This is a genomic window from Pseudomonas grimontii (assembly GCF_007858185.1).
In the GTDB taxonomy this organism is placed as follows: domain Bacteria; phylum Pseudomonadota; class Gammaproteobacteria; order Pseudomonadales; family Pseudomonadaceae; genus Aquipseudomonas; species Aquipseudomonas grimontii.
Map to the genome: position 1 here is coordinate 401,808 of NZ_VFES01000002.1, position 114,740 is coordinate 516,547.

General features: G+C 61.6%; 99 protein-coding genes and 1 pseudogene (2 of these 100 cut by a window edge). 44 read left to right on the forward strand and 56 right to left on the reverse strand.

The features are described from left to right. Positions 1-995, forward strand: the 3' portion of a protein-coding gene (gene dnaB, locus FIV39_RS06030; protein ID WP_017526410.1) for a replicative DNA helicase. It extends 403 nt beyond the left edge of the window; only the last 995 of its 1,398 coding nucleotides appear in the window; its start codon lies beyond the left edge, outside the window; its stop codon occupies positions 993-995. Between the two features lie 6 nt (positions 996-1,001). On the opposite strand, the gene FIV39_RS06035 is transcribed toward dnaB, so the two are convergent. Beyond that, positions 1,002-5,012, reverse strand: coding sequence for a dermonecrotic toxin domain-containing protein (locus FIV39_RS06035; RefSeq protein ID WP_244176229.1), 4,011 nt, complete (start codon positions 5,010-5,012; stop codon positions 1,002-1,004). 218 nt (positions 5,013-5,230) lie between these two features. Here FIV39_RS06035 and FIV39_RS06040 point away from each other — a divergent pair, with 218 nt between their 5' ends. The 7 genes from FIV39_RS06040 (at position 5,231) to FIV39_RS06075 (ending at position 16,573) form a co-directional block, all read left to right on the forward strand. Beyond that, a complete protein-coding gene (locus FIV39_RS06040) occupies positions 5,231-7,534 on the forward strand; it encodes a YgiQ family radical SAM protein (RefSeq protein ID WP_090400855.1) in 2,304 nt (767 codons plus the stop codon). A 208-nt stretch (positions 7,535-7,742) separates the two neighbouring features. Then, positions 7,743-8,657, forward strand: coding sequence for an NAD synthetase (locus tag FIV39_RS06045; RefSeq protein WP_090400854.1), 915 nt, complete (start codon positions 7,743-7,745; stop codon positions 8,655-8,657). Further along, positions 8,654-9,112, forward strand: a complete 459-nt coding sequence (locus tag FIV39_RS06050) for a hypothetical protein (protein WP_024073094.1) — start codon at positions 8,654-8,656, stop codon at positions 9,110-9,112. The genes FIV39_RS06045 and FIV39_RS06050 overlap by 4 nt, the downstream gene beginning before the upstream one ends. Before the next feature lie 50 nt (positions 9,113-9,162). Further along, positions 9,163-9,558, forward strand: coding sequence for a hypothetical protein (locus FIV39_RS06055; protein ID WP_090409801.1), 396 nt, complete (start codon positions 9,163-9,165; stop codon positions 9,556-9,558). A gap of 187 nt (positions 9,559-9,745) precedes the next feature. Further along, the gene (locus FIV39_RS06060) at positions 9,746-13,036 is read left to right on the forward strand and encodes a transglutaminase family protein (RefSeq protein WP_090400853.1); all 3,291 of its coding nucleotides are present in this window, start codon (positions 9,746-9,748) and stop codon (positions 13,034-13,036) included. A gap of 160 nt (positions 13,037-13,196) precedes the next feature. Further along, a complete protein-coding gene (locus FIV39_RS06070; RefSeq protein ID WP_090400852.1) occupies positions 13,197-15,683 on the forward strand; it encodes a circularly permuted type 2 ATP-grasp protein in 2,487 nt (828 codons plus the stop codon). Then, entirely contained in the window at positions 15,683-16,573 is an 891-nt protein-coding gene (locus tag FIV39_RS06075; protein WP_090400851.1) for a transglutaminase family protein, read from the forward strand. The genes FIV39_RS06070 and FIV39_RS06075 overlap by 1 nt, the downstream gene beginning before the upstream one ends. 46 nt (positions 16,574-16,619) lie before the next feature. On the opposite strand, the gene FIV39_RS06080 is transcribed toward FIV39_RS06075, so the two are convergent. Beyond that, on the reverse strand, positions 16,620-16,802 hold the full coding sequence (locus FIV39_RS06080; protein WP_032890516.1) for a hypothetical protein: 183 nt from the start codon (positions 16,800-16,802) through the stop codon (positions 16,620-16,622). Between the two features lie 332 nt (positions 16,803-17,134). Between FIV39_RS06080 and azu the strand changes: the two genes are divergently transcribed. Beyond that, on the forward strand, positions 17,135-17,581 hold the full coding sequence (gene azu / locus FIV39_RS06085) for an azurin (RefSeq protein ID WP_090400850.1): 447 nt from the start codon (positions 17,135-17,137) through the stop codon (positions 17,579-17,581). A gap of 125 nt (positions 17,582-17,706) precedes the next feature. Here the strand turns inward: azu and nadE are convergent, their stop codons facing one another. From nadE to FIV39_RS06100, 3 genes are all read right to left on the reverse strand, one after another. Then, the gene (gene nadE / locus FIV39_RS06090) at positions 17,707-18,534 is read right to left on the reverse strand and encodes an ammonia-dependent NAD(+) synthetase (RefSeq protein WP_090400849.1); all 828 of its coding nucleotides are present in this window, start codon (positions 18,532-18,534) and stop codon (positions 17,707-17,709) included. A gap of 3 nt (positions 18,535-18,537) precedes the next feature. Then, on the reverse strand, positions 18,538-19,752 hold the full coding sequence (pncB, locus tag FIV39_RS06095) for a nicotinate phosphoribosyltransferase (protein WP_053134484.1): 1,215 nt from the start codon (positions 19,750-19,752) through the stop codon (positions 18,538-18,540). A gap of 207 nt (positions 19,753-19,959) precedes the next feature. Then, positions 19,960-20,850: a LysR family transcriptional regulator gene (locus FIV39_RS06100; RefSeq protein WP_090400848.1), complete on the reverse strand. Its 891-nt coding sequence runs from the start codon at positions 20,848-20,850 to the stop codon at positions 19,960-19,962. Between the two features lie 153 nt (positions 20,851-21,003). Here FIV39_RS06100 and amaB point away from each other — a divergent pair, with 153 nt between their 5' ends. The 8 genes from amaB (at position 21,004) to FIV39_RS06145 (ending at position 31,006) form a co-directional block, all read left to right on the forward strand. Then, on the forward strand, positions 21,004-22,494 hold the full coding sequence (gene amaB, locus FIV39_RS06105; protein WP_090400847.1) for an L-piperidine-6-carboxylate dehydrogenase: 1,491 nt from the start codon (positions 21,004-21,006) through the stop codon (positions 22,492-22,494). 170 nt (positions 22,495-22,664) lie between these two features. Next, on the forward strand, positions 22,665-23,948 hold the full coding sequence (gene amaA, locus FIV39_RS06110; RefSeq protein WP_090400846.1) for an L-pipecolate oxidase: 1,284 nt from the start codon (positions 22,665-22,667) through the stop codon (positions 23,946-23,948). Between the two features lie 374 nt (positions 23,949-24,322). After that, complete coding sequence (locus FIV39_RS06115) at positions 24,323-25,459, forward strand: branched-chain amino acid ABC transporter substrate-binding protein (protein WP_090400845.1); 1,137 nt, start codon at positions 24,323-24,325, stop codon at positions 25,457-25,459. Between the two features lie 184 nt (positions 25,460-25,643). Further along, entirely contained in the window at positions 25,644-26,558 is a 915-nt protein-coding gene (locus tag FIV39_RS06120; protein ID WP_090400844.1) for an ABC transporter permease subunit, read from the forward strand. 2 nt (positions 26,559-26,560) lie between these two features. Continuing rightward, positions 26,561-27,838 (forward strand): high-affinity branched-chain amino acid ABC transporter permease LivM, encoded by a 1,278-nt coding sequence (gene livM, locus FIV39_RS06125; protein WP_053134492.1) that lies wholly within the window; start codon positions 26,561-26,563, stop codon positions 27,836-27,838. After that, positions 27,835-28,710: an ABC transporter ATP-binding protein gene (locus FIV39_RS06130; protein WP_090400843.1), complete on the forward strand. Its 876-nt coding sequence runs from the start codon at positions 27,835-27,837 to the stop codon at positions 28,708-28,710. Before livM ends, FIV39_RS06130 begins: the two co-directional genes overlap by 4 nt. Continuing rightward, on the forward strand, positions 28,707-29,423 hold the full coding sequence (locus tag FIV39_RS06135; RefSeq protein ID WP_005784287.1) for an ABC transporter ATP-binding protein: 717 nt from the start codon (positions 28,707-28,709) through the stop codon (positions 29,421-29,423). The genes FIV39_RS06130 and FIV39_RS06135 overlap by 4 nt, the downstream gene beginning before the upstream one ends. Positions 29,424-30,241: 818 nt before the next feature. Then, positions 30,242-31,006, forward strand: a complete 765-nt coding sequence (locus tag FIV39_RS06145; protein WP_065940985.1) for an SDR family oxidoreductase — start codon at positions 30,242-30,244, stop codon at positions 31,004-31,006. A 140-nt stretch (positions 31,007-31,146) separates the two neighbouring features. Here the strand turns inward: FIV39_RS06145 and FIV39_RS06150 are convergent, their stop codons facing one another. The 5 genes from FIV39_RS06150 to ureE all read right to left on the reverse strand — a co-directional run bounded on the left by FIV39_RS06150 (position 31,147) and on the right by ureE (position 34,812). Further along, positions 31,147-32,268: an AGE family epimerase/isomerase gene (locus tag FIV39_RS06150; protein WP_090400842.1), complete on the reverse strand. Its 1,122-nt coding sequence runs from the start codon at positions 32,266-32,268 to the stop codon at positions 31,147-31,149. Positions 32,269-32,393: 125 nt separating this feature from the next. Continuing rightward, positions 32,394-32,966, reverse strand: a complete 573-nt coding sequence (locus tag FIV39_RS06155) for a HupE/UreJ family protein (protein WP_090400841.1) — start codon at positions 32,964-32,966, stop codon at positions 32,394-32,396. Positions 32,967-32,988: 22 nt separating this feature from the next. Then, complete coding sequence (gene ureG, locus FIV39_RS06160) at positions 32,989-33,603, reverse strand: urease accessory protein UreG (RefSeq protein ID WP_012721947.1); 615 nt, start codon at positions 33,601-33,603, stop codon at positions 32,989-32,991. A gap of 37 nt (positions 33,604-33,640) precedes the next feature. Continuing rightward, a complete protein-coding gene (locus tag FIV39_RS06165) occupies positions 33,641-34,315 on the reverse strand; it encodes an urease accessory protein UreF (RefSeq protein WP_090400840.1) in 675 nt (224 codons plus the stop codon). Next, complete coding sequence (gene ureE, locus FIV39_RS06170) at positions 34,312-34,812, reverse strand: urease accessory protein UreE (protein ID WP_090400839.1); 501 nt, start codon at positions 34,810-34,812, stop codon at positions 34,312-34,314. The genes FIV39_RS06165 and ureE overlap by 4 nt, the downstream gene beginning before the upstream one ends. A 342-nt stretch (positions 34,813-35,154) precedes the next feature. On the opposite strand from ureE, the gene FIV39_RS06175 reads away from it, so the two are divergent. Continuing rightward, a complete protein-coding gene (locus FIV39_RS06175) occupies positions 35,155-35,676 on the forward strand; it encodes a C40 family peptidase (protein ID WP_090400838.1) in 522 nt (173 codons plus the stop codon). 5 nt (positions 35,677-35,681) lie between these two features. Here the strand turns inward: FIV39_RS06175 and FIV39_RS06180 are convergent, their stop codons facing one another. Then, entirely contained in the window at positions 35,682-36,314 is a 633-nt protein-coding gene (locus FIV39_RS06180) for a TetR family transcriptional regulator (RefSeq protein ID WP_065900186.1), read from the reverse strand. A gap of 161 nt (positions 36,315-36,475) precedes the next feature. Beyond that, positions 36,476-36,937 (reverse strand): hypothetical protein, encoded by a 462-nt coding sequence (locus tag FIV39_RS06185; protein ID WP_090400837.1) that lies wholly within the window; start codon positions 36,935-36,937, stop codon positions 36,476-36,478. A 358-nt stretch (positions 36,938-37,295) separates the two neighbouring features. Here FIV39_RS06185 and FIV39_RS06190 point away from each other — a divergent pair, with 358 nt between their 5' ends. Together FIV39_RS06190 and FIV39_RS06195 are read left to right on the forward strand one after the other, a co-directional pair. Next, entirely contained in the window at positions 37,296-39,365 is a 2,070-nt protein-coding gene (locus FIV39_RS06190; protein ID WP_090400836.1) for an AsmA family protein, read from the forward strand. A 178-nt stretch (positions 39,366-39,543) separates the two neighbouring features. After that, complete coding sequence (locus FIV39_RS06195; RefSeq protein WP_090400835.1) at positions 39,544-40,521, forward strand: hypothetical protein; 978 nt, start codon at positions 39,544-39,546, stop codon at positions 40,519-40,521. Between the two features lie 417 nt (positions 40,522-40,938). Here FIV39_RS06195 and FIV39_RS06205 read toward each other — a convergent pair whose 3' ends face one another. After that, complete coding sequence (locus FIV39_RS06205; RefSeq protein ID WP_027607715.1) at positions 40,939-41,469, reverse strand: ferritin-like domain-containing protein; 531 nt, start codon at positions 41,467-41,469, stop codon at positions 40,939-40,941. 176 nt (positions 41,470-41,645) lie between these two features. Here FIV39_RS06205 and FIV39_RS06210 point away from each other — a divergent pair, with 176 nt between their 5' ends. Continuing rightward, positions 41,646-42,536: an esterase/lipase family protein gene (locus FIV39_RS06210; RefSeq protein WP_090400833.1), complete on the forward strand. Its 891-nt coding sequence runs from the start codon at positions 41,646-41,648 to the stop codon at positions 42,534-42,536. Here FIV39_RS06210 and FIV39_RS06215 read toward each other — a convergent pair. Continuing rightward, on the reverse strand, positions 42,533-43,411 hold the full coding sequence (locus FIV39_RS06215) for a DMT family transporter (RefSeq protein ID WP_090400832.1): 879 nt from the start codon (positions 43,409-43,411) through the stop codon (positions 42,533-42,535). The two genes, FIV39_RS06210 and FIV39_RS06215, sit on opposite strands and share 4 nt — an antisense overlap. Positions 43,412-43,508: 97 nt before the next feature. Here FIV39_RS06215 and FIV39_RS06220 point away from each other — a divergent pair, with 97 nt between their 5' ends. The 3 genes from FIV39_RS06220 to FIV39_RS06230 all read left to right on the forward strand — a co-directional run bounded on the left by FIV39_RS06220 (position 43,509) and on the right by FIV39_RS06230 (position 45,872). Continuing rightward, positions 43,509-44,297 (forward strand): AraC family transcriptional regulator, encoded by a 789-nt coding sequence (locus tag FIV39_RS06220; RefSeq protein WP_090400831.1) that lies wholly within the window; start codon positions 43,509-43,511, stop codon positions 44,295-44,297. A gap of 71 nt (positions 44,298-44,368) precedes the next feature. After that, positions 44,369-44,668: a PsiF family protein gene (locus FIV39_RS06225; RefSeq protein WP_027607719.1), complete on the forward strand. Its 300-nt coding sequence runs from the start codon at positions 44,369-44,371 to the stop codon at positions 44,666-44,668. 190 nt (positions 44,669-44,858) lie between these two features. After that, entirely contained in the window at positions 44,859-45,872 is a 1,014-nt protein-coding gene (locus FIV39_RS06230) for an AI-2E family transporter (protein ID WP_090400830.1), read from the forward strand. 83 nt (positions 45,873-45,955) lie between these two features. On the opposite strand, the gene FIV39_RS06235 is transcribed toward FIV39_RS06230, so the two are convergent. After that, positions 45,956-47,224 carry an Hsp70 family protein gene (locus FIV39_RS06235; protein WP_090400829.1) on the reverse strand — a complete coding sequence of 423 codons (1,269 nt, stop codon included), beginning with the start codon at positions 47,222-47,224 and terminating at the stop codon, positions 45,956-45,958. A gap of 238 nt (positions 47,225-47,462) precedes the next feature. On the opposite strand from FIV39_RS06235, the gene FIV39_RS06240 reads away from it, so the two are divergent. Beyond that, positions 47,463-48,401, forward strand: coding sequence for a DnaJ C-terminal domain-containing protein (locus FIV39_RS06240; protein WP_090400828.1), 939 nt, complete (start codon positions 47,463-47,465; stop codon positions 48,399-48,401). Between the two features lie 46 nt (positions 48,402-48,447). Here the strand turns inward: FIV39_RS06240 and ureC are convergent, their stop codons facing one another. The 18 genes from ureC to FIV39_RS06330 all read right to left on the reverse strand — a co-directional run bounded on the left by ureC (position 48,448) and on the right by FIV39_RS06330 (position 64,467). After that, positions 48,448-50,148: an urease subunit alpha gene (ureC, locus tag FIV39_RS06245; protein ID WP_090400827.1), complete on the reverse strand. Its 1,701-nt coding sequence runs from the start codon at positions 50,146-50,148 to the stop codon at positions 48,448-48,450. A 116-nt stretch (positions 50,149-50,264) separates the two neighbouring features. Then, complete coding sequence (locus FIV39_RS06250; protein WP_090400826.1) at positions 50,265-50,570, reverse strand: urease subunit beta; 306 nt, start codon at positions 50,568-50,570, stop codon at positions 50,265-50,267. Next, positions 50,567-51,100 (reverse strand): GNAT family N-acetyltransferase, encoded by a 534-nt coding sequence (locus FIV39_RS06255; protein ID WP_146371489.1) that lies wholly within the window; start codon positions 51,098-51,100, stop codon positions 50,567-50,569. Before FIV39_RS06255 ends, FIV39_RS06250 begins: the two co-directional genes overlap by 4 nt. A gap of 5 nt (positions 51,101-51,105) precedes the next feature. Beyond that, a complete protein-coding gene (locus tag FIV39_RS06260; RefSeq protein WP_090400824.1) occupies positions 51,106-51,618 on the reverse strand; it encodes a GNAT family N-acetyltransferase in 513 nt (170 codons plus the stop codon). A 9-nt stretch (positions 51,619-51,627) separates the two neighbouring features. Continuing rightward, complete coding sequence (ureA, locus tag FIV39_RS06265) at positions 51,628-51,930, reverse strand: urease subunit gamma (RefSeq protein ID WP_003171437.1); 303 nt, start codon at positions 51,928-51,930, stop codon at positions 51,628-51,630. 145 nt (positions 51,931-52,075) lie between these two features. Next, positions 52,076-52,915, reverse strand: coding sequence for an urease accessory protein UreD (locus tag FIV39_RS06270; protein WP_090400823.1), 840 nt, complete (start codon positions 52,913-52,915; stop codon positions 52,076-52,078). A gap of 33 nt (positions 52,916-52,948) precedes the next feature. Continuing rightward, positions 52,949-53,647, reverse strand: coding sequence for an urea ABC transporter ATP-binding subunit UrtE (urtE, locus tag FIV39_RS06275; RefSeq protein WP_090400822.1), 699 nt, complete (start codon positions 53,645-53,647; stop codon positions 52,949-52,951). 118 nt (positions 53,648-53,765) lie between these two features. Further along, the gene (urtD, locus tag FIV39_RS06280) at positions 53,766-54,599 is read right to left on the reverse strand and encodes an urea ABC transporter ATP-binding protein UrtD (protein WP_090400821.1); all 834 of its coding nucleotides are present in this window, start codon (positions 54,597-54,599) and stop codon (positions 53,766-53,768) included. Further along, the gene (urtC, locus tag FIV39_RS06285) at positions 54,596-55,663 is read right to left on the reverse strand and encodes an urea ABC transporter permease subunit UrtC (RefSeq protein WP_053134562.1); all 1,068 of its coding nucleotides are present in this window, start codon (positions 55,661-55,663) and stop codon (positions 54,596-54,598) included. The genes urtD and urtC overlap by 4 nt, the downstream gene beginning before the upstream one ends. Further along, the gene (urtB, locus tag FIV39_RS06290; protein WP_090400820.1) at positions 55,663-57,165 is read right to left on the reverse strand and encodes an urea ABC transporter permease subunit UrtB; all 1,503 of its coding nucleotides are present in this window, start codon (positions 57,163-57,165) and stop codon (positions 55,663-55,665) included. The genes urtC and urtB overlap by 1 nt, the downstream gene beginning before the upstream one ends. Positions 57,166-57,301: 136 nt before the next feature. Beyond that, entirely contained in the window at positions 57,302-58,567 is a 1,266-nt protein-coding gene (gene urtA / locus FIV39_RS06295; RefSeq protein ID WP_090400819.1) for an urea ABC transporter substrate-binding protein, read from the reverse strand. Between the two features lie 205 nt (positions 58,568-58,772). Next, positions 58,773-60,155, reverse strand: a complete 1,383-nt coding sequence (locus FIV39_RS06300; RefSeq protein WP_090400818.1) for a PepSY-associated TM helix domain-containing protein — start codon at positions 60,153-60,155, stop codon at positions 58,773-58,775. A 114-nt stretch (positions 60,156-60,269) separates the two neighbouring features. Continuing rightward, a complete protein-coding gene (locus FIV39_RS06305) occupies positions 60,270-62,339 on the reverse strand; it encodes a TonB-dependent copper receptor (RefSeq protein WP_090400817.1) in 2,070 nt (689 codons plus the stop codon). 93 nt (positions 62,340-62,432) lie between these two features. Next, positions 62,433-62,840 (reverse strand): DUF2946 domain-containing protein, encoded by a 408-nt coding sequence (locus tag FIV39_RS06310; RefSeq protein WP_090400816.1) that lies wholly within the window; start codon positions 62,838-62,840, stop codon positions 62,433-62,435. Positions 62,841-62,850: 10 nt separating this feature from the next. Beyond that, entirely contained in the window at positions 62,851-63,333 is a 483-nt protein-coding gene (locus FIV39_RS06315) for a copper chaperone PCu(A)C (RefSeq protein ID WP_090400815.1), read from the reverse strand. Between the two features lie 47 nt (positions 63,334-63,380). Further along, positions 63,381-63,776, reverse strand: coding sequence for a DUF2946 domain-containing protein (locus tag FIV39_RS06320; RefSeq protein WP_090400814.1), 396 nt, complete (start codon positions 63,774-63,776; stop codon positions 63,381-63,383). 97 nt (positions 63,777-63,873) lie between these two features. Beyond that, positions 63,874-64,161: an addiction module antidote protein gene (locus FIV39_RS06325; protein ID WP_074848640.1), complete on the reverse strand. Its 288-nt coding sequence runs from the start codon at positions 64,159-64,161 to the stop codon at positions 63,874-63,876. Between the two features lie 3 nt (positions 64,162-64,164). Further along, the gene (locus tag FIV39_RS06330) at positions 64,165-64,467 is read right to left on the reverse strand and encodes a type II toxin-antitoxin system RelE/ParE family toxin (RefSeq protein WP_090409798.1); all 303 of its coding nucleotides are present in this window, start codon (positions 64,465-64,467) and stop codon (positions 64,165-64,167) included. 518 nt (positions 64,468-64,985) lie between these two features. Here FIV39_RS06330 and FIV39_RS06335 point away from each other — a divergent pair. Beyond that, positions 64,986-65,238, forward strand: a pseudogene (locus FIV39_RS06335) (DUF6124 family protein). 118 nt (positions 65,239-65,356) lie between these two features. Here the strand turns inward: FIV39_RS06335 and FIV39_RS06340 are convergent. Continuing rightward, positions 65,357-66,076, reverse strand: coding sequence for a cobalt-precorrin-6A reductase (locus FIV39_RS06340; RefSeq protein WP_090400812.1), 720 nt, complete (start codon positions 66,074-66,076; stop codon positions 65,357-65,359). Beyond that, positions 66,073-67,278 carry a precorrin-6y C5,15-methyltransferase (decarboxylating) subunit CbiE gene (cbiE, locus tag FIV39_RS06345; protein WP_090400811.1) on the reverse strand — a complete coding sequence of 402 codons (1,206 nt, stop codon included), beginning with the start codon at positions 67,276-67,278 and terminating at the stop codon, positions 66,073-66,075. Before cbiE ends, FIV39_RS06340 begins: the two co-directional genes overlap by 4 nt. 38 nt (positions 67,279-67,316) lie before the next feature. Between cbiE and cobG the strand changes: the two genes are divergently transcribed. The 5 genes from cobG to FIV39_RS06370 all read left to right on the forward strand — a co-directional run bounded on the left by cobG (position 67,317) and on the right by FIV39_RS06370 (position 72,668). Then, positions 67,317-68,663, forward strand: a complete 1,347-nt coding sequence (cobG, locus tag FIV39_RS06350) for a precorrin-3B synthase (RefSeq protein ID WP_090400810.1) — start codon at positions 67,317-67,319, stop codon at positions 68,661-68,663. Continuing rightward, a complete protein-coding gene (locus FIV39_RS06355; RefSeq protein WP_090400809.1) occupies positions 68,656-69,282 on the forward strand; it encodes a precorrin-8X methylmutase in 627 nt (208 codons plus the stop codon). The genes cobG and FIV39_RS06355 overlap by 8 nt, the downstream gene beginning before the upstream one ends. Next, on the forward strand, positions 69,282-70,013 hold the full coding sequence (locus FIV39_RS06360) for a precorrin-2 C(20)-methyltransferase (protein ID WP_090400808.1): 732 nt from the start codon (positions 69,282-69,284) through the stop codon (positions 70,011-70,013). Before FIV39_RS06355 ends, FIV39_RS06360 begins: the two co-directional genes overlap by 1 nt. Beyond that, entirely contained in the window at positions 70,013-71,650 is a 1,638-nt protein-coding gene (cobJ, locus tag FIV39_RS06365) for a precorrin-3B C(17)-methyltransferase (protein ID WP_090400807.1), read from the forward strand. The genes FIV39_RS06360 and cobJ overlap by 1 nt, the downstream gene beginning before the upstream one ends. A gap of 238 nt (positions 71,651-71,888) precedes the next feature. Further along, positions 71,889-72,668, forward strand: coding sequence for a hypothetical protein (locus FIV39_RS06370; RefSeq protein WP_090400806.1), 780 nt, complete (start codon positions 71,889-71,891; stop codon positions 72,666-72,668). Here the strand turns inward: FIV39_RS06370 and FIV39_RS06375 are convergent. The 13 genes from FIV39_RS06375 to FIV39_RS06440 all read right to left on the reverse strand — a co-directional run bounded on the left by FIV39_RS06375 (position 72,665) and on the right by FIV39_RS06440 (position 89,704). Beyond that, on the reverse strand, positions 72,665-73,261 hold the full coding sequence (locus FIV39_RS06375) for a MarC family protein (protein ID WP_032890615.1): 597 nt from the start codon (positions 73,259-73,261) through the stop codon (positions 72,665-72,667). The two genes, FIV39_RS06370 and FIV39_RS06375, sit on opposite strands and share 4 nt — an antisense overlap. A 164-nt stretch (positions 73,262-73,425) precedes the next feature. Further along, positions 73,426-76,197 carry a hybrid sensor histidine kinase/response regulator gene (locus FIV39_RS06380; protein ID WP_090400805.1) on the reverse strand — a complete coding sequence of 924 codons (2,772 nt, stop codon included), beginning with the start codon at positions 76,195-76,197 and terminating at the stop codon, positions 73,426-73,428. Between the two features lie 102 nt (positions 76,198-76,299). Continuing rightward, a complete protein-coding gene (gene purD, locus FIV39_RS06385; RefSeq protein WP_053134606.1) occupies positions 76,300-77,592 on the reverse strand; it encodes a phosphoribosylamine--glycine ligase in 1,293 nt (430 codons plus the stop codon). A 164-nt stretch (positions 77,593-77,756) separates the two neighbouring features. Continuing rightward, the gene (purH, locus tag FIV39_RS06390; RefSeq protein WP_090400804.1) at positions 77,757-79,364 is read right to left on the reverse strand and encodes a bifunctional phosphoribosylaminoimidazolecarboxamide formyltransferase/IMP cyclohydrolase; all 1,608 of its coding nucleotides are present in this window, start codon (positions 79,362-79,364) and stop codon (positions 77,757-77,759) included. Positions 79,365-79,445: 81 nt separating this feature from the next. Next, a complete protein-coding gene (gene fis / locus FIV39_RS06395) occupies positions 79,446-79,766 on the reverse strand; it encodes a DNA-binding transcriptional regulator Fis (RefSeq protein WP_002555375.1) in 321 nt (106 codons plus the stop codon). Beyond that, on the reverse strand, positions 79,763-80,776 hold the full coding sequence (dusB, locus tag FIV39_RS06400) for a tRNA dihydrouridine synthase DusB (RefSeq protein WP_090400803.1): 1,014 nt from the start codon (positions 80,774-80,776) through the stop codon (positions 79,763-79,765). The genes fis and dusB overlap by 4 nt, the downstream gene beginning before the upstream one ends. A gap of 185 nt (positions 80,777-80,961) precedes the next feature. Beyond that, a complete protein-coding gene (locus FIV39_RS06410; RefSeq protein ID WP_090400802.1) occupies positions 80,962-82,200 on the reverse strand; it encodes a DUF3426 domain-containing protein in 1,239 nt (412 codons plus the stop codon). A gap of 30 nt (positions 82,201-82,230) precedes the next feature. Then, positions 82,231-83,109, reverse strand: coding sequence for a 50S ribosomal protein L11 methyltransferase (prmA, locus tag FIV39_RS06415; RefSeq protein WP_090400801.1), 879 nt, complete (start codon positions 83,107-83,109; stop codon positions 82,231-82,233). A gap of 282 nt (positions 83,110-83,391) precedes the next feature. Beyond that, the gene (gene accC / locus FIV39_RS06420; protein WP_090400800.1) at positions 83,392-84,753 is read right to left on the reverse strand and encodes an acetyl-CoA carboxylase biotin carboxylase subunit; all 1,362 of its coding nucleotides are present in this window, start codon (positions 84,751-84,753) and stop codon (positions 83,392-83,394) included. A gap of 17 nt (positions 84,754-84,770) precedes the next feature. Further along, positions 84,771-85,232 (reverse strand): acetyl-CoA carboxylase biotin carboxyl carrier protein, encoded by a 462-nt coding sequence (gene accB / locus FIV39_RS06425; protein WP_027607997.1) that lies wholly within the window; start codon positions 85,230-85,232, stop codon positions 84,771-84,773. A 24-nt stretch (positions 85,233-85,256) separates the two neighbouring features. Beyond that, the gene (aroQ, locus tag FIV39_RS06430; RefSeq protein WP_003171482.1) at positions 85,257-85,712 is read right to left on the reverse strand and encodes a type II 3-dehydroquinate dehydratase; all 456 of its coding nucleotides are present in this window, start codon (positions 85,710-85,712) and stop codon (positions 85,257-85,259) included. A gap of 306 nt (positions 85,713-86,018) precedes the next feature. Next, complete coding sequence (locus tag FIV39_RS06435) at positions 86,019-87,980, reverse strand: methyl-accepting chemotaxis protein (RefSeq protein WP_090400799.1); 1,962 nt, start codon at positions 87,978-87,980, stop codon at positions 86,019-86,021. Between the two features lie 53 nt (positions 87,981-88,033). Next, positions 88,034-89,704: a response regulator gene (locus tag FIV39_RS06440; RefSeq protein ID WP_090400798.1), complete on the reverse strand. Its 1,671-nt coding sequence runs from the start codon at positions 89,702-89,704 to the stop codon at positions 88,034-88,036. A 388-nt stretch (positions 89,705-90,092) separates the two neighbouring features. Here FIV39_RS06440 and FIV39_RS06445 point away from each other — a divergent pair, with 388 nt between their 5' ends. The 4 genes from FIV39_RS06445 to speA all read left to right on the forward strand — a co-directional run bounded on the left by FIV39_RS06445 (position 90,093) and on the right by speA (position 94,221). After that, positions 90,093-91,070, forward strand: a complete 978-nt coding sequence (locus tag FIV39_RS06445; RefSeq protein ID WP_370694842.1) for a DUF2333 family protein — start codon at positions 90,093-90,095, stop codon at positions 91,068-91,070. A gap of 2 nt (positions 91,071-91,072) precedes the next feature. Then, the gene (locus FIV39_RS06450) at positions 91,073-91,609 is read left to right on the forward strand and encodes an NUDIX hydrolase (protein WP_090400796.1); all 537 of its coding nucleotides are present in this window, start codon (positions 91,073-91,075) and stop codon (positions 91,607-91,609) included. A gap of 182 nt (positions 91,610-91,791) precedes the next feature. Beyond that, positions 91,792-92,163 carry a translation initiation factor Sui1 gene (locus tag FIV39_RS06455; RefSeq protein WP_017849660.1) on the forward strand — a complete coding sequence of 124 codons (372 nt, stop codon included), beginning with the start codon at positions 91,792-91,794 and terminating at the stop codon, positions 92,161-92,163. Between the two features lie 144 nt (positions 92,164-92,307). Beyond that, positions 92,308-94,221 (forward strand): arginine decarboxylase, encoded by a 1,914-nt coding sequence (gene speA, locus FIV39_RS06460; protein WP_090400795.1) that lies wholly within the window; start codon positions 92,308-92,310, stop codon positions 94,219-94,221. Positions 94,222-94,489: 268 nt separating this feature from the next. On the opposite strand, the gene FIV39_RS06470 is transcribed toward speA, so the two are convergent. Both FIV39_RS06470 and FIV39_RS06475 read right to left on the reverse strand, forming a co-directional pair. Then, the gene (locus tag FIV39_RS06470) at positions 94,490-94,798 is read right to left on the reverse strand and encodes a hypothetical protein (RefSeq protein WP_090400793.1); all 309 of its coding nucleotides are present in this window, start codon (positions 94,796-94,798) and stop codon (positions 94,490-94,492) included. Between the two features lie 93 nt (positions 94,799-94,891). Next, positions 94,892-96,241, reverse strand: coding sequence for an MATE family efflux transporter (locus tag FIV39_RS06475; RefSeq protein WP_090400792.1), 1,350 nt, complete (start codon positions 96,239-96,241; stop codon positions 94,892-94,894). A gap of 190 nt (positions 96,242-96,431) precedes the next feature. Here FIV39_RS06475 and FIV39_RS06480 point away from each other — a divergent pair, with 190 nt between their 5' ends. Next, positions 96,432-101,327 carry an alpha-2-macroglobulin family protein gene (locus FIV39_RS06480; RefSeq protein ID WP_090400791.1) on the forward strand — a complete coding sequence of 1,632 codons (4,896 nt, stop codon included), beginning with the start codon at positions 96,432-96,434 and terminating at the stop codon, positions 101,325-101,327. A 138-nt stretch (positions 101,328-101,465) separates the two neighbouring features. On the opposite strand, the gene FIV39_RS06485 is transcribed toward FIV39_RS06480, so the two are convergent. Further along, positions 101,466-101,756: a hypothetical protein gene (locus FIV39_RS06485; RefSeq protein WP_065940946.1), complete on the reverse strand. Its 291-nt coding sequence runs from the start codon at positions 101,754-101,756 to the stop codon at positions 101,466-101,468. Positions 101,757-101,855: 99 nt separating this feature from the next. Here FIV39_RS06485 and pbpC point away from each other — a divergent pair, with 99 nt between their 5' ends. From pbpC to FIV39_RS06510, 5 genes are all read left to right on the forward strand, one after another. After that, complete coding sequence (pbpC, locus tag FIV39_RS06490; protein ID WP_090400790.1) at positions 101,856-104,186, forward strand: peptidoglycan glycosyltransferase PbpC; 2,331 nt, start codon at positions 101,856-101,858, stop codon at positions 104,184-104,186. Between the two features lie 70 nt (positions 104,187-104,256). After that, entirely contained in the window at positions 104,257-104,565 is a 309-nt protein-coding gene (locus FIV39_RS06495; RefSeq protein WP_003188211.1) for a MazG-like family protein, read from the forward strand. Beyond that, complete coding sequence (locus FIV39_RS06500; protein WP_090400789.1) at positions 104,558-105,307, forward strand: methyltransferase domain-containing protein; 750 nt, start codon at positions 104,558-104,560, stop codon at positions 105,305-105,307. Before FIV39_RS06495 ends, FIV39_RS06500 begins: the two co-directional genes overlap by 8 nt. A gap of 24 nt (positions 105,308-105,331) precedes the next feature. Continuing rightward, positions 105,332-105,934 (forward strand): DUF4136 domain-containing protein, encoded by a 603-nt coding sequence (locus FIV39_RS06505; protein WP_027607983.1) that lies wholly within the window; start codon positions 105,332-105,334, stop codon positions 105,932-105,934. A 44-nt stretch (positions 105,935-105,978) separates the two neighbouring features. After that, a complete protein-coding gene (locus FIV39_RS06510) occupies positions 105,979-106,536 on the forward strand; it encodes a DUF4136 domain-containing protein (RefSeq protein WP_090400788.1) in 558 nt (185 codons plus the stop codon). 3 nt (positions 106,537-106,539) lie between these two features. On the opposite strand, the gene FIV39_RS06515 is transcribed toward FIV39_RS06510, so the two are convergent. Both FIV39_RS06515 and FIV39_RS06520 read right to left on the reverse strand, forming a co-directional pair. Further along, positions 106,540-107,418, reverse strand: coding sequence for a MaoC family dehydratase (locus FIV39_RS06515; protein ID WP_090400787.1), 879 nt, complete (start codon positions 107,416-107,418; stop codon positions 106,540-106,542). A 2-nt stretch (positions 107,419-107,420) separates the two neighbouring features. Then, complete coding sequence (locus tag FIV39_RS06520) at positions 107,421-108,764, reverse strand: 3-oxoacyl-ACP reductase (protein ID WP_090400786.1); 1,344 nt, start codon at positions 108,762-108,764, stop codon at positions 107,421-107,423. Positions 108,765-108,867: 103 nt separating this feature from the next. Here FIV39_RS06520 and FIV39_RS06525 point away from each other — a divergent pair, with 103 nt between their 5' ends. Further along, positions 108,868-110,145 carry an acetyl-CoA C-acetyltransferase gene (locus tag FIV39_RS06525; protein WP_090400785.1) on the forward strand — a complete coding sequence of 426 codons (1,278 nt, stop codon included), beginning with the start codon at positions 108,868-108,870 and terminating at the stop codon, positions 110,143-110,145. A gap of 133 nt (positions 110,146-110,278) precedes the next feature. Continuing rightward, entirely contained in the window at positions 110,279-111,178 is a 900-nt protein-coding gene (locus FIV39_RS06530) for a PA4780 family RIO1-like protein kinase (RefSeq protein WP_027607961.1), read from the forward strand. Between the two features lie 173 nt (positions 111,179-111,351). Here FIV39_RS06530 and cueR read toward each other — a convergent pair whose 3' ends face one another. The 3 genes from cueR to FIV39_RS06545 form a co-directional block, all read right to left on the reverse strand. Next, complete coding sequence (gene cueR / locus FIV39_RS06535) at positions 111,352-111,753, reverse strand: Cu(I)-responsive transcriptional regulator (RefSeq protein WP_090400784.1); 402 nt, start codon at positions 111,751-111,753, stop codon at positions 111,352-111,354. Beyond that, on the reverse strand, positions 111,750-113,966 hold the full coding sequence (locus tag FIV39_RS06540; protein WP_090400783.1) for a heavy metal translocating P-type ATPase: 2,217 nt from the start codon (positions 113,964-113,966) through the stop codon (positions 111,750-111,752). Before FIV39_RS06540 ends, cueR begins: the two co-directional genes overlap by 4 nt. Before the next feature lie 65 nt (positions 113,967-114,031). Beyond that, entirely contained in the window at positions 114,032-114,412 is a 381-nt protein-coding gene (locus FIV39_RS06545; RefSeq protein ID WP_027607958.1) for a hypothetical protein, read from the reverse strand. 147 nt (positions 114,413-114,559) lie between these two features. Here FIV39_RS06545 and FIV39_RS06550 point away from each other — a divergent pair, with 147 nt between their 5' ends. Beyond that, positions 114,560-114,740: the 5' portion of a heavy-metal-associated domain-containing protein gene (locus FIV39_RS06550; protein ID WP_090400782.1), read on the forward strand. Its footprint extends 11 nt past the window's final position; 181 of the gene's 192 nt are visible here — the first part of the coding sequence; it begins with the start codon at positions 114,560-114,562; its stop codon lies off the right edge, out of view.

A 114,740-nucleotide genomic window follows, 5' to 3' on the forward strand; every position in this document is an offset into this window, starting at 1 on the left:
TCGCCGACAGCGCTTTCAACCCCGAAGGCCGCACCGCCGCCGAAATCCTTGACGAAGCCGAGCGCCAGATCTTCCAGATCGCCGAAGCGCGTCCGAAAACAGGCGGCCCGGTCAGCGTCAACGACCTGCTGACCAAGGCCATCGACCGCATCGACACCTTGTTCAACACCGATAACGCCATCACCGGCATTTCCACCGGCTACACCGACCTCGACGAGAAGACCAGCGGCCTGCAGCCGTCCGACCTGATCATCGTCGCCGGCCGTCCATCCATGGGTAAGACCACCTTTGCGATGAACCTGGTGGAAAACGCCGTGTTGCGCAGCGACAAGACTGTGCTGGTGTACTCCCTCGAGATGCCAGGCGAATCGCTGATCATGCGTATGCTGTCGTCCCTGGGCCGTATCGACCAGACCAAGGTCCGTGCCGGCCGCCTGGAAGACGACGACTGGCCGCGCCTCACTTCGGCGGTCAACCTGCTCAATGATCGCAAGCTGTTTATCGATGACACCGCCGGTATCAGCCCGTCCGAGATGCGTGCGCGTACCCGCCGCCTGGTGCGTGAGCATGGTGACATCGCCCTGATCATGATCGACTACCTGCAGTTGATGCAGATCCCAGGCTCCAGCGGCGATAACCGGACCAACGAGATTTCCGAAATCTCCCGGTCCCTCAAAGCCCTGGCCAAGGAATTCAACTGCCCGGTAGTCGCCCTGTCCCAGCTCAACCGTTCCCTGGAACAACGCCCCAACAAGCGCCCGGTGAACTCCGACTTGCGGGAATCCGGAGCGATCGAGCAGGATGCGGACGTGATCATGTTCGTGTACCGCGACGAGGTGTATCACCCCGAGACCGAGCACAAAGGCATTGCCGAAATCATCATCGGCAAGCAGCGTAACGGGCCGATCGGCTTTATTCGACTGGCGTTCATCGGCAAATACACGCGCTTCGAGAACCTTGCGCCGGGCAGCTACAACTTCGACGACGACGAATAGTCGCTCCTAGGGCCTGGGAAACAGGCTGCGGATGGTCGATTCGTCGTATTGGTAATTCCAGCGTAACTCGGTGCCTGCTGGAATGTCCTCGCTGGCAAAGAGTCCAGTGAGTATGAGTTGCTCCGGTGGGTTGTCGTCTGTTTTTGTTTGCACCCGGAACTGTGTGGCTTCCACGTTGTAGCCTGTGCTGGCCTGCCTGACCGGGAACTCCCCGTCATATTCAAAAACAGTGTTTACTCTCGACAGCGCATTGTCTCCGGACAATACCAGCTGCATGTTTACGGCATACCGTGAGGTCGGCCTGAAGTCTTTGATCGGCATCAGATAGGGGGCTAGTCGAGCCTTGGCAACGTAGAAATGTAATAGTTCTCCACCGTAGACACCCAGTGCTTCGCCTTTTAAAACGGGGCGCCGGGTGATGACCGTGGCTTGGCCGATCAGTGAAGCCTCTTGGGGGAACTTCAGATGGGCTTGGGTGAAGGTGGTAACCTCAAGCTTGTCCTCATACAAGCGTGCGACATTTTCATAACCCTCCCACTGAATGTAAGGGCGAAGCGCGCTGTTTCTGAACCAGGTGTCGGACGTTAACGACTTCCCCTGGCTCTGTATGTGCCTGATTCGCATGGGGCGCCCCTCAATGTCGCGTAGCGGGTAGCGGCCATTGTTGGCTCGGTCATAAATACCACGGTAGTTTTGGCTGTGTTGAAAGCTTCGTTGGGTACGCATGTAGCTCAATTCCTGAACGGTGTATTGAGGTCTCACGCTACCTTCTTCGGCCGACTCGTATTCGCTGGAAGAGTGAGCCGACTCAAACTCATCACTGGAATCCATGCCTTCAAGTGACAAGAGGGGCGAGCCTCTTCCACCCGGTAATGCTCCCTTGGCCTGATCAATTTCCCAGCCGCCTTCGGCCTTTGGTCGCACATAGGGCTGATAGGCTCTGAAGCGGCTACGGGCGTCGATCAGTCGCCAACCTATGGCATCGGATTTGACCTGATAGTATTTCTGGTTGTCCTGTATGTAATAACGATAACTCCCATCGGGAAGAGGCGCGGATTGGTAGGTGCCGTCGGCACGTACTGTCAGCCCCGTGGGAGATGTTGTTTCACAGAATGCTGGGTCGAGTGGTAAGCCTGTCGTGCCTGCTGCCTGCGTTGAAGGGGGCATGGCACGAACAGGCGCGCGGCGCTCACCCATCAGCGACAGGCCGGTTTTTTGCAGTGATTGCTCAAGGGAGTTGGTGCCCGATTGGCTAAGGATGGTGCTGCGCTCAGATTCGGAAAGCGTGCGCTCGATGGCGCCCGGAAGATCAGTGAGTGAGCTCGTGTGCCCGTTCTGGGCATCGTAGATTGCATACAGCTCTCCTTGCCGGATCACTACATGTTGGCTGCTGGCATTTGCCTCGCCAATGCTGCCCAGTAGAGGGCCTTCGTGACTGCCGTCATATACATCGAGCTTTCGCGACGCCGGCCAGCCGGGAGTCTGCTCCAGGATGTACAGAACCAAAGGCACGCTCTTGCGGCTGCTTGCGGCGTGGAGAAAGAGGCCTTCTTTCAAGCGCGTCATCTGTATTGCATCGCGATAATGGCCTGCTTCCCATTGCTGCACGGGCGGCAAGGTCTTTTCCTCTTGCAGGCGTTGGCGTTCTTGCCCGGAAAGCGTGGACTCCATTTCTTCCAGGTGGCGTTTGGAGAGTTCCGGGATGATGGCGCGAATGCTTTTCTCGGCTGAAGTGATGGCTCGTTCACCGGGTTCGTTGAGCAAGGAAAGCAGCCGCTGTTTTTGCTGCTCCGCTTCTGTTTCCAAGCGCATGGCAAGATTTTCAACTTTGGTGAAATAGTCGATGCTCAGGGTGGGCATCAGTCTGTTGAACTCAGCTTGTGGCAGTTGCTCCTCTACAGCATGCAACAATTCCCCTTTTCTGAATCGCGCCTCGCTTATCTTGATTTCAGCAGTACCCGTATCATGAGTCATCACGACTTGCTGTTGCTCATCAACAATCTTCAATGCCCGGTTTGCAGGCCATTCGGGCAACGAAACCAACAGATGGAACTGAATGAGTGGCGAGTGAGGGGTGACCGAAGTGCCTTCGGCGCGAGCCAGGTTGAAGTCGTTTATTTCCTGCTCCAGATTGAAGTGTTTGATGGTGTCGAGCAGCAAGGGAGGAGGGCGCACCATCTCCTGGTGGAGCTGGCGCAGGGCAGTTTTATCCACGCCGCTGAGCAGCAGGATAGGCTCGACCGCAGGTTGCTTGATATTGGTTGCATCGGGCCCCAGGCGCTTGATCAGTTTCAGGTCGTCCCAGTCCTTTGGTGTTTCGTGCAAGTGCCGATAGCCTCCCACTTCATTGCTGAGCAAAGGGGGGGCATAAGCAAGCGGGTCGGTGGGGTGCGACAGCTCCCATTGCTTGCCATCGGGAGCACGTTTGACAACATGGACGTGATCATCCTGCTTCAGATAGCTACGTTGCTCGTACTGATATAAACCTTGTTTGTTGGCGACAAGGTGTTCGGGCAACCCCTTGGTGTGGCGGTAAGGCTTCATGTCTGAGTGCCACAAGCGCCAGCCTTTGTTGCGCACCTGGACCTTTATCAGGTTGGCGGTGAAGCCCGCCGTCTTGATGGCGCCGGCTGTCGCCGCAGCCAGGGCAACACTGTCAACCACATCCATCAAGTCGTTCAGGGCCTCGTCGCTGTCGTTGCGGCTCCAGGCAGCAAAACCTTCATAAACCGTGCCGATCAGCTGAGCGGCGGTGACGACCAGGAGCACCTCGCCGACAACCGGAATGAACGACGCGGCAAAGAACAGCAAGGATTTACCCAGGTCGATGTAGCTCTGGAGGCGCTTCTGCCTGCTCAATAGGTCCGCGTCGGCGGTGGGGACGACCAGAGTGCGGGCGTCGCTCTTGATCTGGTCGATTTTATGCTGTGCGATGGCCCGGAACACGTCGGTGGTGATCGGGGTAAGACTGATCGGTTGTTCCAGATGGGCTGGGTCAGTATAGATTCTTCCGCCCATGGCAAGCGCAGGTGAACCCGATTGAGTAGCAGACACTTCCAATAGGTTGAACTGATGTTGCAAGGGTACAAGGCGATTGAAGAATTCCCGATAACTTTCGGTTAGCAGACGTTCAGCCAAATCCCGCTGGAGGTTGGCCATGGAGGTGTATTGGCGCAGTGGCTCGTCTGGGTCTTCGGGGGTATAGAGGATGAATGAGATACTGATCGTAGGAGCCTGAATCACCAGGACCCCGGGCAGTACGACACAGTTGATTGTCAGGTGATTGATTTGAATATCCAGATGCGATCCTGAGCGCTGGAGGCTGTTCAACTGCAGGTGCTGTTTGGGGGTGAACTGCTGGCGCATGTAGGCGATATGCAATGCGACCCCGAAGGCGTGTTGTGCCTGGGCGCGGAACAAACGGACTACCTCAGTGGCATTGCGAGAGGGGGTGGTCTCGGAGGTTGGTTCAAGGACACTGCTGATATGCGCAAGGTACTTGCCTCCCAGGTCTTGAGTGCGGCAAAGCTCTGCAAATGAGGTGGCAGATGCAAGGCTTTCCACCTCGCGATCCCGCGTGACGTTGTAGAGGGTCGTGCCGGTTTCCATGCCTCCGTCTTCTGCTTCTGAGGCCTCGAAGTTTTGCAGGGCAGCTTCCAGCAAGGTCTGTCGAGTGGTTCGGGCATGGGTTTTGATGAGCCCTAGCAGATGGTGGTTTTTCCATTCGCGCACCAGAATGGCGTTTTCATCGTTAACCAGGCCGAAAAACCTTGAACTGAGCGCCTCGCGCAACAGCGGTCGGGCAAAATCTTCAGGGCTTTTAAGCTCGTCCAGAAGCGCTTTGAGGTCATGCCTGGCCTGATTGCTGCTAATCAAACTGTCGCGAAAATCCGTGAGCGCTGACGCAGGCGCCTGGCTCAGCCAAGACGGTAATTTCGGCTTGATGAAGGCGTGGTGTGCAGGAAGGGAAGACGCTGGCGGATGGTTGCTGGACGATGGGGTGGAGCGTGTATTCATTGGATAGGCCATCAAGGGCTGTGGTTGATGGAAGGCAGCTTACCCATGATTTTTTTGACTATCGGCTAACGGAATAGCCCCTGTGAGCGCGGCCAATTGGGGGCGCAAGTGGCTACCACAGGCTCTCAGGTTAAAAGCCGACCATTACCGTCGGAATTGGTCAAAATTTGTGCTATATTCCGCGCCCGCGATTTTTCATCTCAACACCGGTCACCGTCATGCAAACAGCCAAGCCGTTATTTGACTATCCCAAGTACTGGGCCGAATGTTTCGGTCCTGCGCCATTCCTGCCGATGAGCAGGGAGGAGATGGATCAGCTTGGCTGGGATTCCTGCGACATCATCATTGTCACCGGTGATGCCTACGTGGACCATCCGTCGTTCGGCATGGCCATCATCGGCCGGTTGCTGGAGTCCCAGGGTTTCCGCGTCGGGATCATTGCGCAGCCGAACTGGCAGTCCAAAGACGACTTCATGAAGCTCGGCGAGCCGAACCTGTTCTTCGGCGTCGCGGCCGGCAACATGGACTCGATGATCAACCGCTACACCGCCGACAAGAAAATCCGTTCCGACGACGCCTACACCCCAGGCGGCATGGCCGGCAAACGTCCGGACCGCGCCAGCCTGGTGTACAGCCAGCGTTGCAAGGAAGCCTACAAGAACGTGCCGATCGTACTCGGCGGCATCGAAGCGTCCCTGCGCCGCATCGCCCACTACGACTACTGGCAGGACCGCGTGCGCAACTCGATCCTGATCGACGCTACCGCCGATATCCTGCTGTACGGCAACGCCGAGCGGGCCATCGTCGAAGTCGCCCAGCGCCTGTCGTGGGGCCACAAGATCGAAGACATCACCGATGTGCGCGGTACCGCGTTCATTCGCCGTGACACGCCCGAAGGCTGGTACGAGGTGGACTCCACCCGTATCGACCGTCCGGGCAAGATCGACAAGATCATCAACCCGTACGTGAATACCCAGGATACCCAGGCCTGCGCCATCGAGCAGGAAAAGGGCCCGGTTGAAGACCCGGAAGAAGCCAAGGTCGTACAGATCCTGGCCAGCCCGCGCATGACCCGCGACAAGACGGTCATTCGTCTGCCGTCCGTGGAAAAAGTCCGTGGCGATTCGGTGCTGTATGCCCACGCCAACCGCGTACTCCACCTGGAAACCAACCCAGGCAACGCCCGCGCCCTGGTGCAGAAGCACGGTGAAGTGGACGTGTGGTTCAACCCGCCGCCCATTCCGATGACCACCGAAGAAATGGACTACGTGTTCGGCATGCCGTACGCCCGTGTCCCGCACCCGGCGTACGGCAAGGAGAAGATCCCGGCCTACGACATGATCCGCTTCTCGGTGAACATCATGCGTGGCTGCTTCGGCGGCTGCACCTTCTGCTCGATCACCGAGCACGAAGGCCGGATCATCCAGAACCGTTCCGAAGAGTCGATCATTCGCGAAATCGAAGAGATCCGCGACAAGGTTCCAGGCTTCACCGGTGTGATCTCCGACCTCGGCGGCCCGACCGCAAACATGTACCGCATTGCGTGCAAGAGCCCGGAAATCGAATCCGCGTGCCGCAAGCCGTCGTGCGTGTTCCCCGGCATCTGCCCGAACCTGAACACCGACCATTCGTCGTTGATCCAGCTGTACCGCAGCGCCCGTGCATTGCCGGGTGTGAAGAAGATCCTGATCGCTTCCGGCCTGCGCTACGACCTCGCGGTCGAGTCGCCGGAATACGTCAAGGAGCTGGTGACCCATCACGTCGGTGGCTACCTGAAGATCGCCCCGGAACACACCGAGGAAGGTCCGCTCAACCAGATGATGAAGCCGGGCATTGGCAGCTATGACAAGTTCAAGCGCATGTTCGAGAAGTACACCAAGGAAGCGGGCAAGGAGCAGTACCTGATCCCGTACTTCATCGCGGCCCACCCTGGCACCACCGATGAAGACATGATGAACCTGGCCCTGTGGCTCAAGGGCAACGGCTTCCGCGCCGATCAGGTGCAGGCGTTCTACCCGTCGCCGATGGCCACCGCCACAGCGATGTACCACTCGGGCAAGAACCCGCTGCGCAAGGTCACCTACAAGAGCGACGCAGTGACCATCGTCAAGAGCGAGGAGCAGCGCCGCCTGCACAAGGCGTTCCTGCGCTACCACGACCCGAAAGGCTGGCCGATGCTGCGTGAAGCGTTGATCCGCATGGGCCGTGCCGACCTGATCGGGCCGGGCAAGGACCAACTGATCCCGCTGCATCAGCCGTCCACCGACAGCTACCAGAGCGCCCGTCGCAAGAACTCGACGCCGGCCGGCAGCCACAAGGTCGCCAAGGAAACCACTACGAAGATCCTCACCCAGCACACCGGTTTGCCACCCCGTGGCAGCGACGGCAGCAACCCGTGGGACAAGCGTGAGCAAGCCAAGGCTGCGGCGCAGGCACGTAACAAGCAGGCTGCTAAAGAACGTAGCGATGCGGCCAAGGGCAAGGGCGGCAAGCCCGCCCGCAAGCCGGTCGTGCCGCGTTGATCGCAGCCTGAATATGCAAAACGCCAGCCTCGTGCTGGCGTTTTGCTTTCTAGGCGCTGGGGCGTCTGTTTGTTAAGGTGGCCGCCATTAAATCGCTATCGGGGGCAAGCCCCCTCCCACATTTTGAATGTATTCACACATCAAGTGTGGGAGGGGGCTTGCCCCCGATAGCGTCAGTCCAGTCACCCCTTCAAGGAAGAACACCCCCATGGGCAACCCCCTGCTCGGCATGGACTCCAACCGCTCCCAGTTCATGGCGCGCCAGCGCATCGAAAGCCAGATCAACTTGCCACGGCTGTTCGCGGCCATCGACGCCGACCCCGGCATCGTCGGCGCGGGGGTGGTGTATATCGACGCTGACTTCAATGTCATTACCCTGCGCGAATTCAAGCCCATCTGCAGCATCAAGCCCAAGCGCATCATTTTGCGTGAAGCGCAGAAGTACATTGCGCCAACACAGTTTGCTCAACATGTCGTGAGCAATCCTCGAGAATCGCGACTGATTGGCGAAGCCGTGAATACCGGAATCTCCTGCTTGGGGGCGGTCATCAGTTGGGCTGCGATCGCCAGTGGAACAATTCTGGTGCCTTTCAGCGCTGGCGCCAGTTCCGTCATCGTTGTAGTGGGGTATGCGGCTGCCGGCGCAAGTACGCTTCAGTGTTTCAACGGCATTGCCCGAACAGCGCTGGAAGTCGCCAAACCTGAGGTCAAGGATGCGCTCGACAGTGAAGGCTGGTACCAGAATGCGTCCATCGTGCTGGATGCCGTATCACTGGCAGGCGTGGGCGCTTCGGCCCTGACGACGGTCAAGCTGGTCAGGGCCGCCAAAGCATCGACGGGCAAGAGCCTGCGTGATGTGCTTCGCGGTTTGAATCGCCAGGAAAGAGCCAAGCTGACGAAAGAGCTGCTGAGCATCAACCATCCCAGCTTGACCGCGAAGATGATCAAATTGAGGCAGGCGTCGGGCGAACTCACCAAGCGTTTCACCCCTACGCAGCTCAAGCACAGCACCACTACCCAGATCAAAGACGTCCTGGGCGCAAGCGTTGGGTTTGGCGGGAGTGCCTACTCCGGAAACGTCAACACCATCGCGATTGGACTGTACGAGGAGGTAAGCGAATGAGCGAATTGATGACGCTACGCGACTTTTTCAGACAATACTTTCTGACGTTTATGGGTGGCGTATTTGCTGCGTGTTTTTCTTTGGCGTTGGCTGTGGCGCTGGCGTTCATCACCTATTTTCGTGATGCGCCGATGGCTCAAGTGGGGCTCAAGATCATGTCTGCCGGGGCGCTGCTCATTCTGTTGACGGTCCATAGCAACTTTATGATTTTGCGGGGCCGACCCTCCTGGGTGTGGGTAATGGTCGGTATCTATGTCGCCTGTCTACTGTTTGTAGTTCCGATGGTTCAATTCCAGCCTCACAAAGTCCTTTATGGGTTGGCGCTGTTATTCCCATTGCTCGGATTATTGACACTTAACAGCAAGGTTCAACGAGAGATGCGCACGAAACTTGTGGGAATCCGTCGCATTCGGCAGGCGGTTAAATCAACCGTCAGATCGAGTAGTCGCATGTGAAGGAGCCGCCTTCGATAAACGGTTTCCTCGCGCGCTATTTCCCGGTCTTCATGGGGACGATTTTCATGGCGATCTTCTCCGGCTCAGCCTCGGTTTCCATGGCTGGCGTGACCTATTTGCGCGGTCTTGATCCCGCGCTCAAGGCCAACTATTCAGTAGGCGCGATCCTGGTGCTAGTGGCGGTGCTGGTCTTTGGCAACGTCATGATCGCACGCGGCTATCCCTGGGCTACGCGGCTGGTGGCGGCTTACTTGGGCGCTTGTCTGTTGTTCGTACTGCCAATGATTCAATATGATCTCAACAAGCTGGTCTCTGGCTCGGCTGTCCTCTTTCCGCTGTTGGGGTTACTGCTGCTCAATAGCAAACGCCACCGCGAAATGCGCAAAAAACTGTCCGAGATACGCCACCTGCGCCAAGCCGTAATCGCAAAGCGCAAAACCCGTTGATTGGGTAGATTCGCAACCCATCCTCACATTAACGCCACAAATATGTGCGGCGCCTGCACCACGACACCGCCGTTGGCGCCGTTTTGGTGCTGTACTGCACCGGGTCTTACGATAAAGCGCAATGACCGCCGCTCTGGCATAAGTCTTGCGCGCTTTGTGTCCATGCCCTGGCTCGCAGGAGGCCGCCGTGTCGATTCATGTCGCGTTGCACCACGTTACGCATTACCGCTACGACCGCGCGGTCGAACTCGGCCCACAGATCGTGCGTCTGCGCCCGGCTGCCCATAGCCGCACGCGGATTTTGTCCTACGCACTCAAAGTGCTGCCCGAGCAGCATTTCATCAATTGGCAGCAAGACCCCCAGGGCAATTACCTGGCGCGTCTGGTGTTCCCGGAAAAGACCGATGAACTGCGCATCGAGGTCGACCTGGTCGCCGAGATGGCGGTGTTCAACCCGTTCGACTTTTTCCTCGAGCCCTACGCCGAAAAAATCCCCTTCAGCTACGCCGCCGATGAGCAGCGCGAGCTGGCCCCGTACCTGGAAACCCTGCCGCTGACGCCGAAGTTTGCCGCCTACCTGGCGGGCATCGACCGTACGCCGCTGCCGGCCGTGGATTTCCTGGTGGGCCTCAACCAGCGCCTGGCCGCCGACATCGGCTACCTGATTCGCATGGAACCGGGCGTGCAAACCCCGGAATTCACCCTGGAAAACGCTTCCGGCTCCTGCCGTGATTCGGCCTGGTTGCTGGTGCAATTGCTGCGCAACCTCGGGTTGGCGGCGCGGTTTGTGTCCGGCTATCTGATCCAGCTGACCGCCGACGTCAAAGCTCTCGACGGCCCCTCCGGCACCGAAGTCGACTTCACCGACCTGCACGCTTGGTGCGAAGTGTATTTGCCCGGTGCCGGCTGGATCGGTCTGGATGCCACTTCCGGGCTGTTCGCCGGTGAAGGGCATATCCCGTTGGCCTGTAGTCCTGATCCATCCTCAGCCGCGCCGATCAGTGGGCTGGTGGAACCGTGCGAGTGCGAATTTACCCACGAGATGTCGGTTGAGCGCATCTGGGAAGCGCCACGAGTGACCAAGCCCTACACCGAAGAGCAATGGCTGGCGATCCAGGCCCTGGGCCGGCAGATCGATGGCGACCTGCTCAAGGATGATGTGCGCCTGACCATGGGCGGCGAGCCGACCTTCGTCTCCATCGACGACCCTGATGGCGCCGAGTGGAACACCGCAGCCCTCGGGCCGGATAAGCGTCGCTTGTCCGCCGAGCTGTTCCAGCGCATGCGCAAGCACTACGCACCCAAGGGCCTGGTGCACTTCGGCCAGGGCAAGTGGTACCCCGGCGAGCAATTGCCGCGCTGGTCGCTTAACTGCTACTGGCGCCGTGACGGCGTGCCCATCTGGCACAACAGCGCGCTGATCGCCGATGAACAACAGGACTACGGCGCCGATGGCGTAATGGCCGGGCGCTTCCTGGCCAGCGTCGCCGAGCGCCTGAAGTTGCCGGCGCGCTTTGTGTTCCCGGCCTTCGAAGATAATTTCTACTACCTGTGGCGCGAAGGTGCGCTGCCGCAAAACGTCACCGCCCAGGACCCGCGCCTGAGCGACGACCTGGAGCGCGAACGCCTGCGCAAAGTGTTCAGCCAAGGCCTGGATAAAGTCATCGGCCAGGTGCTGCCGCTGGCACGCACCGCCGCCAATGATCGCTGGCAGAGCGGGCGCTGGTACCTGCGCGATAACCATTGCCGCCTGGTGCCGGGGGATTCACCGCTGGGCTATCGCCTGCCGTTGGCCTCGCAGCCGTGGGTGACGGCGGCGGAGTATCCGTTTGTGCACCCGACCGACCCTAACCAGGATCAGCCGGAGCTGCCGACCAGCACCCAACTGCAAAGCCATGGCGACCCCGCGCCGAGCGACGAGCGTGTGCCCGAGGTCGACGAGTCCGCCGACTGGCTGACCCGCACCGCCCTGTGTGCCGAAGCGCGGGAAGGCCGCCTGTACCTGTTTATGCCGCCACTGGAGCGCGTCGAGGATTACCTGGAGCTGGTGGCCGCCATTGAAGCCACCGCCGAGGAACTGCACTGCCCGGTGCTGCTGGAAGGCTACGAACCACCGTTCGATATGCGCTTGAGCAACTTCCGCGTCACGCCGGATCCGGGTGTGATCGAGGTCAACGTGCAGCCGTCCGCGACCTGGGACGAGTTGGTGGAGCGCACCGAATTCCTCTACGAGGAGGCGCGGCAAACCCGGCTGACCACCGAGAAGTTTATGATCGACGGGCGTCACACCGGCACCGGCGGGGGTAACCACTTTGTGCTGGGGGGCGCGACGCCCAAGGATTCACCGTTCCTGCGCCGGCCCGACCTGCTGCGCAGCCTGATCAGCTATTGGCACAACCACCCGTCGCTGTCGTACCTGTTTTCCGGCCTGTTTATCGGCCCGACCTCCCAGGCACCACGGGTGGACGAAGCCCGCAACGATGCGCTGTACGAGCTGGAAATCGCCTTTGCCCAAATGCCGCAGCCGGGTGAAGAATGCCCGCCGTGGTTGGTGGATCGCCTGCTGCGCAACCTGTTGATCGACGTGACGGGCAACACCCACCGCGCCGAATTCTGTATCGACAAACTCTACTCGCCCGACGGTGCCACTGGCCGTCTGGGCTTGCTCGAGTTGCGTGCCTTTGAAATGCCGCCCCACGCACGCATGAGCCTGACCCAGCAATTGCTGCTGCGGGCCTTGGTGGCGCGCTTCTGGCGCGAACCCTATGCGCCGCCGAAACTGGCGCGCTGGGGCACCGAGCTGCATGACCGCTTCCTGTTGCCGCACTTTATCGAGCAGGATTTTGCCGACGTGATCGTCGAGTTGAACGCCGCCGGTTACCCGTTGCGGGCCGAATGGTTTGCCGCGCACCTGGAGTTCCGCTTCCCCAAGGTTGGCGATTACGCCGTCAGCGGGATCGAGCTGGAACTGCGCCAGGCCCTGGAGCCTTGGCATGTACTGGGCGAAGAGGGCGCGGTGGGTGGCACGGTGCGCTATGTGGATTCGTCCCTGGAGCGTTTGCAGGTGAAGTTGAGCGGGCTGCCGCCGCAACGTTACCTGCTGACCTGCAATGGCATCCCGGTGCCGATGCAACCGACCGGGCGCATCGGTGAGTTCGTCGCCGGCGTGCGTTACCGCGCCTGGCAACCGGCCAACTGCCTGCAACCGACCATCCCGGTGCATGCGCCGCTGGTGTTCGACCTGCTGGACACTTGGATGCAACGCTCGCTGGGCGGCTGCCAGTACCATGTTGCGCATCCGGGTGGGCGTAACTACGACAGCTTGCCGGTGAACGCCAATGAGGCTGAGAGTCGGCGCATGGCGCGGTTTTTCCGTCTCGGCCACACGCCTGGGAAGCTCACCGTGCCGAGTGTTGTGATCAATGACGAATTCCCGATGACCTTGGATCTGCGGCGTCACCCCAATAAGAATGACTAAATGCGATCAGAATGTGGGAGGGGGCTTGCTCCCGATTACGGTGAATCAGCCGATACATAGGTTGACTGACCCACCGCGATCGGGAGCAAGCCCCCTCCCACAGGGGATTTGCAGTGTTTGTTAGGTTAATCTGAGCCCCTTTGCCTCTGCCGAGCGTTCCATGCCCGACTTGCTCGACCAATACCCGCTGACTGCGGGTACTTATCACGAACTGCTGGACGACAGTGGCGCGGTGCGCGCCCATTGGCAGCGCCTGCTTGATCACCTGCAACGCAGCACACCCGCGCAACTGGCCCAGCGTCAGGCGCTGCTGACCCGGCAGATCCAGGAAAACGGCGTGACCTATAACGTCTACGCCGACCCCAAGGGCGCCGATCGCCCGTGGGAACTGGACCTGCTGCCCCATGTGCTGGCGGCCGATGAATGGCAACAGCTGTCAGCCGGTATCGCCCAGCGTGCGCGCTTGCTCAACGCCGTACTGGCGGACCTCTACGGGCCGCAACGCTTGATCAAGGAAGGCCTGTTGCCGGCCGAGCTGGTGTTCGGGCATAACAATTTCCTGTGGCCGTGCCAGGGTATCCAACCGCCTGACGGTGCGTTTCTGCACCTGTATGCCGTGGACCTGGCGCGTACCCCGGATGGTCGCTGGTGGGTCACTGCCGACCGTACTCAGGCGCCTTCTGGCGCAGGTTATGCGCTGGAAAACCGCACCATCGTGTCCCGCGCCTTCCCCGACCTGTACCGTGATCTGCAGGTGCAGCACCTCACCGGTTTCTTCCGCACGCTCCAGGAAACCCTGGCCCGCCAGGCACCGAGCGATGACCAGCCGCCGCTGATCGTGCTGCTCACCCCTGGGCGTTTCAACGAGAGCTATTTCGAACACCTATACCTCGCGCGCCAGCTCGGCTACCCGTTGGTGGAAGGCGGCGACCTCACGGTGCGCGACAGCACGGTGTTCCTGAAAACCCTCAGCGGCCTGCGCCGGGTGCACGCGATCATGCGTCGCCTCGACGACGACTTCTGCGACCCGCTGGAGCTGCGCACTGACTCCGCCCTCGGCGTACCCGGCCTGCTCGACGCTGCGCGCCAGGGCAATGTGCTGGTGGCCAATGCCTTGGGCAGCGGCGTGCTGGAATCCCCCGGGTTGCTGGGCTTTCTACCGAAGATCAACCAGTTCCTGTTTGGCGAAGAATTGATCCTGCCGTCCATCGCCACCTGGTGGTGCGGTGAGGCGCCGGTGCTCGCCGAAGCCCTGGAGAAACTGCCGGAGCTGCTGATCAAACCGGCGTTTCCATCGCAAAGTTTTACCCCGGTATTCGGTCGCGACTTGAACGACGAACAACGCCAGGCCCTGGCCGAACGCATGCGTGCACGGCCGTACGCCTATGTCGCCCAGGAGCTGGCGCAACTGTCCCAGGCACCGGTGTGGCACACCGTGGAGGATCACTTGCAACACCGTGCCATCGGCATGCGGGTGTATGCCGTGGCCAGCGCGGAGGGCTACCGTGTACTGCCCGGCGGCCTGACCCGCGTGGCGGCCGATGCCGATGCTGAAGTGGTGTCGATGCAGCGCGGCGGCGCCAGCAAGGACACCTGGGTGCTGGGTGAGCGCGCCAGCAGTGGCGAGCATTGGCGCGCCCAGCGCGCGATTGGCGCACACGACCTGGTGCGCCGCGACCCTTATCTACCGTCCCGCGTGGTGGAAAACCTGTTCTGGTTCGGCCGTTACTGCGAACGCTGCGACGACAGTGCACGCTGGCTGCGGATCGTGCTGGCGCGCTATGTCGACGGCGACGACCCCCTGGCATTGCAGGCGGCAATCGAGTTGGGTGAAAACCTGCGGCTGCTGCCGGAGGAGGGCGAGTTGCCCGAGCGTTTGCAGGCGGCCTTGCTCGGCGATGATTGGCCGTCGAGCCTGCGCGCCAACCTGCAACGCTTGCAGTGGGCGGCGTCCCAGGTGCGCGGCAAGTTGTCCCGTGAGAACTGGCAGGCCCTGGTGGAGCTGCAACGCGAAGCCCTGGAGCTGGAAAGTGAAAGCCCGGATTTTGGCGAGTTACTGGATTTCCTCAACCGCCTGGTGATGTCCCTGGCCGCGTTGTCCGGGTTTGCCCTGGACGACATGACCCGCGACGAAGGCTGGCGTTTTCTGATGATGGGCCGGCGCATCGAGCGTCTGCAATTTCTCAGCAGCAGCCTGGCGGCATTCCTGCGCGGCGTGGCGGTGTTCGACCAAGCGGGACTGGAGTGGTTGCTGGAGCTCGGCAACAGCAGCATCACCTACCGCTCGCGCTACCTGGCGGTGCCGCAGTTGATCCCGGTCCTGGATTTGTTGTTGCTGGACGAACAGAACCCCCACGCGGTGCTGTTCCAGCTGAAACTGGTGAGCCGTACCCTGCGCCGTCTTAATGATGATTTTGCTGTGCCACGGGAGACCGGGTTGGCGCCGTTGGTGGAGCGCCTGGCGCGTTTCGACCTGGCTTGCCTGGAGAACCCGTTGTTTGGCGAATCCAGCGTGCGTGCCGCACTGGAAGGCCTGGCCGACCTGCTGCAAGCGGTCGCCGATGAGAGTGGGCAAGTGTCGGATCGTTTGGCCTTGCGCCACTTTGCCCATGTGGATGATGTCAGCCAGCAAACGGTGTCGGTGTGATGAGTGCGCGCTACCAGATTTTCCACGATACCCATTACCACTACGACAGCCCGGTGTCCCTGGCCCAGCAGCTGGCGCATTTATGGCCGCGGCCCTGCGCCTGGCAGCGTTGCAGCGACCAGCAACTGGATATCAGCCCGCAGCCGTCTTCACGCCGGGACGAGCTGGACGTGTTCGGCAACCCGATCACCCGCCTGGCGTTCGAACGGCCCCACGATGAACTGTTGGTCAATGCCGGGCTGACCGTGGAAGTGCTGGCGCGGCCTGTGCTGGATTTCCGACAGTCGCCAGCCTGGGACCAGACCCGCGACAGCCTGACCTACAGCAGCCAGCCGCTGTCGCCCGAGTTGATCGAAGCCTGTCGCTATCGCTTCGAATCGCCCTACGTGCACCTGAAGAAAACCTTCGTCGAGTTCTCGGAAAGCTGTTTCCCCCCTGGCGCGCCATTGCTATTGGGTGTGCAGGCGTTGATGGAAAAGATCTTCAGTGAATTCACCTTCGATGCCGAAGCCACCCAGGTCGCCACGCCGCTGGTGGAAGTGCTGGAGCGCCGACGCGGCGTGTGCCAGGACTTCGCCCATCTGATGCTCGCCTGCCTGCGCTCGCGCGGCCTGGCGGCGCGTTATATCAGCGGCTACCTGCTCACCCAGCCACCGCCCGGCCAGCCACGGCTGATCGGCGCCGATGCCTCCCACGCCTGGGTCTCGGTGTATTGCCCCGTATCGGGCTGGGTGGATTTCGATCCGACAAACAATGTGCAGCCGGCGCTGGAGCACATCACCTTGGCCTGGGGCCGGGATTTCTCCGATGTATCGCCGTTGCGCGGGGTGATTCTGGGGGGAGGGAGCCATGACCCGGAGGTGCGGGTGACGGTGATGCCGCTGGAATAACGGTGGATTGTGGTGAGACAGGGGGGCCTGCTCACCACAACAGAATTTATTCAGCCGGGTCTTTCGGGGTTTCAGTCTCGTCTGCTGCCACTTCACCTTCCGCGTCCGGGTTCAGTGCGCCCGCTTCTTCATCGACAGCGGCTTTCTTGCGTTGCAGTTTTTCCTCTTTCTTCTGTTCCTTGGCCAAGTCTCTCTGACGTTTGGCGAAGGAGTAATTAGGTTTGGCCATGGGCGATCCTCTAGGGTCGAAGGTGAGGGTGGCGGCGCGCAGCTGCCTTGGGACGACATGGTAGCAGCTTCAAGGGGCGCTTGGCCTTCACTTACCGCAGGCGTATGCGGCCAGAAGGCCATTGAACAGTTGGTTGAGGTGCATGGCTCGGACTCCAGTGGGTGATGGGCCGATCATAGGCAACGTGCGGCACTTTGGCTGGTTGATTGTGTCGATAAGTCTGATAGCCTAAAGTTGTATACAATCTGTTGATTCAGGTCATAAGAATTTCTGCCTGCCTCAGGCACCCTTGTCGCATTACGCGTTGTTTAAACCCTGCCTTGGAGATTCACATGTTTGCCAAACTCGTTGCTGTTTCCCTGCTGACTCTGGCTAGCGGCCAGTTGCTTGCTGCAGAGTGCAAGGTCACCGTCGACTCCACTGACCAGATGTCCTTCAACACCAAGGAAATCACGATCGACAAGAGCTGCAAGACGTTCACCGTCGAGCTGACTCACTCCGGCAGCTTGCCGAAAAACGTCATGGGTCATAACTGGGTGCTGACCAGCGCCGCCAACATGCAACCGGTTGCCACTGATGGCATGGCCGCTGGCATCGACAAGAACTACCTGAAAGAGGGTGACGATCGCATCATCGCCCACACCAAGATCATTGGTGCCGGCGAGAAAGATTCGGTGACCTTCGATGTGTCGAAACTGGCCGCCGGTACGGATTACGCGTTCTTCTGCTCGTTCCCAGGCCACATCTCGATGATGAAAGGCACTGTGGTCGTCAAGTAAGACCGCGTTATCGTTCATCGGGAGCAAGCCCCCTCCCACACTTGAGTTGTGAACACATTCAAATGTGGGAGGGGGCTTGCCCCCGATGGCGGCCTGCCAATCAGCACAACACTATCTGGCTCACCTCACGGCGCAAACGGCATCACCCGCTTGTGCTCGGTCTTGCGGTACGTCTCGCAAATAATCCGAAACGCCTCTTCCCGCACCGGCTCACTGTGCAGGAACGCATCGATCTCGGCATAAGTCACGCCATGTGACGCTTCATCCGGCTTACCTGGCGACAGGTCTTCAAGGTCGGCCGTAGGAACCTTCTCCACCAACGACTCCGGCGCACCAAAGAACCGCGCAATCGCGCGTACCTGGTTTTTCACCAGGCCGCTCAACGGCGCGAGGTCGCAGGCGCCATCACCGAACTTGGTGAAAAAGCCCATCACCGCTTCCGCCGCATGATCGGTACCGATCACCAGGCCGCTGGCCGCGCCAGCGATGGTGTACTGCGCCACCATGCGCATGCGTGCCTTGGTGTTGCCGAGCACGAAGTCGCGGGACACCGCCGCCTTGCCTTCAAACGCGGCCACTTCATTGGCCAGGGATTTCACCGCCGGGCCGATGTTCACGGTGTGGCGTTCGTCCGGTTCGATAAAGTCCACCGACGCCTGGGCATCGATTTCATCGAACTGGGTTTCGTAGGGCAGGCGCACGGCGATAAAGCGGTAGGCCTCGTCACCGGTGCTGGAGCGCAGTTCCTGCATCGCGCGTTGGGCCAGCAGGCCGGCGGTCAGGGAGTCGACGCCGCCGCTGATGCCCAGCACCAATGTCTTGAGCCCGGAATTGCGCAGGCAGTCCTGGATGAACGCCACACGCCGGGCAACCTCGGCCTCGAGGGCGGCCTGGTCCTTGAACGGCGCTTGGACCTTGAGCTGTTCAGCAATCTCACGCTGTACGGCTTGCATGATTCACTCCTTGCTAGAGATGGCAGGTACTTTGAAAACGTGACGCAAATAGGCGACAAAGTTCGGGTCGGTGCAGTGGGTCTTGCCCGCTTCATCGGAGATCTTCGCGACGGGCTGGCCATTGCAGGCAGTCATTTTAAGCACGATGCTCATCGGTTCCACCCCTGGAATATCGCAAGTCAGGTTGGTGCCGATGCCGAAGCTCACATTAATGCGACCACGCAGCGCGCGGAATATTTCCAGGGCCTTGGGCAACGACAGGCTGTCGGAGAACACCAAGGTCTTGCTCATCGGCTCGATGCCCAGCTTGTGGTAGTGGGCGATGGCTTTTTCGGCCCACTGCACCGGGTCGCCGGAGTCATGGCGCAGGCCGTCGAACAGCTTGGCGAAGTACAAGTCGAAGTCGCCGAGGAAGGCGTCGGTGGTGATGCAGTCGGTCAGGGCAATACCGAGCAGGCCACGGTATTCGCGGACCCAGCAGTCGAGGGCGGCGATCTGGCTGTCGATCAGGCGCGGGCCGAGTTGCTGGTGGGCCATGATCCATTCATGGGCCATGGTGCCCAGCGGTTTCATATCGAACTCGCGCGCCAGGTGCACGTTGCTGGTGCCGACAAAGCGTCCGGGGAAGTCATGCTTGAGCACGCTGACCACTTCTTCCTGCACGCGGTATGAGAAGCGTCGGCGCGTGCCGAAGTCGGCCACTTGCAGCTCGGACAGCTCTTCGCTGCTGGCGTTGGCCGTCAGCCAGTCGAACTTGCGGTACAGCTGCTCGCGGGCCTGTTCGAGGATCACGGTCTGGTAGCGGTAGCGGTTACGCACTTCGCTGACGATGGCCAGCATCGGCACCTCAAACAGGATCACATGCAGCCACGGCCCGCGCAGGCGGATAAACAGCTCGCCGTTCTCGATGCCGGTCTGCACATAGCGCAGGTTGAAGCGAAACAGCCCGAGGAAGCGCAGGAAGTCCGGCTTCATAAAGCTGATGCGTTCCAGGAACCCCAGTTGGTCCGGGCTCAGGCTCAGTTCGGCAAGGCGCTCGATCTGGTAGCGGATCTCCGCCAGGTACGGGCGCAGGTCTTCGCTGTTACGGCAACGAAACTCCCATTCAACTTCCACATTGGGGTAGTTGTGCAGCACCGCCTGCATCATGGTCAGCTTGTAGAAGTCGGTGTCGAGCAAGTTCTGCACGATGCGATCGGCAAACACACTCTCGCTCATAACGGGAATCTCCAGACGGGTCGGCGATGGGTGCCGACCTTTACGCACAATTAAGGAAGGGGGCTAGTGGCGCATAGACCTGTGGGGTTTTGCCAGTGATTTTTTTCGGTTAGGCCACTGGCCTCATCGGGAGCAAGCCCCCTCCCACACGTGGAATGCATTTCAAATGTGGGAGGGGGCTTGCTCCCGATAGCGGTATTCCATGCACTAAAGAACCTGCTCCATCATCCACTTCACAAACTCCCGCACCTTGGGCACTTCCGCCGAATGCTCCGGATAGGCCAGGTAATACGCGTCCTGGCTCGGCATCGCATGCTGCCAGGGGATCACCAGCTTGCCATCGGCCAGTTCCTCTTCCACCAGGAAGCGCGGCAGCAGCGCCACGCCACACCCCACCTGCGCCGCACGAATGCACATATAAAAGGTGTCGAAACGCGGGCCGTGGTAGCTGTGCTCGGTGTGATACCCCTGATCGGCAAACCAGTCGTGCCAGCCCTGGGGGCGCGAGGCGTTTTGCAGTAGCACCAGGTCGCTCAGTTGCGTGGGATCGGTGAACGGCTGCGCCGGCAGGCTTTCCGGGGCGCATACCGGCACCAGCTCTTCGCTGAACAGCTTCAGGCTCTCGGTGCCGGGGCGCGAGCCCTGGCCGAAGTAGAAGGCCATGTCGGCCTTGCCTTGCAGCAGTTCGTCCGGCTCCTGTTCGTTGCACAGGTCCAAGTGGATCTGCGGGTGGCGCAGGCGCCAGCCCTTGAGGCGTGGCACCAGCCAGCGCGCGCCAAACGTGTAGGGCGTGGACACGCGCAACACTTCTGTCTCGCCGCCGTAGGAGCGCAGGTAGTGGGTCGACATCTCCACCTGCGTGAGGATCTTACGCACTTCCACCAGGTACAGGTCGCCCGCCGGTGTCATCTGTAAACGGCGGCGTACGCGGCGGAACAGCAGGTGCTGGAGCAGTTCTTCCAGCTGCGCGACCTGTTTGCTCACGGCGCTTTGCGTGAGGTTCAGCTCCTCGGCGGCGCGGGTGAAGCTCAGGTGGCGGGTGGCGGCCTCGAAACACTGCAAGGCGGTGATCGAGGGCAAATGTCTTTTGTTCAGCACGGCACGCCTCTTTTTATTCTTTGCATGAATAAACGGAATGATATCTCGCCTAATCGTCGTTTGTTGGCAAGTCTTGGGCCAGCTACAAATAAGGCCTGGATCGCCGTGCGTGACACGGTGCGATTTTTTGTTTGCAGATTGAAGGAGTGACCCATGGTTGCCGCATTGCTTGATCGTCTCGGGGTAAACCCTGCGCTATACCAGGCGGGTAAACAACCCGTGCATTCGCCGATTGATGGCAGCCGTATCGGCAGTGTGCACTGGGAGGGTGCCGCCGAGGTGGAGCAACAGGTCAGTCGCGCCGAGCATGCATTCGAGGCTTGGCGCAAAGTGCCGGCACCGCGTCGCGGCGAGTTGGTGCGCCAGTTGGGTGATGTACTGCGCGAATACAAGGCTGATCTGGGCGAGCTGGTGTCCTGGGAAGCCGGCAAGATCACCCAGGAAGGCTTGGGTGAAGTGCAGGAAATGATCGACATCTGCGACTTCGCCGTCGGCCTGTCCCGCCAGCTGTACGGCTTGACCATCGCCTCCGAGCGTCCGGGCCACCATATGCGTGAAACCTGGCACCCGCTGGGCGTGGTCGGGGTGATCAGCGCCTTTAACTTCCCGGTGGCTGTGTGGGCGTGGAACACCACCCTGGCCCTGGTGTGCGGTAACGCGGTGATCTGGAAACCGTCGGAAAAGACCCCACTCACGGCCCTGGCCTGCCAGGCGCTGTTCGAGCGCGTGCTGAAGAAATTCGACGGCGCCCCCGAGTACCTGAGCCAGGTGATCATCGGCGGCCGCGATGCCGGCGCTGCGCTGGTGGATGACCCACGCGTGGCGCTGATCAGCGCCACCGGCAGCACCCGCATGGGCCGCGAAGTAGCGCCGAAAGTTGCCGCGCGTTTCGCCCGCAGCATCCTCGAACTGGGCGGCAACAACGCGATGATCCTCGGCCCGAGCGCCGATCTGGACATGGCCGTACGCGCCATCCTGTTCAGCGCCGTCGGCACCGCCGGCCAGCGCTGCACCACCCTGCGCAGGCTGATTGCCCACGAGTCGGTCAAGGAAGAAATCGTCACCCGCCTCAAGGCCGCCTATTCCAAAGTGCGCATCGGCCACCCGCTGGAAGGCAACCTGATCGGCCCGCTGATCGACAAGCAGGGCTTCGACAACATGCAGGACGCCCTGGAGCAGGCCTTGAGCGAAGGCGGCAAAGTGTTCGGCGGCAAGCGCCAGCTGGAAGACAAGTTCCCCAACGCCTACTACGTGTCGCCGGCCATTGTCGAAATGCCTGAGCAGAGCGATGTGGTGTGCACCGAAACCTTCGCACCGATTCTGTATGTCGTCGGCTACAAGGACTTCGCCGAAGCCCTGCGCCTGAACAACGCCGTGCCCCAAGGCCTGTCCTCGTGCATCTTCACCACTGATGTGCGTGAAGCCGAGCAGTTCATGTCGGCGGTGGGCAGTGATTGCGGGATCGCCAACGTCAACATCGGCCCGAGCGGCGCGGAGATTGGCGGCGCGTTTGGCGGTGAGAAAGAGACCGGTGGCGGTCGTGAGTCGGGTTCGGATGCATGGCGCGGGTATATGCGCCGCCAGACCAACACCGTGAATTACTCGCTGGAGTTGCCATTGGCCCAGGGCATTACCTTCGACTGATTTCCTGTCGAAACACCATTAAACCTGTGGGAGGGGGCTTGCTCCCGATAGCGATGTGTCAGTTAACACATTTGAACCTGATTCACCGCTATCGGGAGCAAGCCCCCTCCCACAGATGACCTCTTTGCTGTTCGGAACAGATGTTTGTTGGGTCTCACCGGAGTCTGGCAATGGCACTACGCGAAACATGTTTGTGGGAACACCTCACCCCTGGCCGGCCCGATCGCGCCGCGCTCAAGGGCGAGGTCAAGGTGGATGTGTGCGTGATCGGCGCCGGCATCACCGGATTGTCGGCCGCCATTCATTTGCTGGAACAGGGTAAAAGCGTTGCCGTGCTGGAGGCCCATCGCACCGGCCACGGTGGTTCGGGGCGCAACGTCGGGTTGGTGAATGCCGGCCTGTGGATCCCCCCGGACGAGATCGAAGCCGGTTTCGGCGAAGCGGTGGGCAGCCAGCTCAACCGCATGCTCGGCGCGGCACCGTCGCTGGTGTTCAGCCTGATCGACAAATACAACATCGATTGCCAATTACGCCGCGAGGGCACCCTGCACATGGCGCATAACGCCCGTGGCGAGGCGGATTTGCGCAGTCGTGAAGAACAGTGGAAGCGCCGCGGCGCGCCGGTGCAATTGCTCACCGGCCAAGCCTGCGAGCACGCCACCGGCACGAAGAAAATCGCCGCCGCCTTGCTGGATCGGCGTGCCGGCACCTTGAACCCGATGGCCTACACCAGTGGCCTGGCGAATGCCGCCGTAGGCCTTGGTGGGCAGTTGTTCGACCATTCCCCGGTCACCCGGCTTGAACGCCAGGGGTCACACTGGTCGGTACAGTCCGCCCAGGGCGCTGTGCAGGCTGCACAGGTGGTGATCGCCTCCAATGCCTACACCGAAGGTGAGTGGACCGAGCTGCGGCGCAATTTTTTCCCCGGCTACTACTACCAGGTCGCCTCCGCGCCGCTGGCCGACGCCGCCGCCGAGCAGATTCTGCCCGGCGGCCAAGGCTCATGGGACACACGCCAAGTGTTGAGCAGCATCCGCCGCGATGCCGATGGCCGCCTGCTGCTCGGCAGCCTGGGCAACGGCAACCAGAAACCGGCGTGGTTCCTCAAGGCGTGGGCTGATCGGGTGCAGCAGCACTACTTCCCGTACCTCAAGTCGGTGCAATGGGAGTTCACCTGGACCGGCTGCATCGCCTTCACCCCCGATCACCTGATGCGCCTGTTCGAGCCAGCCCCCGGCCTGGTGGCGGTAACCGGCTATAACGGGCGTGGCGTGACCACCGGCAGCGTGGTCGGCAAGGCGTTTGCCGACTATTTGTGTCACCAGAATCCCCAGGCGTTGCCGATTCCGTTTGCACCCATGCAACCGCTGGCGGGGGTTGGGCTGCGCAGTTGCCTGTATGAAGCCGGATTTTCGCTCTATCACGCCGGGCAATGCCTGAGGATCGTGATCTGATCAGCGAAATACCGCTCAGAAGCCTGCATTTTCTTCGCCGGCTACTAATCTGTATTGGTGCAGGTCGTAGCAGTCGCGCACTGTAAATGTGCAGTTCCGTTACGCAGTCTGTTACAGCTGTAGGAACTATCGTTTATTGCTTTGGTTGCAGGTGCGACCCGCCAGGGTTGTACTTTTTTGGTCCGTGGGTTGCACCTATTGATGCCAGGGGGTTGCACGTCCTGGCGAGCGGAGTCGAAAGGCCTGTAATAACAATGACACCGTGTCTTTTTGAAGAATAAAAACGTACTGGCACGACGCTTGCTCTGAGCTTTCAGTGAAAGGTTTGAATGCAAGTTGTCGTGCCAAAAATCAAAAATATCGGAGCACCACTCATGTCCCAGACGTTTTACAAGAAAGGTTTTCTGGCCCTCGCCGTTGCAACGGCGCTGGGTGTTTCTACGTTTGTTCAAGCTGATGTGAAGATTGGCGTAGCGGGGCCCATGACGGGCGCCAACGCCTCTTTCGGTGAGCAGTACATGAAGGGTGCCCAGGCGGCAGCCGAGGTGATCAACAAGGCCGGCGGGATTAACGGCGAGAAAGTCGTACTGGTGGCCGGCGACGACGCCTGCGAACCCAAGCAGGCCGTGGCCGTGGCCAACCGCTTGGCGGATCAGGACAAAGTGATCGGCGTGGTCGGGCACTTCTGCTCGTCGAACACCATCCCGGCCTCCGAGGTCTATGACGAAGCGGGCATTATCGCGATCACCCCAGGCTCCACTAACCCAGCAGTGACCGAGCGTGGCCTGGGCGCCATGTTCCGTATGTGCGGCCGTGACGACCAGCAAGGCATCGTCGCCGGCGATTACATCGTCGACGTGCTCAAGGGCAAGAAAGTCGCCGTCATCAACGACAAGGACACCTACGGCAAAGGCCTGGCCGACGCCACCTCCGCCCAGTTGACCAAGCGCGGCGTCAAGCCGGTGCTGGAAGAAGGCCTGACCCGTGGCGAGAAAGACTTCAGCGCCTTGGTCACCAAAATCCGCTCCCTGGGCGCCGACGTGGTCTACTTCGGCGGCCTGCACCCGGAAGCCGGTCCGCTGGTTCGCCAGATTCGTGAAGCTGGTCTCAAAGACGTGAAGTTCATGTCCGATGACGGCGTGGTGACCGATGAACTGGTGGCCACCGCTGGCGGCGCGCAATACGTCGACGGCGTGTATATGACCTTCGGCGCCGACCCACGCCTGCTGCCAGACAGCAAGGCCGTAGTGGAGGAGTTCCGCAAGGCCGGCTATGAACCAGAAGGCTACACCCTGTACGCCTACGCCTCGCTGCAGGCCCTGGCCGCCGGCTTCAACGGCGCCAAGTCCAACAAGGGCGAAGACGCAGCCAAATGGCTGAAAGCGCACCCGGTCAAAACCGTGATGGGCGAGAAGACCTGGGACGCGAAAGGCGACCTGAAAGTCTCCGACTACGTGGTTTACCAGTGGGATAAAGACGGCAAATACCACCAGTTGGAAAAGCAGAAGTAATCCATGTGGGAGGGGGCTTGCTCCCGATGCGGTGCGTCAGATGAACAATTGTTGACTGACACACCGCTATCGGGGGCAAGCCCCCTCCCACATTGGGACCCGTGTTGTTATTGAGATCTGTCTTTTCCTCCAGAAGCGCCGCACACCGACTGGTGTGCAGGTGCTCACCGCGTGAGATTGCGTTATGGATGGTATTTTCCTGCAGCAACTGGTCAACGGCCTGACCCTCGGGTCGGTCTATGGCCTGATCGCCATCGGCTACACAATGGTCTATGGCATCATTGGCATGATCAACTTCGCCCACGGCGAGGTTTATATGATTTCCGCTTACCTCGCGGCGATCAGTCTGGCACTGCTGGCTTACTTCGGCATCGAATCCTTCCCGCTGCTCATTCTCGGCACCCTGATCTTCACCGTGGTCGTCACCGGCGTGTACGGTTGGGTTATCGAACGGGTCGCCTACAAACCGCTGCGCAACTCCACCCGACTGGCTCCGCTGATCAGCGCCATCGGGATTTCCCTGATCCTGCAGAACTACGCGCAGATCGCCCAGGGCGCGAAACAACAAGGCATTCCAACCCTGCTGGCCGGCGCCTGGCGCGTCGATATCGGCAGTGGGTTCGTCCAGCTCACGTACACCAAGATCTTCATCCTCGTGGCGGCGTTTGCCGGCATGGCGTTGCTCACCTACATCATCAAGTACACCAAGCTCGGCCGCATGTGCCGCGCCACCCAGCAAGACCGCAAGATGGCCTCGATCCTGGGGATCAACACCGACCGCGTCATCTCCTACGTGTTTGTCATCGGTGCCGCCATGGCGGCCCTGGCCGGCGTGCTGATTACCCTCAACTACGGCACGTTCGACTTCTACGCCGGCTTCATCATCGGCATCAAGGCGTTTACCGCAGCGGTGCTCGGCGGCATCGGTTCCCTGCCTGGGGCGATGCTGGGCGGGATCATCCTGGGTATTTCCGAGTCGTTGTTCTCGGGGTTGATCAACTCTGACTACAAAGACGTGTTCAGTTTCTCCCTGCTGGTGGTGATTCTGATTTTCCGTCCTCAGGGCCTGCTTGGTCGCCCACTTGTGGCGAAGGTGTAAACATGTCTGCTGCCAAACCCATCGATATCAAGAAAAGTGTGGTCGATACGGTCCTCGCCGGCCTTATTTCGCTGATCGTGTTCGGTCCGATCGTCGGCGTAGTCCTTGACGGCTACAGCTTCAACCTGGAGCCTGCGCGCGTCGCCACGTTGGTCGCCATCGTGATGGCCGGGCGCTTTGCCCTCAGCCTGTTCCTGCAAACCCCCAAGGGCCTGAAGATTCTGCAGGGCTTCGAAAGCAGCGGCTCCGGCGTGCATGTGCTGCCACCGGACTACAAGTCGCGGCTGCGCTGGATCATCCCGGCACTGATCGTGATCGCCATCGTGTTCCCGATCTTCGCCAACAAGTACCTGCTGACCGTGGTGATCCTCGGGCTGATCTACGTGTTGCTGGGCCTGGGCCTGAACATCGTGGTCGGCCTGGCCGGGCTGCTCGACCTGGGTTACGTGGCGTTCTACGCCATCGGTGCCTACGGCCTGGCGCTGGGTTATCAATACCTCGGCCTGGGCTTCTGGAGCGTGTTGCCGCTGGCAGCCATCGCGGCGGCGCTGGCGGGGTGCATACTCGGCTTCCCGGTACTGCGAATGCACGGTGACTACCTGGCCATCGTGACCCTCGGCTTCGGTGAAATCATTCGCCTGGTCCTCAATAACTGGCTGTCGTTCACCGGCGGCCCGAACGGTATGCCGGTGCCTTCGCCGACCTTCCTTGGCCTTGAGTTCGGGCGCAAGGCAAAGGAGGGCGGGATTCCGTTCCACGAGTTCTTCGGCATCGATTACAACCCCAACATCAAGTTCATGTTCATCTACATCGTGCTGTTCCTGGTGGTGCTGGCCGTGCTGTACATCAAGCACCGCCTGACTCGCATGCCGGTCGGCCGGGCCTGGGAAGCCTTGCGCGAAGATGAGATCGCCTGCCGCTCCATGGGCCTGAACCACGTGCTGGTCAAGCTCTCGGCCTTCACTATCGGCGCGTCAACTGCCGGTTTGGCCGGGGTGTTCTTTGCCAGTTATCAAGGCTTCGTCAACCCGTCGTCGTTCACCTTCTTCGAGTCGGCGCTGATCCTGGCCATCGTGGTGTTGGGCGGCATGGGCTCGACGGTCGGCGTGGTGATCGCGGCGTTTGTATTGACCGTCGCGCCTGAACTGCTGCGCAGCTTCAGCGAATACCGCGTGCTGCTGTTTGGCGTGTTGATGGTGGTGATGATGATCTGGCGACCGCGCGGCCTGATCCGGATCAGCCGTACCGGTGTGACCCCACGTAAAGGAGTGGCGCCATGAGCAAGGAAGTCGTCCTCTGCGTAGAACACCTGATGATGCACTTCGGTGGCATCAAGGCCTTGAGCGATGTGAGCCTCAAGGTCGAACGCAACTCGATCTTCGCCCTGATCGGCCCCAACGGCGCGGGCAAGACCACCGTGTTCAACTGCCTCACCGGCTTCTACAAAGCCAGCGGCGGCAAGATCGAACTGAACATTCGCGGCAAGCAGACCAACGTGATCCAGCTGCTTGGCGAGCGCTTCAAGGCGATCGACTTCGTGTCGCCAAAAAGCTTCTTGAGCCGGGTGTACTACAAGATGTTTGGCGGCACCCACCTGGTTAACCGCGCCGGCCTGGCGCGAACTTTCCAGAACATTCGCCTGTTCAAGGAAATGTCGGTGCTGGAAAACCTGCTGGTGGCCCAGCACATGTGGGTCAACCGCAACATGCTGGCGGGCATCCTCAACACCAAGGGCTACCGCAAGGCCGAAAGCGATGCGCTCGACCACGCGTTCTACTGGCTCGAAGTGGTGGACCTGGTGGACTGCGCCAACCGCCTGGCCGGCGAGCTTTCCTACGGCCAACAGCGCCGCCTGGAAATCGCCCGCGCCATGTGCACGCGGCCGCAGATCATCTGCCTGGACGAGCCCGCTGCCGGCCTCAATCCCCAGGAAACCGAAGCCCTCAGCGCGATGATTCGCCTGTTGCGCGACGAACACGACCTGACGGTGGTGCTGATCGAACACGACATGGGCATGGTGATGAGTATTTCCGACCACATTGTGGTGCTGGACCACGGCAACGTGATCGCCGAAGGCGGGCCGGAAGCGATCCGCAACGACCCGAAAGTGATTGCCGCCTACCTGGGCGCGGACGAAGAGGAGCTGGTATGAGTGCACCTATCCTCGAAATGAAGGACCTGGACGTGTTCTACGGCCCGATCCAGGCCCTGAAAAAAGTCTCGCTGCACATCAATGAAGGCGAAACCGTCAGCCTGATCGGCTCCAACGGCGCGGGTAAATCCACGCTGCTGATGTCGATCTTCGGCCAGCCACGGGCCGAGTCGGGGCAGATCCTCTACAACGGCGTCGACATTACCCACAAGTCGTCCCACTACATCGCCTCCAACGGCATTGCGCAGTCGCCGGAAGGGCGGCGGGTGTTCCCCGACATGACCGTCGAGGAAAACCTGCTGATGGGCACCATCCCGATTGGTGACAAGTTCGCCAGCGAGGACATGCAGCGCATGTTCGAGCTGTTCCCACGGCTTAAGGAGCGGCGTAACCAGCGCGCCATGACCATGTCGGGTGGCGAGCAGCAAATGCTCGCCATCGCCCGCGCGCTGATGAGCCGGCCCAAGCTGTTGCTGTTGGATGAGCCGAGCCTGGGGTTGGCGCCGATTGTGGTGAAGCAGATCTTTTCTACCCTGCGCGAGCTGGCCTCCACCGGGATGACTATCTTCCTGGTCGAGCAGAACGCCAACCACGCGCTGCGCTTGTCGGACCGGGCGTATGTGATGGTCAACGGTGAGATTCGCCTCACAGGCACCGGCAAGGAGCTGCTGGTGAACGAGGAAGTGCGCAACGCCTACCTCGGCGGCCACTGATCTAAATAACGACGCAGTACCCCTGTGGGAGGGGCGGTGCGACGACTCGACTTGCCCCCGATAGCGGAGTGTCAGTCAGTACATCTGATGCTGACCCACCGCCATTGGGGGCAAGTCGAGTCGTCGCACCGCCCCTCCCACATTTGGTTTTGTACTGTCCACAAGCTCTCCACCAAATTGTGGAAAACAAATCCAGCCACCCTCCAAAGCGCGACATATAGCCGCCGCAAATCCCTGTTTTGTCACAGTTTTGACTTGTCCCCATCCACTGTGGAACCGGCTGTGGGTAACGTGGGAGTAGCTGGCTGAAAGCCTTTAATTCCGTGGCTTTCAGCGTTGTGGTTATTTTTTGAGCAGCTGCTTTTTGGCGACCTGTCGAGGGGTTTGTCAACCTGTTTAAAGACACAGGTATGTGACCGAAACATGTCTCTTCTGCCTGTGGATAAGTCTGTGACTAAACTCTGGAAAGACGTCCGCAGAGGCCGTAGTGACTGGCCTGGAGCCATCGTCCTGATTTCCTCACTGCCGATAGGCCTACATACGGCCTGACCAAGGTCAAGCAAAAAACTTTCTAAAATCGCCTGGAAGCCTTGTACACAGTGGTCTGAAGCGTTTTGCACTTGCCCCCAAAGACTGTGGGCGCAGCTGTGGATAACCTGCGCGCACATAGCTGCAAGCCACGGTTTATAAGGCGTTGTTCGTGGTGGTTAAAAAATGACCAGGCGTGCGTGAAGTTATGTGCATAGCGGTTGCCGCAACTGCGGCGTAAGGGCATTCTGCTGGCTGATTTTTTTCCCGATGCCCGCAAGGAGAACACCATGTCCAACACGCTGTTTATTACTGGCGCCACCTCAGGTTTCGGCGAAGCCTGCGCCCGTCGGTTTGCCGAAGCCGGCTGGAAACTGGTGCTCACCGGTCGTCGTGCCGAGCGTTTGAATGCGCTGGTCGAAGAGCTTTCCAAGCAGACCGAAGTGCACGGCCTGGTGGTGGACGTACGGGATCGCAAAGGCATGGAAGAGGCGATCGCCAACCTGCCGCCATCGTTCGCCACCTTGCGCGGGCTGATCAACAACGCCGGCCTGGCCGTGGGCACCGACCCTGCGCCCAAGTGCGACCTCGACGATTGGGAAACCATGGTCGACACCAACATCAAAGGCCTGCTGACCACCACCAGCCTGCTGCTGCCGCGCCTGATCGCTCACGGCCGTGGCGCCGGGATCATCAACCTGGGGTCCATCGCCGGCAGCTACCCGTACCCGGGCAGCCATGTGTATGGCGGTTCCAAGGCATTCGTGAAGCAGTTCTCCCTGAACCTGCGCTGCGACCTGCAGGGCACAGGCGTACGTGTGACCAACATCGAGCCGGGCCTGTGCGAAAGCGAGTTCTCCCTGGTGCGCTTCGGCGGTGACCAGGCGCGCTACGACGCCACCTACGCCGGCGCCGAGCCGATCCAGCCGCAGGACATTGCCGACACCATCTTCTGGGTGCTCAACACACCGGCGCACGTCAACATCAACCGTTTGGAGTTGATGCCGGTGAGCCAGACCTGGGCTGGGTTTGCGATTGAGCGTGGGGCCAAGTAAGGCTCTAGACCGCGTCGTTGCCATCGGGGGCTTGTCGAATCGTCGCACCGCCCCTCCCACATTGGGTCGTGTTCACACATTTAGATTTGTGAATACGGTCAAATGTGGGAGGGGGCTTGCTCCCGATGAGGCCCATCAGGTCACCCAAGATGCTGGATCAGCCCCTGGTAGCAGGTTGCCAAATGATACGGTGTGGTCGATGGCATATCCCGCCGGCTCACCGCACCGTTGGCATCCAGGCATTCATGCCAGCCTTTCTCATGCAGGAAATGCTGTTGCAGCGCAAGCAATTGGCGCTGCAGCACCGCCTCACTGCCAGGCCGCAAGGTCAGTGCCCGCAGGTATTCCGCCTGGGCCCAGATACGCTGCGTGCCGTCGCGCACGGTACCGTCGAGTGCCAACATGCCGCTGACCGCCCCGGTCGCGTTATCCACTCCCTTGAGTTCTGCGTAGGCAAACGCCCGCGTCAGCGACGCATGCAGCGGCGTGCCGCGCAGCACAGGCGACGATTCGAGCAAAAAGAACCACTCGAACTGGTGCCCCGGCTCAAACCAGTTATCCACAGCGCCCAGCGGTTTTTCCATCATCACGCCGTGCGGGCGGTCGATGAAACGCTGCTGCATGGCCGTCGCCAAGGCCAGCAGGGCCGCTTGCACAGGGGCATCCTCGCGCACCGCGAGGGTGGCGAGGAAACCTTCGGCCAGGTGCATCAACGGGTTTTGCAGCGGGCCGGACGTGAGGGATGACCAGTTGCGTTCCAGCACGGCCTCGTACAGGCCATCCTCGGTGGCGAAGCGTTGGGCGACCACTTCCAGCGCGGCGTTGAGCACCGATTCCACCAGCGGCTCACGCACCTTGGCCCAGTAATGGGCGCAGGCAAAGATGATGAAGGCGTGGGTGTAGAGGTCTTTGCGCTTGTCCAGCGGCTGGCCGGTGGGGTCGATGCTGTAGAACCAGCCGCCGTGTTCGGCATCGTGGAAATGCCGTTGCAGGGAGCGGAACAGCACTGCTGCGCGCTCTTCAGCGAAGGCCGCTCCTGGTTCGCCGATCAGGCTGGCGAACAGGTACAACTGCCGCGCGCAGGCCATGGCGCGGTAGCGTTGCGGGGGCAGTGGGCGGTGATCGGCGTCCAGCGCCTCATAGGGCAACGCCAATTCGGCATTCCAGCCAGGGCCCTGCCAGAGCGGCACGATCAGGGTGTGGAAGTGCGTGAGCACGGCATTCAATGAAGGCTGAGGGGCGGAGCTTGGAGCGATGGGCATCGGCTGGCGTCGTCACGGCAGGGGCGTAGGCGCGCATGGTAGCAGAGGGGCAGCGTTAAGTTGTGAGCTGCAAGCTGCAAGTAAGAGCGGTTCGGCTTTTACTTGCCGCTTGTAGCTTGCGACGTTTAGCTGGCGAGCAGCCACACCCCAGTCGCCGCCGAAGCCGCCCCGGCAATCCGTACCAACGGCGCCGCCGCGGCCGGCAGCCAGCGCACCAGCGCATAGCCGGCAGCGTGCAGTGCTGCGGTCGCGCCGACAAACCCTGCGGCATACGCCCAAGGGCTCGACATGTCCGGCAGCTCCAAGCCATGGGCCACACCGTGGAACAACGCAAACAACGCCGTCGCACCCATGGCCATGAACAACGGCGGACGCACCGCCAGAGCTACCGCCAGGCCCAGGGCCAGCACCGAGGCGGCAATCCCGCTTTCCAACGCGGGCAATTGCAGCCCTTCAAAACCCAGCACGCCGCCCATCAGCATGGTGCCGACAAAGGTGCACGGCAGGGCCCAGCGCGCGGCGCCCTTTTGTTGGGCGGCCCACAGGCCGACCGCGACCATGGCCAGCAGGTGGTCGAGGCCGCCCAGCGGGTGGCTGATACCGGCCACCAGGCCGTTGTCGCCGTGGCCAGGGTGAGCGAAGGCCAGGGCGGGTGCGAGCAGCAGGGCGGCGGCTGCGAGGAGTTTATTGAGGCTCATAAACAGGTTCCTTATGGGTTGATCAGGCGGCGGTCAGCAGGCCTTGGCGTTCGATAAAGGCGACGATTTCTTCCAGGCCGACCCCGGTTTTCTGGTTGCTGAACACAAAGGGTTTGCCGTTGCGCATGCGCTGGGTGTCGCTGTTCATCAGCTCCAGCGAGGCACCGACCAGCGGCGCGAGGTCGATCTTGTTGATCACCAGCAGGTCGGATTTGCAAATACCAGGCCCACCCTTGCGCGGCAGCTTGTCGCCGGCGGACACATCGATCACATAGATGGTCAGGTCCGACAGCTCCGGGCTGAAGGTGGCCGAGAGGTTGTCGCCGCCGGACTCCACCAGGATCAGGTCCAGGCCGGGAAAGCGGCGGTTGAGTTGGTCCACCGCTTCCAGGTTGATCGAGGCGTCTTCGCGAATCGCCGTGTGCGGGCAGCCGCCGGTTTCCACGCCAATGATGCGCTCCGGCGCCAGGGCCTGGTTGCGCACCAGGAAGTCGGCATCTTCGCGGGTGTAGATGTCGTTGGTGACCACCGCCAGGTTGTAGCGATCGCGCAGCGCGAGGCACAGGGCCAGGGTCAGGGCGGTCTTGCCGGAGCCGACCGGGCCGCCGATACCGACGCGCAGGGGTTGTGTGTTCATCTGACTCTCCAAAATAAAAGGCCCAAAATTTAAAGCCCTAGGAACGGAACAGGCGGCTGTACTGGCGCTCGTGGGCCATGCTCGCCAAGGACAGGCCAAAGGCGGCGCTGCCGAAATGGTGGGGGTCGATGCGGACGGCGTCCTGCTGGGCCTGTTGCAGCAGTGGCAGCAGCTCGCTGGTCAGGCGTTGCGCGGCTTGCTGGCCCAAGGGCAGGGTTTTCATCAGCACCGCCAATTGGTTCTCCAGCCAGCTCCAGAGCCAGGCGGCGAGGGCGTCGTCGGCGCTGATGGCCCAGGCACGTGCGGCCAGTGCCCAACCCAGGGCCAAGTGCGGTTCGCGGCGTTGCTCAAGAAAGGCGCGGGCGGCGTTGTCCAGTTCCGGCAGACCATTGAGCAGCTGTTGCAGGGAATAGCCCATCTGCCGGCTCTCCTGATACAGCTCTCGGGTTTCGCGGCTGGCTTGATGGGCGTCGCACAGTTGTGCCAACGCTGACCACTCCTGCTCGGCGGCGGCGCGACAGTGGGCGAGCAACAGTGGGGCTTCGAAGCGCGCGAGGTTCAGCAGCAATTGGTCGCTGATCCAGCGGCGAGCGCTGGCGGCATCGTTGACGCGGCCGTTCTCCACGGCCATTTCCAAGCCTTGGGAATAGCTGTAGCCGCCAATCGGCAATTGCGGACTGGCCAGACGCAGCAGCGCCCAGGCTGGGTTCATAGACGCACGCCGAATTGATGCAGCTTGGGCGGGTAGTTGAAATCTTCATCGCCATGACGGGAGTGATGGTGGCCGCCGCCATAGGCGCCGTGTTCCGGTTGGAACGGCGCCTCGATGGTTTCGGTGTGGGCACCCAGTTGCTCAAGCATGGCCTTGAGCACGTAGTCATCGAGCAGGCGCAACCAGCCATCCCCCACTTGCAAGGCCACATGGCGGTTGCCGAGGTGATAGGCGGCACGGGTCAGTTCAAAGGCATTGCTGCAGGTGACGTGCAGCAGCTGTTCAGGCCGGGCGCACACGCGTACGACACGTCCGTCTTCAGCTTGTAGGAATTCGCCATCGTGCAACGGCGGCTGGCCGCGCTCCAGGAACAGGCCGACGTCTTCACCATCGGCACTGAAACAGCGCAGGCGGCTCTTGCTGCGTGCTTCGAAGTTCAGCAGCAGCTCAGCGGCCCAGAGGGCTTGGGGGGCGATTCGGCGGTGGATCACCAGCATCAGGAAGCTTCCAGCTATGAGCGATGGAAGTGCTAGAGCAAGGGGCTTGCCAATCACGTATAGGCGTAGGAATTCTCTGTCGGCGCGCGTGGATGTGCCACCGAATGGGGCGTTCGTGAGTGGTTTGAGTGATTCAAGTTGGTGCGATGTCTTGTTTGCAGCGCTGAAATGGGGCGTTTTTAGTTGAGGGGGGTGATGTTTATTGCATGAAGTGCCTTCCATCCTTTTCGTACGGTGAAATTTCAGATTTGTCCTACCGGATCTCAGGATTTGGAGTTCACCTGCTTACGTGACGGATCATTAGGATTCGCCCTGTGCTAAAAAACCACGGCGAGTTCCATTATGTTTAAATCAATTGTGTGTTTATTCATTATCAGTCTTTACCTGGTCACTCCCTCCTCATCGGCCAATATCCAACAGCGCGCGACAGCCCCTATTGCAATCGCGACGCCCCTGCAATTGCTGGAACAGCGGCCAGCAATCGACAATGTGATTGACCGTGCCCATGAATTGCTGGGCACCTCGTATAAATGGGGTGGGAGCACCGTGGAGCAGGGCTTCGACTGCAGCAGCTTGCTGGTCTACCTGTTCAAGACCGAAGCCAATATCCGTATACCCCGCACCACGGCGGCAATGCACCGTTCAAACGCCAAGACGATCAAGCGTAGTGCGCTCAAACCTGGGGATGCGGTGTTCTTCAACGGTAACGGGCGCGGTCAGGTCAGCCATGTCGGCCTCTATATAGGCGAGGGCAAGTTCATTCATTCCCCACGTTCCGGCAAGAAGGTGCGAATCGATTCACTGAGCAATCGCTATTGGAACAAAAACTACAACACCGCCAAGCGCTTTCACTCTGCGGGTTGACCGGCTTACTCCGTACTGCCCAGACCTTGCCAATGCTTGAGGCCAATAAAGATAAAGCGCAGTTGCTGGGTGATTTTCGCCTGGGGCGTGAGGTGGGCAGGCAAGGCCTGGGCCGGTGGGTCGATGATATCGGGAAGGGTGGCGAACACGCTCTTGACGATCAGGTCGGCCATTACGTGCAGGCCTTCGGCGTCCAGGTGCTGCAACTTGGGCATCAGGGTCAGGTCGGCCGCCAGGTCGCGCGTGATGTCTTCGCGCAAGGCGCCGATGGCTTGGCGTACGGCCAGGCAACCGCCGTATTGCTCGCGCGCCAGGAACAGGAATTGCGAGCGGTTGGCCGAAACCACATCGAGAAAAATCCGCACTGAGGCATCGATAATGCCTCCCATCACGAATTCGTTGTGGCGCACCAGGCGAATGGTGGCGCGAAAGGTCTGGCCCACCTCACTCACCAATACAAGCCCTAGCTGGTCCATATCGGCAAAGTGGCGATAGAAACCGGTGGGGACAATGCCTGCGGTTTTGGCCACTTCACGCAGGCTCAGGCTGCCAAACCCACGGCCACACTCCATCAGATGGCGGGCGGCGTCCATCAGGGCGAGGCGGGTCTGTTGCTTCTGTTCGGCGCGGGGCAGCATGGGCGGGCGGGCTTTGTCGGCAAGTACAGCGACGCACTCTAGCAAAACAGCTTCGCTGACGTCGAACTTGGCGGGGGATAGGGGGGAGTGTTGCGTGACAGGCTCTACAAAAAGTCAAAAGTCCGATCGGCAGATCGGGCTTTTTTCTGGGCCACCACGGGTTAGCTCTGAGCTTGATGCAGTTCTTGCAGGCGATCGGCACCACCTTCGGCAACACCTTCAGTGTAGGCACGTTCGTTGGCTTGTTCCGCACCGCCTTCAACCAGGCCTTTCTGTTCCAGACGATCACGGCCACCTTCGGCAACACCTTCAGTGTAGGCACGTTCGTTGACTTGTTCCGCACCGCCTTCAACCAGGCCTTTCTGTTCCAGGCGATCACGGCCGTTTTCGGTCAGGCCTTCGGTGTAGGCGCGTTTGTTGGCGTGTTCCGAACCATTCTCAGCAACAGCGCCTTTGGCGTAGTCACGGTTCTCATCTTCTTGCGAACCGCTGCGAGCCAGGGTCTGGTTGAAGTGAGCGGCGTCGGCTTTGACTTGTGGGGTGACCTGTTCGGCGGCTGGCAGGGCAAAGGCGCTGGAAGCCAGGATGGATAACAGGACGGTAGCGAGTACTTGGCGTTTCATGATGGGTTGCTCCTTGGGAGGGCGATAAAGTGGGTACGGAGCTAATGCTACTCTCGATAAGTCGATATAAAAGTTCATAAACACAATGGTAATAATCAACAGAATTGATTGTTCGTGAGAGAGGCTCTAGCTCGGGCCTCTCAAGCACGCGCTTTTGCACCGAGGTGGGTATTTTCGACACGAACCTGGGTAACAATGGTGCGCTGTGGATGATCGAATCTGTCGAGTCGGTCAGGAAAGTGGGTTTTTACGGGTAAATCGGAGTTTGGGTTAAACCCATGGGCGGTTTGCCAGTCGTAGTTTTATAAGCTGTCCTACAGGTGTTGGTTCAGCCGGTCGTATTCAGGAGTTCTGTGCAATGACGCGCACTCGTAAAATCGTCACTTGGAGCTGCGCCAGCTTCGTTGTGTTAATCGCTTTGGTGGTACTGGTCCTGGTGTTCTTTGACTGGAACCGCATCAAGCCTCCGCTCAATGCCAAAGTCTCCGAAGAGCTGCATCGTCCGTTTGCCATCAACGGCAACCTGGCGGTGGTGTGGGCGCGTGAGCCCGATGAAGGCGGTTGGCGCGCCTGGGTGCCGTGGCCCCATGTGATTGCCGAGGACCTGACCCTGGGCAACCCCGACTGGTCGAAAAAACCGCAGATGGTCACGCTGAAAAAGGTCGAGCTGCGCATTTCGCCGTTGGCGTTGCTGGTGCAGCGTGTGGTGATCCCGCGTATCGACCTCACCGAGCCGAGTGCCGAGTTGCAGCGCCTGGCCGATGGCCGCGCCAACTGGACGTTCAAGTTCGACCCCAAGGATCCTGACGCCGAGCCCTCCAGCTGGGTGGTGGACATCGGCGCCATTGGTTTCGACAAGGGCCACGTGACCCTCGACGACCAGACTCTCAAGACTCAGTTGGACGTGATCATCGACCCCTTGGGCAAGCCGATCCCGTTCGGCGAAATCGTCGGCGACGCCGATGCCAAAAAGGCCCTGGAAAAAGGCTCCGCGCCCCAGGATTATGCGTTCGCCCTCAAGGTTAAAGGCCAGTACCACGGCCAGAAGCTCGACGGCAGCGGCAAGATCGGTGGCCTGCTGGCCTTGCAGGACGCGGCCAAGCCGTTTCCGCTGCAAGCCCAGGTCAAGATCGCCGATACCAGCATCGCGCTGGCAGGCACCTTGACCGACCCCTTGAACCTCGGCGCCCTGGACCTGCGCCTGAAACTGTCCGGCAGCAGCCTGGGTAACCTCTACCCGCTGACCGGCGTCACCCTGCCGGATTCACCGGCCTACTCCACTGACGGCCACTTGATCGCCAAGTTGCACGAGGCCAGCGGCGCGTCGTTCAGCTACGAAAACTTCAACGGCAAGATCGGCAACAGCGATATTCACGGCAACCTCGCCTATGTCGCCAGCCAGCCACGTCCCAAGCTCAGCGGTGCGTTGGTGTCCAACCAATTGCTGATGGCCGACCTCGCCCCCCTGATCGGTGCCGACTCCAACGCCAAGCAAAAAGCCCGTGGCGGTGAGAGCAAACAACCGGCGACCAAAGTACTGCCGGTGGAAGAGTTCCGCACCGAGCGCTGGCGCGACATGGATGCCGATGTGGAATTCACCGGTAAACGCATCGTGCACAGTGCCGAGTTGCCTTTCAACGACCTGTACACCCACCTGGTGCTCAACGACGGCGAACTGAGCCTGGAACCGCTGCGATTCGGCGTAGCCGGCGGCAAGCTGGATGCGCAGATCCGCTTGAACGGCCGTACCACGCCGATGGAAGGTCGCGCCAAACTCACGGCGCGCAACTTCAAGCTCAAGCAGTTGTTCCCGACCTTCGAGCCGATGAAAACCAGCTTTGGTGAACTCAACGGCGATGCCGATATTTCCGGGCGCGGTAACTCCGTCGCGGCGCTGCTCGGCACCTCCAACGGTGACCTGAAGATGCTGATCAACGACGGCGCCATCAGCCGTGGCCTGATGGAAATTGCCGGGCTCAACGTCGGCAACTATGTGGTGGGCCGCCTGTTTGGCGACAAGGAAGTGAAGATCAACTGCGCGGCGGCGGATTTCGGGATCAAGACCGGCCTGGCGACCACGCGCTTGTTTGTGTTCGATACCGAGAACGCGATCATCTATATCGATGGCACCGCCAACATGGCCACCGAACAGCTCGACCTGACCATCACCCCCGAGTCCAAGGGCTTCCGCCTGTTTTCCCTGCGTTCGCCGTTGTACGTCAACGGCCCGTTTATCAAACCGAATGCGGGGGTGAAAGCCATCCCCCTGGCCCTGCGTGGCGCGGGCATGGTGGCACTGGGCGTGATCGCCGGCCCGGCAGCGGGCCTGCTGGCGCTGGTGGCACCGAGCGCCGATGCGCCGAACCAGTGTGCACCGTTGTTGCAGCAGATGAGGGAAGGCAAGGCGCCGAAGACGGTGAAAGGTTGATCGTCGAAATTGTCAGAAAGAGCGACCCTCGGGTCGCCTTTTTTATCACGGTGCCGTAAGTATGATCCTGGTCTTGTGTAGCTCATTTCTGAAGCGCTAAAACCGCCCCTGATTCCCCTTACGCCTCCTGGGTTGCCTTCCTATAGTCGGCCGCCACAGTCACTTGGAGGTGTAATCCATGCAGGGAGCCTACGCATTTATCAATGAGCGGCCGCAGCCTTATCCACTGCTCAAGCTCAGCCTTTCTCTTAACCCCCATACACAAACAAAGTTCGACATCGTCAACCAGCACATCCGCAATGTCGTGGTACTGCCAGGGCAGTTGGTGATCATTCCTGATGCGCGCACGGCGTCTTGCACCGCTGAAGAAGCGCAACTGATGCGCTCAGCGCAGAACATAAAACAGGCGTTGCTGGCGCATTCCGCAACCGATCAGTTTTTGATCAAAAACTACGATCTACTACAGGTCATCATGACCAACGCTTCGATCGGTGTCGGGAGTGCCAGCAGTGCCTGGAGTAAGCATCTTGCGGCTGTCGAGAGCACACTTCAGGAAATCGACGCTTTGCATAAGCAGCACTTGAGCAAGGGCACAACGGCCGCGAGGGATGAGTTTCTGGCTAAGCGCAGGGTGTTGTTTGCAAAGCTGGAGGGGCAGCTTTCGGGGATGGCTCGTTTGGGTACGGGCTTGAAAAATGAAGGGTCGATCAAAAAGATGTTGGGTATTTCGACTAAAAGCTATTGGCATCACGGTGAAATTCGCAAGTACGAAGAGACAGTCAAGCGCATCGCCAAGGCATCAAAGATGTTGAAAAAGGGCACTTATATCGGTATCGCGCTGGATGTTGGAGCGACGGCGTTGGAAATAACGGAGGCGTGTTCAACCGGGCGGGAGCAGGAATGTACTCGGGCGAAGTTTGTTGAGGGAGGGAAGTTGGTGTTCGGAGTCGGTGGCGCGGCTTACGGGGGATACGCAGGCATGGCATCAGGGGTTGCCATATGTGCAGCGGTTTTTGCCATCCCTACCGCCGGAGCGAGTGCGCTAGGCTGCGCCATAGTGGGTGGGGCCATTGGGGGCCTTGCCGTGGGTGCTTTAGGAAGCCACACGGGTGAGCAAATAGGAACCCGCCTTTATGAAGTTTCAGGGGGGGAATGATGCCAGAGTCCATCGGTATGTGGTCGGGTGTGTTGATGTTGCTGAGCTTTCCCTTAAATTTATATGTCATCTATACAAGGCTTGAAGAGGCTGAAGACTATCTCAAGTTCAGCTCATTCATAGTGACGTTCAAATACAGGTTTGGATTCGGAGCGTTTGGTGGGAAGTTGAAACGTCTCTTCGCTATTGCCCCTGTAATCCTTATGCCGAGGCTTTTTCAATGGAGATACCTCGTACTCGTTGAGGATGTGAAACGTATTCCAAGAAGTCTCAAACTTTGGATAGTAGTTCCCTACCTGCTCACTATGTCTTCCTTCGCTGGAATGGCCCTGTCTTGGTTTCTGACTGAGTAACGGTCATCGCAGGTAAAAATAGGGGGAGCCGGTTAACCGGCTCCCCCTATTTTTATGCTTCGGACTACAGGCTTTCGAGGATGTCGGCCATATCGTCCGCATGCTCTTCTTCCTGAGCCAGGATCTCTTCAAACAGACGGCGCGTGGTTGGATCCTTATCACCGATGTACTGGATGATTTCACGGTAGCTGTCCACCGCGATCCGCTCGGCCACCAGGTCTTCGTAGACCATTTCCTTCAAGCTGTTACCGGCCACGTATTGGGCGTGGGAGTTCTTCGACAGCAGGTCCGGGTTGAATTCCGGCTCGCCGCCCAGCTGCACGATGCGCTCGGCGAGTTTGTCGGCGTGCTCGGCTTCCTGGGTGGCGTGTTCGAGGAATTCCTGCGCGGCGACGGCAGCTTTGACGCCGCTGGCCATGAAGTAGTGGCGCTTGTAGCGCAGCACACACACCAGCTCAGTGGCCAGCGAGCCGTTGAGCAGGCGGATGATTTCTTCGCGGTCGGCGTCATAGCCCTCGGTCACGGCACCGTTTTCGACGTTCTGGCGCGCGCGGCTGCGCAGGGTCGCAACGTCAGTCAAGTTTGCTTCAGTCATCTCAATCTCCTGGGGCTAATCCGGTTTTACGCCACGCTCTGTCGGCGTGATCGCTCCAAGTTGTGAGTCACGGGCGCAGCAAAAAGTTTTATTGGATTTGCCTGGAGTGTCATCAGCGCGTCGCCGGAATTGCGCTAGCCTGCCATCATCCTTTCTTGATCAAGGACGTTCGCTTCATGTCGCAGTCGTTAGCCACGCGTTACCCCTTGGTGCTGGTGCCCGGCATGCTCGGGTTCGTGCGCCTGGGGTTGTTTCCCTACTGGTACGGCATTGTCCCGGCGCTGCGGGCGGGCGGGGCGCAGGTGTTTCCTATCCAGGTGGCGCCTTTGGATTCCAGCGAGGTGCGTGGCGAGCAGTTGTTGACGCAGATCGAGCGGATTCGCCTTGAAACCGGCGCCGACAAGGTCAACCTCATCGGCCATAGCCAGGGCGCCCTGACCGCCCGTTATGCGGCGGCCAAGCGCCCGGAGTGGGTGGCGTCGGTGACGTCGGTGGCCGGGCCCAACCACGGTTCGGAATTGGCGGACCATATCCACGCCCATCATCCGGCCGACAGCGTGAAGGGCCGGCTCATGAGCGCGCTGTTTCATCTGGTTGCCAGGGTGATGAGCCTATTGGAGACCGGCTATCGCGGCCCGCGCTTCAAGGCGGATTTACACGCCTCCCACCATTCCCTGACCAGCGCAGGCGTGGCGCTGTTCAACCGCGAGTATCCCCAAGGGTTGCCGCAAACCTGGGGTGGCCACGGGGCGGAGTTGGTCAATGGCGTACGCTATTACTCATGGTCCGGCACCTTGCAACCGGGCAAGACCGATCGCGGGCGCAACCTGCTGGACGGGACGAATCGAAGTTGCCGATTGTTCGCCCGCAGCTTCGTGCGCGAGAAGGGCCAGTGCGACGGCATGGTCGGACGCTACAGCTCGCACCTGGGGCGGGTGATCGGCGATGACTACGCCCTCGACCACTTCGACATCGTCAATCAGTCCATGGGCTTGGTAGGCAAGGGCGCCGAGCCAATCCGGCTGTTCGTCGAGCATGCCCAGCGCCTGAAGGCGGCCGGGGTTTAAGCCTGGCGACGCACCGGTGTGGTCCAACGCTCGGACAAAATCACCCCGCCCAAGGTCAGCAAGCCCCCCACCAGGTGATACAGCGCCAACTCTTCCTTCAACACCACGGCGGCAATCAACGCGGTAATCAACGGCAGCAGGTTGAAAAACAGCGTCGTGCGGCTTGGCCCCAGGGTCTTCACCGAATGCATCCACGCCAGTGGCGCGAGCATCGAAGCCAGCAAGCACGCATAGAGCACCAGTGGAATATTCGCCCAGCCCAGGCCGGCTTTTGTCGAGAACAGAAACAGCGGAAACAGCACCAGCACTGCCACCAGTACTTGCAAATACAGGAGCACCAGCGGCGGCAGGCGCAGTTGCCATTTTTTCAACAGGGTGCTGTAGACCGCGTACGCCAGGGTGGCGACCAGCATCATCGCGTCGCCGAGGTTCACGCCGTGCTGCAGCAACGCGTCGAGGCTGCCGGCCGACACCACCACCACAACCCCAGCGAACGACAGCACCGCACCCGTCAGCGCGCCAAAGGTCAGGCGCTGGCCCAGGCTGATGATCGCCGCCGTCAAGGCCATCAACGGCATCAACGACAGGATGATGCCCATATTGGTGGCGCTGGTCAGCGAGGCGGCGTAGTACGCCAGGCTTTGGTACACCGCCATGCCCAGCACGCCAAGGACGCAGATCTTGCCCAGGTTCGGGCGGATCAGCGGCCAGTTGGCGATGACTGGCTTGAGCATGAACGGTGTAAACAGCAGTGCTGCCAGCAACCAGCGGTAAAAGCCGATTTCAGCGGGGAAGATCGAACCCACGGCCAGTTTGTTGACCACGGTATTGCCGGCCCAGATAAAGATGGCCAGCAGGGGATACGCGTATTGCATCGAAAGAAACCAAGTGTGTTGATGAGGCAGGATTATCCCTTGTCTGGATCGAAGCCTATACTGCGACCCAGACAAACGACCTCTGTATCCAGACAATATGGCCAGACACACCGTACGCCTCGCGGATTTTGGCCGCCTGCCCAGCCCCGTGTACTTCCGTTACTCCGATTTTGCCCCCGACACTGAGTGCACCCCGCACCAGCATGTCTGGGGTTCGCTGGACTACTCCGCCAGTGGCGTGATGCGCATGGAAGTGGCCGGCAACCGCTTTATGTCGCCGCCGCAGTACGCGGTGTGGATCCCACCCAATACCGAACACAGCTCCTACAACGCCCAGGCGATTGTCTACCGTTCGGTGGGCCTTTCGCCGCAGCTCTGCGAGCAATTGCCCAAGCAGCCTTGCACCCTGGCGATCAGCGAAATCCTCAAGGCCATTCTCAGCGACTTCGCCCAGCGAGACGTCAACATCCCACACACCGATGCCGATATTCGCCTGGCCCAGGTGCTGGTCGATCAACTCAAGCAGGCGCCGATCCACGAGTGTTTCTTGCCCTACGCCCGCCACCCGGGGCTGCTCGGCGTATTGGAAGGCATGCAAGCCGACCCCGGCGACAATCGCCCCTTGGCGCACTGGGCCGAGCAGGTGCATGTAAGCGAGCGCACCCTGGCGCGACAATTTGTGCGCGAACTGGGCATGAGCTTCGGCGAATGGCGCCAGCGCTTGCGCTACCTCGCCGCAATCGAAGCCCTCGACAGCGAGCGCAGTGTGCAAAATGTGGCGTTTGACCTCGGCTACAGCAGCGCCTCGGCGTTTATCGCGATGTTCCAGCGCCAGGCCGGCTGTACGCCGGAGCAGTACCGGCGGACGAATATTCGCGGCCGATGAAGATGTAACAAGGTTTGGCTACACTGCTGGGGAGGCCGTGCCTTCCGGCACGGTAACAGGGAGAAAACTCCATGAAGATGCTGCGTATTCCGCTGTTGATGATGGGCCTGCTGCTGTGTTCCCAGGGCTTCGCCGCTACCGCCCAGCAAAACAAGATGACCACCTGCAATGCCGAAGCCACCACCAAGACGCTCAAGGGCGACGAGCGCAAGGCTTTCATGAAAACCTGCCTGTCGGCTCCGGCGGCCAATGATGCGAAGACGCTTACGCCGCAGCAGCAGAAGATGAAGGATTGCAATGCGTCGGCGAAAACCAAGGCGCTGACCGGCGATGCGCGCAAAACGTTCATGAGTACCTGCCTGAAGAATTGATAGCCCCCGGCCCTAGAAGGCTGCGACACTCGCACGCAGCCCACCTGTAGGAGCGAGGGGGACGCCTAGTTCTTGCTCGCGAAGAACGCAATTACCCCGCGTTTATTCAGAATAAACGCGTTATCGTTGGCGACCTTCGCGAGCAAGCTCGCTCCTACACATCCTTTAACGCCGTTCGTTTTGAGGCTGTATGCCAACGTTTTCTCAGCGTCATGTGTTGTTGCTGTCCAGCTACATCATCATTTTCGGCGGGTTGTTGCTGGTATTGCCGCTGAAATTGCTGCCCAGCCTGCTGGCCGGCCTGTTGGTCTATGAACTGGTCAACATGCTCACCCCCCAACTGCAACGGCTGATCGAAGGCCGCCGCGCGCGCTGGCTGGCGGTGGCCTTGCTCGGCACCCTGATCGTCAGCGTGCTCGCCCTGATCTTCGCCGGCGCCATCAGCTTCCTGCTCCACGAAGCGGAAAATCCCGGGGCCTCCCTCGACAAGTTCATGGGGGTGGTCGACCGCGCGCGCGGCCAGTTGCCGCCGTTCCTCGATGCCTACCTGCCCGCCAGTGCCGCCGAGTTCCGCGTGGCCATCGGCGACTGGCTGAGCAAGCACCTGAGCGAACTGCAACTGGTCGGCAAGGACGCCGCCCACATGTTCGTCACCCTGCTGATCGGCATGGTGCTCGGCGCGATCATCGCCCTGCAGCGGGTGCCCGACCTGACCAAGCGCAAACCCCTGGCGGCCGCGCTGTTCGACCGCCTGCACCTGCTGGTCCAGGCCTTTCGCAACATCGTCTTCGCGCAAATCAAGATCGCCGCGCTCAACACTGTCTTTACCGCGATCTTCCTGGCAGTGGTGCTGCCGTTGTGCGGCATTCACCTGCCGCTGACCAAGACCCTGATCGTGCTGACCTTCCTGCTCGGCCTGTTGCCAGTGATCGGCAACCTGATGTCCAACACCCTGATCACCGTCGTCGCGTTGTCGCTGTCGATGTGGGTGGCAGTGGCAGCGTTGGGCTATTTGATCGTGATCCACAAGGTCGAGTACTTCCTCAACGCGCGCATCGTCGGCGGGCAGATCAGTGCCAAATCGTGGGAGTTGCTCCTGGCGATGCTGGTATTTGAAGCGGCGTTTGGTTTGCCGGGGGTGGTGGCGGGGCCGATTTACTACGCGTACCTGAAGAGTGAGCTGAAGCTCGGCGGGATGGTTTAAGAGCAGCTGTGAGTGACAAGCTTCAAGCTGCAAGCAGGAGCAGATTTGCTTTTACTTGCAGCTTGCAGCTCAAAGCTTGCCGCTTAAGATCCGTACCGCTTGCTCGCTTCAATCGCCAAACCGCTGCCAATACTGCCGAAGATATTCCCTTCCACATGCCGGGCATTCGGCAGCATGGCCGAGATGCTGTGGCGCAGCGCTGGAATGCCGCTGGAACCGCCGGTAAAGAACACCGTGTCCACCTGGGCCACCGCCACCGAAGCATCGGTGAGCAACTGCGTCACGCTGTTACGCACGCGTTCCAGCAAGCCGTCGATGGCCGACTCGAACAGTGCGCGGCTCAGGTCCACGCTCAACCCAGGCTCAACGCGGTCCAGCAGCACGTGGCGGTTGTCGTCGTGGGTGAGTTGGATCTTGGTTTCTTCCACTTCCATGGCCAGCCAGTGCCCGGCGCGCTGTTCGATCAGCTTGAACAGGCGGTCGATGCCGCCGGTGTCTTCGATGTCGTAGCGCATGCTGCCCAGGGCCAGCTGGGATTTTTGCGAGTACACCGAGTTGATGGTGTGCCAGGTCGCCAGGTTCATGTGGTGGCTGGTGGGCATGTAGGCGCCGCTTTTCATGCGGCTGCCGTAGCCGAACAGCGGCATCATGCCGGCCAGGGACAGTTGCTTGTCGAAGTCGGTCCCGCCGATGTGCACGCCGCCGGTGGCGAGGATGTCGTCCTGGCGGTTGTCGTTGTGGCGGCGGTCCGGAGAGAGGCGCACCAGTGAGAAGTCGGACGTACCACCGCCGATGTCGACGATCAGTACCAGCTCTTCCTTCTCGATGGTGGACTCGTAGTCGAACGCGGCGGCAATCGGTTCGTACTGGAAAGAGATGTCCTTGAACCCGATCTTGCGCGCCACGTCGACCAAGGTGTTTTCGGCTTCCTGGTCGGCCATCGGGTCGTCATCGACGAAAAACACCGGGCGGCCCAGCACCACTTCTTCGAACTCGCGGCCGGCGGTGGTTTCGGCACGGCTCTTGAGTTGGCCGATAAATAGCGCCAGCAGGTCGGTGAATGGCATCGCCGTGCCCAATACGCTGGTGTCGTGCTTGATCAACTTGGAACCCAGCAGGCTCTTGAGCGAGCGCATCAGCCGGCCTTCGTAGTTCTCCAGGTATTCGTGCAGGGCCAGGCGACCGTAGACCGGGCGGCGCTCCTCGAAGTTGAAGAACACCACCGACGGCAGGGTGATCTTGTCGTCCTCCAGCGCGATAAGCGTTTCCATGCCGGGGCGGATCCAGCCGACGGTGGAGTTGGACGTGCCGAAGTCGATACCGCAGGCACGGGCTGGGGATGGGTTTTTCATGTCTATCGGGTTCCGGTTGAAAAACGGCCGCGCAGTGTATGCCAGTCGAGGGCGGATGCGTAGGCCGACCATCCGTTAAATCGTGCTTGAAAGTTCAGCATTTGCCCCCACATCTGGTGCATACGGCAAGCGCCGATAACACTTTGACGCACCCCCAGGCCACACGACTCAACAGCTGCAAACCAGCGCACGTTGTGCCCCGGGCTGTGCGATCTCGATTAAGGATGGTGAACCGCCGATGGATTTTAAAGACTACTACAAGATTCTGGGTGTCGAGCCGAGCGCCGATGACAAGGAAATCAAGGCCGCCTATCGCAAGCTCGCGCGCAAATATCACCCGGACGTGAGTAAGGAAAAAGACGCCGAAGCCAAGTTCAAGGACGCGTCCGAAGCCTATGAAGCGCTTAAAAGCGCGGACAAGCGCGCTGAATACGACGAGCTGCGCAAATACGGCCAGCATGGCCAGCCGTTCCAGGGCCCGCCAGGTTGGCAGAGCCGTGGCGGGTTTGGCGGCGGTCAGGACCAAGGGGACTTTTCCGACTTTTTCAGCTCGATCTTCGGTTCGCGCGGCGATGCCTTTGGTGGCGGCCAGCGCCGTCCCACCGGGCGTAAAGGCCAGGACGTGGAGATGCAGCTGTCGGTGTTCCTCGAAGAGACGCTGTCCACCGAGTCCAAGCAGGTCACCTTCCAGGTGCCGCAATACGACCCCTCGGGCCGGCACGTCAGCAATACCGTCAAGAGCCTGAACGTGAAGATCCCGGCCGGTGTGGCCGACGGTGAGCGTATCCGCCTCAAGGGCCAGGGCGCACCGGGGATTGGTGGTGGGGCCAATGGTGACCTGTACCTGATCATCAAGTTTGCACCGCACCCCAAATTCGAAGTGGATGGCGAAAACCTGATCATCAACCTGCCGCTGGCGCCGTGGGAATTGGCGCTGGGCGCGGAAGTGGCAGTGCCGACCCTGACCGGCAAGATCAACCTCAAGGTGCCTGCCGGCAGCCAAAACGGCCAGCGCATGCGCGCCAAGGGCCATGGCTTGCTGAACAAGGCCGGGCAGCGTGGCTTCCTGTACGTGCAGCTCAAAGCGGTGATGCCACCGGCAGGCGATGACGACGTGAAAGCGTTGTGGCAGGAGCTGGCGAAAAAAGCCGCTTTTAACCCGCGCGAGCAGTTCTAAGGGGATTTGTGGTGAGGGCACAAGCTCCCTCACCACAGGTTTCAAGTCAGAACAGGAAATACCGCTGCGCCATCGGCAACACCTCCGCCGGCTCACACCACAACAGCACACCATCGGCCTTGACCTGATAGGTCTGTGGATCCACCTCGATGTCCGGCAGGTAATCGTTGTGGATCAGGTCGGTTTTCTGCACGTCGCGACACCCCTTCACCACCCCAATCTGCTTCTTCAGGCCCAGCGCTTGCGGCAAGCCTGCGTCCAGGGCTGCCTGGCTGATAAAGGTCAGGCTGGTGGCATGCAATGAGCTGCCGAAACTGGCGAACATCGGGCGGTAGTGCACCGGCTGCGGGGTGGGGATCGACGCATTGGCATCGCCCATCAGGCTGGAGGCAATCGCGCCGCCCTTGAGGATCAGGGTCGGCTTGATGCCGAAAAACGCCGGGCGCCACAGCACCAGGTCAGCCCATTTACCCACCTCGATGGAGCCGACGATATGGCTGATGCCATGGGTGATCGCCGGGTTGATGGTGTACTTGGCGATGTAGCGTTTGGCGCGGAAGTTGTCGTTGCCGGGGCCGTCGCCGGGCAGGGCGCCGCGCTGTTTTTTCATCTTGTCGGCGGTCTGCCAGGTGCGCGTGATCACTTCGCCCACGCGGCCCATGGCCTGGCTGTCGGAGCTGATCATCGAGAACGCGCCGAGGTCATGCAGGATGTCTTCGGCGGCGATAGTTTCGCGGCGGATGCGGCTTTCGGCGAAGGCCACGTCTTCGGCGATGCTCGGGTCCAGGTGATGGCAGACCATCAACATGTCCAGGTGCTCGTCGATGGTGTTGCGGGTGAACGGCCGCGTCGGGTTGGTGGAGCTGGGCAGCACGTTGGGGAAGCCACAGGCCTTGATGATGTCCGGCGCGTGGCCGCCCCCGGCGCCTTCGGTGTGGTAGGTGTGGATGGTGCGGCCCTTGAGCGCGGCCAGGGTGGTTTCGACAAAGCCGGATTCGTTGAGGGTGTCGCTGTGGATCGCCACCTGCACGTCGTACTGGTCGGCGACACTCAGGCAGTTGTCGATGCTGGCGGGTGTGGTGCCCCAGTCTTCATGCAGCTTCAAGCCGATGGCGCCGGCCTTGACCTGTTCGATCAACGGCTCGGGCAAGCTCGCGTTGCCCTTGCCGGTAAAACCGATGTTCATCGGGAACGAGTCGCTGGCCTGCAGCATGCGCGCCAGGTGCCAAGGCCCGGACGTACAGGTGGTAGCGTTGGTGCCGGTGGCCGGCCCGGTGCCGCCGCCGATCATGGTGGTGACGCCGCTGGTCAGCGCCTCTTCGATTTGCTGCGGGCAGATGAAATGCACGTGGGAGTCGATACCGCCGGCGGTGAGGATCATGCCTTCACCGGCGATCACTTCGGTGCTGGCGCCGATGGCCATGGTCACGCCGGGCTGGATGTCCGGGTTGCCGGCCTTGCCGATCGCGTGAATGCGGCCGTTCTTCAAGCCGACGTCGGCCTTGACGATGCCCCAGTGATCGATGATCAGCGCGTTGGTGATCAGGGTGTCGACGACTTCATGGGCAAGCAATTGGCTCTGGCCCTGGCCGTCGCGGATCACTTTACCGCCGCCGAATTTGACTTCTTCGCCATAGACGGTGAAGTCCTGCTCGACTTCGACGAACAGCTCGGTGTCGGCCAGGCGGACCTTGTCACCGACGGTGGGGCCGTACATGTCGGCATATGCCTGACGATTGATTTTCATAGCCTCGTTCCTCGGTTATGAGCTTCCAGCTATAAGCTACAAGCCTCAAGTAAAAGCAAATGGGGCGCCGCAAACTGCTCTTTCTTGCAGCTTGCAGCTTGCAGCTCAAAGCCGACCTACAAATCACCCATGACTTTTCCCGCAAACCCGAACACTCGCCGCCCACCACTCAAATCCACCAATTCAATCTCCCGGCTCTGCCCCGGCTCAAACCGCACCGCCGTGCCCGCCGGAATATTCAGGCGCATGCCACGGCTCAATGGGCGGTCAAACGTCAGCGCGTCATTGGTCTCGAAAAAATGGTAGTGCGAACCCACCTGGATCGGCCGGTCGCCGCTGTTGGCCACGCTGAGGGTGACGGTGCGCCGGCCGACGTTGAGTTCGATTTCGCCAGGCTGGATCTGATATTCGCCAGGAATCATGCAGGTTGCCCCAGGGTCTTGAAGTAGATGGCGGTCGGGCTGTAGCGCCCGTCCGGGCTTTGGCAGTAGTCGGGCAGTTCACCGATCTTGGTGTAGCGCAGCGACTGGTAGAACGCTTCGGCAGGCGAGCCGGCTTCGGTGTCCAGGTACAGCAGGCCGCGCTTGTGCTGGCGTGCGGCGAGTTCCAGGGTGTTCATCAGTTGTTGGCCCAGGCCGTGGCGCCGCGCGCGGCTGTGCACCAGCAGCTTTTGCACTTCGGCGCGGTTCAGGCCGTTGGCTTTCTGGCACAGCGCCAACTGCACGCTGGCGATCACCTGCTCATCGCGCACCACCACCCACAGCAACAGGCTGGCGTCTTCAATGCTCGCCTGCACGCCTTCCAAATAAGCGCGGGCCTGAGCCTCATCGAAGTCGGCCATGAAACCAACCGACGCACCGTGCTTGACCGCATCCAGCAATAGCTCGATCAGGCCCCGACGGTAGTGGGCAAAACTCTCAGCATTGACTCGTCGCAGTTGTGCGGCATTCATCGAACTCACTCCTTGGGCGGTTGCGCGCCCGGATTCAATGTCAGTTGCATAAAGGTCAGGTCCAGCCAGCGGCCGAACTTGATGCCCACTTGGGGCATTTGCCCGGTGGTGACGAAACCCAGCCGCTCATGCAAGCGGATCGAGGCCAGGTTGCCGCTTTCGATGGCCGCGACCATCACGTGTTTGCCACAGGTTCTGGCGCGTTCGATCAGGGCCTGCATCAGCAGTGGGCCAAGGCCTTTGCCGCGCTGATCGTTGCGTACATACACCGAGTGTTCGACGCTGTAGCGGTAGCCTTCGAACGCGCGCCAATCGCCAAACGAGGCATAGCCGATCACTTGCTCATTTTCGGTCGCCACCAGAATCGGATAGCCCTGGGCCTGGCGTGCACTGAGCCAGGCCTGGCGGTTGCCGAGATCCACCAGTTGTTCGTTCCAGATCGCCGTGGTGTTGAGTACCGCGTCGTTGTAGATGTCGCGGATCGCCGGCAGGTCTTGCTCGGTTGCATCACGAATCATGGGCGTGCCTCACGCGATGGGTTGGTGGACGGTCACCAGTTTGGTGCCGTCGGGGAAGGTCGCTTCCACCTGGATATCCGGGATCATTTCCGGGATGCCTTCCATCACCTGTTCACGGCTGAGCAGGGTGGTGCCGTAGTGCATCAGGTCGGCCACGGTGCGGCCATCGCGGGCGCCTTCCATCAAGGCGGCGGAGATATAGGCGATGGTTTCCGGGTAGTTGAGCTTCACACCGCGCGCCAGGCGCCGTTCGGCCACCAAGCCTGCGGTGAAGATCAGCAGTTTGTCTTTTTCCCGTGGGGTCAGGTCCATGGTTCAAGGTCCTTCAAACATCATTCATAAAAACACCGCAGATCCCCTGTGGGAGGGGGCTTGCCCCCGATAGGGCAGTGTCAGGCAATACCTCTGTCACTGACCCACCGCTATCGGGAGCAAGCCCCCTCCCACATGTTGATCTTCATGTGCTCCAGATTCGTGGTGCGACCGCCTCTCGCCCAAACATGGCGGGGCGTAACAATTTCCATAAATCAATCAACCATCCCCGCGCCTGCAGCGCTTCACTGGCCAGGCAGCGGGCGACCAGCAAACCGGGCAGTTGGGTCAGGTCGCCGCGCACGGCGTGGGGCAGGGCGCGGCAGTGTTCGAGTAATTCGGGTTCTATATCGCCGGTCACCAGCAGCGTGGCGAATACCGGTTGGCCGTCCAGGCCGATGGGCGAGTCGAGCAGACCGTCGGCGCCCACAATGCGCTGGCGCTCGTGCCAGAGCAACTGGCCGTCGCGGCGGATATCCAGGTGCGATTGAAAGTGCCCCAGGTCGAAGCGCTCGCCACTGGCCGGGCGCCCCAGGGCGATCACGTCCCAGTAGAACAGCCGGGCATCGCCGTGCAGGTCGATGCGGGTGCTGAGTTCGGCCTGGGCCGCGCTGAACACGATGGTTTCCTGGGGCAGCCATTCCAGGGTCGCGCCGGCTTCCACGGTCAGGTCCAGCTGCTGAAACGCCGGGCCGCTGGCGCGATACCACTTGGCGGCGCCGGGACTGGTCAACTGGGCCCAGGCGCCCTCGGCGACATGCGCGCGGATGTCCAGGCGATCACCGCCGGCAATCCCGCCAGGTGGGTGCACGATGATGTGCTGGCACACCTCGGGGCCTTCGGCGTACAGGTGCTTTTGCACGCGCAGCGGGCCGAGGTGGCGGCGCATCACCGGGCGCGTGGTGTCGCCGAAACGCGCGTAGCCGAGTTCCAGCTCGGCGTGCCAGCTGGGGGTGAACAGGGCAGGGGAAACGGGCAGGTTCATGGTTTCTTGTGCTTATCGTCAGGACGCTACAGGTTAGATGGTAACCAAACCGCGCACACCCTCGCTTTCCATATTTTCGCCGCGGCCCTGCTGGACGATTTCCCCGCGCGACATCACCAGGTACTGGTCGGCCAACTCGGCGGCAAAGTCGTAGAACTGCTCCACCAACAGGATCGCCATGTCGCCGCGCGCCGCGAGTTTCTTGATCACTGCGCCGATCTCCTTGATTACCGACGGCTGGATGCCTTCGGTGGGCTCATCGAGGATCAACAGGCGCGGGCGGCTGGCCAGGGCGCGGCCGATGGCCAACTGTTGCTGCTGGCCGCCGGACAAATCGCCGCCGCGCCGGTGCTTCATTTGCAGCAAGACCGGGAACAGCTCGTAGATGAATGCGGGCACCTGCTTGGCTTCGGAACCGGGAAAACGCGACAGTCCCATCAGCAGGTTTTCTTCCACCGTCAGCCGCCCGAAAATCTCCCGCCCCTGGGGCACGTAGGCGATGCCGGCGTGCACGCGCTGGTGTGGCTTGAAGCCGGTGATGGCCTTGCCTTCCCAGTTCACCACGCCTTCTTTGGCTGGCAGCAAACCCATCAGGCACTTGAGCAGGGTGGTCTTGCCCACGCCGTTACGGCCGAGCAGGCAGGTGACTTCGCCGATCTTCACGTCAAAGGACAGCCCGCGCAGGATGTGGCTACCGCCGTAGTATTGGTGCAGGTGTTGTACTTGTAGCATTGGAACTCCGTTAGTTGGGCTTCAAGCGGCAAGCTTCAAGCTGCAAGTAAGAGCGGGCGGATGCCTGCTTTGCTTTAACTTGCCGCTTGAAGCTTTTGGCTCGAAGCTGGCCGATGTGTCACCGTCCCAAATACACTTCAATAACCCGCTCATCGACCTGCACCTGTTCCAGCGACCCTTCGGCCAGCACGCTGCCCTGGTGCAACACGGTCACGTGGTCGGCAATCGAGCCGACAAAGCCCATGTCGTGTTCCACCACCATCAACGAATGCTTGCCCGCCAGGCGCTTGAACAGTTCGGCGGTGAATTCGGTTTCGGCGTCGGTCATGCCCGCCACCGGTTCGTCCAGCAGCAACAGTTGCGGGTCTTGCATCAACAGCATGCCGATTTCCAGGAACTGCTTTTGCCCGTGGGAGAGCAGCCCGGCGGGCCGATGCACCGAGGTGGTCAGGCGGATGGTATCGAGCACTTCATCGATACGATCCTTTTGCTCACCGCTCAGGCGCGCACGCAGGCTGGCCCACACCGACTTGTCGGTCTTCTGCGCCAGCTCCAGGTTTTCGAACACGCTCAGGGCTTCGAACACCGTGGGTTTCTGGAACTTGCGGCCGATGCCGGCCTGGGCGATCTGCACTTCGCTCATGCTGGTCAAATCCAGGGTTTCGCCAAACCAGGCCTTGCCGTGGCTGGGCCGGGTCTTGCCGGTGATCACGTCCATCAGCGTGGTCTTGCCCGCGCCGTTGGGGCCGATGATGCAGCGCAATTCGCCGACGCCGATGTACAGGTTCAAGTCGTTGAGCGCCTTGAAACCGTCGAAGCTGACGCTGATGTCTTCAAGGGTCAGGATGGTGCCGTGGCGGGTGTTCAGGCCGGCGCCCGCGGCCTGGCCGATGCCGATTGCATCGCGGCCGCTGCCCGCATCAAAAATAGGTTCGAGCATGACGTTCCTCATTTCTTCAGCAGGCCGATAACGCCCTTGGGCAAATACAGGGTGACGATGATGAACAGCGCCCCGAGGAAGAACAGCCAGTACTCCGGGAAGGCCACGGTGAACCAGCTCTTCATGCCATTGACCACGCCCGCGCCGAGCAACGGCCCGATCAGCGTGCCACGCCCGCCCAGGGCCACCCATACGGCGGCTTCGATGGAGTTGGTCGGCGACATTTCACTTGGGTTGATGATGCCCACTTGCGGCACATACAACGCGCCTGCCAAGCCGCACAGCACCGCGCTCAACACCCACACGAACAGCTTGAAGCCGCGCGGGTCGTAGCCACAGAACATCAGGCGGTTCTCGGCATCGCGCAGGGCGGTCAGCACCCGGCCGAACTTGCTCTGGGCCAGGCGCCAGCCGATGTACAGGCTCGCCACCAACAACACTACCGTGGCCACGAACAGCACGGCCCGTGTGCCCGGTTCGGTAATGCCGAAACCGAGGATGCTGCGGAAGTTGGTGAAGCCGTTATTGCCACCGAACCCGGTCTCGTTGCGAAAGAACAACAGCATCCCGGCAAAGGTCAGCGCCTGGGTCATGATCGAGAAATACACGCCCTTGATCCGCGAGCGGAACGCGAAAAAACCGAACACCAGCGCCAGCACGCCCGGCGCCAGCACCACCAGGCACAGGGCCCAGAGGAAGTGCTCGGTGCCGACCCAATACCAGGGCAATTCGGTCCACGACAAAAACGTCATGAACGCCGGCAGCTCGTCGCCGGACGCCTGGCGCATCAGGTACATGCCCATGGCGTAGCCGCCGAGGGCAAAGAACAGGCCGTGGCCCAGGGACAACATCCCCGCGTAACCCCACACCAGGTCCAGGGCCAGGGCGACGATGGCGTAGCAGAGGATCTTGCCCACCAGGGTCAGGGTGTAGGCCGATACATGCAGCGGGTTTTCCGGCGACAGCAGCGAACACAACGGCAGGGCCAGCAGCAACAACAGCACCACCGCGCCGACTGCGATCGTCACCTTGGGGCCGGCCTTTTGTGCGGCTGTGAGCATCAATGGCTGGTTCATCAGTCGATCACCCGTCCTTTCAGTGCGAAGAGTCCCTGCGGGCGTTTCTGGATAAACAGAATGATCAGCGCGAGGATCAGGATCTTGCCGAGCACGGCACCGATCTGCGGTTCCAGAATCTTGTTGGCAATGCCTAAACCGAAGGCCGCCGTGACGCTGCCGGCCAACTGCCCAACACCGCCGAGCACCACCACCAGGAACGAGTCGATGATGTAGCTCTGGCCCAGGTCCGGGCCGACGTTGCCGATCTGGCTCAGCGCCACACCGCCCAGCCCGGCGATGCCGGAGCCCAGGCCAAACGCGAGCATGTCCACACGCCCGGTGGGCACGCCGCAGCAGGCGGCCATGTTGCGGTTCTGGGTGACGGCGCGCACGTTGAGCCCCAGGCGGGTCTTGTTCAGCAGCAGCCAGGTCAGCACCACCACGAACAGCGCAAAGGCGATGATCACGATGCGGTTGTACGGCAGCACCAGGTTGGGCAGCACTTGAATGCCGCCGGACAGCCACTGCGGGTTGGCCACCTCGACGTTCTGCGCACCAAACACCAGGCGCACCAGTTGGATCAGCATCAGGCTGATGCCCCAGGTGGCGAGCAGGGTTTCCAATGGCCGCCCGTACAGGTGACGAATCACCGTGCGTTCCAGGGCCATGCCGATGGCGGCGGTGACGAAGAACGCCACCGGCAGCGCGATCAGCGGGTAGAACTCGATGGCTTGTGGCACATAACGCTGCATCAGCAACTGCACCACATAGGTGGAGTAGGCGCCGAGCATCAGCATTTCGCCGTGGGCCATGTTGATCACACCGAGCAGGCCGAAGGTGATCGCCAAACCCAGGGCCGCCAGCAGCAGGATCGATCCCAGGGACATGCCGCTGAAGGCCTGGCCGAGGATCTCACCCATCATCAGTTTGCGTTTGACCTGGGCCAGGCTGGTCTCGGCGGCGGTGTGCACGCCCGCATCGGTTTCCACGCCGGGCGCCAGCAGCGCTTCGAGGCGTGTGCGGGCCAGCGGGTCGCCGGTGCTGCCGAGCAAACGCACGGCTGCCAGGCGTACAACCGGGTCGGTGTCGACCAGTTGCAGGTTGGCCAGGGCCAGGCTGAGGGCGGTGTGTACGTCCTCGTCGGTCTCGGCGGCGACCTGCTGGTCGAGGAATTTGAGCTGCGCAGGTTGCGCGCTTTTTTGCAGGGTTTGCGCAGCGGCCAGGCGCACCTTGGGGTCGGCGGCGAGCAGTTGCTGGCTGGCTTGTACGTTATCGATCAGGCCGCGCAGGCGGTTGTTCAGGCGCACGGTCCTGGTTTCGCCGTTGAGCGTGAGCTGGCCTTGTTGCAGGGCGTCCACCAACTCGATGCGCGCCGGGTCGGGCTGGGCGGCCCAGTCCTGGAGCAGCTTGGCTTGTTGCGTCGGGTTGGCGGCCAGGAAATCTTCGGCGTCGCCTGCATGTGCCGCCAAAGGCAGTAACAGCAGCAATGCCAGGAAGTAGCGATTGAGGGCAGTGGGCATAAACAAATGTCCTAGTCATGCGCGGACAGTGTGGGAGGGGGCTTGCCCCCGATAGCGGTGTGGCAGGGAGTGCATCTGTCACTGATCTACCGCAATCGGGGGCAAGCCCCCTCCCACATTTGGCCTGTGGTGAGACTTAGTTGCTCTTCACTGCGTAGTCCGGCTTCTTGTCATTGCCAGGAATGTACGGGCTCCACGGCTGCGCCCGGATCGGCTCCTGGGTCTGCCACACCACCGAGAACTGCCCATCGGACTGGATCTCGCCGATCATCACCGGCTTGTGCAGGTGGTGGTTGGTCTTGTCCATGGTCAAGGTAAAGCCCGACGGCGCGGCGAAGGTCTGGCCGGCCAGCGCTTCACGCACTTTGTCGACGTCGGTGGACTTGGCTTTCTCCGCCGCCTGCGCCCACATGTGGATGCCCACGTAGGTGGCTTCCATCGGGTCGTTGGTCACGGCTTTGTCCGCGCCCGGCAGGTTGTGTTTCTTGGCGTAGGCTTTCCAGTCGGCGACGAACTTTTTGTTTACCGGGTTCTCCACCGACTGGAAGTAGTTCCAGGCCGCCAGGTTGCCCACCAACGGCTTGGTGTCGATGCCGCGCAGTTCTTCTTCACCCACGGAGAACGCTACCACCGGTACGTCGGTCGCCTTCAAACCCTGGTTGGCCAGCTCTTTGTAGAACGGCACGTTGGAGTCGCCGTTCACGGTGGAGATCACCGCCGTCTTGCCGCCAGCGGAGAACTTCTTGATGTTGGCGACAATGGTCTGGTAGTCGGCGTGGCCGAACGGGGTGTAGACCTCTTCGATGTCCTTGTCCGCGACGCCTTTGGAGTGCAGGAACGAGCGCAGGATCTTGTTGGTGGTGCGCGGGTACACGTAGTCGGTACCGAGCAGGAAGAAGCGTTTGGCGCTGCCGCCTTCTTCGCTCATCAGGTATTCCACCGCCGGGATCGCCTGCTGGTTTGGTGCCGCACCGGTGTAGAACACGTTTGGCGACATCTCTTCGCCTTCGTATTGCACCGGGTAGAACAGCAGGCCGTTAAGTTCTTCGAACACCGGCAATACCGATTTACGCGACACCGAGGTCCAGCAGCCGAATACCACGGCGACCTTGTCCTGGGTCAGCAACTGGCGGCCCTTTTCGGCGAAGAGCGGCCAGTTCGACGCGGGGTCGACCACCACGGGCTCCAGCATCTTGCCATTCACCCCACCCTTGGCGTTGATCTCGTCGATGGTCATCAACGCCATGTCTTTGAGCGACGTTTCGGAGATGGCCATGGTGCCGGACAGCGAGTGCAGGATGCCGACCTTGATGGTCTCGGCGGCCTGGATAGTCCAGGTCATGCCCATGGCGGCAATGGATGCCGACAAAGTGAAAGCCTTGATCAAGCTGCGACGCTTCATGGTGCGATCTCCGAGTGCCTAAGTGTTGTTGTGGGTCAGATACTGGAGTGATTGCAAAGGCTGTGCCTGCTTGGATCAGCCTTTGAATCCTGCGGTGCGCACCGCGAGGCGCGCCAGACCCTGCACCGATTCGGCGCCTGGATCTGACGATGGTGCGCAACGGGCACCGCGCTGGTGCGTTAGCGTGGGATTGGCACTGCCTGACTTATGCCTGATCCGTGGAAGGCGCGCGCAGGCCGAAGAAACGTGCCAACACAAGGCGATCCAATGCCCACACGGCGATCAACGAGACGCCCACCAGCGGGAAAATAATCGCCAGGCCCAGCATGATCACCATCGCGGTTTTCCACTTCGGCAAGTCATGGCGCAACGGCGGAACCCCCAGCCCGCCCTGGGGCCGACGCTTCCACCAGATCACCACGCCACTCACGGCGCTGAGCAGAATCATCAGGCAGATCAGCAGCACGATCAGTTGGTTCAGCCAACCGAACATCTTGCCCTCGTGCAGCATCACCGCGGTCTCGGTGGCCCGCGCCACATTGCCGTAGTGCGCCCAACGCACATCGGCGAGGACCTTGCCGGTGTACTGGTCCACGTGCAGGGTGGCGTCGTTGCGTGGGTCGTTGGCGAACACCGCGACGGTGAACACACCCTCGGCAGTGGTGGGGAAGGTGATGCTGTAGCCGGGCTCGACCTTGCGTGCCGTGGCCATATCCACCACCTGTTGCAGGCGTACCGTGGGCGCAGCGGGAGCGGTGTGCATGGCGCCGTGGTTCATGTGTTCGGCATGGTCGCCGGACATCGGCATCGGCGTGTTTTCCATGGCCCAGGGCACGGTCTGTTGTGTCGCGGTGTTGAGCACCCGCGCCTGCTGATCGGACTGCGGCACGTTGTTCCACATCGCCGCCGGGAAGGTGTTCCACAGATCTGCGTATTGCTTGCCCCAGAAGCCAGTCCAGGTCATGCCGCTGAGCAGCATCACCAGCAAAAACGCCGCGCCCCAGAAGCCTGCCACGGTATGCAGATCACGCCAGAACACGCGGCCACGGGCAGTGAAGCGCGGCCACAACACCCCGGCTGACGACTTGCCGCGCGGCCACCACAGGTACAGGCCGGACACCACCAGCATCACGCCCCAACCGGCGGCGAGTTCGATCAGGCGATCGCCGACGGTGCCGATCATCAGCTCACCGTGCAGGGCGCGGGCGATGGCTTGCAGGTTGTTTTTTGCATCCTGCTCACCGAGTACGGTGCCGCGATAGGGGTCGACGAAGACGGTCACTTCGCGCCCGCCCTGGTGCATCACGAATTGCGCGCTGCTGGTGGTGTCGGCTGGCGGCAGGTATTTGCTGATTGCGCCTTGGGGGTAAGCGGCCTTGGCGCGTTGCAGTTGTTCGTCGGCGCTTAGTGCGTGTTCGGCGGCGGGGACGGTCAGCAGGTCGCCGTACATCAGCGGGTCGAGCTGGGGTTTGAACAGGTAGATGATGCCGGTCAGGGCCAGCAGCACCATGAAAGGGGCGACGAAGAGGCCGGCGTAGAAGTGCCAGCGCCAGGCCAGGTTGTAGAAGGAGATTTTTTGAGTGGTCATCAGGGATGCTCCGCAAAGCTTAAATTTTTGTCGTTGGTCAAGCCGCCATCGGGGGCAAGCCCCCTCCCACATGTGGAATGCATTCCAATGTGGGAGGGGGGGCTCCCGATGCTTTTAGAAGCTCATGTCGACCTTGGTCCAGAGCGTGCGCCCCGGTTCCTTGATGGCCTGCGGGTCGTTGGCCGGGTAGCCGAACCCGGCGTTGCCGGCCAGGTTCAGGTGCTCGGCGTAGGCCTTGCCGAACAGGTTGTCGACGCCGGTGCTGACCTTGAAGTTTTTGTTGATGCGATACGCGCCATTCAGTGAGAACACGCCAAAGCCGCCGCTCTTGTCGTAGTCCTTGCCGACCACGTTGCCCTTGTTCGGGTCGATGCGGTTTTGCGCCGCCACCACCCGCCACAGGGCGCCGGCGCTCCAGTCGTCTTCGCTGTAGGTCAGGCCGAAACGTGCATCCAACGGCGGCATTTGCGGCAGGGCCTTGCCGTCGCTGCTGTTCTTGCCCCAGGCGTAGGCGAGGGTGGCGTCGGCTTTCCAGTGTTGCGTCAGCATGTAGGCCGCGCCCAGTTCGCCGCCCATGATGCGCGCGTCCACATTGCGCGCCTGGGAGGTGGTGCCCATCATCCCCGCCCGGTAGTCGAACAGGATGAAATCACGTACCTGGCCGACGTAGCCCGAGGCCCAGGCTTCCAGGTCGTCAGCCTTGTATTGCGCGCCGAAGTCGAGCTGGGTGGTTTTCTCCGGCTTCACGCCGTCGAAGGCATTCACCGAACCGACTGCTCCGGTGTTGGGCGAGAACAGCTCCCAGTAATCCGGGAAGCGTTCCGAGTGGCCCAGGCCGGCATAGAGCGTGGTCGGGCTGTCAGCCAGGTCGTGCTCGTAGCGCATAAAGCCCGAGGGCAGGGTATCGGCGCGGGTATCGTCGGCGGTCGGGTTGGTGCGTGCGCTCATGCCGGAACCGGTGGTCTGGCGGAAGTCCTTGGCCGAGGCGCGGTCCAGGCGTGCGCCGGTGATCAGGCGGTCACGGTCGGCGGCGTACCAGGTGAGTTCGCCGAACACGCCGTAGTTGTGGAAGTTGGCGTCCTTGACCTTGGGCAGATCCTTGTAGGTGTCGATGCCCATGCTGCTGCGTTGGCGATGCTCGTTGGTCTGCGCATCCAGGCCGCTGATCAATTGCACATCGGCCCAGCGCCAGGTGGCCTTGATGCGCGCGCCGAGGGTGCGGCGGTCGACGTTGGAGGCCATGGGGCCGGCCATCATCCCGGTGCCCGAGGGTGTGCGCAGGCTGTAGTTGTCCATCACGTGGTCGGCGTAGTTGTAGTAGACCTGGGCTTCGACCTTATCCAGCACTTCGCCGATATTCGATTTCTCGAAGCGCAGGCCCAGGCTTTCGCGCAGGAACTGCGAACCGTCCATGCCACGCCCGGCGTAGCGCGCTTCGCCGTCACCACGGCCGGCGGTGAGTTCCAGCAGGGTGTCGGCATCGGGGGTGAAGCCAACGGTGACGTCGCCATTCCACTTGTCGTAACGCGAGGCGACGGTGTCGTTGTTGCCGTCCTTGTAGTCATCGGCATGGGCCTGGTTGCCGATCACCCGCACATAGCCCAGCGGCCCGCCCGCGGCGGCATCGATGACCTTATCGAAGCGCCCGTTGGAGCCGGCCAATACGCTGGCATTAAGTCGTGTGCCGAGTTCACCGAAGTGCTCCGGTTCGCGCTCGAACAGGACGGTGCCGGCCGACGCGCCGGGGCCCCAGAGTACGGTTTGCGGGCCTTTGATCACGGTGAGTTTGTCGTAGGTTTCCGGCGAAATGTACGAGGTCGGCGCATCCATGCGGCCGGGGCAGGCGCCGAGCATCATGCTGCCGTTGGTAAGGATGTTCAGGCGTGAGCCGAACATGCCGCGCAGCACCGGGTCGCCATTGGTGCCGCCGTTGCGTACCAGGGCGAAGCCGGGGATGGTCTTGAGGTAGTCGCCGCCGTCGCTGGCGGGCACCGGTTGGCGCGGGTCCTTGGGGTTGGTGATCACGGTCAGCGGCGAGCTGGGCGCGATGGCGGTGATCACCGTGGGCGTCAGCTCATGTTCGGCGTGCTCATCGGCCTGAGCGTGGGGTGCGAGCAGGGCGCCGCATAGGGCAGCGAGCACAGAAGTACTTCCCAAACGGGAGTCAGCAGTAAACCTGGACATGACAAATTCCATCAATCAAGCGTAAACAACACGGCCAGCAGCCTGCGGCTGTCTGTCTAAAGTCGGCCGGGGTGAAGTAACGGTGTCAGGTGCTTACGAGGCGATGGGCGGGGCGCGGCTGCGCGCGCCGGGGAAAATGCTCTGCCGGGCATGGCCCAGGCGCGGGTTGGGGGTGAGGGCATTGGCCGGCGGCGGGGTACCGATGGCCACGAATGACACGCTGCCGGGCAGGGCCGGGCAACTGTACAGCAGGTCGCAATAGCCGCACTTCGACCAGAGCGCGTGATGTTCGTCGGGGGCTTTTGGGTGATGGGACTCACCGTGATCGCCTGGCATGTCCATCGGCATGGACATGCTCATCGGCATACCGGCGTGATGATCCATCGGCATCGCTTGGGAAATCAGCGGACCGATAAAGATCATCAGCATGGCGAACAGGCTGATCCAACTGCCGCGCTTCACGCGGCGGTGTGGGGATAACCTGGCGCGACGGGCGCCCATCAAGGTTGGCTTACTGGGCGTGCATATGCTCGTGGCCGGCCATCGGCGGTGTTTTCTGCACCGACACGTCCACTTCAACCTTGCCGGCTTTTTCGAAGGTCAGGGTCAGCGGGAACTGTTTGCCATCGGCCAGCAGGCTGCGGTCCTTGAGGCCCAGCAACATCACGTGATACGCCATGGGCGCGAAGGTCAAGTCACCCTTGGCCGGTACGGCAACGCTGGGGACTTGCTGCATCTTCATCAAATCACCTTGCATCACATGCTCATGCAGCTCGGCCTTGTCGGCCACGGGCGTGTCGGCACTGAGCAGGCGGTCCGGGGTAGCGCCGGTGTTATGAATCACGAAATACGCGGCGACGGTCGGCGCATTCGGCGGCAACTCCTGGGACCAGGGGTCGCTGACCAGCAGGTCGCCGGCCTTGTAGCCTTCGGCATTGGCAGCACTGAACACCGGCAGCAGCAATGCAGCCAGAAGCAGGGAAGATTTAAGCATGGCAGTTCTCCAGAACGGTTCTAAACGCAGTTCACTTGCGAAGACCATCAGACCGTCGGAGAGGCGCGGGGGTTAAGGCTCGGCCATTGCTGGCGTGGGGTTGGGGTTTGCAATGGGGGGTGTGGTTGACGCTGTACCGTCTCAAATCGCGTGAGATACAACTGCGGCACATGCCCCGGCAACGCCACCAACGGCGCCGAGCCGGAGCAACACCAGCAATGCTGCATGGTGGAATGATCGTCCTGTTGCGGCGCCGGAATCTCCAGCTTGCCCAGGGCAATGGTCTTCAGGCTGGCGCCATTGGACGAACAGAAACTGCCCCACAGCAATTGCTGCACAGGGTCCTTGGATTGTTGCATCGCACTGGCCATCGGCATGGCAAAGGCGTTGAACAGCACTGCAAGGCAGGCGATCCAGGCAATTGCAACGCGTTGACGGGCCATGGCGGACAATCCGTAGGGTTAAACGATCAGGCGGGTATTTAGCCTGATCGGGGGGGAGAAGTAAAAAGCGGTGGTGTGGTTTGGTGTCGCAGTGCTATCAGATCGCTGTAGCGTGAAGCTTGAGGCCCAACGCCTTCATGACTTTCATGATAGTCGCGAACTCTGGATTGCCAGTGCTGGAGAGGGCTTTGTACAGACTTTCTCTTCCGAGGCCGGCGTCGCGAGCAATTTGGGTCATGCCTTGGGCGCGGGCGATGTTGTTGAGCGCTGAACGAATCAGCAATCCGTCACCAGAATCCTCTTCGAAAGAAGCTTCGAGATACTCCGCCATGTCCTCAGGAGTCGTCAGATGCTCGGCTATGTCGAAATCTTTAAATTGAGTCATGGGTCACTCCTTTTTCTCAAATTCTTCGGCAATTTCTTTAGCCCGCTCGATGTCGCGTTTTTGCGTTGATTTATCGCCACCTATCAACAGTAGATAAACCACCTCACCTATACGCTTGAAGTACACCCGGTATCCAGGACCATAGTGGATGCGCATTTCGGATACGCCATTTCCGACGTTTTCGCAGTCTTCAAAATTGCCCATTCTTGCGTTGTCCAATCTTGTAAGCACACGTCCATGGACGGGTTTACTGCGTAGCGAATAAAGCCATTCCTGAAACTCATCAGATCTCTTGAAGTGAATCATCTCGGATCGTATCCCTTGGGATATATGTTGGCAAGTTTCGACGCGCTGCAAAAAGCAGGCGTCCCCCTCGCGGATGGCTGACGCGAAACCGCGAGGGGGGAGGTTAGGGCGGGGGCTTTTGGCTGAGCCAGCCAGCTTGTTCGGAAGTATTTGTAGGGGCATTCGCCTTTCGACGGTCAAGCCTGATAGATGGATGTCCGGTTGGCTATTCGTCTAAAAAGAAATTTCCGACAAGCCTTTGAGGTTGTCCCTAGGACGCTTGATCTCTAGTCTCCGTGCACCGCTGCCAACGCAGCGGACGGGCGTCGCGGCCCGGGTTTTCTAAGAGCAAAAGCGCTATCGCCTGCTTTCAGTTGATGCTTTTTTATCGTCTACTGTGCGGCTAAATGGTGGCTGTGCGCGGGATACCTTCGGGTATGCCGGGATGCCTTAGACCGGTCCGCGAACCTGCGTACAGCTGCCACCCTATCGCGTCGCGGCGAATCAGTGGCAGCTCCACCTTTCTAAGGAGCTTCACAATGATCAAACCCACCCCAAATCCCCCCCGTTCGGCTCTTCACCGTGGCCGATGGCATCAGCACCGAAGACCTGCTGGTCAACCTCAGCGAAACACTTGCCTCGGCCAATGCGCTGAGCTGCGATCTGGCGTTTGACCTGGAAGGTTCGAAACGCGAGGAATTGTTTGGCGTTGCTCAGTTGATCGAACTGGCGCAGTTGTTGGCTGATCGGGTACACAGCGGCGTTGGGCAGGTGTCCGCCGCGAGCAGCTAACAACGCAGTTCAAAATGTGGGAGGGGGCTTGCTCCCGATGGCAGTGTGTCGGTCACTGATTTATTGGCTGATCTACTGCATCGGGAGCAAGCCCCCTCCCACATTTGAACTGCGTTGTTCAGGGAGATTGGATTGCCTGTAAGACCGCCGCCACTGTGGCGAACTCCCGATCCACCGCCGCCAACACCGGCCGCTTCAACACCAACACCGGCACCCCACGTTCGCGCGCCACTTCCAGCTTCGGTTCGGTGGCGGTGCTGCCGCTGTTCTTGCTGATCAGCACATCGATCCCACACCGTTCAAACAACGCGCGTTCATCTTCGATCAGGAACGGACCGCGTGCGCCAATCACTTCACAGCGGTCATTGCCGGGATACACATCCAGCGCGCGCAGCGTCCAGAATTGCTCGGGCGGGATTTCATCAAGGTGCTGCAACGGCTCGCGGCCCAAGGTGAACAATGGGCGTTTGAAGGGTTTCAGCGCCGCAGTCAACTCGGCCCAGTCACTGACCTCACGCCAATCATCCCCCACCTGCGGTTGCCACGCCGGGCGGCGCAATGCCCAACACGGCACACCGCTCAACCGTGCAGCCTCGGCGGCGTTGCGGCTGATCTGCGCCGCGTAGGGATGGGTCGCGTCGAGGATCAGGCCAATCTGTTCATCGCGAACGAACTGCGCCAAGCCTTCGGCGCCGCCATAACCGCCGACCCGCACCTGGCACGTGAGATCGGCAGGTACACGGCCCACACCCGCCAGGCTGTAGATATGCTCCGGCCCCAACGTACGCGCGATCGCCAGCGCTTCGGTCACCCCGCCCAACAGCAGAATCCGTTTCATTGCGGCTTGACCACTTCCAGCAGGGTGATCGGAAGCGCCTGCCGCCACGTATCGAATTCACCCAGCGGCTGGGCCTGGGCGACGTGGATGCGCGTCAGTTCGCCGCCATGTTGAGCGCGCCAGTTCATCAGGGTCATTTCACTTTGCAGGGTCACGGCATTGGCGACCAGCCGGCCACCGGGCCGCAAGTGCTGCCAGCAGGTGTCGAGCACGCCGTCGCGGGTGACGCCGCCGCCGATGAAAATGGCGTCGGGTGTTGTAAGGCCGTGCAACGCTTCCGGGGCTTTGCCACGAATCAACTGCAAACCGGGCACGCCGAGGGCGTCGCGATTGTGTTCAATAAGGCCCTGGCGGCCTTCGTCTGCTTCAATCGCCAATGCGCGGCAGCTCGGATGGGCGCGCATCCATTCGATACCGATGGAGCCACTGCCCGCGCCCACGTCCCACAGCAGCTCGCCGGGCATCGGGGCGAGGCGGGCGAGGGTCATGGCGCGCACATCGCGTTTGGTCAGTTGGCCGTCGTGCTGGAAGGCGGAATCGGGCAAACCAGCGAGGCGCGACAGACGTGGTGTGTCGCTGGAGGCCAGGCAGTCGATGGCGACCAGGTTCAAATCGGCGACCGAAGCGTGTTGCCAATCCTCAGCCAAACCGTCGATGCGCCGCTCATCCGCGCCGTCCAGGTGTTCAAACACTGTCAGTCGGCTGGGCCCAAACCCGGATTCAGCCAACAGCGAAGCAATCAACGCGGGACTGCCGCCGTCATTACTCAGTACCAATAAACGCACACCCGTGGCCAGATGCGCGTTGATCGCCGCCGCTGGCCGAGCCACCACCGATAACGTCACCACCTCCTGCAACGGCCAGCCCAACCGCGCCGCCGCCAACGACACCGACGACGGCGCCGGTAAAATCAGCAGTTCTTCAGCCGCCACCTGACGCGCCAGGCTGGCGCCCACGCCATAGAACATCGGGTCGCCACTGGCCAGCACGCACACAGGCTCGCCGCGCCGCGCCAGCACCGGTTCAAGCGAAAACGGACTCGGCCACACCTGGCGCTCACCGCGAATACACACCGGCAACAGGTCCAACTGGCGCTGACCACCTATAATCCGCGTGGCGCGCAACAGGGCATGCCGGGCATTCCTGCCCAGCCCCTTGAAGCCGTCTTCACCGATGCCTACAACCGTCAGCCAGGGCGACATATCAATTCCTTGAACGACATCCGACGGGCAGGCTTTTCATGCCGCCGGACAAAGCAGGCATAATACCGCGCCTTTACCCGTCAACCGGTAGCCCCGTGAACCCAACGCCCGCTGTGAATACCTTGCGCCCCTCGGCTTGTCCGGGGTTGCTGCGTATCGTCCAGGCGCTGGATGGCGGCATTTGCCGGATCAAATTGGCCGGTGGGTCGATCAGTGTCGCCCAGGCCCATGCCGTGGCGAACGCGGCCCAGGCCTATGCCGGCGGGGTGATCGAGGCGACCAACCGCGCCAATCTGCAAATACGTGGGATCGGTGCCGAGCAGGACGCGTTGATCGCGATGCTGTTGGCCGCCGACCTGGGCCCGAGTAATGCCGCCGGTGACGACGTACGCAACCTGATGCTCAGCCCTAGCGCCGGTATCGATCCGCAGATGCTGTTTGACACCCGCCCGCTCGCCGAGCAGATCCTCGCCACCCTGCAAAATCATCCGCGTTTCCATGAGTTGTCGGCCAAGTTCGCCGTGCAACTGGATGGCGGCGAGGCCCTGGCGATGCTCGAACATCATCATGATCTGTGGCTGTCGGCGTTCGTGCGCAATGGCGAGACGCTCCTCGCGTTCGGCCTGGCAGGTTGTCCAGGGCTGGATGCGCCGTTAGCCGCCGTGCCGCTGGAGCAGGGTCATGCGTTGGTGGTGGCGGTGCTGGAGGCGTTTCTTGACCTCGCCACCCCAGAACAAACCCGTATGCGCCACTTGGCTGTGGATAAGTTGCTGAGCCGCCTCAGTCTGCCGCTGCTGCCGGTCGATGGCTTCAAACGCCCGCCCAGCGGCGCCTTGCTGCACCTCGGGAGTTATCCACAGCCTCAAAAAAATCAATTCTACGTCGCTGCCATCGTGCCCTTGGGGCGCCTGGATTCGAGGATGCTCAAGGGCGTCGCGCAACTCGCCAACGAACATGGCGACGGCACATTGCGCTTCACCCCTTGGCAAGGGGTGCTACTGCCCAATGTCGAAAAACCTCACGTCGTGACCCAACGCCTGACGCAACTGGGGTTCCTCTGCACCGTCGACCAACCGCTGGCGCACATGATCGCCTGCACCGGTTCCAGCGGTTGCGGCAAAGGCCTGGCCGACACCAAGGCCGACGCCGTGCAATTGGCCGCGCTGCATCCCGGCCATGACGTGCACCTGTCCGGTTGCTCGCGCTCCTGCGCCGCCGCGCACGTGTCGCCTGTCACCTTGCTGGCGGTGAGCCCCGGCCACTACGACCTCTATTTTCGCGAGGCAGCCCACCCAGGTTTCGGCCGGCTGCACGCGCGTAACCTTTCTATTGAAGCGGCGGGCGCCTTGCTGCGCGCTCGCCCACGGAGCAACACCGATGATTGATTACATCCGCGACGGTCAGGAGATCTATCGCAACTCCTTCGCCATTATTCGCGCGGAAGCCAAGTTGGAGCGTATCCCGGCTGATTTGGAGAAACTCGCGGTGCGGGTGATTCATGCGTGCGGCATGGTCGAGGCCATCGACGGCCTGCAGTTTTCCGAAGGTGCGGGCACGGCCGGGCGCGCTGCGCTGGCCGCTGGCGCGCCGATTCTGTGTGATGCGCGGATGGTCTCCGAAGGCGTGACCCGCGCGCGTCTGCCGGCCAATAACGAAGTGATCTGCACCCTGCGCGACGACAGCGTGCCGGCGTTGGCGCGGGAGTTGGGCAACACCCGTTCCGCCGCCGCCCTGGAACTGTGGCGCCCGCATCTGGCGGGCAGCGTGGTGGTGATCGGCAATGCGCCGACGGCCTTGTTCTACCTGCTCGAGATGCTGGATGCCGGCGCGCCGAAACCGGCGTTGATCCTCGGCTTCCCGGTCGGCTTTGTCGGCGCTGCCGAATCCAAGGCGATGCTGGCGGCGGATAGCCGTGGCGTACCGTTTGTGATCATGCAGGGCCGCCTGGGCGGCAGTGCCATGGCCGCCGCGGCGGTGAATGCGCTCGCCACGGAGGTCGAATAATGCCGGCACGCGGACGTTTGATCGGCCTGGGCGTCGGCCCCGGTGACCCGGAGCTGATTACCCTCAAGGCCCTGCGCTTGCTGCGCGAATCGCCGGTGGTGGCGTACTTCGTGGCCAAGGGCAAGAAGGGCAACGCCTTCGGCATCATCGAGGACCACCTGGTGCCGCAGCAGACCCTGATGCCACTGGTGTACCCGGTGACCACCGAAGCGCTGCCGGCGCCATTGTCCTACGAACAGGTGATCAGCGACTTCTACGACACCGCCAGTGTCGAGGTGGCCGCGCACCTGGACGCCGGTCGTGATGTGGCGGTGATCTGCGAGGGCGACCCGTTCTTCTACGGCTCCTATATGTATTTGCATGACCGTTTGGCCGAGCGCTACGAAGCCCAGGTCATTCCGGGCGTGTGCTCGATGCTCGGCGGCGCCTCGGTACTCGGTGCGCCGTTGGTGTATCGCAACCAGAGTCTCTCCGTGCTGTCGGGCGTGCTGCCTCACGAAGACCTCAAGCGCCGCCTGGCCGATGCCGATGCGGCGGTGATCATGAAGCTGGGGCGCAACTTCCCCAAGGTGCGCCAGGTACTCGAAGAACTCGGCCTGGCCGAGCGCGCGCTGTATGTGGAACGCGCGACCATGGCCAACCAGAAGATCGTGCCGCTGGACCAGGTGGAGCCGATGTCCTCGCCGTACTTCTCGCTGATCATCGTGCCGGGTGAAAGGTGGCAAGGTTGATGAACCCGGCGATTGTCATTCTGGGCCAGGGCAGCCTGGCCACTGCGCGCACGATTCAGCAGGTTTACCCTGGCGCTTTGATCCACGGTCTGGCCGGGCGAGTTGAGGGGGCAGACCAGTCTTACAACGAATTTGGCGCGACCCTGCGTCAGCTGTACCAGCAAGGCACGCCGCTGATCGCTCTCTGTGCGGCCGGCATCGTGATCCGTACCCTGGCGCCGCTGCTGCTGGAAAAAGGCGAGGAGCCTGCGGTGCTGGCCGTGGCGGAAGACGGCAGCGCCGTGGTGCCGTTGCTCGGTGGCCTTGGCGGTGTGAACGTCATGGCGCGGGACATCGCAGCGGCACTGGGCGTTGCGGCTGCGATCACCACCAGTGGCGAGCTGCGTTTCGGTACCTGCCTGCTCAACCCGCCTGCGGGTTATGAACTGGCGGACCTGGAGCTGGGCAAGCGCTTCGTGTCCGACCTGCTGGCCGGCGAAAGCGTGCGCATCGAAGGTGCGGCGCCGTGGTTGGATCAGGCGAATTTGCCCCAGGACCGGCACGCGCATTTAGCCATCCACGTGGGCAGTGCCGAGCGTGTGCCCGCCGCCAACGAGTTGCTGATCTATCCGAAGAATGTGTGCGTGACCTGCAAGCCGGGTGCGCAGTTGGCGGAGCGTGTCCGCACGGCGTTGCACGAGGCGGGCATCGCCGTGCAATCCCTGGCGTGCCTGTTGGCCAGCGACAGGCAGATGACCGACGCGTCTCTGCATGACGCCGCGTTGCAGTTGGGCGTGCCGCTGCGTTTTGCCGACGTGACGCCAGGCGCAGACATCGCTATCAGCGTTGCCGAGCAGCCCCTGGACCTGTCGCAGGTCGGCCGCCGCCGTGGTCGCCTTGCCGTGATCGGCCTGGGCCCTGGCGCCGCCGAGTTGATGGTGCCGGCGGTCAAGGCCGAGCTCGCGCGCTGCACCGATGTGTTGGGCTACGAAACCTACGTGCGCATGGCTGGGCCGTTCCGTGACGATCAGGTGCAGCACTGCACCGATAACCGCGAAGAGATGCAACGCGCCCGCCACGCGTTTGAGCTGGCCGCGCAGGGCCGTTCGGTGGTGGTGGTGTCGTCCGGCGACCCGGGCGTTTTCGCCATGGCATCGGCGGTGATCGAGGCGTTGCACGAGTCCAGCGACCCGGCGTGGCACCAGGTCGACCTGGAAATCCTGCCGGGCGTTTCGGCCTCCCTGGCCACCGCCGCCCAGGCCGGTGCGCCGTTGGGCCATGACTTCTGCGTGATGTCGCTGTCGGACAACCTCAAGCCGTGGTCGATTGTCGAAACGCGCCTGGAGCTCGCGTCCCAGGCCGATCTGGCCCTGGCGTTCTACAACCCGATCTCGCGTTCGCGGCCGTGGCAGCTGGGGCGCGCCCTGGAAATTGTCGCGCTACACCGCACAGCCGAAACCCCGGTGGTGCTCGGCCGCGATATTGGTCGCCCGGGCCAGACCCTGCGTGTCACCACCCTGGGGCAACTCACGCCAGACCAAGTGGACATGCGCACCATGGTGTTGATCGGCTCATCCACCACCTGCACATTCCCCCGTGCCGGTGGTGGTGAATGGGTGTATACGCCGCGCTGGTACGGTGCAAAACCCGCCTCCTGAAAACCACCTGGGGGGCGCACGAAAGCTCCGAATGACAATGGGTGATCACCTGCTGTCGCTCGGGGCTTTTTCTTTTTTGAGTCACGAAAACCGGAAGGCCTCGAGGGGCGCCCCGTCATTGCTGGGCAGCGTTTTTTGCAGCGTGCCGACAAGCGATGTTTGTGGCATGGAAGAGCCGCCGGTGACTGGACTAGTGTGGACACAAGCCCCGAGTTGGGGTGCTTGTGGAGAACCAAAAATGGAGCGACACCACCGAAGGATCAACAACACAAAACGGCGCAAGTTGATTGCCGCCTACACATTGCCGAGGGCGCCAGGTGGGCAGCCCTCATTGCCGCTCGACACGGAGGACGACTGCAACGCGGCGGTGGTCAACAACAGTGTGATTTCGTTTGCCGAGGGGCTGTCCGGGCTGAACCGGGAATACATCCGCAAAAGCTATCTGCTGGCCAGCAGCTACGTCAGCGATGTATTGAAGATCCACCGAGGTACCGAGGCCTGGTACGACGAATTTATCAAGGTGATGATCAGTCTGGGCTGGCTGCCGGTGCGCAGCAGTTTCGAGCGGGTCTCCCATTCGGGCAAGGGCCTGACGGTGCAACTGGCGGCGCTGAATATCATCGCCGCGATGCTGGCGGGGGTGTCGGTTTCGGGGCCGCTGATCACGGCGCTGCCGAAACTGGCGGCCGATGCGCTGGAGGCGCTGAAGCAGCAACCGAGCTCTTTCGAACTGTTCAAGCGCAACAGTACGGTGCATCAGGGCGGCGATTTCGGCCTGGCGTCCTGCGCCGAAACAGACGGTGAGTTGATGATGGTGCTGGTGACTTACAGCACCCAGGGCGTGAACAAACAGGTGGGGCTGCCGTTTCTGGAGTGGGACAGTTCCTCGTTCGAGGCCTTCAGCGGGCAGACCTGCCTGGTGCTGAATACCTCGGTGGTCAACGAAAAAACCATCCGACTGATGCGTGAGAGCGCGGGCGACAAGGTGCAGTCGGCGATTGCCAAATACCGGATCTAAGGCACCAGGTAGCCGCGCACGCCGGTAAAGATGATTTGCGCGGCGAGGGCGCATACGAACAACCCCATCAACCGACTGACAATCTGCAAGCCCTGGTCACCGAGAATCCGTTCGATACGGTTGGACAGGTACAGCACCACGCCGACCGTGAAGCTGGCCAGGGCGATGCTGAGGATGGCAGTGATCTTGTCATCCCAGTGCGGTTGGCTGACGCCCATGACCAGCAGCGCACCGATGGTGCCGGGGCCGACCGTGAGAGGGATGGTCAGCGGCACGATGGTCACGTCCTGCTGCACATTGTCGGTTTGCACGGCCGACTTGCCCTGGGCCATCCCCAGGGCAGAGATAAACAGCACACTGCCGGCGCCGATGCGGAAGGCGTCCACGGTGATGCCGAACACGCTGAAGATCACCCTGCCGAACAGGTAGAGCAACACGCTCGACACCAGGGTCGCCAGCGCCACTTTCCAGGCCAGGCGCCGCCGCTCTTTGCTCGAATAACCACGGGTCAGGCTGATAAAGCAGGACAGCACGAAGAACGGGCTGTAGAGCACCAGCATCTTCAGGTAAACGCTGAATAACACGTGGAGCATGGGAGTGGCTCGCGGGCGGGGAAAGTGTGGAGAGTCTATCAGGCGCCAGAGATCAAATGTGGGAGGGGGCTTGCTCCCGATTGCGGTGTAACAGTCAGATTATCTGTAGCCGAACCACCGTCATCGGGGGCAAGCCCCCTCCCACATGGGGACAGCATTTCAGGTCAAGAGGGCGCGTGCTCAGGCCGCTGTTGACGCTGCGCCACCCAGAACTCCACCAGCTCACGCAACTGTGACAACTCCACCGGCTTGGCCATATGTCCGTCCATCCCCGCCTGGCGTGCGCGCTCTTTGTGCTCCGAGAGGATATGCGCGGTGAGCGCCACCACCGGAGTGCGGATACGCTGGTGGCTGACTTCCCACGCACGCAGTTGCTGGGTGGCAGAGAAACCATCGAGGATCGGCATCTCGCAGTCCATCAACACCAGGTCATAACGCTGGGCCTTCATCGCCTCCAGCGCTTCTTCACCATTGCTGGCGGTGTCCGGGTTGAGGTTGAGCTTGCCGAGCATGCCGCGAATCACTTTAGTGGAGATGCTGTTGTCTTCGGCCACCAGGATCTTGAAGTCGCTGGGCACGGTCACCGCCGCCGGGGCGTTGAGGGGCGCGCGGGGCTGCACGCCACCTTTGCTGCGTTGGGTCAACTCGTCAGCCAGGGTGGTCTTGAGGGTGTAACCGGCGACCGGCTTGGCGAGGATGCGCTTGATCCCGCAGTTACGCGCAATGATCTTGCTCGGCGCATTGCTGATGCCGGTGAGCATGATCAGCAGGATGTCGTGGTTCAGGCTCGGGTCTTCCTTGATCTTCGCCGCCAGTTGCATACCGGTCATGCCGGGCATGTTCTGGTCCAGCAGCACTACGTCGAAGTAATCGCGCAGGTGCGCCTTGGTGCGCAGCAATGCCAAGGCCTCTTTACCGGACGGCACGGCGCTGACATTCAGGCCCCAGGCCGAGCACTGCTGCACCAGCACTTTGCGGCACGTATCGTTGTCGTCCACGACCAGTACGCGCGCGCCTTTGAGCGGGCCGTCGAGGTCGGAAGTGGGGTGTTCCAGGCGCTCCGGGTCCAGCGGCAGGGTCAGCCATAGCGTGCTGCCTTGATGGCTGCCGCTCTTGATGCCGAACTCACCGTTCATCAACAGGATCAGTTGGCGCGCGATCACCAGGCCCAGGTGGCCGCTCAGACGGGTGGCCGAGAGGAAGTTCTTGCTGTGCAGCTCGCTGTGCAGCAGTGCCTCGCGTTCGGCGGCTTCCATTGGCAGGCCGCTGTCCTGCACGGCTATGCGTAGGCGCGGCTTGGTGCTGCGGTCGTCCAGGGCGACGACGATCAGCACTTCGCCTTCGTCGGTTTTGTGCAGGGCGTTTTCCAGCAGGCTCAGCAGTGCCTGGCGCAGGCGTGTCGGATCTCCGCTGATGACGCGGGGTACCTGGGGTTGGATGAAGCTGATCAACTCGACGTTCTGCTGCTCGGCCTTGGCGCGGAAGATGCTCAGGCAGTCTTCGATCAGCGCATTGAGGTCGAATTGCACGTCATCCAGCTCGATCTGCCCGGACTCGAGCTTGGAGATGTCGAGGATCTCGTTGATCAGTGTCAGCAGCTCGTTACCGGCGCTGTGGATGGTTTGCACGTAGTCGCGCTGTTTCACCGACAGCGGCGTGCCCAGCAGCAGTTCGGTCATGCCCAGCACGCCGTTCATGGGGGTGCGGATTTCGTGGCTGATCTTCGCCAGGAATTCGGCCTTGGCGGCGATCTCTGCATTGCTGGCGGCCAGGTCGCGGCTGAGGCTGAATCGGGCTTCGACAATCGCACGCTGGCGCTCGCCCAGGGCCAGGCTCATCAGCAGGCCGCTCAGACAGATAAACGCCAGCAGTGTGACGATCAAGCCCTGGGGCGACACCATCGTCAGCCCCAGCAAGGCCGGGAGAATGATCAGCGTGCCGATGTTGAACACCACCATGCCCGCCACGAACAAACGCGCCGGGCGGTAGCCTTTCTGCCAGTGATAAGCGGAGACAAACAGCATGCTCAGGCCCGCCAGGGCCACCAGCGCGTAGGTGATGATGTTCAGTGGCAGGGTGCTGACGAACAACAGCAACAGGCCGCACAGCACGATAAACAGGATGTCGGCCATCAACAGCTTGTTCAGCGGGTGCGGACCCAGGGGCATGAAGAAGCGATAGGCAAACATTAGCCCGCACGGTGCGGTCAGCAGCAGGGCCAGGTAGGCGCCTGGGGTCTGGATTGCGTGCCAGTTCGGCAGCCATGGGCCTGCCAGGTTGAGCAGCAGCGCCAGGCTGAGCATCAACAGCAGTTCGCAGGCCGCCAGCCACAGGCTGCTGCGCGAGCGGTGGTAAGCGAAGCGCGTGAGGTTATGCAGGATCAGCATCAGCAGGCAGCCGAACAGCAGGCCGTAGATCAGCGTCTGGGTCTGGTCGGCGGCGGCCAGCACGGCCGGTTCCAGGGTGATATAGGGGCGCAGTTCGTGTTCTGAAACCAGGCGCAGGTAGACGTCCAGGGTCTTTTGGCTCTGGGGCATCGGCAGCATGAAGTCGCTGCTGGGCAACGGGCGTTCCGCCTGGGGCTGGCGGGTGCCGCTGCTTTGTTGCTCGACCAGGGTGTCGCCGTCCAGCACGTAGAGGCTCAGGTGCGCCAGGTCCGGGGCGAATACCCGCAGCACTTGCTCGTGCTTGCCGGGTTGCAGCTTGAAACGTACCCACAACGCACCGTCCGGTTCCGCGGCGGTAATACGGTCCAGTTCGATGGGGCTGAATTGATTGGTGTAGCGTGAGGAGCGGATGTCGCTCAGTTGCAGGTCGGCCTGTTCATCAAGCAATACTGCCCAGCCACTGCCTTGCGCGGCGGCCTGGGCCGGGAGCAAGCAGAGCAGCGTCAGCAGACTGACAGTGAAACCTATGGCGATCCTGAGCCAGCGCACGGCGAAATCCCTTCGTAGGTTGATGCACGGTTAACTATGCGCGGGGAGGCCTGTATACGGCAAGGGCCAGAGGCCCTTGCCTAACCGAACGGATAGCTTGTGTTACTGGCTTTCGCCACGTTCACGGGCAATGGCGCGGTAGCCGATGTCCGTACGGTAGAAGCAGCCTTTCCAGTCGATTTTCGCGGCCAGTTTGTACGCCTGTTGCTGTGCAGCGTCGACACTGGCACCCATTGCGGTAGCGCACAGCACACGACCGCCGGCGGTCACAACCTTGCCATCCTTAAGCGCGGTGCCGGCATGGAACACCTTGCCTTCCAGCGTAGCCGCCGCGTCCAGGCCTTCAATTACATCGCCTTTGGCGTAGTCGGCAGGGTAACCGCCGGCTGCCAGCACAATGCCGACGCTTGGACGTGGATCCCACTGCGCTTCAACCTTGTCCAGGGCCTGGGCCAGTGCGGCTTCCACCAGCAGCACCAGGCTCGATTGCAGGCGCAGCATCACCGGTTGGGTCTCCGGGTCACCGAAGCGGCAGTTGAACTCGATGACTTTCGGGTTACCGGCTTTGTCGATCATCAGGCCGGCGTACAGGAAACCGGTGTACACGTTGCCTTCGTCGGCCATGCCGCGCACGGTCGGCCAGATCACCAGGTCCATCACGCGCTGGTGCACGTCGGCGGTAACCACCGGGGCAGGGGAGTAGGCACCCATGCCGCCGGTGTTCGGGCCGCTGTCGCCGTCGCCGACGCGTTTGTGGTCCTGGCTGGTGGCCATCGGCAGCACGTTCTTGCCATCGACCATCACGATAAAGCTGGCTTCTTCGCCGTCGAGGAATTCCTCGATGACCACACGTGAACCAGCGTCACCAAAGGCATTTCCGGCGAGCATGTCGCGCACGGCGTCTTCGGCTTCCTGCAAGGTCATGGCGACGATCACGCCTTTACCGGCGGCCAGGCCGTCGGCCTTGATCACGATCGGCGCACCTTTTTCACGCAGGTAGGCCAGGGCCGGCTCGATCTCGGTGAAGTTCTGGTAGTCGGCAGTCGGGATCTTGTGGCGCGCCAGGAAATCCTTGGTGAAGGCTTTCGAGCCTTCCAGTTGGGCAGCGCCGGCAGTGGGGCCGAAGCAATCCAGGCCGCGGCTGCGGAACAGGTCTACGACACCGGCAACCAAGGGCACTTCCGGGCCAACGATAGTCAGGGAGACGTTTTTCTCGGCGAAGTCGGCCAGTTGCTCAAGGGCCAGTACGTCGATGGCGACGTTTTCGCACTTGGCTTCGATGGCGGTACCGGCGTTGCCGGGGGCGACGAAGACTTTCTGGACGCGTGGGTCCTGGGCAACTTTCCAGGCCAGGGCGTGTTCACGGCCACCGCTGCCAATGATGAGGACGTTCAAGTCAGACTCCTTCGGAGGAAGTTACAAGCTGCAAGCTGCAAGTTAGAAGCGATCGCTCCGAAGTGCAGCATCCAGCTTTGAATTAGAGAGGCTGCAAGCAAAAGTAAAAGCACCACCGTCCTGCTCCTACTTGTCGCTTGCAGCTTGAAACTTGCAGCTCCACGTTAGTGGCGGAAATGGCGCATGCCAGTAAAGACCATGGCGATACCCGCTTCATCAGCAGCGGCGATGACTTCTGCATCACGCATCGAGCCGCCCGGTTGGATCACGGCAGTCACGCCGGCTTTCGCGGCGTTGTCCAGGCCATCACGGAACGGGAAGAATGCATCGGACGCCATCACCGAACCGGCCACCTGCAAACCGGCGTGCTCAGCCTTGATCGCGGCGATACGCGCCGAGTTCACGCGGCTCATCTGGCCAGCGCCGACACCGATGGTCTGGCGGTTCTTGGCATAGACGATGGCGTTGGATTTAACGTACTTGGCCACTTTCCAGGCGAAGATCAGGTCGTTGATCTCTTGCTCGGTCGGGGCGCGTTTGGTCACCACTTTCAGGTCTGCGCTGCCGATCATGCCGATGTCGCGGCTCTGTACCAGCAAGCCGCCGTTGACGCGCTTGTAGTCCCAGGCAGCGGCACGTTCAGCCGACCACTCGCCGCAGGCCAGCAGGCGCACGTTGGCTTTGGCCGCCACGATGGCGCGGGCTTCTTCGCTCACGGAAGGGGCGATGATCACTTCGACGAACTGACGCTCGACGATGGCCTTGGCGGTTTCGGCGTCCAGTTCACGGTTGAACGCGATGATGCCGCCGAAGGCCGATTCGGTGTCGGTCGCGTAGGCCAGTTCGTACGCCTGGCGAATGCCGCCTTCAGCGTCCGGGCTCACGGCCACGCCGCACGGGTTGGCGTGCTTGACGATCACGCAGGCCGGCTTGACGAAGCTCTTCACACATTCCAGCGCGGCGTCGGTGTCGGCCACGTTGTTGTAGGACAGTTCCTTGCCTTGCAGTTGGGTCGCGGTGGCGATGCCCACTTCGGCAGGCTTGGCTTCCACGTAGAACGCCGCGCTCTGGTGCGGGTTCTCGCCGTAGCGCATTTCCTGGGCCTTGATGAACTGGCTGTTGAAGGTGCGCGGGAACTGGCTGCGATCGGAGGTCGACAGGGTTTCAGCCGCCTGGTTCACGGTGCCCATGTAGTTGGCGATCATGCCGTCATAGGCAGCGGTGTGTTCGAACGCCTTGAGCATCAGGTCGAAACGCTGGGCGTAGGTCAGGCCGCCGGCTTTCAGGCTTTCGAGCACTTGGGCGTAGTCGCCGGCGTTGACCACGATGGCCACGTCTTTATGGTTCTTGGCTGCGGAGCGAACCATGGTCGGGCCGCCGATATCGATGTTTTCGATGGCGGTCGGCAGGTCGCAGCCTGGCTTGTTGATGGTGGCTTCGAACGGGTAGAGGTTAACGGCCACCAGGTCGATCGGCTTGATGCCGTGCTCGGTCATGATGGCGTCGTCGATGCCGCGACGGCCGAGGATGCCACCGTGGATTTTCGGGTGCAGGGTCTTGACGCGACCGTCCATCATTTCTGCGAAACCGGTGTAGTCAGCGACTTCCACTGCGGCCACGCCGTTGTCCTGCAGCAGTTTGAAGGTCCCGCCCGTGGAGAGGATTTCCACGCCCAGGGCTTCCAGCTCCCGGGCAAATTCGAGGATCCCGGTCTTGTCGGAGACACTGATCAAGGCGCGGCGGATCGGCAGGCGGGTAGTCTGGTCGGTCATTTCAATTTCCATCAAAAGCAAAGGAGTCAGCAAAAAAGGCGACCGGTTTTACGCGGGCGCCTTTCTGGTTGGATTGAATGCTTACAGCAAATCGTATTGCTTGAGCTTTTTGCGCAAGGTGCCACGGTTGAGGCCCAGCAGCTCACTGGCTTTGGTCTGGTTGCCCTTGACGTAGTTCATCACGCTTTCGAGCAAGGGTGCCTCGACTTCGGAGAGCACCAGGTTGTACACGTCCGTGACGGAAGCGCCCTCAAGGTGGGCGAAATAATTATGCAGCGCCTTCTCGACACTCCCGCGAAGGGTCTGGCCTTCTTCGCTCGGCGTGTTGAGGTGCTGTTTTAAATTGACGTTGTCGCTCACGGGTGTTGTTCCACTCACTAAAGTCTCGGTCATCATCGTCATGCGGCCACCCATTCTCCGTCCCCTGCTCTCAGGCTCTTGTCTCGTTCGGCAAAAAACTCACGAACGGCGGTGACCTGTGCTTGCGTTTCATCCAAACGATTGAACCCGGCGCGAAACTCCCTGGCGCCCGGCAGGGTTGCGAGATACCAACCCACATGCTTGCGAGCAATACGCACGCCCATCACCTCTCCATAGAAGGTGTGAAGTGCAGCCAGATGCTCTAGCAGAATACGTTCCACCTCGACCAACTCCGGCGCCGGCAGGACTTCACCCGTACGCAGAAAATGCTCGATCTCACGAAAAATCCACGGCCGTCCCTGTGCTGCCCGGCCAATCAACACACCATCGGCGCCGGTGGAATGCAGCACGCGCCGGGCTTTTTCGGCTGAGTCGATGTCGCCATTGGCAAATACCGGCATCGACACCGCCTGCTTGATCGCGGCGATGGTGTCGTACTCGGCTTCACCGGTGTAAAGATCGGCGCGGGTGCGACCATGCACTGCCAACGCTGTAATGCCTGCCTGTTCGGCGATCTTCGCCACCGTCAGGCCATTCTTGTTGTCCCGGTCCCAGCCGGTACGAATCTTCAGGGTCACCGGCACATCCACTGCGGCGACAACGGCCTGCAGGATCTCGGCAACCAACTGCTCATCTTTCAATAGCGCGGAACCGGCGGCCTTGTTGCAGACCTTCTTGGCCGGGCAGCCCATGTTGATATCGATGATCTGTGCGCCCAACTCGACGTTGGCCCGGGCCGCATCCGCCAGCATCTGTGCATCGCCACCGGCGATCTGTACCGAGCGAGGCTCGGGATCACCTTCGTGGATCATGCGCATCCGCGATTTGCGGGTGTTCCACAAGCTCATGTCGCTGGTGACCATTTCCGAGACTACTAGACCCGCGCCCAAACGCTTGCACAGCTGACGAAAGGGCTGGTCGGTAACCCCCGCCATCGGGGCGAGAATCAAGCCGTTCTGCAATGTGTATGGGCCGATGCGTACCGCCGACATAGGACTTCCCTGTTGTGGGGCCGGATCATTAGAGTTCGAAAAAGGGTTGGCATGATACCCGCTCTCGATGACTGGATAAAGGCTGAATTGGATAAAATCTGAACAGTTATTTCTTTATCGCCGCCGGTTTGGATGGGCGGCGCCAAGTCAATAATCCATCGGCAGGCTTCGGTGCGTGCGCCGATTTACTCGGGCGAGTGGAAGCTCAAGCTGTAATTCACGGCTTTATTGCCGGGATCGAGGATGTCCAGGGAGATATGGATCGGGGTCTGTGATGGCATTTCGATCCCCCCCGCCAGCTCGCCATTGAGGTATTCGGCGGGCTTGAAGCGACGACTGGCAATCAGGTTGCCATTGATGTCGGCAAAGCGCAGTTCCAGCAGCGGGAAGGGCTGGGAGAACGTCGCGCGATTGTAGATGATTGCATCCACCACCAGCGCCCCGGCGAATTCCGGGTGGCTGCGTACCACCAGGTTACTGCTCTTGATATGGGCAATATCGACCCGTGACGGCACCGTGCAGCCCAATGTCGGGCACAGTTGCTGGAACCATGGGCGATAAGCGTCCTGGCGGGCCAGATCGTCGAATTGATAGGCAATGTACTGAGCGGCCAGGCCGGCGGCGGCGATCAGTACCAGCAGCATCCAGATCAGGCGGCGGCCCAGGCCCTGCGGGCGCTTTTGCGCGTACAGGTGCAGCGGGTCATCTTCCAGGTCCTGGAGCAGGTCGTCATGGACGCCGGCCTCGGGGCGTGGGCGCTTGCGACGCGATTGCGTGCGCTCTTCGGGCTCCGCTTCATCCGCTGCCACTGTCAGGGGCGTGAACGGCGGGTCGGTGTGTTCATCTTCCGGGGTTGAGCGCAGTGCTGGCTCATCGTCGATGTGCAACGACATGGATGGCTCGGTGCGCTGCCTGGTCGCAGGGGCTTTGGTCGGTTCAGGTTCGTCTGCGGGTGCGTTGACGCGTTCTTCAGGCGGTTCGCTGAACAGGCTGGCGGCCCATTTTTCTTCTTCGGCCTTGACGGTTTCGCGACTGGCGCTGAGCGCGTCTTCTTTCTGTCGACGGTCGGCGCCGGGCTGACGGCGTTCTGCGCCCACGGGCAGTGTGTGCTGAATCTCGCGGCGTTCCAGCTTGGCCAGTTCTTCGTCCAGGTCCAGGTTGTCCAGGTCCAGCTCTTCGGCGGTCCACTGTTTCTGGCTGATTGCCCGCTGTGGCTCAGGCGCTGCTTCGCGCGCGGGCTCGATCGCGGTCGGCTGCTCCGGCACAGGCGCGTGGGCGCGCTGCTCCAGCAACTGGCGAGCAGCGTTAAAGACTTGCAGGCACGAGCCGCAGCGAACCACGCCGCGAGCCACGCTCAATTGAGCGTGGTTGACGCGAAAGCGGGTTTGGCAATGCGGGCACTGGGTGACGAAACTGTCGGTCATGCGGCCATCCGATTCAGGCAAGCGCTCATTCTAGCGCCGACGCCCGCTGATGCGTACCCAGCCATCACGGTTAGCGATCGGATCCAGCTCGAAATCCTTGGCGTAGGCTGCGGCGACATCGTCACCTTGCTCGGCGAGGATGCCCGATAGCGCCAGGCGCCCGCCCGGCTTGACCAGGCTCGACAGTTGCGGTGCCAGGGACACCAGCGGGCCGGCGAGGATATTGGCGACCAGCACGTCGGCCTGCACCTGGGGCAAATCCTGCGGCAGGTAGAGGGGGAATTTGCCTTCAGCAATGTTGTTGCGCCCGGCGTTGTCGCGGGACGCTTCCAGGGCCTGTACGTCGATGTCGGTGCCCACGGCTTCCTTGGCGCCCAGCAACAGGGCGGCAATCGCCAGGATCCCCGAGCCGCAGCCGAAATCCAGCACGTGGCTGTCGGTCAGGTCCTGGCCGTCCAGCCATTCCAGGCACAGCGCGGTGGTGGGGTGGGTGCCGGTGCCGAACGCCAGGCCTGGGTCGAGCAGCAGGTTGACCGCATCAGGCTCTGGGGCGGCATGCCAGCTCGGCACGATCCACAGGCGCTGGCCGAAACGCATCGGCTGGAAGTTGTCCATCCAGCTGCGTTCCCAGTCCTGGTCCTCGATGATTTCGCTGTGATGCTCGGGCAACGGGCTGCCGGTGAGCAATTCCATGTGCGCCAGCACGGCGGCGGCGTCGGTGCCGTCTTCGAACAGGGCCAGCAGATGGGTGTGGGACCACAGCGGCGTGGTGTTCAGCTCGGGTTCGAAGATGGGTTGGTCTTCGGCGTCCATGAAGGTGACCGAGACGGCGCCCACTTCGAGGAACGCGTCTTCGTAGGTTTCGGCTTGTTCTGGGCTGATGGCGAGACGGACTTGCAGCCAAGGCATGGCGGGCACCTTTGAATAAAAATGAGTGTGCGACGAGCGAGGTCGCGAAAGCGCGCAAGTTTACGCCAGCGGCGGGCAGAAGACGACACTACTGACTGCACCCCGGTCAAATGTGGGAGGGGGCTTGCCCCCGATTGCAGTATGTCAGTCTCAGCATCTGTAACTGATCCACCGCCATCGGGGGCAAGCCCCCTCCCACATTTTGACGGTGTACATCTTCAAAAAAGTAGAGGGCCCACAAACAACAAAGCCGCCCGAAGGCGGCTTTGTTGGGTGGAGCACTTACTGGTTGGCCAGCTTGTGTTCCAGGTAGTGAATGTTTACACCACCTTCGCAGAAGCCTTCATCACGCACCAGGTCCCGGTGCAGCGGGATGTTGGTCTTGATGCCGTCGACCACGATTTCGTCCAGGGCGTTGCGCATACGGGCCATGGCCTCGTCGCGAGTGGCGCCCCAGGTGATCAGCTTGCCGATCAACGAGTCGTAGTTGGACGGGACCTTGTAGCCGCTGTACAGGTGCGAATCCACACGTACGCCGTTGCCGCCGGGCGCGTGGAAATGCTTGACCAGGCCAGGGCTTGGGATAAAGGTCTTCGGGTCTTCAGCGTTGATCCGACACTCCAGGGAGTGGCCGTGGATCTTCACGTCGTCCTGGGTGAAGGACAGCACGTTGCCGGCGGCGATGCTCAGCATCTCCTTGACGATGTCGATACCGGTGACCATCTCCGAAACCGGGTGCTCTACCTGCACACGAGTGTTCATCTCGATGAAGTAGAAGCGGCCGTTCTCGTAGAGGAACTCGAAGGTACCGGCGCCACGGTAGTTGATGTCGATGCACGCCTTGACGCAGCGCGCCAGGACTTCCTGGCGGGCTTTCTCGTCCAGGCCCGGTGCCGGTGCTTCTTCCAACACCTTCTGGTGACGACGTTGCAGCGAGCAATCGCGGTCGCCCAGGTGGATGGCGTGGCCCTGGCCGTCGGACAGTACCTGCACTTCCACGTGACGTGGGTTGGTCAGGTACTTTTCCAGGTAGACCATCGGGTTGCCGAACCAGGCGCCCGCTTCGGAGCGAGTCTGCTTGGCCGCTTCGATCAGCTCTTCTTCCTTGTGCACCACGCGCATGCCGCGACCACCACCGCCACCGGCGGCCTTGATGATCACCGGGTAACCGACTTCGCGACCAATGCGCAGAGCGGTTTCCTCGTCTTCAGGCAGTGGGCCGTCGGAGCCAGGAACGGTTGGCACGCCGGCTGCGATCATGGCGTCCTTGGCCGAGACCTTGTCGCCCATCAGGCGAATGGTGTCGGCTTTCGGGCCGATGAAGGCAAACCCGGATTTTTCCACCTGTTCGGCGAAATCGGCGTTTTCCGCGAGGAAGCCGTAGCCTGGGTGGATGCCATCAGCGCCGGTCACTTCAGCGGCGGCGATGATGTTCGAGACTTTCAGGTACGAGTTCGTGGCCAGTGGCGGGCCGATGCAGATGCTTTCGTCCGCCAGTTTCACGTGCATCAATTCGGTATCGGCCGTCGAGTAAACAGCGACGGTCTTGATGCCCTCTTCCTTACAGGCGCGCAGGATACGCAGCGCGATCTCGCCGCGGTTGGCGATCAGGACTTTTTGCAGTTTCTTCGCAGGTTTCAACATCGAAGGCGCTCCGCGGTTCAAACGATGGTGAACAGCGGCTGGTCGTACTCAACCGGCTGACCGTTTTCTACCAGGATGGATTCGATGACGCCGGCTTTTTCGGCCGTGATGTGGTTCATCATCTTCATCGCTTCAACGATGCAGATGGTGTCGCCCACTTTCACGGTCTTGCCCACTTCAACGAAGGCTGGCGAGGTCGGTGCCGGGGTGCGGTAGAACGTACCGACCATTGGCGACTTGACCACGAAACCGTTCAGCGCAGGGGCTGCCGGTGCGGCAGGTGCAGCGGCGGCAGCAGGCGCGGCGGCCGGAGCAGCAGCGGGTGCCGGTGCCTGCATCTGTGGTGCGTAGAACTGTTGGGCCGGGGTCTTGCTGTGGCGGCTGATCCGTACGGACTCTTCGCCTTCCTTGATTTCCAGCTCGTCGATACCGGATTCTTCCAGCAGTTCGATCAGTTTCTTAACTTTACGGATATCCATGAATCATCAACTCCCAAGGGTCGGTCAGGGGCGCTTGGCCTGTTCTTCAAGCTGTTCCAGGGCGGCCTCCAGGGCCAGTCGGTAACCGCTGGCGCCAAGGCCGCAGATCACTCCTACCGCAACGTCGGAGAAGTAAGAGTGATGGCGGAAAGGTTCGCGTTTGTGCACGTTCGATAAATGCACTTCGATGAATGGGATGCTCACCGCCAGCAGCGCGTCACGTAATGCAACACTTGTATGCGTAAAAGCGGCGGGATTGATCAGGATAAAGTCCACGCCTTCGCCACGCGCGGCATGGATGCGATCAATCAATTCATACTCGGCATTGCTTTGCAGGTAGAGCAAATGGTGGCCGGCTTCACGTGCCCGTCGTTCCAGGTCAAGGTTGATCTGATCGAGGGTCACTGCCCCGTAGACGCCCGGTTCACGGGTGCCGAGCAGGTTCAGGTTGGGTCCGTGAAGAACCAGTAAGGTCGCCATCGGCTGTTCCTTGTTATTGATGTGGGCAAGGCAGAACCCGGCGACTATGCCGCAAAGCCTTTGTGACTGTCCAGTTCTATGCAGTAGGCGGCACGATTAGCGAGGATTGCGCAAAATTTTTGACTGGGGCCTGGGATTCGTTCATGGGTAATACGCCCTTGAATCCCATGGAGATCAAATGTGGGAGGGGGCTTGCCCCCGATTGCAGTGTGTCAGTCTCAGTATCTGTAACTGACCCACCGCTATCGGGGGCAAGCCCCCTCCCACATTTTGATCTCCATTGATTGTGGATCTTCAGGGGGCAGGTCAGACGCGGAACGCCTGCACCGCCGTATTGAGCTGCCCACCCAGTACCAACAGGTGCTCGCCCTGGCTGCGGCCCTGGCCGATGCGCAGCAGGTTGTCCTCACCCAACTGATGAATCCGCTCGCTGTTATCGCGAATTTCACTCACGGCGCCACTTTGCTGCGCCGTCACATCGGCAATCCGCACGGCGGTGTCGGAAATGGTCTGGATCGCGCCGACGATTTCATCCAGCGCGCCGTCGGCTGCCTGGGCTTGCTGGGCGGTGGCCTCGGCGTGTTCGACCTGGGCGCGCATGCCCTGCACCGATTGGTGCGCAGCGGTTTGCAGGCCGGTGATCAAGCCCTGGATTTCGGCGGTGGCGCCGGCAGTGCGTTGGGCCAGGGTGCGCACTTCGTCGGCGACCACGGCAAAACCTCGCCCGGCCTCACCGGCGCGTGCGGCCTCGATAGCGGCGTTGAGCGCCAGCAGGTTGGTCTGGTCGGCAATCGAGCGAATCACGGTCAATACGCCGCCAATGGTGGCGGACTCTTCGGCGAGTTTCTCGATCATCTGCGCATTTTGCTGCACTTCACCCACCAGCGCGTGCAGGCCGGTCAGGCTCAGACCGATCACACGCTGGCCTTGCTCGACCGCCTGGCCCGCGCTGCGGCTGGCACCGGCAGCCTGGCTGGCATCACCGGCGACTTGCTGGATGGTGGCTTCCAGTTCGCCCAGGGAATCACGAATCTGCGCGGTATCCCCGGCCTGGCGTTCGGCGCCGTCGTGCAGGCCGCTGCTCAGTTCGGCCAAGGCGCGGCTGCTGCCGGCGACTTCTTCGGCATTGCCCCGAATGGTCCCCACCAGATCCACCAGGTAGGCGCGTAAACGGTTGAGGGATGTTTCGATGTCGCGCAGTTCGCGGTTGGTTTTACCCAAGGTGATCGGCTGGCTGAAGTTGCCTTCACCCCAGGTCGACAGGGCCGGTGCCAGGTTGGTCAACACCCGCGCCAGGCGCCGTTGCAGGGTGTCGATGAGCAGGGCGATCAGCAAGATCAGGCCGATCATCACCCCTTGCATCAGGCGCACTTCCCCCTGGATCTTGCCGTGTTGCGCACGCACCACTGGCTCCAGGCCGGCGATGGCCTGTTGAACGGCGGCGATTTTCAAATGGGTGGCGGCGGCTAGGTCGGCACGCTGCTGGATCTGCGTGCGGGTACGCTTGAGTTCGGCGGGGTAGCGTGTCAGCAGGCCGTTGAGCTCGCGCTTGAGGTCGACGCCGGTGTCCTGGGCTTCGGTTTTTGCTGTGTTTTCCAGGCCCATCAAGGCTGAAAAGTCATCGGTGTTGGATTCTGTGCTGGCCTTTACGCCCAGCAAGGGCAGTTGCTCCAGCAGCTCGGCCTGGCTGCGCATATTGCCGACTTCGCGCTCCACATCGTCCGCCAGTTCCGCGCGACCGCTGCTCACCAGTTTGCCGCGGGCCAGGGACAGCTTGCCCAGGTGCTGGGAGGCTGCCAGCAGCGGCGGCAGGTAGCGCGCCGCTTCGGCGGTGTTAACGCCCATGGCGTACTGGCTCAACTGCTCCAGGTTGGCGCCCAGCTCCCGCTCGGCTTGCAGCAACAAGGCTTGTGGGTCACCCGCCAACTTACCGGCCGCCAGCAGGTCGGTCTTGCTGAAGGCATCCAGGTCCGCGAGGCTGGGGCGCAGGTTTTGCGCGAGGTCGGCGGGCAGTTCATCCAGGTGTTGTAACAGGCTTTCCAGGCTCTGGCTGGCGCTGCTCAAGCGCAATGCATCGCCGCTGCCCAGGTAGTCGTCGATATTACGCGCGGCCTGGTTCTGGAAGGTCTGTGACAGACCGAGGTAGCGTTCCATCAGCAAATAAGGCCGTTCGAGCGCCCGTTGCGACCACCACAGCGTCGCCCCAAGCGCCAGGCACACGGCCACCAGCAGGAGGGTATTGAGATTGGTCAGCAGCTTCAGGCGCATGCGTGGTATCAACCGGCAGCAAAAGATAAGTGCCTGAAGTTATTGCGTTTTCATTACAGGGTTATGACGGAATCACTGGATTCTGATGAAAAGATGGCACTTTGCTTTGATGTGCGCGCAGCTTGCACGCGGTTACGCCCGGCATGCTTTGCGCGGTAAAGCGCCTCGTCGGCTTGGGCGGCCATCATCAGGCTGTCGGAACCGTCACCCAGCTCAACCAGCCCGGCGCTGAAGGTGCACCACAAGTCCTGAGGCTGCGCCGGATAGTGAATTTCGGCAAAGCGTCCACGAATCTCATCCAGCACCTTGCAGGCCGACTCCAGGTCGGTGTCAGGCATCACAATCGCGAACTCTTCACCGCCATAGCGGCCGATGTAGTCGGTCTTGCGCAGGCGTTGCTTGAGAAACAGCGCCAGGCTCTTGATCACACGGTCGCCCATGGGGTGGCCGTGGCTGTCATTGACCCGCTTGAAGTGGTCGATGTCGAGCATGGCAAAGCTCAATGGTTTGTTCTCGCGGCGCGCGCGGAAGCTGCAGTCTTCGAGCAATTGCAGGATATGGGTGTGGTTGTACAGCCCGGTCAGGCTGTCGCGCACCATCCGCGCCTTGAGGTTGCGCGCACGGGCAGCGCGGTTGCGTACCGTGGTAATCAGGTGGCGCGGCTTGATCGGCTTGGTGAGGAAGTCGTCGCCACCTTCGCTCATGGCGTCCAGCTGTTTGTCCAAGTCGTCTTCGGCCGACAGGTAGATGATCGGCACGCTGACGTAACGGTCATTGTGGCGAATCACCTTGGCCAGCTCGGTGCCGGTACAGGCCGGCATGTACATGTCGAGGATGATCAGGTCGGGCTGGAAGTCTGCCAGCTCGGCCATGGCCTGGATCGGCTCGATCAAGGTCCGGGTGACGATGCCGGCGCTGTTGAGCAACCGCTCGGTGTGCAGCGCCTGGGCCCGCGAGTCATCAATGATCAGCACTTTGTACGGTTCGTACTGGGCAACGCAGGTCAGTACTTCGATCTTTTCCAGCAGGCTGGAGGCTTCCAGCGTGCCGGTGAGGAATTCCTGGCCCCCGGCGCGTACGGCGGCCAGGCGGGTGGGCGTGTCGGTTTCGTGCAGGCTGAAAAATAACAGCGGCAGCTTATGCTCCAGGCCTTCCTGGGCTTCGGCGGCGAGCTTGAGGCCCAGGCCGGCGCCACAGAAATCCACGTCCATTACAATGACGGAGGGCAGGCGCTCGCTCATCGCGGCGCGAAACGCTGCCACGCTGTCAAGGGACTGGGCGCTCATGCCAAAAAATTCCAGCTGCTTGGCCAGGCGCTCGGCGCGGTCGTGATCGGCCAGCATCACGTAGATCGGCTTGCGCATCGGCGGCAGGAAGGTTTGTTCCAGCTGGTCGCCCTGGCGCAGGCCGGTGCGGGACAGGCGCTGCATCAAGCGGTTGAGTTCGGTGATCAACTGGCTGCTCAAGCGGCCGCGGTTTTCATCCACCGCCCTGAGTGACTCGCCGATGTGCCACGCCAGCTGGCCATGCTCGGGCTGTTCGAAGCGCTCGGCGAAGCGCTGCAGGCGCAGGTTGGCTTCGCTGAGTTCGGAGAGGTCGGCGCCTGACCATTCGCTGCGTTGCAGGCGCTGCCAGATCTCAAGAATTTGACGTGCCTGATGAATTACCCGCTGGGCAAAATGCTGCTTGAGACGCTCACGGCTGGGGTCTTCTGGCTCGGTCATATCCTGACTACTAGTGAGGGTGGATGCTGAGGTCGAACTGATGGCTCTATGCTAGCACCTCTTTTCAGTGGGATGAGTGTCATATGTCAATTAACTGCGTGTCACTGATATTCAGTTGATGACCTGGTGGTCGCGCAGCTTAAACAGCGTGCATCCTTTATAGTCGAACGCTTCCCCTACGCCGTTTGGTGAAAAGCCCCGCATGGGCGGGCACGATGGGGTAGGGTTGTGGTCGGAGTGTTTGAACGCACGCCCTCAATTCAAGTGCATGAACTCAAGTGATTGAAAGGATATCGCCATGCTGGACTGGAAAAACCGTGCGGGCAGTGCCAAAGGCCCCGCCCCTGAGCCCAAGTCGGCCAACCGCAGCTATTTTCGTACCCTGCTGATGAGCCGCGCCGTGCTCAGCGTGCTCGGCCTGTATCTATTGGTCACCGGCGCCCTGGGTTGGTACTGGAGCGAAGAGCCGGCGCTGTTCCCGGTCCAGCAAAACGCGCAAATCGCGGCCGAGAAGGAAGGCAAGCAGATGGTGGTGGGCTATACCACCGTCGAAACCCTCAAGACCGTGGTCGGCACGTTGCTGAACAAGCCCGGTGGCTATATTTCCAACGACCGTTTCCCGCCGGGCCTGTGGATGGACAACATGCCCAGCTGGGAGTACGGCGTGCTGGTGCAGGTGCGCGACCTGACCCGCGCCCTGCGTAAAGACTTCGCCCGCTCCCAGTCGCAGTCGGCCGAAGACGCTGATCTGGCCAAGGCCGAGCCGCGTTTCAATTTCGACAATAAGAGCTGGGTGCTGCCGTCCAGTGAGTCGGAATACCAGGAAGGCATCAACTCCTTGAGCCGCTACGAAGCGCGCCTGTCCGACCCGAATCAGCGTGGCGCCTTGTTTTATGCCCGCGCCGACAACCTGAACAACTGGCTGGGCGATGTTGCCACCCGCCTGGGTTCGCTGTCGCAACGCCTGTCGGCCAGCGTAGGCCGGGTCAAATTGAACACCGCACTGAAAACCGAAGCCCTGGCGCCGGGTGAAGTGCCGCAGGTCGACGAAGAAGTGGTGGAAACCCCATGGATGCAGATCGATAACGTGTTCTACGAAGCCCGCGGCCAGGCCTGGGCGCTGTCCCACCTGCTGCGCGCCATCGAAGTGGACTTTGCCGACGTGCTGGCCAAGAAAAACGCCACCGTCAGCGTGCGCCAGATCATTCGTGAGCTGGAGGCTTCGCAAGAGCCGGTATGGAGCCCGATGATCCTCAACGGCAGCGGCTTTGGCGTGCTGGCTAACCATTCGCTGGTAATGGCCAACTACATTTCCCGGGCCAACGCGGCGGTGATCGATTTGCGTCAACTGCTCAACCAGGGTTGATGATGGACGCGACTCAAAAGGAGGCTGCGCACCGCGTAGCCTCCGATGCCGAACTGATCTGCTGGGTCGACGAGCGGGACAACCTGCTCGGCCACCTCGTCAGGTCCGACCTGCGCCAGCGCGGCCTGATCGGTCGTTGCACGTTTATCTTCCTGTTCAATTCCAAGGGTGAGCTGTGCGTGCATCGGCGCACCCTGAGCAAGGCCCTGTACCCGGGTTTCTGGGATACGGCGGCGGGCGGGATGGTCGCGGCGGGCGAGTCCTACGCGGTGTCGGCGGCCCGCGAGCTGGAAGAGGAACTGGGGGTTGGTGGGGTTGAATTGATCGAACATGACCATTTCTACTTCGAAGATGGCAACAGCCGGCTCTGGTGCAAGTCCTACTCGGCGACCTGGGACGGACCCCTGCGCCTGCAGCCTGAAGAAGTCATGGAAGCGCGCTTTTTACCTGTCGAAACTGTCCTGCAGGAGGCGCAGCAAAAGCCTTACTGCCCGGACGCCCAAGAGGGCCTGCGGCGTTATCTGGCCTCACGTCGCTAAAGTTGCATAAATTGGCGCCATTTGGCTCTTAGCAAGTAAGCTTTTTGCCGTTACACTGCGCGACTTTTCACCCGAACCGCCTTGGCGGGTCGGTAGCGCTGCCCCTGCCTGAGTGGGGCTTCGCGGTCGGTGACCTCCTTTGCGGGTGCCGATCAGTCTTTGTCCTCCCAAGAGGATTGCCGGTGGCCAAAAAAGCCGCATCCTTCGCCGCCCTCGGCGGCCTGGTATTTTCCACCGACGCAGGTCGACACTGCCCGGACTGTCGTCAGCCCGTGGATGCGTGTACCTGCAAACAAACCCTGATTCCCGAAGGCGACGGTATTGCCCGCGTGCGTCGCGAAAGCAAAGGCCGTGGCGGCAAGACGGTGACCACCATCACCGGCGTGCCCCTGGCTGAAGACGCGCTCAAAGAACTGGCCACCACGCTGAAAAAGCGCTGTGGCACCGGTGGCGCGTTGAAAGACGGCGTCATCGAGATTCAGGGTGATCACGTCGAACTGCTGTTGGCCGAGCTGATCAAGCTCGGTTACAAGGCCAAGAAGTCCGGCGGCTGAAAGCCTCTTCCCAACCTGTGTCTAAACTCTGTCCTGCGAGTGAGGTCTGACCTTGCTTACAGGCAAATCGTCATTTTCATTCTTTAGACTGCGCCAGCCTCGAACGAGAGGCGGCGCCTTCGCCTTCATTTATAGGGGACTTCGATGTCCGTACGACGCACACGCAAAGACGATGGCAGCCAATGGACAGTTGCGGACAGCCGCAGTGTTTACGGGATCCGCCATTGGGGGGCCGGGTATTTCGCGATCAATGACGCCGGTCGCGTTGAAGTCCGTCCGAACGGCCCGAACAGCACGCCTGTCGACCTCTATGAGCAAGTCGACCAGTTGCGCAAGAGCGGCCTGTCGTTGCCGTTGCTGGTGCGCTTCCCAGACATTCTGCAAGACCGGGTACGCCAACTGACCGGTGCCTTCGACGCCAACATCGAGCGCCTGGAATACCAGAGCAAGTACACCGCGCTGTACCCGATCAAGGTGAACCAGCAGGAGGCGGTGATCGAGAACATCATTGCCACCCAGAACGTGTCCATCGGCCTCGAAGCCGGCTCCAAGCCTGAGCTGCTGGCTGTGCTGGCCCTGGCGCCGAAGGGCGGCACCATTGTCTGCAACGGTTATAAAGACCGCGAGTTCATCCGCCTGGCGCTGATGGGCCAAAAGCTCGGCCACAACGTATTTATCGTGATCGAGAAAGAATCCGAAGTTGAACTGGTGATCGAAGAGGCTGCCAGCCTCAAGGTCAAGCCACAGGTTGGCCTGCGCGTGCGTTTGTCGTCCCTGGCGTCGAGCAAGTGGGCGGACACCGGTGGCGAGAAGTCCAAGTTCGGTTTGTCGGCGGCGCAACTGCTGTCGGTGGTCGAGCGCTTCCGCGCGGCCGGCCTGGACCAGGGCATCCGCCTGCTGCACTTCCACATGGGCTCGCAGATCGCCAACCTGGCCGACTACCAGCACGGGTTCAAGGAAGCCATTCGTTACTACGGCGAACTGCGCAACCTCGGCCTGCCGGTAGACCACATCGACGTGGGCGGCGGCCTGGGCGTGGACTACGACGGGACTCACTCGCGTAACGCCAGCTCGATCAACTACGACATGGATGACTACGCCGGCGTGGTCGTGGGTATGCTCAAGGAATTCTGCGACGCGCAGAGCCTGCCGCACCCGAACATCTTCTCCGAAAGCGGCCGCTCCCTGACCGCCCACCACGCCATGCTGGTGGTGCAGGTGACTGACGTCGAGAAACACAACGACGAAATCCCGGTCATCGACAACAAGGAAAGCCTGCCGGAAACCGTGCAATGGCTGGTGGACCTGCTCGGCCCGACCGACATCGAAATGGTCACCGAAACCTACTGGCGCGCGACCCACTACATGAGCGACGTGGCCACCCAGTACGCCGACGGCAAATTGACCCTGGCCGAAAAAGCCCTGGCTGAACAGTGCTACTTCGCCGTGTGCCGCCGCCTGCATAACTCGCTCAAAGCCCGTCAGCGCTCGCACCGCCAGGTGCTGGACGAGCTCAACGACAAGCTGGCCGACAAGTACATCTGCAACTTCTCGGTGTTCCAGAGCCTGCCGGATACCTGGGCCATCGGCCAGGTACTGCCGATCCTGCCGCTGCACCGCCTCGACGAAGAGCCGCTGCGCCGCGCCGTGCTGCAAGACCTGACCTGCGACTCCGACGGCAAGATCAAGCAATACGTCGACGAGCAGAGCATCGAGACCAGCTTGCCGGTCCACGCCTTGAACGACGGTGAAGACTACCTGCTGGGTATCTTCCTGGTCGGCGCTTACCAGGAAATCCTCGGCGACATGCACAACCTGTTCGGTGACACCGACTCGGTGAACATCTACCAGCGCGAAGACGGTTCGGTGTACAGCGCCGGTATCGAGACCCACGACACCATCGAAGACATGCTGCGCTATGTGCACTTGTCGCCGGAGGAGTTGATGACCCACTACCGTGACAAGTGTGCGAGTGCGAAGATCAGTGCGTCGGAGCGAACTCAGTTCCTCGACGCCTTGCGCCTGGGGCTGACGCGGTCTTCCTACTTGTCCTCGTAATATCGGCGGCTAGTGTTCCATGTGGGAGCGGGCTTGCTCGCGAAGTAAGCCCGCTCCCACATTCAGACCTACGTTTTTGCAGGACCTGCGCAGTGAGGTCAGCAAACGCCTAAGAGCGTTCGCTCTGGTCAACCCCACTCGTACCAACCACGCGACATTGGTGGCGTCTTTCGCCAGGCCGCTGCGCTGGCTGACGCCGATGCTGGATCGGATGACGGGTTTTATCACGTCCACCCCCAGCCAATAGGCAGGCCAGGCCTCGGCGCGGTCAATAGATGTCAAAGCAGAACGCGACCGAGCAGTTTCCCGGGTTGTAACGCAGAATCACCCGGTCAATGGTGCCTACGCTGTTGCGTCGCATTATGTGGATATCCCTGGCGCTGCTTTGCAGGTCAAGCGACTGCCCTGGGGCGAGCGAGTGTATCTGCGCTCCTTGCGCAACCACCAGCTCGGCCGACGTCTTGTTTTCGAACCGTTGTATGCCTTCCATGCTGTTTGGGCCTTGCCCATTGGTGCATCCGGTGAGGGTGGCCAGTGTGCAGGCCGCAGTAGTCCACAGGGCTGTTCTGATGTTCATATCCGACTCTCCATGAATGTATGAAAGGGGTAGACCCCTGGCCATTCAACGCTTGGAATGTCGGTTTGTAACCTGTCAGAACTCACAGGTAGGTCAGTGGTTACCGACGCTGAACCATTGGCCCTGCTGTTTGATCCGCCAGGCGATGGCCGCCAGTGTCAGGCTGCGCCAGGCCATGAACAGCAGGAAGGTTATCCACAGGCCATGATTGCCCAAGCCCTGCAACGACCAGGCGAACGGCAGTGTCAGCAGCACCGTCAGCAGCATCCCGTTGCGCATCTCCCGCGCCCGCGTTGCGCCGATAAACAGCCCATCCAACAAATAGCTCCACACCGCAATCAATGGCAGTACCGCCAGGTACGGCAAGTAGATGTCGGCGGTTTCGCGCACGTTGGGGATGTCGGTTTGCATGGCGATAAACAGGTGACCGGCGAACGTGAACAGCAGGGCAAAGCCGACGCTGGCGATCAGTGACCAGCCGCCAGCAACCACCAGTGAGCGCCGCAACGATTGGCGATCACGAGCGCCGATGGCATGGCCGCACAGGGCTTCGACCGCGTGGGCCAAACCGTCCAGCGCGTGGGCCGTCAGCAGCAGGCCGTTGAGCAGCAGCGCGTTGGCAGCCACGGTGGCATCGCCCAGGCGTGCGCCTTGCACCGTGATCATGAAAAACACCGACTGCAACGCCAGGCTGCGGATAAAAATGTCGCGGTTTACCGCCAGCAACGGGCGCCAGCTTTCCCAGCGCTTCAAGGCGGCCCAGGCGATATGGCCGGGGTAGGCGCGCAGGGCTTTTTGCGTGAGGGCCAGGCCGAGCAAGGCGCCGGTCCACTCGGCGGTCACCGACGCACGGGCGGAGCCGACCACTCCCCAGTCCAGCCCGAGCACGAACCACAGGTTGAGGGCAATATTCACCAGGTTGGTGGTCAGCAGAATTGCCAGCGGCGCGCGGGCGTTTTGCGTGCCGAGGAACCAGCCCACCAGCGCGTAACTGGCCAGCGCGGCAGGCAGGCCGAACAGGCGGGTGTGGAAGAACTCGCGGGTCAGTTGGTTAAGCTCGGGGGAGGGCTGCATCCACTCCAGGGCCAAATGGCTCAGCGGAATGCCGACGGTGCCCAGCAACATCGCCAACCCCAGCGCCAGCAACAGGCCTTGCAGCAGGATTTGTCGGAGTGCCGCGCCATCATTGCGCCCGGCGGCTTGGGCCGCGAAGCCCGTGGAACCCATGCGCAGGAAGCCCATGGCCCAGGCGAGAAAGGTATAGAGGCTGGCGCCGACGGCCACGGCGCCCAGTTGGTGGGCATGGGGCAGGTGGCCGATGACCATGCTGTCGACCAGTGCGACCAACGGCACGGAGATGTTCGAAAGAATCATCGGCGCAGCCAACGCCCATACACGGCGATGAGTAGGGCGGTCGCGCCAGTCGGTCAGTAAGGTGGACATGCAGGCTCCTTGGGGGAGGGGCATTGTAACTGGCCCCCAACCATGGCGCAGAGCCAATGTGGGAGGGGCTTGGCATGAGCTGATTAAGAACCAAACCACCCTCCATCGGTCAATGTGACCAGCGCCACATCGGCTTCGCCGACGCTGATATATAGTTCACCCCTCGGTTCCCTCTGACGACGAGTGCCCCATGCTTAACAAAGGACTGTTCCTGGCCTGTGCGCTGGCCCTGCTGAGCGCCTGCGATTCTTCCGATAAACCGGCTGCACCATCTGCGCCCACTGTGGCGGCAGCGCCGAAACCGGCCAAGGCGGCGGTGGATGTGGCGGCGTTGAAGCAGCGTTATGCCGGGCGTGAGTTGAGTGTGGTGGACGTGTCCGAGGTGCAGTTGGACGGGGCCAGCACCTTGTCGGTGAGTTTTTCCATTCCGTTGGATCCGGAGCAGAAGTTTGCCGACAAACTCCATCTGGTCGACAGCAAGTCCGGCAAGGTCGATGGCGCCTGGGAGCTGTCCGATAACCTGATGGAACTGCGCCTGCGCCACCTGGAGCCCCAGCGCAAACTGGTGCTGACGGTGGATGCCGGGGTGAAGGCGGTCAACGACAACACGCTCGCCGCCGAGTACATTGCGCGCCTGGAAACCCGTGACCTGCAAGCCACTGTCGGCTTCGCCAGTCGTGGCACGCTGTTGCCGACGCGCCTGGCCGAAGGCCTGCCGGTGATCGCGCTGAACGTCGACAAGATCGACGTTGAATTCTTCCGGATCAAGCCCGAATCCCTGCCGTCGTTCCTGGCGCAGTGGGGGCGCAACACCAGCCTGCAAAGTTATGAATCCCGTGAATTGCTGCCGCTGGCCGACCTGGTCTACGGCGGCCGTTTCGACCTGAATCCGGCGCGCAATACCCGCGAGACGCTGTTACTGCCGATCGCCGGCCTCAAGCAATTGCAGCAGCCGGGCGTGTACCTGGCGGTGATGCGCGCTTCGGGCACCTACAACTATTCGCAACCGGCCACGCTGTTTACCTTGAGCGATATCGGCCTGTCGGTGCACCGCTACGCCAATCGCCTGGATGTGTTTACCCAGGCGCTGGAAGGTGGCAAGGCCTTGGATGGTGTCGACCTGGAAGTGCTTGACGCCGACGGCCGCGTGCTGGGCCAGGGCAAGACCGAGAAGGGCGGTCACGCAGAGTTGCCGCTGCCGAAAAAGGCCCAGGTGCTGCTGGCCAAACAGGGCGAGCAGACCAGTATGCTACGCCTGGACAGCGCCGCGCTGGATCTGGCGGAGTTCGACATTGGCGGCCAACCTTCGCACCCCCTGCAGTTCTTTGTGTTCGGCCCGCGCGACCTGTATCGCCCCGGCGAAACCGTGCTGCTCAATGCCCTGCTGCGCGACAAGGACGGCAACGCCGTCAAGCCGCAACCGGTGAGCGTCGAAGTGCGTCGCCCGGATGAACAGGTGAGCCGCAAGTTTGTATGGGATGCCGATGCCTCGGGCCTCTACCAATATCAACTGCAACTGGCCGGCGAAGCACCGACCGGGCGCTGGCAGTTGGTGTTCGACCTGGGCGATGGCAAGCCGCAGCTGTATGAGTTCCTCGTCGAAGACTTCCTGCCCGAGCGCCTGGCGCTGGAACTCAAGGGCAGCGACACGGCATTGAGCCCGGCGGATAACCCGGTGATTAAGGTCAATGGTCGCTACCTCTATGGTGCCCCGGCGTCGGGCAACCGCGTCAGCGGGCAAGTCTATGTGCGACCGTTGCGCGAAGCGGTCAAGGCGCTGCCGGGCTATCAATTCGGCTCCGTCACCGAAGAAGAGCTGAGCCAGGATTTCGAGCTGGACGAAAGTGTGCTCGACGCCAAGGGCCAGGAAGAACTGACCCTGGAAAGCAAATGGGCCGACGCGAAATCCCCTCTGCAACTGATCGTGCAGGCCAGCCTGCAAGAGTCCGGCGGGCGGCCGATCACCCGGCGGCTGGTGCAGCCGATCTGGCCGGCCGAGCAACTGCCGGGCCTGCGTGGGCTGTTTGACGGCAAGGAAACCAACGGTGATGGCCCGGCGGAGTTTGAAGTGCTGGTGGCCAACCAGGACGGGCAGAAACTCGCTGCGCCAAACCTCAAGGTCCGCCTGGTGCGCGAGCGCCGTGACTACTACTGGAACTACTCGGACAGCGATGGCTGGAGCTATCACTACAACGAGAAATTCCTCAACCTCGACGAACAGACCCTGAACATCAAGGCTGGCGATACCGCCAAGGTCAGCTTCCAGGTGGAGTGGGGCCCGTACCGCGTCGAGGTCGAAGACCCGCAGACCGGCCTGGTCAGCAGCCTGCGTTTCTGGGCCGGCTACCAGGCCCAGGACAACACCGAAGGCGGCGCCGTGCGGCCCGATCAGGTCAAGCTGGCGCTGGATAAGCCCGCGTACGGCGACGGCGATACCGCTAACGTCACGGTTACGCCGCCGGCTGCCGGTAAAGGCTACCTGCTGGTGGAATCCGCCGAAGGGCCGCTGTGGTGGCAGGAAATCGACGTGCCGGCCGAGGGCAAGAGTTTTGCCGTGAAGCTCGACCCGAAATGGTCGCGCCATGACCTCTACGTCAGCGCCCTGGTGATTCGCCCAGGCGAGCGCAAAGCCAATATCACCCCCAAGCGCGCGGTAGGCCTGCTGCATCTGCCGCTGGACCGCACCCAGCGCAAGCTTGGCGTGACCCTCACCGCGCCGGAAAAAATGCGCCCCAAACAACCGCTGACGGTGAAGATTGCCGCCAAAAATGCCGATGGCAGCGTACCGAAACAGGTGCATGTACTGGTGGCGGCGGTGGACGTGGGCATCCTTAATATCACCGAGTATCCGACACCGGATCCGTACTCCAGCCTGTTCGGCCGCAAGGCTTACGGCGTTGACCAGTTCGACATCTACGGCCAATTGATCGAGGCCGGGCAGGGCCGCCTGGCCAGCCTGGCCTTTGGGGGTGACGCCGCGCTGGCCAAGGGCGGCAAGCGCCCGGACACCAGTGTGACTATCGTCGCCCTGCAAAGCGCGCCGGTGACCTTGAATGAGCAGGGTGAGGGTGAAGTCAGCGTCAACATCCCCGACTTCAACGGCGAACTGCGCCTGATGGCCCAGGCCTGGAGCGATGACCGCTACGGCATGGCCGAAGGCAAGACCGTGATCGCCGCCCCGCTGATCGCCGAGCTGTCGGCGCCGCGCTTCCTCGCCGGCGGTGACCAGACGACGCTGGCCCTGGACCTGTCCAACCTGTCGGGCAAGGCGCAGAAACTCGATGTGCAACTGAGTGCCGAAGGGCAGTTGGAGTTGGTCAACAGCGGCGTTCAAACCGTCGAACTCAAGCAAGGCCAGCGCACCACCCTGCGTATCCCGGTGAAAGCCTGGGGTGGGTTGGGTCAAGGCAAGGTGAAAGTCACGGTCAATGGCCTGGACCTGCCCGGTGAGAACCTGCCGCCGTTCAGCCGCGAATGGACCCTGGGCGTGCGTCCGGCCTACCCGGCGCTGCTCAAGCATTACCGCGCGGTGCTCAAGAGCGAGCCGTGGAGCCTGCCAGTCGGCACACTTGATCAGTTCGATGCCTCCGGGCGTGAAGCGCTGCTGAGCCTGTCGAGCCGGCCGCCGTTGAACCTGGGCGCGCAGATCTCGGCGCTCAAGGCCTACCCTTATGGGTGCCTGGAGCAGACCGCCAGTGGTTTGTACCCGTCGCTGTACGCCGACGATGCGTTGCTCAAGCGCCTGAGCATCAAGGGCGAGCCGGATGCCGAGCGCAAACGCAAGATCGAGCTGGGCATCGAGCGCCTGCTGGGCATGCAACGCTACAACGGCAGCTTCGGTTTGTGGGGCGCGGATGGCGAAGAGGAATATTGGCTGACGGCCTATGTCACCGACTTCCTGTTGCGTGCCCGTGACCAGGGCTTCGCGGTACCGCCCGAAGCGTTGAAGAAAGCCAGCGAGCGCCTGCTGCGTTATGTGCAGGAACGCAACCTGATCGAAGTCGACTACAGCGACAACGCCGACCACACGCGCTTTGCCGTGCAGGCCTACGCCGGCATGGTGCTGGCGCGCAGCCAACAGGCGCCGTTGGGCGCGTTGCGCAGTATCTTCGAGCGACGCAGCGACGCGCGCTCCGGGTTGCCGTTGGTGCAACTGGCCATCGCCCTGCAGAAGATGGGTGACCAGCCGCGCGCGGATCAAGCCTTGCTGGCCGGCCTGGCGGCGCAACGCAGCGCCAAGGAATGGTTGGCCGACTACGGCAGCCCGCTGCGCGACCAGGCGATGATCCTGGCATTGCTGGAAGAGAATGACTTGGCCAAGGGCAAGCGTGAGGAGCGTTTGTTTACCCTGTCGGACCAATTGGCGGCCAGCCCGTATCTGTCGACCCAGGAGCGCAATTCGCTGTTCCTGGCCGGGCGCCTGGGGTTCGCCCAGCCCGAGTCGGCCTGGAAGGTGTTGCTCAATGGCAGCGGTGGGGCGCATGAGCTGAACAATCAACAGTCGACGCTGGCCTTGGAAGGCAAGCTGCTTGCTGGCGATCTGAGCCTGACCAATCAGGGCGAGGTGCCGGTCTACCAGCAACTGACGATCTCGGGTTATCCACAGGTGCCACCGGCACCGGGTGGCGATAACCTGAGCATCCGTCGTGAATACCTGGGCATGAATGGCCAGCCGCTGAACCTGCGCAACCTCAATAGCGGCGACCTGGTGCTGGTGCACCTGGCGGTGAGCGCCAGGCAGCGCGTGCCGGACGCCCTCGTGGTGGACCTGTTGCCTGCGGGCCTGGAGCTGGAAAACCAGAACCTGGCCCAGAGTGCTGCCAGCCTGGAAAACGCCAGCAGCCAGGTGAAAGAGTGGCGCGAGTCGATGCAGAACGCGTCGCTCAAGCATCAGGAGTTCAGGGATGACCGGTATGTGGCGGCGATGAACCTGGATGGCGAGGGCACCACGCACTTGCTGTACCTGGCGCGCGCAGTGACACCGGGCATTTACCGCGTGCCGCCGCCGCAGGTGGAGTCGATGTACCGGCCGAACTGGCAGGCGGTGGGGGAGACGCCGGTGGATCTGGTGATCAAGGGGCGCTGATTTCTGAACTTGGAATTGGAGCTAATGTGGGAGGGGGCTTGCTCCCGATAGCGGTGGGTCAGTTGCCAGATGCATTGACTGAAACACTGCTATCGGGAGCAAGCCCCCTCCCACAGGGTACTGATGACATTCTCAGGCTTAGTGGACGACCCAACTGAGCAGCCACAAGCCAAGCATCAGCCAGATCACCCCGATGATGATCGAGGCGCGCATGAAGGCGCGTACCGCCGAATACAGAAACAGCAGGCCGACGATCAGGGTGATGATGCTGATGATCGAGGTGTCCATGCCCAGTGCTCGGGACATGCCACCGACAAAGTCGCCACCAGCGTTGGAGAGCATATTGAACAGCCCGCTGAAGAACTCGACGATGTAGTGGATGATCAGACCGAGTGTGTGACCCAACCATCCGAAAAAGTCTACTTGCATAGGTGTGTCTCGATGAAAGAGTGGACGAAATTGCCAGCACTGAGCCTTTGGTCGTTTATCCACAAGGCGAGTTCCCTTGAAGCATAGAGGTTTCGCCGCTTGAATTTGCGTTTACTTGTCCGCTGGAGCCTGGCGAGCCTGGTCTTGATGATTGCCCTGCTGTGGCTGGCCGATCGTATCTGGCCGTTGCCGTTGCCCCAGGATGACCTGGCGCGGGTGGTGCTGGCCGAGGATGGCACGCCGTTGTGGCGGTTTGCCGATGCCAACGGCGTGTGGCGTTACCCGGTGCAAACCCGCGAAGTGTCGCCGTATTACCTCGATGCACTGCTCACCTACGAAGACCGTTGGTTCTACCAGCACCCCGGTGTTAACCCGTTCGCGCTGGTGCGGGCGACGTGGCAGAACCTGACGGGAGCGCGGGTGGTGTCGGGTGGCAGTACGTTGTCGATGCAGGTGGCGCGCCTGCTTGACCCGCACTCGCGGACCTTCCACGGCAAGTTGCGCCAACTGTGGCGCACGGCGCAGTTGGAGTGGCACCTGTCCAAGGAACAGATTCTCACCCTGTACCTGAACCGCGCGCCGTTTGGCGGCACGTTGCAGGGCGTGGCGGCCGCCAGTTGGGCGTACCTGGGCAAGTCCCCGGCTCAGTTGACCCACGCCGAAGCGGCCTTGCTCGCGGTATTGCCCCAGGCGCCGAGCCGCCTGCGCCCGGATCGCCACCCCCAGCGCGCCCAGGAAGCCCGCGACAAAGTGTTGCGCCGCCTCGCCGAGTTCCAGGTGTGGCCGCAGTCGGCGGTGGATGAAGCCCTCGAAGAACCGTTGCTACTCGCCCCGCGCCTGGAGCCCAGCCTGGCGCCGCTGCTTGCCCGCCGCTTGAACCGTCCCGACAGCCCGCCGCTGATCCGCACAACCGTGGATGCCACCCTGCAACGCCGTCTTGAGGACCTGTTGCTGGGCTGGCGTGCGCGGTTACCGGAGCACACCTCTGCCGCGATCCTGGTGGTGGAAGAAGAAAGCATGGCCGTGCGGGCTTATCTGGGATCGGTGGACATCAATGACGCCAAGCGCTTTGGCCATGTGGACATGATCAGCGCGCTGCGTTCGCCGGGCTCCACCTTGAAGCCCTTCCTGTATGGCATGGCCCTGGACGAAGGCCTGATTCACTCCGAATCGCTGTTGCAGGATGTGCCGCGGCGTTATGGCGATTATCGGCCGGGTAACTTTTCCATGGGCTTTACCGGCGCGGTGCCGGCGAGTACGGCGCTGTCCAGTTCGCTGAACCTGCCGGCGGTGCAACTGTTGGAAGCCTACGGGCCCAAGCGATTTGCCGCGCAGATGCGTATCGGCGGCGTGCCGTTGGCCTTGCCGGCGTTGGCCGAACCCAACTTGGCGCTGATCCTCGGTGGCGCGGGCAGCCGGCTGGAGGATCTGGTCAGCGGCTACAGCGCCTTCGCACGTAACGGCCGGAGCGCAACGATTCGATTACAGCCGGACGACACGCTGAGAGAGCGGCCATTGCTGTCGCCAGGGGCTGCCTGGATTGTGCGGCGCATCCTCAGCGGTCAGGCCCGCCCTGACCGTGACCCGCGCGCCGAGCTGGTGCAGCGCCCGGTCCTGGCCTGGAAAACCGGGACCAGCTACGGTTTTCGCGATGCCTGGGCGATTGGCGTGGGGCCGCGTTACTTGATCGGTGTGTGGATCGGCCGTCCCGACGGCACGCCGGTGCCGGGGCAGTTTGGCTTGGCCTCGGCGGCGCCGCTGATGTTGCAGGTGCATGACGTGCTGACCAATCGCGACAGCCAGCGCGGTATCAGCGCGCAGGTTTTAGCGGTGCCGGCCAATGTCGGCGTGGCGGCGATCTGTTGGCCGCTGGGCCAGCCCATGAACCGCAGCGATCCGAATTGCCGCCGCCAGCGCTTTGCCTGGACCCTGGACAACACCACGCCGCCGACCATGCAGGCGCTGGACCAACCGTTGAGCGTCGGCTTGATGGAAAGTGTCTGGGTCAACGCCAAGGGGTTGAGGGTGGATGCTCATTGCCCGGGCGCCGTGCCCAGGAACATCGCCCTGTGGCCCGCACCGCTGGAGCCATGGCTACCGAGGATCGAACGCCGTGAAGCACGGATTCCCGTCGCCGACCTCGATTGCCCACCACCGGCGCTGGCGGCGTCTTCGCCGCTGTCGATTGTCGGCGTGCGCGAAGGCGACCAACTGCGCCTGCCGGCCGCCAGCCAGCAAACCCTGCGCCTGAAACTCTCCGCGCTGGGCGGCAGTGGTCGGCGTTGGTGGTTCCTCAATGGCGCACCGCTGGGTGATAGCGCCAATCAGGACAGTATCAATGCCAGCTTCGAACGCTTGGGCCGCTATCAGCTCAGCGTTCTCGACGAAGCAGGCCAGACTGCCCGGCTCGAATTCAACGTTGTCGATTAAATCGCCACAAGTGATTCACTTGCCTTCAAGGCTCATCCCCCCGAAGCTATACACCTTCAGGAGCCCCCGCATGAACCTCGAACACCTCACCGAACGCCTGCACCGCATCCGCGATACCAACGACTGGAAGCAATTCCACAGCCCGAAAAACCTGGCCATGGCCGCCAGCGTGGAAATGGCCGAACTGGTGGAAATCTTCCAATGGCTCACCGAAGACCAGTCCCGCCAGTTGCCCGCCGACAAACTCGCCCATGCCGGCCAGGAAGTGGGGGATATCGTGCTGTACCTGCTGTTGCTGTGCAGCGAGCTGGGCCTGGATATGAATGAGGTGGTGCGCGCCAAACTGGCCGACAGCGAGCGGCGGTTTGCCCATGAGTGACCGGCATTTCGACCAATTGGCCACGCGCTTCGCCGAGAAAATCTACGGCGGTGCAAAAGGTGCCATTCGCCTGGCGGTGCTCCAGGCCGACCTGGCTGAGGCGCTGCCGGAGCGCCCGTTGCGCGTGCTGGATATTGGCGCGGGCCTGGGGCATATGTCGCTGTGGCTGGCCGAACGCGGCCATCAGGTGACCCTGGCCGAGCCCGCCGAGCCCATGCTCGAAGGCGCGCGCCAACGCTTCGCCGAAGCCGGACAGAGCGCCACTTTTATCCACGCGCCGTGGCAAGACCTGCTCGGCCAGCTCACCGAGTCCTACGACCTGGTGCTGTGCCACGCCGTGCTGGAATGGCTGGCCGAACCCCACGCGATCCTGCCGGTGCTGCACCAACTGACGCTGCCCGGTGGCTGGTTGTCGCTGGCGTTCTACAATCGCGATGCGTTGATTTATCGCAACCTGCTCAAAGGCCACTTCCGCAAGATGCGCAAGAACGACATGGCCGGCGAAAAGCAGAGCCTGACCCCGCAACAGCCCCTCGACCCGCGTGAATTGGCGGCGCAACTCGAAGGGCTTTGGCAGGTCGAAAGCCAAAGTGGCGTACGGGTATTCCACGACTATATGCCGGTGGAATTCCAGGCCCGCGCGAACTTACCGGACCTTATTGAGATGGAACTCGCTCACCGTCGTCACCCAAGCTTTGCCGGACTTGGGCGTTATTTGCACTGGATCTGCCGTCCGGTTTAAGCGGCCCAGTCTGCGGAGGTCGAAATGCGTCGTCTCTGTTTGATCCTGTTATCCCTCGGGCTGGGCGCCTGCTCCAGCCCTAACCCTTATGTGGCGGCTTCTGCCCCCATGCCACCGGCGCCCGCGCAGGCGGCCACTACCTTCGATGCCAGCGCCTACCCGGCGCCGGTGCGCGACTACGGCGCCTACCGCAATTGGGCCTGGCGCAACGGCCAGTTGCCGGCCGGTACGGCCTGGGCGGATTCGGCGCAAGTGGCCGAAGCGGTCAGCGGCGCCCTTGACCAGCGCGGCCTGCGCCCGTTGCACGACAACCGCCCGGCGGACCTGCTGGTGAGCGCCGATGTGCGCCTGGAGAAGCGCCTCAAGCAAGTCCAGGACGATTATGGCTACGGATACGGCGGCTATAACCGCTACGGTCCTGGCTACGGCATGTACAACTCGGTGCCGATCGTGCGCACCTATGAAGTTCAAGTGGTGGTGGTGCGTGTCAACCTGTTCGACGCCCGCAGCGGCCAGCCGGTGTGGAGTGCCAGCGCGGAAACCGGCAGCCAGGGCAGCCTCAGCGAGCGCGCGGATGCCTTGCGCCAGGCCGTGCAAAAGGCGATGACGGCCTATCCTCCGAGTTAACAGCTATTCTCATCTAAAGCCCGGTCGTTCTTTGGAGATCAACCATGTTTCGTCGCATCGCTACGCTCGCTTTTGTTGTGCTGCTGGGCGGTTGCCAGACCAGCCAGGTCAACCACGATTTTGATGCCAGCCGCGACTTCGGCGCTTACCGCAGTTGGGCCTGGAAAGATCCGGCCCTGCAATACCGCCCCGATGATCCGCGGATCAAGAGCGACCTCACCGAACAACGCATCCGCCAGGCCGTTGGCGAACAGCTTGACCAGCGCGGCCTGCGCCCGGCAGCCGTCGGCACCAAGGCTGACCTGAACGTGCAGGCTTACCTGATCGTCGAAGACCGCCAGCAACAAGTCACCACCAACTATGGCGGTGCCTGGGGCGGCCCATGGAACGGCTACTGGGGCGGGCCGATGTACAACGAAACCCGCAACATTACCTACAAGGTGGCGACCCTCCAGATCGACCTGCTCGACGGCAAGGACGGCAAGCTGGTGTGGCGTGGCAGTGATGAACAGATGATGAGCAGCACGCCGAACCCGCAGGATCGTAATAACGCGATCCGCACGACGGTGACCCACATTCTCTCCAGCTATCCCCCACGCTGACAATCAGTCCGCGCCCGCTTCAGGGGCGGCAAGCGCTGCTATCGGTTGCCATGTGCCTACCATGTGCTCAATATCGCCGGCCCCTTTCAATAACAGCTCTCCGCTGGAGCCGGCGGCGCTGGTCAGCAATGTCACCTCACTGGGCAGGCGCACCGGTTTCCTGAATTCGACGTCTATTTCGATATTGGCGGCCGGCAAGTGTTCGCCCAAGGCGGCGAGGGTGTGCGCCTTGTTCCACAGTCCGTGGGCGATGGCCTGGGGGAAGCCGAACAGTCTGGCGGTCAGGGCGCTGAGGTGGATCGGGTTGTAGTCGCCGGACACTCTCGCGTAGCGGCGGCCGATATCGGCTGGGGCCTTCCAGCGAGTCAATTCGCTGATCTCGGCGGGGCTGGGACGGGCATCATCGGTCGCTTCGCCTTCGAGCTTTACACCCCGGCACAGCATACGGCTCTCGGCTTCCCACAGCAGGCCGAGAGAGTCTTCAACCGTGGTGACCACTTCAAAGGTCGCGCCCTTTGGGTGGGGCTTGAGGTTCTGCGTGTGCACGCCGATGGACAATTCGCTGACACCGCCCAGCGGGCGATGGATGCGGATGCGGTTGCTCAGGTGAATCAACCCCAGCAGCGGGAAGGGAAACTTTTTGTCGGTGAGCAACTGCATTTGCAGACCGAACGCGAGGATGTGCGGATAAGTTGCCGGCAGCAGGGGGCTCTCGGTAAACCCGCAGACTTTGCGGTACGCCGCCACCTGCTTGGGGTCGACGCTCACCCGGCAGCGCAACCCTTGCTCGGGCAGCGTGTTGCCGGTGATCTTGCGCTTGAGCGCCGCTCGCCAATACAACGGCGGCAGAAACGGCGTACTGCCTAAGGTTTGCCAGTCCATGCTCATGCTCCTAACAGACTTTGCCCACACACCCGCAGCGCTTGCCCGCTGACCGCACCGGAACCCGGCTGGCCCAGCCAGGCCACCGCTTCGGCGACATCCTGCGGCAAACCGCCCTGGCCCAGTGAACTCATGCGTCGCCCGGCCTCACGCAGGGCAAATGGAATATGCGCGGTCATCTGGGTTTCGATAAAGCCAGGGGCTACGGCGTTGATACTGATCCCGCGTTCTTCCAGTAACGGCGCCCACGCCTGCACCAGGCCGATCAAACCGGCCTTGCTCGCGGCATAGTTGGTTTGCCCGCGATTGCCGGCGATGCCGCTGATGGAGGCCAGCACCACCACACGGGCGTTGTCGTGCAGGGTGCCGCTGTCGAGCAGTGCCTTGGTCAGCACTTGCGGAGCATTGAGGTTGACCGCCAGCACCGCGTCCCAGTATTCCGGGGTCATGTTGGCCAGGGTTTTGTCACGGGTGATCCCGGCGTTGTGCACCAGGATGTCGAGGCCGTCGGGCAGGTGTTCGATCAACTGGCCGGCGGCGTCTTCGGCGCAGATGTCCAGCACGATTGTGCGCGCACCCAGGCGTGCGGCGAGGGCTTCGAGGTCGGCCTTGGCCTGGGGCACGTCGAGCAGGATCACGTCGGCGCCGTCGCGGGCCAGGGTTTCAGCGATGGAGGCGCCAATGCCACGGGCGGCGCCGGTGACCAACGCCTTACGCCCGGCGAGGGGACGGGTCCAGTCTTCGACGGGCGTGGCACAGGCCTTCAGGCGAATCACCTGGCCGGAGATATAGGCGCTTTTCGGTGAGAGGAAGAAGCGCAGCGCGCCTTCCAGTTGGTCTTCGGCACCGTCGCCGACGTAGAGCAATTGCAACACGCCGCCGTTGCGCAGTTCCTTGGCCAGCGACCGGCTGAAACCTTCAAGGGCGCGCTGGGCGCTGGCGGCGAACGGGTCGCTGAGACTCTCGGGTGCGCGGCCAAGAATCACTAGGTGTGCACTGTTATCCAGGTTTTTCAGCAACGGTTGGAAAAACTCACGCAGTTGCTTGAGCAGGTCGGTGTGTTGCAGGTCGCTGGCATCGAACACCACGGCCTTGAGCTTGGGACCGTGGCCGGGAATCCACGTCGACGCCTCGGCGCCGTAGGTGTAAATGGCGTCCGTGAGCCTGTTGGCAAACGCCTGTACGTTGCTTGCCAGCGCGCCACCTCCCAGCAGCAATGCACCTTCCACCGGACGCAGGCGCCCGGCCTGCCAGCGTTCCAGGCGTACCGGTGACGGCAGGCCAAGGGCGGCGACCAGGCGATGGCCGAGGCTTGAGTTGGCGAAGTCGATATAACGGTCAGACATGGAACGCTCTCCGAAGGCTGGGGTTCAAAGGGTTGACCATCCCAGGGTAGCAGTCGTTCGACTAGGCTCAGTTATCCAGACCACAACCGACAGGGAGCTTTCCATGACTCAATTGCGCCGTGTAGCGATCATTGGCGGTAACCGCATTCCTTTCGCCCGCTCCAATGGCCCCTACGCCACGGCGAGCAACCAGGCGATGCTGACCGCGGCCTTGGAGGGCCTGATCGAACGCTACAACCTGCACGGCCTGCGCATGGGCGAGGTGGCCGCCGGCGCGGTGCTCAAGCATTCCCGCGACTTCAACCTCACCCGTGAATGCGTGCTGGGTTCACGCCTGTCGCCGCAAACCCCCGCCTATGATATTCAGCAGGCCTGCGGCACCGGGCTCGAAGCGGCGTTGCTGGTGGCCAACAAGATCGCCCTGGGCCAGATTGAATGCGGGATTGCCGGTGGGGTAGATACCACGTCCGACGCACCTATCGGCGTGAATGAAGGGCTGCGCAAGATCCTGCTGCAAGCCAATCGCAGCAAATCAATGGCGGATAAATTAAAAGTCCTGTTACAACTTCGTCCCCATCACCTCAAGCCTGAGCTGCCGCGTAACGGTGAGCCGCGCACGGGGTTGTCCATGGGCCAGCATTGCGAATTGATGGCGCAGACCTGGCAGATTCCCCGCGCCGAGCAGGACCAACTCGCCCTTGAAAGCCACCAGAAAATGGCTGCCGCCTATGCCGAAGGCTGGCATAACGATCTGCTGACGCCGTTTCTGGGCCTGACCCGCGACAACAATCTGCGCCCCGACCTGACCCTGGAAAAACTCGCCGCGCTCAAGCCGGCGTTCGAACGCAGCGAAAAAGGCACGCTCACGGCCGGCAATTCCACACCGCTCACGGATGGTGCATCCCTGGTGCTGTTGGGCAGCGAGGCCTGGGCCCAGGCGCGTGGTTTGCCGATCCTGGCGTACCTGCGCGATGGCGAAGCGGCGGCGGTGGATTTCGTCAACGGCGCCGAAGGCCTGCTGATGGCGCCGGTGTATGCGGTGCCACGTTTGCTGGCGAGGAATGGCCTGACGCTGCAGGACTTTGATTACTACGAGATCCACGAAGCCTTCGCTGCCCAGGTGTTGTGCACGCTCAAGGCGTGGGAGGATGCGGACTACTGCAAGACGCGCCTCGGGCTGGACGCGCCATTAGGGGCCATCGACCGCAGTCGCCTGAACGTCAAAGGCAGTTCGCTGGCGGCCGGTCACCCGTTTGCCGCCACCGGTGGGCGCATTGTCGCCAACCTGGCCAAATTGCTCGACGCAGCGGGCAAGGGCCGCGGGCTGATTTCGATCTGCGCCGCCGGCGGGCAGGGCGTGACGGCGATCATCGAACGTTGAATTCACCGAAATTGGCATATTGGATGCATTCTTGAGTGGTCAGAGGTCGGTAGCCCCTCCCACCAGCGAGCCGATTGCCGTATAACGAGTGCCATACGCGTATTTGGTAATAAAGGACCCACAATAAAAGCTGATGAAGACTCCTAAACGCATTGAACCCCTGATCGAAGACGGTCTGGTCGACGAAGTGCTGCGCCCACTCATGAGTGGTAAAGAAGCAGCTGTTTATGTGGTGCGCTGCGGCAATGAATTGCGTTGCGCCAAGGTTTACAAGGAGGCGAATAAACGAAGTTTTCGTCAAGCGTCCGAATACCAGGAAGGCCGTAAGGTCCGTAACAGCCGGCAGGCCCGGGCCATGGCCAAGGGCTCGAAATTCGGCAAGAAAGAAACCGAAGATGCCTGGCAGAACGCTGAAGTAGCAGCGTTGTTCCGTCTGGCCGGTGCGGGCGTTCGCGTGCCCAAGCCGTACGACTTCCTCGAAGGCGTGTTGTTGATGGAACTGGTAGCCGACGAGTACGGCGATGCTGCGCCACGCCTGAATGACGTGACCTTGGAGCCGGACCAGGCGCGTGAATACCACGCCTTCCTGATTTCCCAGATCGTGCTGATGCTGTGTACCGGCCTGGTGCACGGTGACCTGTCCGAATTCAACGTGCTGCTCACGCCTACGGGCCCGGTGATCATCGACCTGCCCCAGGCAGTGGATGCGGCGGGCAACAACCACGCGTTCAACATGTTGGAGCGGGATGTGGGCAACATGGCTTCCTACTTCGGGCGTTTTGCCCCGGAATTGAAGAAGACCAAGTACGCCAAGGAAATGTGGGCGCTCTACGAAGCCGGCACCTTGCACCCGGCCAGCGTATTGACCGGCGAGTTCGACGAGCCGGAAGAGCTGGCGGACGTGGGCGGTGTGATCCGTGAGATCGAAGCGGCGCGGCTGGATGAAGAGCGGCGCCAGGCCATTCGGGCGGCGGATGATGCGCCACCGAGCAAAGCGTCGGAAGAACCACCGCCGCCGCCTTGGATGCAATGATCCCTGGCTGGATGAAGATCAAAATGTGGGAGGGGCGGTGCGACGATTCGACTTGCTCCCGATAGGGTGTGTCAGTTACAGATATTGAGACTGATACACCGCTATCGGGAGCAAGTCGAATCGTCGCACCGCCCCTCCCACATTTGGTTTTGCATGTATTCAGATAGATTCCGTCACGCGCAGCAGCTTCCCGACGCCAACTCCTTGAGTATCGGACAATCCGGCCGATCATCGCCGTGGCAGTGCTCCACCAGGTCCTGCAACGTATCGCGCAGTTGCCCCAATTCCAGGATCTTCTGGTTCAGCTCGTCGATATGTTGGCGCGCCAAGGCTTTCACATCGGCGCTGGCCCGTTGCCGGTCCTGCCACAGGGTCAGCAGTTTGCCGACTTCTTCCAATGAAAACCCCAGGTCCCGCGAGCGTTTGATAAACGCCAGGGTGTGCAGGTCGTCGTCGCCGTAGATGCGGTAGCCGCTGTCGGTGCGATGGGCCGCTTTGAGCAGGCCGATGGACTCGTAGTAGCGAATCATCTTCGCGCTCAGCCCGCTTTGCCGGGCGGCTTGGCCGATGTTCATGGGCGTTGATCCTCCAAATCCGACTGTTTCCAAGTGCTGGGTTTCCAGGTTTTCAACAGCAAGGCATTGCTCACGACGCTGACGCTGGACAAGGCCATGGCCGCGCCCGCGAGCACCGGGTTGAGCAGGCCGAACGCGGCCAGGGGAATGCCGATCAAGTTATACACAAAGGCCCAGAACAGGTTTTGGCGGATTTTGGCGTAGGTCTTGCGGCTGATCTCCAAGGCGGCCGGGACCAGGCGTGGGTCGCCGCGCATCAGGGTGATGCCGGCGGCATGCATGGCCACGTCGGTGCCGCCGCCCATGGCGATACCGATATCGGCCGCAGCCAGGGCCGGGGCGTCGTTGATACCGTCACCCACCATCGCCACCACGGCGGTTTTTTTCAGTTCGGCGACGGTGGCGGCTTTATCGGCGGGCAGGACTTCGGCGTGTACGTCATCGATGCCCAACGCTTCGGCGACTACGCGGGCGCTGCCGCGATTGTCGCCGGTGAGCAAGTGGCTGCCAATGTTTCGGGCCTTGAGCTGTGCCACCGCTTCCAACGCGCCAGGCTTGAGTGTGTCACCAAAGGCAAACAGCCCGAGCACACGCGGTTGCGCGCCTTGCTCGATCAGCCAGGACAACGTGCGGCCCTCGGCTTCCCAGGCCGTGGCGGAGTCGGCCAGCCCACCCGCGTCCAGGCCGCTTTCTTCCAGCAGGCGCCGATTTCCCAGGGCCAGTTGGCGGCCGTCGAGGCTACCGGCAATGCCACGTCCGGCCAGGGATTGGCTGGCACTCACGTCCGCCACCGTCAGCCCTTGCTCGCTGCACGCATCCAGCACGGCCTTGGCCAACGGGTGTTCGCTGCCACGTTGCAGCGCACCGGCCTGCCGCAGCAATGTGGCTTCATCGCCATCCACCGCCGCCAAATGGGCAATTTTCGGGGTACCGGAAGTGAGGGTGCCGGTTTTGTCGAAGACCACGGTGCTCACTTCATGGGCGCGCTCCAGCGCTTCGGCGTCCTTGATCAGGATGCCGTAGCGTGCGGCGACGCCGGTGCCGGCCATGATGGCGGTCGGTGTGGCCAGCCCGAGGGCGCAGGGACAGGCGATCACCAGCACCGCCACGGCATTGATGATCGCGGTCTCCAGGGGAGCACCGTATAACCACCAGCCCACCAGGGTGATCAGCGCCAGCACCAGTACGGTGGGGACGAATACCTGGCTGACTTTATCCACCAGTTTCTGGATGGGGGCCTTGGCCGCCTGGGCGTCTTCCACCAGGCGGATGATGCGCGCCAGTACGCTTTCGGCGCCGAGCGCGGTGGTGCGCACCAGCAGGCGGCCTTCGCCATTGATGGCGCCGCCGGTGACGGCGTCGCCAGGTTGTTTCGGCACCGGCAGGCTTTCGCCGCTGATCAGCGCTTCATCGGCATGGCTCTGGCCGTCTACCACTTCACCGTCCACCGGGAACCGTTCGCCGGGTTTGACCAGCACCAGGTCATCGAGCGTGAGCGCGCTGATGGCCACATCGTCCTCGCGGCCATCCTTTACACGAATGGCGCGTTCAGGGCGCAGGGCTTCCAGGGCGCGGATAGCGCTGGCGGTCTGGCGTTTGGCGCGGCTCTCCAGGTATTTACCGAGCAACACCAGGGCGATCACCACGGCCGACGCTTCGAAGTACAGATGGGGCATGGTGCCCACGGGCGCGGTCAGCCATTCATAGAGACTCAGGCCGTAACCGGCGCTGGTGCCGATGGCCACCAGCAGGTCCATATTGCCGGCACCGGCACGCACGGCTTTCCACGCCGCGATATAGAAGCGCGCACCGAAGATGAATTGCACAGGGGTGGCCAGGGCGAATTGCACCCAGGCCGGCAGCATCCAGTGCAGGCCGAAGGGTTGCACCAGCATCGGCAGAACCAGGGGCAGTGCCAGCACAATCGCCAGCAGCAGCGACCAGCGCTCGCGGTGCAGGCGTTGGGCCTGATCGGCCTCGGTCTTGGTTTCGCTTTGCGGCAGGCTGGCGGTGTAGCCGGCTTTGTCGACGGCGGCGATCAGCACGGCCGGATCGATCTGGCCCAGCACTTCGACGTGCGCGCGCTCGTTGGCCAGGTTGACGCTGACGCTTTGCACCCCCGGCACTTTGCCCAGCGCGCGCTCGACACGCCCGGCACAGCTGGCGCAGGTCATGCCGCCGATGGGCAGGTCAAAGGTGGTGGATCCATTCATGGGGCAGTCCTCCAGAGAAGTTGCCCCTAGGATCAACCTTGACCTGTGGGGAAGGTCAAGCGTCTTCAGTATTCCAGTGCGGCGGGTTTGAGGTACATGCCTTCCGGGCCCTGGGCAATGCGCAGCTTACGTACGTCACCGGCCTTGAGCGTGATGTTCTGTGCCGGCGGCGCGAGCAGGCCAGGCAAGCAACCCGGTGACTGGCCCGGCAGCAGTTTCAGGCGCAGCGACACATTGCCGGCGGGCAGGTTGAACGAGGTGGACTGTTCCTGGAACAGGCGTCCGGCCAACTGGTCCTGGATGTACAGGCCGATCTCGCAATTGGTCGGTACTTCCAGGCGTTCGCGGGAAATGATCAGCACCGCATAGTCTTCTGCGGCGAGGGCCTGAGGCGCAGCGGCAGACAAGCTCATCAGGCCGACAAGGCCAAAAAACGACCAGCGCATGGCGAATGCTCCGTGGTTTGAATCAAAGATGGGTGAAGCTTGGCCGACGCCGCCGTGTAATACCAGCCCGGCCGAAAGTTTCAGAACTTGACCTTGCCATCGTGGCAAGGTCGAGACTGGGTTCAACCTCATTAAAGGAGTCACGTCATGCAAGTATTCAGCGTTGAAGGAATGACCTGCGGCCATTGTGTTCGGGCCGTAACCCAGGCGGTGCAGAACCAGGATCCTACGGCCGAAGTGAAGGTGGATCTCGCGGCGAAGCAAGTCAGCGTGCAGAGTCAACTGAGTCGTGAGGCGATCATTGGGTTGATCAAGGAAGAAGGCTACG

What these genes read in the sequence shown, in the direction of transcription:
- FIV39_RS06035 (WP_244176229.1), bottom strand. Translation starts at nt 5,012, where the DNA reads ATGAATACACGCTCCACCCCATCGTCCAGCAACCATCCGCCAGCGTCT.
- FIV39_RS06040 (WP_090400855.1), top strand. Translation starts at nt 5,231, where the DNA reads ATGCAAACAGCCAAGCCGTTATTTGACTATCCCAAGTACTGGGCCGAA.
- FIV39_RS06045 (WP_090400854.1), top strand. Translation starts at nt 7,743, where the DNA reads ATGGGCAACCCCCTGCTCGGCATGGACTCCAACCGCTCCCAGTTCATG.
- FIV39_RS06050 (WP_024073094.1), top strand. Translation starts at nt 8,654, where the DNA reads ATGAGCGAATTGATGACGCTACGCGACTTTTTCAGACAATACTTTCTG.
- FIV39_RS06055 (WP_090409801.1), top strand. Translation starts at nt 9,163, where the DNA reads ATGGGGACGATTTTCATGGCGATCTTCTCCGGCTCAGCCTCGGTTTCC.
- FIV39_RS06070 (WP_090400852.1), top strand. Translation starts at nt 13,197, where the DNA reads ATGCCCGACTTGCTCGACCAATACCCGCTGACTGCGGGTACTTATCAC.
- FIV39_RS06075 (WP_090400851.1), top strand. Translation starts at nt 15,683, where the DNA reads ATGAGTGCGCGCTACCAGATTTTCCACGATACCCATTACCACTACGAC.
- FIV39_RS06080 (WP_032890516.1), bottom strand. Translation starts at nt 16,802, where the DNA reads ATGGCCAAACCTAATTACTCCTTCGCCAAACGTCAGAGAGACTTGGCC.
- azu (WP_090400850.1), top strand. Translation starts at nt 17,135, where the DNA reads ATGTTTGCCAAACTCGTTGCTGTTTCCCTGCTGACTCTGGCTAGCGGC.
- nadE (WP_090400849.1), bottom strand. Translation starts at nt 18,534, where the DNA reads ATGCAAGCCGTACAGCGTGAGATTGCTGAACAGCTCAAGGTCCAAGCG.
- pncB (WP_053134484.1), bottom strand. Translation starts at nt 19,752, where the DNA reads ATGAGCGAGAGTGTGTTTGCCGATCGCATCGTGCAGAACTTGCTCGAC.
- amaB (WP_090400847.1), top strand. Translation starts at nt 21,004, where the DNA reads ATGGTTGCCGCATTGCTTGATCGTCTCGGGGTAAACCCTGCGCTATAC.
- amaA (WP_090400846.1), top strand. Translation starts at nt 22,665, where the DNA reads ATGGCACTACGCGAAACATGTTTGTGGGAACACCTCACCCCTGGCCGG.
- FIV39_RS06115 (WP_090400845.1), top strand. Translation starts at nt 24,323, where the DNA reads ATGTCCCAGACGTTTTACAAGAAAGGTTTTCTGGCCCTCGCCGTTGCA.
- FIV39_RS06120 (WP_090400844.1), top strand. Translation starts at nt 25,644, where the DNA reads ATGGATGGTATTTTCCTGCAGCAACTGGTCAACGGCCTGACCCTCGGG.
- livM (WP_053134492.1), top strand. Translation starts at nt 26,561, where the DNA reads ATGTCTGCTGCCAAACCCATCGATATCAAGAAAAGTGTGGTCGATACG.
- FIV39_RS06130 (WP_090400843.1), top strand. Translation starts at nt 27,835, where the DNA reads ATGAGCAAGGAAGTCGTCCTCTGCGTAGAACACCTGATGATGCACTTC.
- FIV39_RS06135 (WP_005784287.1), top strand. Translation starts at nt 28,707, where the DNA reads ATGAGTGCACCTATCCTCGAAATGAAGGACCTGGACGTGTTCTACGGC.
- FIV39_RS06145 (WP_065940985.1), top strand. Translation starts at nt 30,242, where the DNA reads ATGTCCAACACGCTGTTTATTACTGGCGCCACCTCAGGTTTCGGCGAA.
- FIV39_RS06150 (WP_090400842.1), bottom strand. Translation starts at nt 32,268, where the DNA reads ATGCCCATCGCTCCAAGCTCCGCCCCTCAGCCTTCATTGAATGCCGTG.
- FIV39_RS06155 (WP_090400841.1), bottom strand. Translation starts at nt 32,966, where the DNA reads ATGAGCCTCAATAAACTCCTCGCAGCCGCCGCCCTGCTGCTCGCACCC.
- ureG (WP_012721947.1), bottom strand. Translation starts at nt 33,603, where the DNA reads ATGAACACACAACCCCTGCGCGTCGGTATCGGCGGCCCGGTCGGCTCC.
- FIV39_RS06165 (WP_090400840.1), bottom strand. Translation starts at nt 34,315, where the DNA reads ATGAACCCAGCCTGGGCGCTGCTGCGTCTGGCCAGTCCGCAATTGCCG.
- ureE (WP_090400839.1), bottom strand. Translation starts at nt 34,812, where the DNA reads ATGCTGGTGATCCACCGCCGAATCGCCCCCCAAGCCCTCTGGGCCGCT.
- FIV39_RS06175 (WP_090400838.1), top strand. Translation starts at nt 35,155, where the DNA reads ATGTTTAAATCAATTGTGTGTTTATTCATTATCAGTCTTTACCTGGTC.
- FIV39_RS06180 (WP_065900186.1), bottom strand. Translation starts at nt 36,314, where the DNA reads ATGCTGCCCCGCGCCGAACAGAAGCAACAGACCCGCCTCGCCCTGATG.
- FIV39_RS06185 (WP_090400837.1), bottom strand. Translation starts at nt 36,937, where the DNA reads ATGAAACGCCAAGTACTCGCTACCGTCCTGTTATCCATCCTGGCTTCC.
- FIV39_RS06190 (WP_090400836.1), top strand. Translation starts at nt 37,296, where the DNA reads ATGACGCGCACTCGTAAAATCGTCACTTGGAGCTGCGCCAGCTTCGTT.
- FIV39_RS06195 (WP_090400835.1), top strand. Translation starts at nt 39,544, where the DNA reads ATGCAGGGAGCCTACGCATTTATCAATGAGCGGCCGCAGCCTTATCCA.
- FIV39_RS06205 (WP_027607715.1), bottom strand. Translation starts at nt 41,469, where the DNA reads ATGACTGAAGCAAACTTGACTGACGTTGCGACCCTGCGCAGCCGCGCG.
- FIV39_RS06210 (WP_090400833.1), top strand. Translation starts at nt 41,646, where the DNA reads ATGTCGCAGTCGTTAGCCACGCGTTACCCCTTGGTGCTGGTGCCCGGC.
- FIV39_RS06215 (WP_090400832.1), bottom strand. Translation starts at nt 43,411, where the DNA reads ATGCAATACGCGTATCCCCTGCTGGCCATCTTTATCTGGGCCGGCAAT.
- FIV39_RS06220 (WP_090400831.1), top strand. Translation starts at nt 43,509, where the DNA reads ATGGCCAGACACACCGTACGCCTCGCGGATTTTGGCCGCCTGCCCAGC.
- FIV39_RS06225 (WP_027607719.1), top strand. Translation starts at nt 44,369, where the DNA reads ATGAAGATGCTGCGTATTCCGCTGTTGATGATGGGCCTGCTGCTGTGT.
- FIV39_RS06230 (WP_090400830.1), top strand. Translation starts at nt 44,859, where the DNA reads ATGCCAACGTTTTCTCAGCGTCATGTGTTGTTGCTGTCCAGCTACATC.
- FIV39_RS06235 (WP_090400829.1), bottom strand. Translation starts at nt 47,224, where the DNA reads ATGAAAAACCCATCCCCAGCCCGTGCCTGCGGTATCGACTTCGGCACG.
- FIV39_RS06240 (WP_090400828.1), top strand. Translation starts at nt 47,463, where the DNA reads ATGGATTTTAAAGACTACTACAAGATTCTGGGTGTCGAGCCGAGCGCC.
- ureC (WP_090400827.1), bottom strand. Translation starts at nt 50,148, where the DNA reads ATGAAAATCAATCGTCAGGCATATGCCGACATGTACGGCCCCACCGTC.
- FIV39_RS06250 (WP_090400826.1), bottom strand. Translation starts at nt 50,570, where the DNA reads ATGATTCCTGGCGAATATCAGATCCAGCCTGGCGAAATCGAACTCAAC.
- FIV39_RS06255 (WP_146371489.1), bottom strand. Translation starts at nt 51,100, where the DNA reads ATGAATGCCGCACAACTGCGACGAGTCAATGCTGAGAGTTTTGCCCAC.
- FIV39_RS06260 (WP_090400824.1), bottom strand. Translation starts at nt 51,618, where the DNA reads ATGATTCGTGATGCAACCGAGCAAGACCTGCCGGCGATCCGCGACATC.
- ureA (WP_003171437.1), bottom strand. Translation starts at nt 51,930, where the DNA reads ATGGACCTGACCCCACGGGAAAAAGACAAACTGCTGATCTTCACCGCA.
- FIV39_RS06270 (WP_090400823.1), bottom strand. Translation starts at nt 52,915, where the DNA reads ATGAACCTGCCCGTTTCCCCTGCCCTGTTCACCCCCAGCTGGCACGCC.
- urtE (WP_090400822.1), bottom strand. Translation starts at nt 53,647, where the DNA reads ATGCTACAAGTACAACACCTGCACCAATACTACGGCGGTAGCCACATC.
- urtD (WP_090400821.1), bottom strand. Translation starts at nt 54,599, where the DNA reads ATGAGGAACGTCATGCTCGAACCTATTTTTGATGCGGGCAGCGGCCGC.
- urtC (WP_053134562.1), bottom strand. Translation starts at nt 55,663, where the DNA reads ATGAACCAGCCATTGATGCTCACAGCCGCACAAAAGGCCGGCCCCAAG.
- urtB (WP_090400820.1), bottom strand. Translation starts at nt 57,165, where the DNA reads ATGCCCACTGCCCTCAATCGCTACTTCCTGGCATTGCTGCTGTTACTG.
- urtA (WP_090400819.1), bottom strand. Translation starts at nt 58,567, where the DNA reads ATGAAGCGTCGCAGCTTGATCAAGGCTTTCACTTTGTCGGCATCCATT.
- FIV39_RS06300 (WP_090400818.1), bottom strand. Translation starts at nt 60,155, where the DNA reads ATGACCACTCAAAAAATCTCCTTCTACAACCTGGCCTGGCGCTGGCAC.
- FIV39_RS06305 (WP_090400817.1), bottom strand. Translation starts at nt 62,339, where the DNA reads ATGTCCAGGTTTACTGCTGACTCCCGTTTGGGAAGTACTTCTGTGCTC.
- FIV39_RS06310 (WP_090400816.1), bottom strand. Translation starts at nt 62,840, where the DNA reads ATGGGCGCCCGTCGCGCCAGGTTATCCCCACACCGCCGCGTGAAGCGC.
- FIV39_RS06315 (WP_090400815.1), bottom strand. Translation starts at nt 63,333, where the DNA reads ATGCTTAAATCTTCCCTGCTTCTGGCTGCATTGCTGCTGCCGGTGTTC.
- FIV39_RS06320 (WP_090400814.1), bottom strand. Translation starts at nt 63,776, where the DNA reads ATGGCCCGTCAACGCGTTGCAATTGCCTGGATCGCCTGCCTTGCAGTG.
- FIV39_RS06325 (WP_074848640.1), bottom strand. Translation starts at nt 64,161, where the DNA reads ATGACTCAATTTAAAGATTTCGACATAGCCGAGCATCTGACGACTCCT.
- FIV39_RS06330 (WP_090409798.1), bottom strand. Translation starts at nt 64,467, where the DNA reads ATGATTCACTTCAAGAGATCTGATGAGTTTCAGGAATGGCTTTATTCG.
- FIV39_RS06340 (WP_090400812.1), bottom strand. Translation starts at nt 66,076, where the DNA reads ATGAAACGGATTCTGCTGTTGGGCGGGGTGACCGAAGCGCTGGCGATC.
- cbiE (WP_090400811.1), bottom strand. Translation starts at nt 67,278, where the DNA reads ATGTCGCCCTGGCTGACGGTTGTAGGCATCGGTGAAGACGGCTTCAAG.
- cobG (WP_090400810.1), top strand. Translation starts at nt 67,317, where the DNA reads ATGCCGCCGGACAAAGCAGGCATAATACCGCGCCTTTACCCGTCAACC.
- FIV39_RS06355 (WP_090400809.1), top strand. Translation starts at nt 68,656, where the DNA reads ATGATTGATTACATCCGCGACGGTCAGGAGATCTATCGCAACTCCTTC.
- FIV39_RS06360 (WP_090400808.1), top strand. Translation starts at nt 69,282, where the DNA reads ATGCCGGCACGCGGACGTTTGATCGGCCTGGGCGTCGGCCCCGGTGAC.
- cobJ (WP_090400807.1), top strand. Translation starts at nt 70,013, where the DNA reads ATGAACCCGGCGATTGTCATTCTGGGCCAGGGCAGCCTGGCCACTGCG.
- FIV39_RS06370 (WP_090400806.1), top strand. Translation starts at nt 71,889, where the DNA reads ATGGAGCGACACCACCGAAGGATCAACAACACAAAACGGCGCAAGTTG.
- FIV39_RS06375 (WP_032890615.1), bottom strand. Translation starts at nt 73,261, where the DNA reads ATGCTCCACGTGTTATTCAGCGTTTACCTGAAGATGCTGGTGCTCTAC.
- purH (WP_090400804.1), bottom strand. Translation starts at nt 79,364, where the DNA reads ATGACCGACCAGACTACCCGCCTGCCGATCCGCCGCGCCTTGATCAGT.
- fis (WP_002555375.1), bottom strand. Translation starts at nt 79,766, where the DNA reads ATGACGATGATGACCGAGACTTTAGTGAGTGGAACAACACCCGTGAGC.
- dusB (WP_090400803.1), bottom strand. Translation starts at nt 80,776, where the DNA reads ATGTCGGCGGTACGCATCGGCCCATACACATTGCAGAACGGCTTGATT.
- FIV39_RS06410 (WP_090400802.1), bottom strand. Translation starts at nt 82,200, where the DNA reads ATGACCGACAGTTTCGTCACCCAGTGCCCGCATTGCCAAACCCGCTTT.
- prmA (WP_090400801.1), bottom strand. Translation starts at nt 83,109, where the DNA reads ATGCCTTGGCTGCAAGTCCGTCTCGCCATCAGCCCAGAACAAGCCGAA.
- accC (WP_090400800.1), bottom strand. Translation starts at nt 84,753, where the DNA reads ATGTTGAAACCTGCGAAGAAACTGCAAAAAGTCCTGATCGCCAACCGC.
- accB (WP_027607997.1), bottom strand. Translation starts at nt 85,232, where the DNA reads ATGGATATCCGTAAAGTTAAGAAACTGATCGAACTGCTGGAAGAATCC.
- aroQ (WP_003171482.1), bottom strand. Translation starts at nt 85,712, where the DNA reads ATGGCGACCTTACTGGTTCTTCACGGACCCAACCTGAACCTGCTCGGC.
- FIV39_RS06435 (WP_090400799.1), bottom strand. Translation starts at nt 87,980, where the DNA reads ATGCGCCTGAAGCTGCTGACCAATCTCAATACCCTCCTGCTGGTGGCC.
- FIV39_RS06440 (WP_090400798.1), bottom strand. Translation starts at nt 89,704, where the DNA reads ATGACCGAGCCAGAAGACCCCAGCCGTGAGCGTCTCAAGCAGCATTTT.
- FIV39_RS06445 (WP_370694842.1), top strand. Translation starts at nt 90,093, where the DNA reads ATGAGCCGCGCCGTGCTCAGCGTGCTCGGCCTGTATCTATTGGTCACC.
- FIV39_RS06450 (WP_090400796.1), top strand. Translation starts at nt 91,073, where the DNA reads ATGGACGCGACTCAAAAGGAGGCTGCGCACCGCGTAGCCTCCGATGCC.
- speA (WP_090400795.1), top strand. Translation starts at nt 92,308, where the DNA reads ATGTCCGTACGACGCACACGCAAAGACGATGGCAGCCAATGGACAGTT.
- FIV39_RS06470 (WP_090400793.1), bottom strand. Translation starts at nt 94,798, where the DNA reads ATGAACATCAGAACAGCCCTGTGGACTACTGCGGCCTGCACACTGGCC.
- FIV39_RS06475 (WP_090400792.1), bottom strand. Translation starts at nt 96,241, where the DNA reads ATGTCCACCTTACTGACCGACTGGCGCGACCGCCCTACTCATCGCCGT.
- FIV39_RS06480 (WP_090400791.1), top strand. Translation starts at nt 96,432, where the DNA reads ATGCTTAACAAAGGACTGTTCCTGGCCTGTGCGCTGGCCCTGCTGAGC.
- FIV39_RS06485 (WP_065940946.1), bottom strand. Translation starts at nt 101,756, where the DNA reads ATGCAAGTAGACTTTTTCGGATGGTTGGGTCACACACTCGGTCTGATC.
- FIV39_RS06495 (WP_003188211.1), top strand. Translation starts at nt 104,257, where the DNA reads ATGAACCTCGAACACCTCACCGAACGCCTGCACCGCATCCGCGATACC.
- FIV39_RS06500 (WP_090400789.1), top strand. Translation starts at nt 104,558, where the DNA reads ATGAGTGACCGGCATTTCGACCAATTGGCCACGCGCTTCGCCGAGAAA.
- FIV39_RS06505 (WP_027607983.1), top strand. Translation starts at nt 105,332, where the DNA reads ATGCGTCGTCTCTGTTTGATCCTGTTATCCCTCGGGCTGGGCGCCTGC.
- FIV39_RS06510 (WP_090400788.1), top strand. Translation starts at nt 105,979, where the DNA reads ATGTTTCGTCGCATCGCTACGCTCGCTTTTGTTGTGCTGCTGGGCGGT.
- FIV39_RS06515 (WP_090400787.1), bottom strand. Translation starts at nt 107,418, where the DNA reads ATGGACTGGCAAACCTTAGGCAGTACGCCGTTTCTGCCGCCGTTGTAT.
- FIV39_RS06520 (WP_090400786.1), bottom strand. Translation starts at nt 108,764, where the DNA reads ATGTCTGACCGTTATATCGACTTCGCCAACTCAAGCCTCGGCCATCGC.
- FIV39_RS06525 (WP_090400785.1), top strand. Translation starts at nt 108,868, where the DNA reads ATGACTCAATTGCGCCGTGTAGCGATCATTGGCGGTAACCGCATTCCT.
- FIV39_RS06530 (WP_027607961.1), top strand. Translation starts at nt 110,279, where the DNA reads ATGAAGACTCCTAAACGCATTGAACCCCTGATCGAAGACGGTCTGGTC.
- cueR (WP_090400784.1), bottom strand. Translation starts at nt 111,753, where the DNA reads ATGAACATCGGCCAAGCCGCCCGGCAAAGCGGGCTGAGCGCGAAGATG.
- FIV39_RS06540 (WP_090400783.1), bottom strand. Translation starts at nt 113,966, where the DNA reads ATGAATGGATCCACCACCTTTGACCTGCCCATCGGCGGCATGACCTGC.
- FIV39_RS06545 (WP_027607958.1), bottom strand. Translation starts at nt 114,412, where the DNA reads ATGCGCTGGTCGTTTTTTGGCCTTGTCGGCCTGATGAGCTTGTCTGCC.